This window comes from Verrucomicrobia bacterium S94 (assembly GCA_004299845.1).
In the GTDB taxonomy this organism is placed as follows: Bacteria; Verrucomicrobiota; Kiritimatiellia; order Kiritimatiellales; family Pontiellaceae; genus Pontiella.
On the sequence record CP036201.1, the window covers coordinates 3,918,641 to 4,033,983 of the forward strand.

Annotated in this window: 94 protein-coding genes, 4 tRNA genes, 1 pseudogene and 1 riboswitch (1 of these 100 cut by a window edge); of the genes and pseudogenes, 55 read left to right on the forward strand and 44 right to left on the reverse strand. The window is 52.7% G+C overall.

What is annotated here, in order from left to right; all coding sequences use genetic code 11:
- From pheA to EGM51_17275, 6 genes are all read left to right on the forward strand, one after another.
- Positions 1–863 carry the 3' portion of a prephenate dehydratase gene (gene pheA / locus EGM51_17250; protein ID QBG49058.1) on the forward strand. Its footprint begins 202 nt before the window's first position, so only the last 863 of its 1,065 coding nucleotides appear in the window; its start codon lies beyond the left edge, outside the window; its stop codon occupies positions 861–863.
- An 8-nt stretch (positions 864–871) separates the two neighbouring features.
- Entirely contained in the window at positions 872–1,975 is a 1,104-nt protein-coding gene (locus tag EGM51_17255) for a M20/M25/M40 family metallo-hydrolase (protein ID QBG49059.1), read from the forward strand.
- Between the two features lie 325 nt (positions 1,976–2,300).
- Positions 2,301–3,977, forward strand: a complete 1,677-nt coding sequence (locus EGM51_17260) for a 2-isopropylmalate synthase (protein QBG49060.1) — start codon at positions 2,301–2,303, stop codon at positions 3,975–3,977.
- Between the two features lie 10 nt (positions 3,978–3,987).
- Positions 3,988–4,851 (forward strand): shikimate dehydrogenase, encoded by an 864-nt coding sequence (gene aroE / locus EGM51_17265; protein QBG49061.1) that lies wholly within the window; start codon positions 3,988–3,990, stop codon positions 4,849–4,851.
- Complete coding sequence (locus EGM51_17270; GenBank protein QBG49062.1) at positions 4,851–5,669, forward strand: prepilin peptidase; 819 nt, start codon at positions 4,851–4,853, stop codon at positions 5,667–5,669. Before aroE ends, EGM51_17270 begins: the two co-directional genes overlap by 1 nt.
- 64 nt (positions 5,670–5,733) lie before the next feature.
- Positions 5,734–6,630, forward strand: a complete 897-nt coding sequence (locus EGM51_17275; GenBank protein ID QBG49063.1) for an aldo/keto reductase — start codon at positions 5,734–5,736, stop codon at positions 6,628–6,630.
- Positions 6,631–6,687: 57 nt separating this feature from the next.
- On the opposite strand, the gene rpsU is transcribed toward EGM51_17275, so the two are convergent.
- From rpsU to EGM51_17305, 6 genes are all read right to left on the reverse strand, one after another.
- A complete protein-coding gene (gene rpsU / locus EGM51_17280) occupies positions 6,688–6,870 on the reverse strand; it encodes a 30S ribosomal protein S21 (GenBank protein QBG49064.1) in 183 nt (60 codons plus the stop codon).
- A gap of 208 nt (positions 6,871–7,078) precedes the next feature.
- Positions 7,079–7,486: a cobalamin biosynthesis protein CbiX gene (locus EGM51_17285; protein ID QBG49065.1), complete on the reverse strand. Its 408-nt coding sequence runs from the start codon at positions 7,484–7,486 to the stop codon at positions 7,079–7,081.
- Between the two features lie 33 nt (positions 7,487–7,519).
- Complete coding sequence (locus EGM51_17290; protein ID QBG49066.1) at positions 7,520–8,782, reverse strand: type II secretion system F family protein; 1,263 nt, start codon at positions 8,780–8,782, stop codon at positions 7,520–7,522.
- 35 nt (positions 8,783–8,817) lie between these two features.
- Positions 8,818–9,432, reverse strand: coding sequence for a hypothetical protein (locus tag EGM51_17295; protein ID QBG49067.1), 615 nt, complete (start codon positions 9,430–9,432; stop codon positions 8,818–8,820).
- Complete coding sequence (locus tag EGM51_17300) at positions 9,429–11,075, reverse strand: type II/IV secretion system protein (GenBank protein ID QBG49068.1); 1,647 nt, start codon at positions 11,073–11,075, stop codon at positions 9,429–9,431. The genes EGM51_17295 and EGM51_17300 overlap by 4 nt, the downstream gene beginning before the upstream one ends.
- Positions 11,072–12,697: a type II/IV secretion system protein gene (locus EGM51_17305; protein ID QBG49069.1), complete on the reverse strand. Its 1,626-nt coding sequence runs from the start codon at positions 12,695–12,697 to the stop codon at positions 11,072–11,074. The genes EGM51_17300 and EGM51_17305 overlap by 4 nt, the downstream gene beginning before the upstream one ends.
- Before the next feature lie 421 nt (positions 12,698–13,118).
- Here EGM51_17305 and EGM51_17310 point away from each other — a divergent pair, with 421 nt between their 5' ends.
- Positions 13,119–14,828 carry a sensor histidine kinase gene (locus EGM51_17310; GenBank protein ID QBG49070.1) on the forward strand — a complete coding sequence of 570 codons (1,710 nt, stop codon included), beginning with the start codon at positions 13,119–13,121 and terminating at the stop codon, positions 14,826–14,828.
- Positions 14,829–15,086: 258 nt separating this feature from the next.
- On the opposite strand, the gene fusA is transcribed toward EGM51_17310, so the two are convergent.
- From fusA to EGM51_17325, 3 genes are all read right to left on the reverse strand, one after another.
- Positions 15,087–17,171, reverse strand: coding sequence for an elongation factor G (fusA, locus tag EGM51_17315; protein QBG49071.1), 2,085 nt, complete (start codon positions 17,169–17,171; stop codon positions 15,087–15,089).
- Between the two features lie 633 nt (positions 17,172–17,804).
- Positions 17,805–18,539 (reverse strand): hypothetical protein, encoded by a 735-nt coding sequence (locus EGM51_17320; protein QBG49072.1) that lies wholly within the window; start codon positions 18,537–18,539, stop codon positions 17,805–17,807.
- Positions 18,540–18,543: 4 nt separating this feature from the next.
- Complete coding sequence (locus EGM51_17325; protein QBG49073.1) at positions 18,544–21,141, reverse strand: hypothetical protein; 2,598 nt, start codon at positions 21,139–21,141, stop codon at positions 18,544–18,546.
- Positions 21,142–21,379: 238 nt separating this feature from the next.
- On the opposite strand from EGM51_17325, the gene EGM51_17330 reads away from it, so the two are divergent.
- On the forward strand, positions 21,380–22,270 hold the full coding sequence (locus EGM51_17330; protein QBG49074.1) for a TatD family deoxyribonuclease: 891 nt from the start codon (positions 21,380–21,382) through the stop codon (positions 22,268–22,270).
- On the opposite strand, the gene EGM51_17335 is transcribed toward EGM51_17330, so the two are convergent.
- The 4 genes from EGM51_17335 to metE all read right to left on the reverse strand — a co-directional run bounded on the left by EGM51_17335 (position 22,173) and on the right by metE (position 28,537).
- Positions 22,173–22,754 (reverse strand): hypothetical protein, encoded by a 582-nt coding sequence (locus EGM51_17335; protein ID QBG49339.1) that lies wholly within the window; start codon positions 22,752–22,754, stop codon positions 22,173–22,175. The genes EGM51_17330 and EGM51_17335 overlap by 98 nt on opposite strands.
- A 565-nt stretch (positions 22,755–23,319) precedes the next feature.
- Positions 23,320–25,005, reverse strand: coding sequence for a glycerol-3-phosphate dehydrogenase/oxidase (locus tag EGM51_17340; GenBank protein QBG49075.1), 1,686 nt, complete (start codon positions 25,003–25,005; stop codon positions 23,320–23,322).
- Positions 25,005–26,096 (reverse strand): AI-2E family transporter, encoded by a 1,092-nt coding sequence (locus EGM51_17345; GenBank protein QBG49076.1) that lies wholly within the window; start codon positions 26,094–26,096, stop codon positions 25,005–25,007. The genes EGM51_17340 and EGM51_17345 overlap by 1 nt, the downstream gene beginning before the upstream one ends.
- 173 nt (positions 26,097–26,269) lie before the next feature.
- The gene (gene metE, locus EGM51_17350; protein ID QBG49077.1) at positions 26,270–28,537 is read right to left on the reverse strand and encodes a 5-methyltetrahydropteroyltriglutamate--homocysteine S-methyltransferase; all 2,268 of its coding nucleotides are present in this window, start codon (positions 28,535–28,537) and stop codon (positions 26,270–26,272) included.
- A gap of 61 nt (positions 28,538–28,598) precedes the next feature.
- Positions 28,599–28,706: riboswitch (cobalamin riboswitch) on the reverse strand.
- Between the two features lie 298 nt (positions 28,707–29,004).
- On the opposite strand from metE, the pseudogene EGM51_17355 reads away from it, so the two are divergent.
- The 7 genes and pseudogenes from EGM51_17355 (at position 29,005) to EGM51_17385 (ending at position 36,470) form a co-directional block, all read left to right on the forward strand.
- Positions 29,005–31,277: pseudogene (locus EGM51_17355) on the forward strand (ribonucleoside-diphosphate reductase subunit alpha).
- Between the two features lie 12 nt (positions 31,278–31,289).
- Positions 31,290–32,420, forward strand: coding sequence for a ribonucleotide-diphosphate reductase subunit beta (locus EGM51_17360; GenBank protein ID QBG49078.1), 1,131 nt, complete (start codon positions 31,290–31,292; stop codon positions 32,418–32,420).
- A 117-nt stretch (positions 32,421–32,537) separates the two neighbouring features.
- Positions 32,538–32,804, forward strand: coding sequence for a 2Fe-2S iron-sulfur cluster binding domain-containing protein (locus tag EGM51_17365; protein QBG49079.1), 267 nt, complete (start codon positions 32,538–32,540; stop codon positions 32,802–32,804).
- A gap of 134 nt (positions 32,805–32,938) precedes the next feature.
- Entirely contained in the window at positions 32,939–33,718 is a 780-nt protein-coding gene (locus EGM51_17370) for a TIGR00282 family metallophosphoesterase (GenBank protein ID QBG49080.1), read from the forward strand.
- A 2-nt stretch (positions 33,719–33,720) separates the two neighbouring features.
- Positions 33,721–35,052: an exodeoxyribonuclease VII large subunit gene (locus EGM51_17375; GenBank protein ID QBG49081.1), complete on the forward strand. Its 1,332-nt coding sequence runs from the start codon at positions 33,721–33,723 to the stop codon at positions 35,050–35,052.
- Between the two features lie 23 nt (positions 35,053–35,075).
- Positions 35,076–35,309: an exodeoxyribonuclease VII small subunit gene (locus EGM51_17380; GenBank protein QBG49082.1), complete on the forward strand. Its 234-nt coding sequence runs from the start codon at positions 35,076–35,078 to the stop codon at positions 35,307–35,309.
- Complete coding sequence (locus EGM51_17385; GenBank protein ID QBG49083.1) at positions 35,310–36,470, forward strand: trypsin-like serine protease; 1,161 nt, start codon at positions 35,310–35,312, stop codon at positions 36,468–36,470.
- Here EGM51_17385 and EGM51_17390 read toward each other — a convergent pair.
- The gene (locus EGM51_17390; GenBank protein ID QBG49084.1) at positions 36,467–37,681 is read right to left on the reverse strand and encodes a hypothetical protein; all 1,215 of its coding nucleotides are present in this window, start codon (positions 37,679–37,681) and stop codon (positions 36,467–36,469) included. The two genes, EGM51_17385 and EGM51_17390, sit on opposite strands and share 4 nt — an antisense overlap.
- Positions 37,681–39,033, reverse strand: a complete 1,353-nt coding sequence (locus EGM51_17395; GenBank protein QBG49085.1) for a hypothetical protein — start codon at positions 39,031–39,033, stop codon at positions 37,681–37,683. The genes EGM51_17390 and EGM51_17395 overlap by 1 nt, the downstream gene beginning before the upstream one ends.
- 229 nt (positions 39,034–39,262) lie before the next feature.
- On the opposite strand from EGM51_17395, the gene rsmB reads away from it, so the two are divergent.
- Positions 39,263–40,534 (forward strand): 16S rRNA (cytosine(967)-C(5))-methyltransferase RsmB, encoded by a 1,272-nt coding sequence (rsmB, locus tag EGM51_17400; protein ID QBG49086.1) that lies wholly within the window; start codon positions 39,263–39,265, stop codon positions 40,532–40,534.
- On the opposite strand, the gene EGM51_17405 is transcribed toward rsmB, so the two are convergent.
- Entirely contained in the window at positions 40,518–41,279 is a 762-nt protein-coding gene (locus tag EGM51_17405; protein ID QBG49087.1) for a competence/damage-inducible protein A, read from the reverse strand. The two genes, rsmB and EGM51_17405, sit on opposite strands and share 17 nt — an antisense overlap.
- Positions 41,280–41,315: 36 nt before the next feature.
- On the opposite strand from EGM51_17405, the gene EGM51_17410 reads away from it, so the two are divergent.
- The 5 genes from EGM51_17410 (at position 41,316) to EGM51_17430 (ending at position 44,243) form a co-directional block, all read left to right on the forward strand.
- Positions 41,316–42,236, forward strand: coding sequence for an RluA family pseudouridine synthase (locus EGM51_17410; GenBank protein ID QBG49340.1), 921 nt, complete (start codon positions 41,316–41,318; stop codon positions 42,234–42,236).
- Positions 42,229–42,612 (forward strand): hypothetical protein, encoded by a 384-nt coding sequence (locus EGM51_17415; GenBank protein QBG49088.1) that lies wholly within the window; start codon positions 42,229–42,231, stop codon positions 42,610–42,612. The genes EGM51_17410 and EGM51_17415 overlap by 8 nt, the downstream gene beginning before the upstream one ends.
- Positions 42,525–42,980: a uracil-DNA glycosylase gene (locus EGM51_17420; GenBank protein QBG49089.1), complete on the forward strand. Its 456-nt coding sequence runs from the start codon at positions 42,525–42,527 to the stop codon at positions 42,978–42,980. The genes EGM51_17415 and EGM51_17420 overlap by 88 nt, the downstream gene beginning before the upstream one ends.
- Positions 42,981–43,101: 121 nt before the next feature.
- A complete protein-coding gene (locus EGM51_17425) occupies positions 43,102–43,776 on the forward strand; it encodes a sigma-70 family RNA polymerase sigma factor (GenBank protein QBG49341.1) in 675 nt (224 codons plus the stop codon).
- Positions 43,773–44,243 (forward strand): hypothetical protein, encoded by a 471-nt coding sequence (locus EGM51_17430; GenBank protein ID QBG49090.1) that lies wholly within the window; start codon positions 43,773–43,775, stop codon positions 44,241–44,243. Before EGM51_17425 ends, EGM51_17430 begins: the two co-directional genes overlap by 4 nt.
- Positions 44,244–44,324: 81 nt before the next feature.
- Here EGM51_17430 and rpiB read toward each other — a convergent pair whose 3' ends face one another.
- From rpiB to EGM51_17445, 3 genes are all read right to left on the reverse strand, one after another.
- Entirely contained in the window at positions 44,325–46,004 is a 1,680-nt protein-coding gene (gene rpiB / locus EGM51_17435) for a ribose 5-phosphate isomerase B (protein QBG49091.1), read from the reverse strand.
- Positions 46,005–46,128: 124 nt separating this feature from the next.
- Complete coding sequence (locus tag EGM51_17440) at positions 46,129–46,590, reverse strand: low molecular weight protein arginine phosphatase (protein ID QBG49092.1); 462 nt, start codon at positions 46,588–46,590, stop codon at positions 46,129–46,131.
- Positions 46,587–47,201 carry a Sua5/YciO/YrdC/YwlC family protein gene (locus EGM51_17445; protein QBG49093.1) on the reverse strand — a complete coding sequence of 205 codons (615 nt, stop codon included), beginning with the start codon at positions 47,199–47,201 and terminating at the stop codon, positions 46,587–46,589. The genes EGM51_17440 and EGM51_17445 overlap by 4 nt, the downstream gene beginning before the upstream one ends.
- 91 nt (positions 47,202–47,292) lie before the next feature.
- On the opposite strand from EGM51_17445, the gene priA reads away from it, so the two are divergent.
- Positions 47,293–49,485, forward strand: coding sequence for a primosomal protein N' (priA, locus tag EGM51_17450; protein ID QBG49094.1), 2,193 nt, complete (start codon positions 47,293–47,295; stop codon positions 49,483–49,485).
- Positions 49,486–50,099: 614 nt separating this feature from the next.
- On the opposite strand, the gene EGM51_17455 is transcribed toward priA, so the two are convergent.
- The 5 genes from EGM51_17455 to EGM51_17475 all read right to left on the reverse strand — a co-directional run bounded on the left by EGM51_17455 (position 50,100) and on the right by EGM51_17475 (position 55,710).
- Positions 50,100–51,038, reverse strand: a complete 939-nt coding sequence (locus tag EGM51_17455; GenBank protein QBG49095.1) for a sugar kinase — start codon at positions 51,036–51,038, stop codon at positions 50,100–50,102.
- On the reverse strand, positions 51,028–52,449 hold the full coding sequence (locus tag EGM51_17460; GenBank protein ID QBG49096.1) for a UbiA family prenyltransferase: 1,422 nt from the start codon (positions 52,447–52,449) through the stop codon (positions 51,028–51,030). The genes EGM51_17455 and EGM51_17460 overlap by 11 nt, the downstream gene beginning before the upstream one ends.
- A gap of 39 nt (positions 52,450–52,488) precedes the next feature.
- Positions 52,489–52,902 (reverse strand): FxsA family protein, encoded by a 414-nt coding sequence (locus tag EGM51_17465; GenBank protein QBG49097.1) that lies wholly within the window; start codon positions 52,900–52,902, stop codon positions 52,489–52,491.
- Between the two features lie 13 nt (positions 52,903–52,915).
- The gene (locus EGM51_17470) at positions 52,916–54,601 is read right to left on the reverse strand and encodes a hypothetical protein (protein QBG49098.1); all 1,686 of its coding nucleotides are present in this window, start codon (positions 54,599–54,601) and stop codon (positions 52,916–52,918) included.
- Between the two features lie 134 nt (positions 54,602–54,735).
- Positions 54,736–55,710, reverse strand: a complete 975-nt coding sequence (locus EGM51_17475; protein QBG49099.1) for a KpsF/GutQ family sugar-phosphate isomerase — start codon at positions 55,708–55,710, stop codon at positions 54,736–54,738.
- Positions 55,711–55,729: 19 nt separating this feature from the next.
- Here EGM51_17475 and sppA point away from each other — a divergent pair, with 19 nt between their 5' ends.
- Together sppA and EGM51_17485 are read left to right on the forward strand one after the other, a co-directional pair.
- Positions 55,730–56,890 (forward strand): signal peptide peptidase SppA, encoded by a 1,161-nt coding sequence (gene sppA, locus EGM51_17480; protein ID QBG49100.1) that lies wholly within the window; start codon positions 55,730–55,732, stop codon positions 56,888–56,890.
- A 21-nt stretch (positions 56,891–56,911) separates the two neighbouring features.
- Positions 56,912–57,442 (forward strand): LysM peptidoglycan-binding domain-containing protein, encoded by a 531-nt coding sequence (locus EGM51_17485; GenBank protein QBG49101.1) that lies wholly within the window; start codon positions 56,912–56,914, stop codon positions 57,440–57,442.
- A 23-nt stretch (positions 57,443–57,465) separates the two neighbouring features.
- Here the strand turns inward: EGM51_17485 and EGM51_17490 are convergent, their stop codons facing one another.
- Both EGM51_17490 and EGM51_17495 read right to left on the reverse strand, forming a co-directional pair.
- A complete protein-coding gene (locus tag EGM51_17490) occupies positions 57,466–60,105 on the reverse strand; it encodes a hypothetical protein (protein ID QBG49102.1) in 2,640 nt (879 codons plus the stop codon).
- Between the two features lie 32 nt (positions 60,106–60,137).
- Entirely contained in the window at positions 60,138–61,094 is a 957-nt protein-coding gene (locus EGM51_17495) for a hypothetical protein (protein ID QBG49103.1), read from the reverse strand.
- 143 nt (positions 61,095–61,237) lie between these two features.
- Between EGM51_17495 and EGM51_17500 the strand changes: the two genes are divergently transcribed.
- From EGM51_17500 to EGM51_17515, 4 genes are all read left to right on the forward strand, one after another.
- Positions 61,238–62,236 (forward strand): 2-hydroxyacid dehydrogenase, encoded by a 999-nt coding sequence (locus EGM51_17500; GenBank protein QBG49104.1) that lies wholly within the window; start codon positions 61,238–61,240, stop codon positions 62,234–62,236.
- A gap of 251 nt (positions 62,237–62,487) precedes the next feature.
- Complete coding sequence (rpsA, locus tag EGM51_17505; GenBank protein ID QBG49342.1) at positions 62,488–64,167, forward strand: 30S ribosomal protein S1; 1,680 nt, start codon at positions 62,488–62,490, stop codon at positions 64,165–64,167.
- Between the two features lie 126 nt (positions 64,168–64,293).
- On the forward strand, positions 64,294–65,499 hold the full coding sequence (locus EGM51_17510) for a tyrosine--tRNA ligase (GenBank protein QBG49105.1): 1,206 nt from the start codon (positions 64,294–64,296) through the stop codon (positions 65,497–65,499).
- A gap of 15 nt (positions 65,500–65,514) precedes the next feature.
- Positions 65,515–66,270, forward strand: a complete 756-nt coding sequence (locus EGM51_17515; GenBank protein QBG49106.1) for a YebC/PmpR family DNA-binding transcriptional regulator — start codon at positions 65,515–65,517, stop codon at positions 66,268–66,270.
- Between the two features lie 69 nt (positions 66,271–66,339).
- Here EGM51_17515 and EGM51_17520 read toward each other — a convergent pair whose 3' ends face one another.
- Entirely contained in the window at positions 66,340–66,774 is a 435-nt protein-coding gene (locus EGM51_17520) for a hypothetical protein (protein QBG49107.1), read from the reverse strand.
- Positions 66,775–66,887: 113 nt separating this feature from the next.
- On the opposite strand from EGM51_17520, the gene ruvC reads away from it, so the two are divergent.
- From ruvC to EGM51_17535, 3 genes are all read left to right on the forward strand, one after another.
- Entirely contained in the window at positions 66,888–67,394 is a 507-nt protein-coding gene (ruvC, locus tag EGM51_17525; protein ID QBG49108.1) for a crossover junction endodeoxyribonuclease RuvC, read from the forward strand.
- 90 nt (positions 67,395–67,484) lie between these two features.
- A complete protein-coding gene (locus EGM51_17530; protein ID QBG49109.1) occupies positions 67,485–68,216 on the forward strand; it encodes a hypothetical protein in 732 nt (243 codons plus the stop codon).
- Positions 68,217–68,230: 14 nt separating this feature from the next.
- Entirely contained in the window at positions 68,231–69,139 is a 909-nt protein-coding gene (locus EGM51_17535) for a sugar phosphate isomerase/epimerase (GenBank protein QBG49110.1), read from the forward strand.
- Between the two features lie 106 nt (positions 69,140–69,245).
- On the opposite strand, the gene EGM51_17540 is transcribed toward EGM51_17535, so the two are convergent.
- The 4 genes from EGM51_17540 to EGM51_17555 all read right to left on the reverse strand — a co-directional run bounded on the left by EGM51_17540 (position 69,246) and on the right by EGM51_17555 (position 73,658).
- Positions 69,246–69,821, reverse strand: a complete 576-nt coding sequence (locus tag EGM51_17540) for a rubrerythrin family protein (protein QBG49111.1) — start codon at positions 69,819–69,821, stop codon at positions 69,246–69,248.
- Between the two features lie 22 nt (positions 69,822–69,843).
- The gene (locus EGM51_17545; GenBank protein QBG49112.1) at positions 69,844–70,287 is read right to left on the reverse strand and encodes a transcriptional repressor; all 444 of its coding nucleotides are present in this window, start codon (positions 70,285–70,287) and stop codon (positions 69,844–69,846) included.
- Positions 70,280–71,680: an FMN-binding glutamate synthase family protein gene (locus tag EGM51_17550; protein QBG49113.1), complete on the reverse strand. Its 1,401-nt coding sequence runs from the start codon at positions 71,678–71,680 to the stop codon at positions 70,280–70,282. Before EGM51_17550 ends, EGM51_17545 begins: the two co-directional genes overlap by 8 nt.
- 103 nt (positions 71,681–71,783) lie before the next feature.
- Positions 71,784–73,658, reverse strand: a complete 1,875-nt coding sequence (locus EGM51_17555; protein QBG49114.1) for a thiamine pyrophosphate-binding protein — start codon at positions 73,656–73,658, stop codon at positions 71,784–71,786.
- A 201-nt stretch (positions 73,659–73,859) separates the two neighbouring features.
- On the opposite strand from EGM51_17555, the gene EGM51_17560 reads away from it, so the two are divergent.
- Entirely contained in the window at positions 73,860–74,144 is a 285-nt protein-coding gene (locus tag EGM51_17560; protein QBG49115.1) for a hypothetical protein, read from the forward strand.
- 555 nt (positions 74,145–74,699) lie between these two features.
- A complete protein-coding gene (locus EGM51_17565; GenBank protein ID QBG49116.1) occupies positions 74,700–76,094 on the forward strand; it encodes a cytochrome B6 in 1,395 nt (464 codons plus the stop codon).
- Between the two features lie 119 nt (positions 76,095–76,213).
- On the opposite strand, the gene EGM51_17570 is transcribed toward EGM51_17565, so the two are convergent.
- From EGM51_17570 to EGM51_17585, 4 genes are all read right to left on the reverse strand, one after another.
- Positions 76,214–76,804, reverse strand: a complete 591-nt coding sequence (locus EGM51_17570; protein QBG49117.1) for a methyltransferase domain-containing protein — start codon at positions 76,802–76,804, stop codon at positions 76,214–76,216.
- 87 nt (positions 76,805–76,891) lie between these two features.
- Positions 76,892–78,442, reverse strand: a complete 1,551-nt coding sequence (gene ahpF, locus EGM51_17575; protein ID QBG49118.1) for an alkyl hydroperoxide reductase subunit F — start codon at positions 78,440–78,442, stop codon at positions 76,892–76,894.
- Positions 78,443–78,674: 232 nt separating this feature from the next.
- Positions 78,675–79,238: a redoxin domain-containing protein gene (locus EGM51_17580; GenBank protein ID QBG49119.1), complete on the reverse strand. Its 564-nt coding sequence runs from the start codon at positions 79,236–79,238 to the stop codon at positions 78,675–78,677.
- A gap of 66 nt (positions 79,239–79,304) precedes the next feature.
- Positions 79,305–79,745 carry a DNA starvation/stationary phase protection protein gene (locus EGM51_17585; protein QBG49120.1) on the reverse strand — a complete coding sequence of 147 codons (441 nt, stop codon included), beginning with the start codon at positions 79,743–79,745 and terminating at the stop codon, positions 79,305–79,307.
- 217 nt (positions 79,746–79,962) lie between these two features.
- Between EGM51_17585 and EGM51_17590 the strand changes: the two genes are divergently transcribed.
- The gene (locus tag EGM51_17590) at positions 79,963–80,838 is read left to right on the forward strand and encodes a LysR family transcriptional regulator (protein QBG49121.1); all 876 of its coding nucleotides are present in this window, start codon (positions 79,963–79,965) and stop codon (positions 80,836–80,838) included.
- Positions 80,839–80,904: 66 nt separating this feature from the next.
- On the opposite strand, the gene EGM51_17595 is transcribed toward EGM51_17590, so the two are convergent.
- Positions 80,905–81,630, reverse strand: a complete 726-nt coding sequence (locus EGM51_17595) for a hypothetical protein (GenBank protein QBG49122.1) — start codon at positions 81,628–81,630, stop codon at positions 80,905–80,907.
- Positions 81,631–82,217: 587 nt separating this feature from the next.
- Here EGM51_17595 and EGM51_17600 point away from each other — a divergent pair.
- The 7 genes from EGM51_17600 (at position 82,218) to EGM51_17630 (ending at position 88,599) form a co-directional block, all read left to right on the forward strand.
- A complete protein-coding gene (locus tag EGM51_17600) occupies positions 82,218–83,303 on the forward strand; it encodes a 3-dehydroquinate synthase (GenBank protein QBG49123.1) in 1,086 nt (361 codons plus the stop codon).
- A gap of 67 nt (positions 83,304–83,370) precedes the next feature.
- Complete coding sequence (gene dprA, locus EGM51_17605; protein ID QBG49124.1) at positions 83,371–84,498, forward strand: DNA-protecting protein DprA; 1,128 nt, start codon at positions 83,371–83,373, stop codon at positions 84,496–84,498.
- An 18-nt stretch (positions 84,499–84,516) separates the two neighbouring features.
- Positions 84,517–87,069 carry a type I DNA topoisomerase gene (topA, locus tag EGM51_17610; GenBank protein ID QBG49125.1) on the forward strand — a complete coding sequence of 851 codons (2,553 nt, stop codon included), beginning with the start codon at positions 84,517–84,519 and terminating at the stop codon, positions 87,067–87,069.
- A gap of 61 nt (positions 87,070–87,130) precedes the next feature.
- Positions 87,131–88,087, forward strand: a complete 957-nt coding sequence (locus tag EGM51_17615) for a tyrosine recombinase (GenBank protein QBG49126.1) — start codon at positions 87,131–87,133, stop codon at positions 88,085–88,087.
- A gap of 112 nt (positions 88,088–88,199) precedes the next feature.
- Positions 88,200–88,276, forward strand: a tRNA-Pro gene (locus tag EGM51_17620).
- Between the two features lie 53 nt (positions 88,277–88,329).
- Positions 88,330–88,405: transfer RNA gene (locus tag EGM51_17625), tRNA-Phe, on the forward strand.
- A 106-nt stretch (positions 88,406–88,511) separates the two neighbouring features.
- A tRNA-Leu gene (locus EGM51_17630) sits at positions 88,512–88,599 on the forward strand.
- 347 nt (positions 88,600–88,946) lie between these two features.
- Here EGM51_17630 and EGM51_17635 read toward each other — a convergent pair.
- Complete coding sequence (locus EGM51_17635; protein ID QBG49127.1) at positions 88,947–89,318, reverse strand: hypothetical protein; 372 nt, start codon at positions 89,316–89,318, stop codon at positions 88,947–88,949.
- 224 nt (positions 89,319–89,542) lie between these two features.
- Between EGM51_17635 and EGM51_17640 the strand changes: the two genes are divergently transcribed.
- Together EGM51_17640 and EGM51_17645 are read left to right on the forward strand one after the other, a co-directional pair.
- Positions 89,543–90,979 (forward strand): hypothetical protein, encoded by a 1,437-nt coding sequence (locus EGM51_17640; GenBank protein ID QBG49128.1) that lies wholly within the window; start codon positions 89,543–89,545, stop codon positions 90,977–90,979.
- The gene (locus tag EGM51_17645; GenBank protein QBG49129.1) at positions 90,955–92,313 is read left to right on the forward strand and encodes a hypothetical protein; all 1,359 of its coding nucleotides are present in this window, start codon (positions 90,955–90,957) and stop codon (positions 92,311–92,313) included. The genes EGM51_17640 and EGM51_17645 overlap by 25 nt, the downstream gene beginning before the upstream one ends.
- A 46-nt stretch (positions 92,314–92,359) precedes the next feature.
- On the opposite strand, the gene EGM51_17650 is transcribed toward EGM51_17645, so the two are convergent.
- The 3 genes from EGM51_17650 to EGM51_17660 all read right to left on the reverse strand — a co-directional run bounded on the left by EGM51_17650 (position 92,360) and on the right by EGM51_17660 (position 94,953).
- A tRNA-Arg gene (locus tag EGM51_17650) sits at positions 92,360–92,434 on the reverse strand.
- A 123-nt stretch (positions 92,435–92,557) separates the two neighbouring features.
- On the reverse strand, positions 92,558–93,631 hold the full coding sequence (serC, locus tag EGM51_17655; protein QBG49130.1) for a 3-phosphoserine/phosphohydroxythreonine transaminase: 1,074 nt from the start codon (positions 93,629–93,631) through the stop codon (positions 92,558–92,560).
- A 119-nt stretch (positions 93,632–93,750) separates the two neighbouring features.
- Positions 93,751–94,953 (reverse strand): adenosine deaminase family protein, encoded by a 1,203-nt coding sequence (locus EGM51_17660; GenBank protein QBG49131.1) that lies wholly within the window; start codon positions 94,951–94,953, stop codon positions 93,751–93,753.
- A gap of 61 nt (positions 94,954–95,014) precedes the next feature.
- On the opposite strand from EGM51_17660, the gene EGM51_17665 reads away from it, so the two are divergent.
- The 4 genes from EGM51_17665 to fbaA all read left to right on the forward strand — a co-directional run bounded on the left by EGM51_17665 (position 95,015) and on the right by fbaA (position 97,893).
- Complete coding sequence (locus EGM51_17665; protein QBG49132.1) at positions 95,015–95,836, forward strand: lipoate--protein ligase family protein; 822 nt, start codon at positions 95,015–95,017, stop codon at positions 95,834–95,836.
- 62 nt (positions 95,837–95,898) lie between these two features.
- The gene (locus EGM51_17670; protein QBG49133.1) at positions 95,899–96,315 is read left to right on the forward strand and encodes a hypothetical protein; all 417 of its coding nucleotides are present in this window, start codon (positions 95,899–95,901) and stop codon (positions 96,313–96,315) included.
- Between the two features lie 2 nt (positions 96,316–96,317).
- On the forward strand, positions 96,318–96,590 hold the full coding sequence (locus tag EGM51_17675) for an HPr family phosphocarrier protein (protein ID QBG49134.1): 273 nt from the start codon (positions 96,318–96,320) through the stop codon (positions 96,588–96,590).
- A 220-nt stretch (positions 96,591–96,810) separates the two neighbouring features.
- A complete protein-coding gene (gene fbaA, locus EGM51_17680) occupies positions 96,811–97,893 on the forward strand; it encodes a class II fructose-bisphosphate aldolase (GenBank protein QBG49135.1) in 1,083 nt (360 codons plus the stop codon).
- 243 nt (positions 97,894–98,136) lie between these two features.
- Here fbaA and EGM51_17685 read toward each other — a convergent pair whose 3' ends face one another.
- Together EGM51_17685 and EGM51_17690 are read right to left on the reverse strand one after the other, a co-directional pair.
- Positions 98,137–99,732 carry a tetratricopeptide repeat protein gene (locus EGM51_17685; protein QBG49136.1) on the reverse strand — a complete coding sequence of 532 codons (1,596 nt, stop codon included), beginning with the start codon at positions 99,730–99,732 and terminating at the stop codon, positions 98,137–98,139.
- Positions 99,733–99,854: 122 nt separating this feature from the next.
- Positions 99,855–100,946 carry a hypothetical protein gene (locus EGM51_17690; protein QBG49137.1) on the reverse strand — a complete coding sequence of 364 codons (1,092 nt, stop codon included), beginning with the start codon at positions 100,944–100,946 and terminating at the stop codon, positions 99,855–99,857.
- A 208-nt stretch (positions 100,947–101,154) separates the two neighbouring features.
- Between EGM51_17690 and EGM51_17695 the strand changes: the two genes are divergently transcribed.
- The gene (locus EGM51_17695) at positions 101,155–101,685 is read left to right on the forward strand and encodes a thioredoxin family protein (GenBank protein ID QBG49343.1); all 531 of its coding nucleotides are present in this window, start codon (positions 101,155–101,157) and stop codon (positions 101,683–101,685) included.
- Between the two features lie 55 nt (positions 101,686–101,740).
- Here the strand turns inward: EGM51_17695 and EGM51_17700 are convergent, their stop codons facing one another.
- Together EGM51_17700 and EGM51_17705 are read right to left on the reverse strand one after the other, a co-directional pair.
- Positions 101,741–102,499, reverse strand: a complete 759-nt coding sequence (locus EGM51_17700) for an IclR family transcriptional regulator (protein QBG49138.1) — start codon at positions 102,497–102,499, stop codon at positions 101,741–101,743.
- A 62-nt stretch (positions 102,500–102,561) separates the two neighbouring features.
- A complete protein-coding gene (locus tag EGM51_17705; GenBank protein QBG49139.1) occupies positions 102,562–103,443 on the reverse strand; it encodes an AraC family transcriptional regulator in 882 nt (293 codons plus the stop codon).
- Positions 103,444–103,543: 100 nt separating this feature from the next.
- On the opposite strand from EGM51_17705, the gene EGM51_17710 reads away from it, so the two are divergent.
- From EGM51_17710 to EGM51_17740, 7 genes are all read left to right on the forward strand, one after another.
- Positions 103,544–104,809, forward strand: a complete 1,266-nt coding sequence (locus EGM51_17710) for a methyltransferase (GenBank protein ID QBG49140.1) — start codon at positions 103,544–103,546, stop codon at positions 104,807–104,809.
- A complete protein-coding gene (locus EGM51_17715; protein QBG49141.1) occupies positions 104,806–105,873 on the forward strand; it encodes a fatty acid desaturase in 1,068 nt (355 codons plus the stop codon). Before EGM51_17710 ends, EGM51_17715 begins: the two co-directional genes overlap by 4 nt.
- Positions 105,870–106,220, forward strand: coding sequence for a non-heme iron oxygenase ferredoxin subunit (locus tag EGM51_17720; protein QBG49142.1), 351 nt, complete (start codon positions 105,870–105,872; stop codon positions 106,218–106,220). The genes EGM51_17715 and EGM51_17720 overlap by 4 nt, the downstream gene beginning before the upstream one ends.
- Positions 106,220–108,433, forward strand: coding sequence for a carbohydrate-binding protein (locus EGM51_17725; GenBank protein QBG49143.1), 2,214 nt, complete (start codon positions 106,220–106,222; stop codon positions 108,431–108,433). The genes EGM51_17720 and EGM51_17725 overlap by 1 nt, the downstream gene beginning before the upstream one ends.
- A gap of 154 nt (positions 108,434–108,587) precedes the next feature.
- Entirely contained in the window at positions 108,588–110,846 is a 2,259-nt protein-coding gene (locus tag EGM51_17730) for a carbohydrate-binding protein (protein ID QBG49144.1), read from the forward strand.
- Positions 110,843–112,978, forward strand: a complete 2,136-nt coding sequence (locus EGM51_17735; GenBank protein ID QBG49145.1) for an alpha-glucuronidase — start codon at positions 110,843–110,845, stop codon at positions 112,976–112,978. Before EGM51_17730 ends, EGM51_17735 begins: the two co-directional genes overlap by 4 nt.
- Positions 112,979–112,989: 11 nt before the next feature.
- Entirely contained in the window at positions 112,990–115,266 is a 2,277-nt protein-coding gene (locus EGM51_17740; protein QBG49146.1) for a carbohydrate-binding protein, read from the forward strand.
- The last annotated feature ends 77 nt before the right edge of the window (positions 115,267–115,343 follow it).

A 115,343-nucleotide genomic window follows, 5' to 3' on the forward strand; every position in this document is an offset into this window, starting at 1 on the left:
CCCACGCGATCTACCGTGAAATTATGTCGGCCGCGCTGGCGCTGGAAACGAACATGAAGATTGCCTATCTCGGTCCGGAAGCCACGTTCACGCATCAGGCGGCGCGGAATAAATTCGGCGTCAGTGTGGATTATATTCCAACCAGTACAATTGCCGAAGTGTTCGACCGTGTGGCCAACCGTACAGCGGATTACGGTGTGGTGCCGGTGGAAAATTCCACCGAGGGTGCCGTGACGCATACCTTTGATCAGTTTGCCAACACCTCGCTTAAAATCTGTGCGGAGATTTATCTGCCGATTTCCCTGACGCTGCTTTCGCGGCATCAGAAGGACGAGATCCGCCTGATTTTCAGTAAGCAGGAAGCGTTCGGGCAATGCCGTGCCTGGCTGGCGGGGAATATGCCGAATGCTAAACTTTCGCCGGTGGAAAGTACGACGAAGGCGGTGCAGCTGGCGCTGGAAACGCCCGGTGCTGCAGCGGTGGCGAGTGTGATGGCTTCGGATATGTACGACATCGAGGTGCTGGCGGAAAATATTCAGGACATGCAGGGCAATACCACCCGCTTCCTGATCATCGGCCAGGATTACAGTGAGCCGACCGGCAATGATAAAACCTCTGTGATGTTCGGTGTGAAGCACAAGGTCGGAGCGTTGTACGATGCCCTTTCGGTGTTTAAAGCCGACAACATCAACATGACAAAGATTGAGTCGCGCCCCAGCCGGAATAAAAACTGGGAATATTACTTCTTTGTCGATATCGACGGTCACGCCGATGATCCGGAAGTGAAGCGCGCTCTCGAAGCGCTGCAGGAGCACTGCACGGTCATGACGGTGCTCGGTTCTTATCCCAAAGCGGAAATGTGAATCCGCCGATGTCTTTAAGCCTGTCAGAACTGAAGCTGTTCAGGGAGGTGGTTTCACTGCCGACGGCCCCGTTCTGCGAATCGAAGGTCCAGGCGTTTGTACGTGAATGGGCGGCCGGGAACGGGATCGGTTTTGAAGAGGATAAAGTCGGGAATATCCTGCTGACGTATAAAACGCCCGGGCGCGCACCACAGCATCCGTGGGTGCTGCAGGCGCATATGGACCATCCCGGATTTGAATGGAACTCCCGGCGGGGCCGCACGGTACAGGCCTGGTTCCGTGGCAGTGTGGGGGAACATTATTTTCCCGGCGCGCGCATGCAGTTTTTTCCACTTACCGGTAATCCGGTTTCCGGGACGGTGGAGGTGGTCCGGCGGGACCGGGAGAGCGGTTTTCTGAAGTGTCGGATTAAACTGGATGAAGCCGTTCCGTTGGAGCCGGGAACGCCGGGTATGTGGGAACTGCCGCCCTGGAAAAAGCGTGGAAACCGGCTTGAGCTGCGGGTGGTCGATGATCTGTGCGGTGTGGTTTCGATATTGATGACCTTGAAACGGCTTAAGGATTCGGGGGCGCGACGAAAGGTGTACGGCCTGCTGACCCGTGCCGAAGAGGTCGGTTTTGTCGGCGCAATTTCGGCGGCGAAAAACCGGCTGGTCGATCCGGCGTTTCCCATCCTTGGAATCGAAGCTTCAAAGGCACAGCCGAATGCGAAAATCGGACAGGGGGCTATTGTCCGGGTGGGTGATGCTTCGACTGTTTTTGATCCGGAATTGACGTCGAGTCTCCGTAAAACGGCGCGCGCGTTACACCGTGCAGATCCGTCGCTGAAATTTGTGGAATCGCTGATGCCGGGCGGAAGCTGTGAGTCGACCGGGCTGGCTTTGCTGGGTTACCGCACCTGTGCGGTCTGTCTGCCGCTGGGTAGTTATCACAATATGGGTGCATCGAAGATCGAAGCGGAAAAAATTGATCTGCGTGATTTTGAATCAATGGTTGCTCTGCTGACGGAGGTTTCGCAGACGAAACCGGGAGATTCGAATACAGCGGAACTGAAGAAACGGATGCTGGAAAATCACCGGAAACGGGCAGAGTTGCTTTATGGGTGGAAATGAGGGTTGACAGTTTCCCGGAATTGGAACTAGGTTACCGAAAGTTATGAAACGTGCATTCAACAACCTGCTGCTAGGCCTGCTACTCACTGGGAAAGATCCTGTGGAGGCGGTTTGCCTATAGTCTGTTGATTGAATCAACCACTTTTGAAAAACCTCTGCAGGGAAACCCGCAGAGGTTTTTTTGTGTTCAGCGCTGCGGATTAATATTGGGAACCGGAAAGCGGGGGCGTGTATTTCGGTGTTTGTCCGTGGCTAGAAAAAATGTGAATGAAATGGAATAGAAAAGCAGGGTTGGATAAATTAAGCCCTTTTGCAGGAGAGAAAAATGAGTGTACCAAAATACAGAATTCCGGAGATGATTGATATTCCGGATCGTCAGTGGCCTTCAAAGAGCGTCACACAGTCGCCGATCTGGTGTTCAGTGGATATGCGCGACGGAAACCAGGCACTGCCTGATCCGATGGATCCCGATCAGAAACTTGAATATTTTAAAATGCTCTGCGATCTCGGGTTTAAACACATTGAAATCGGGTTCCCGTCAGCCAGTGCAGATGAATTCAACTTTTTCCGGACGCTGATCGAAGAGGACCTCATACCGGATGATGTCTTTATTATGGGGCTCACGCAGTCGCGCCCGCATCTTATTGAAAAAACGATGGAGGCGTTTAAAGGCTGTAAGCGGGGGATTGTTCATGCCTACATTGCACCGTCGGATCTGCATATGAAGCAGGTTTTCGGTATGGAGCGCGAGCAGTTGGTTGAAACGGCTGTGGCCGCCACCCGGCAGATTCGCGAACTGGCTGATCAAATGCCGGAATCGGATATCCGCTATGAATTTTCTCCGGAAGAGTTTACCGATACAGACGTGGATTTTTCTGTCGAACTCTGCAATGCGGTATTTGACACGTGGGGCAAGGCTTCGCCGGAAAAACCGATGATTATGAATCTTCCGGCGACGGTGGAACGCCGCCCGCCGAATCATTATGCCGACATGATCGAACTCTTCTGCCGCAAGGTGAAACACCGTGACCGCATTCTGGTATCTCTCCATTCCCATAATGACCAGGGGATGGCCGTGGCAGCTACAGAGCTGGCTTTGATGGCCGGGGCGGATCGCGTGGAGGGCACGCTCTTCGGACATGGCGAGCGTACAGGTAATGTCGATCTCGTTACCTGCATCAGCAATCTCTATTCGCGGGGCATTGAAACCGGTATCGATTTTTCCGATCTCGGGCACGTGGCGGAAACAGTGGAACGTCTTACCGGCATGCCGATCTATTATCGCCAGCCGTATGCCGGCAGCTATGCCTTCACGGCCTTTTCCGGTTCGCATCAGGATGCTATTAACAAGGGCGTGCATAAGCTCAAAGAGGCTCCGGATATGTTCGGTATGGGCTGGAAGGTGCCGTATCTTCATATCGATCCGGCGGACCTCGGCCGTAAATTTGAGCGGTTGATCCGCATCAATTCGCAGTCGGGCAAAGGCGGCATTGCATGGGTGCTGGAGCAGGATTTCGGGATTGAAATCCCCAAGGCCATGCAGCCGGAACTCGGTCGCTATGTGCAGGGCTACAGCGAAAAGGTCGGTCGTGAAATCAGTGCCGATGAAGTGTATGAGGTTTTTCTGCATGAATTTGTGTCGCCGGAGGGACCGTATGAACTCATCGGATACTGGCCGCGGCCGGATGATGCCGACCCGACTTTTATTCACGGTGAGGTGAAGCTGAAGATCAATGGCGAAGAAAAAACCATTCAGGCCGATGGAAACGGGCCGATTTCGGCTTTCGTTTCTGCAATCCGGCAGGTGGTGGATGTTGATTTTACTGTGGATGACTATCATGAACAGGCTATCGATAAAGGAGCCGATGCTCAGGCACTTGCCTATGTCCCACTTAAATTGGCGGGTAACGGCGTGATTTTCGGTGTCGGGGAAAACTCAAATATCAACCAGGCGGCAGTGCGCGCCATTGTTGCCGGCCTGAACCGTATTACTAAAAAATAGGGATCTGAAGATGAAGTTGAGTGGACATACTAAACCGTTCGCTGTGCTGGGGCATCCGATCGGGCACACGCTGTCGCCGGTCATGCACAATGCCTCGATGGAGGAGTTGAACTTTGATGGTATTTATCTGGCGCTGGATGTGCATCCGAACCGCCTGATGGAGGTGTTGCCGTCGATGGCGCTGATGGGTTTTGCCGGCGTCAACCTGACCGTTCCGCATAAAGAGGTGGCTTTCCGAGGACTTGAAAAGCTGGATGCGAGTGCGGAGCTGTTCGGCGCAGCGAATACGGTTGAGTTTACCGAAGAGGGGATGGTCGGTCATAATACTGACGGTTATGGTTTTCTGAAGGCGCTGGAAGAAGCGTTTGGTAAAACTGTTCAGGGCGACCGGATTTTTGTGTTGGGTTGCGGCGGAGCAGGGCGGGCCACAGCGTTGCAGGCGGCAGTCGAGGGCGCAAAAGTGCTGGTGCTGGCTGATATCGATGCAGAACGGGTCCAGCGGCTGGAAGATGAAGTGAAGGCACTTGTTCCTGATGTGGAAATTTTCCAGGCTTTGGAAAAGGAGAAGCAGATTGAACTGTGCCGCGCATGCGATCTGGTGGTGCAGGCTTCGCCGGTGGGGATGAAAAAGGACGATCCTTCGCTGCTTCCGCCGGAAGCATTCAAAGAGGGGCAGCGCGCTTTTGACCTGATTTACATGTATCCCGAAACCGCATTCCTGACCACAGCGCGCGAAGCTGGCGCGCAGATTGCTAATGGGTTGGGTATGCTGCTGCATCAGGGCGCGCGCGCCTTTGAAATCTGGACCGGCACCGAGCCGTCGGTTCCGGCGATGCGCAAAGCGCTGGAAGATGCCGTTTACGGGAGTGATTAATGGGAATTTGGGACTGGTATTGGACCTGTGTGGTCTTTTTGTTCGGCGCCTGCTGGGGCAGTTTTCTGAATGTGTGTATTTACCGCATTCCGGCTGAACTTTCGGTGATAAAGCCGCGGTCCCGCTGCCCGAAATGTATGACGGATCTGGCCTGGAAGGACAATATTCCGATCTTCGGCTGGATTTTTCTCAGGGGGAAATGCCGGTACTGCAAAGCTCCGGTTTCAGCCCGTTATCCTACGATAGAGCTGTTAACTGCACTTCTGTTTTCCGCGGTCTGGCTGGTGTATCCCTACCAGTGGGGGATCGTTTTTGCTTATTGTCTGCTGATCTTCGGGCTGATCTTCGGGAGCATGGTCGATTATGACGAAATGTGGATTCCTGACCGTGTGACGATCGGCGGGGAGATTATCGGGCCGATCCTGAGCTTTCTGATTCCGGCCCTGCATGGTGCCGACACGCATATGGGTGGTCTGGTCCAATCGCTGATCGGTCTGGCGGTTGGGTTCGGATCGCTTTACTCCGTTTCCGTGATCGGGAAACTGATTCTTAAAAAAGATGCCATGGGGTTCGGCGATGTGAAACTGATGGGGTGCCTGGGCGCTTTTCTGGGCTGGGAAGCTGTGATTTTCATTGTCTTCATTTCCTCGCTGCTTGGTACGATCATCGGCGTAACATTCATCGCTCTCGGAAAAAAAGAACTGCAGAGCAAAATTCCGTTCGGGCCGTACATTTCTCTGGCGGCGGTGATCTGGATACTCGGAGGCTGGCGGCTTTGGGAACTCTATGGTGAATGGATGCGCGGCACGGCCTATTAACTGTTTTTGAATATCGCCATATTGCGTACAACCTGTTATTCGTTCCTGTGAACCGGAGGTTGATATGCTGAATACGAGTCGCCGTAACTTTGCTCTTCCCCTCATTGGAACAGCCGCTTTTTCGGCATCGGCCGTCCGTTCGGAGGAGGTCCCGGCCTCACCGCCGCAGGTCACACTGGGAAACACCGGTATCATTATGTCGCGTATGGGATTTGGTACCGGAGTGAAAGCCGGCAGAAAAAAGTCGATTATGACCCGCAAAGGCTATGCGGAATTTGTCGGCATGTTCCAGCACTGCTATGACCGGGGAATCACCTTTTTTGATCTGGCGGACTGGTATGGGTCTCATCCCTACTGTCGGGAGGCCCTGCGCACTATTCCGCGCGATAACGTTTCTCTTCTGACCAAATTCTGGTTCCGGAGTGATGGAAATATTTCCGCTCTTTCTGTGGCCCAGCGTAAACAGTCGGCGAAAAAGGCACTGGAGCGGTTTCTTGAAGAGCTGAATGTTGAGCATGTCGACATGCTGCTGCTCCACTGTCTGGTCAAAAAGAACTGGGTGGAGGAGATGCAACCGTATATGGATGTTTTTTCGAAAGCAAAGGCCGAGGGCAAGATACGTGCGCTGGGTGTTTCCTGTCATGATTTCGGAGCGATGGAAACCGCCGCCGCATTGTCGTGGGTGGACATTATGCTGGCGCGTTTGAATCCGTATGGAGTGAAATGTGATGCAGAACCCGCCGAGGTGCTCGCTCTGCTGAAGCGGGCCAAAGCCAATGGGAAGGGAATTATCGGAATGAAAATATACGGTGAGGGACAGCTCGTCGATAAGCGTGAGCAGTGCATGAAGTATGCACAAAACTGCGGGGCACTGGATGCCATGACCATCGGAGCGGTTACTCCGCAAGAGGTGGATGAGAATCTGCGGCTGATGGCAGAATATCCGGCAGTATCCGTCTAAACCCAAAAAAGCTCCCGGTGAAGGGAGCTTTATCAAACGATTTCCAAAGACTGGAAATCAACGGCGTGTACGACGGCTGTTCGCCAGACGTTTTTTCTTTTCGCTCGGCTTTTCGTAGCAGCGTTTGGAACGCATGGTTTTCAGAACACCTTCTTTATCCAGCGCTTTTTTCAGACGACGCAGTGCGCGGTCCACATTTTCGCCGCGGCGTACTTTTACTTCGCATGTTTCTTGTGCCATTTCTAAATTCACCTCCCCCGATCATTTGGGGTCAAAAGAGCGAGGAAATTAGGGGAGAGAAGGGCATAAGTCAATGGCAATATAGCGCGATAAGACCATTCCATTATGCCGCCGCCGGTTTATGGCAGGCTGCTCCGAAAACGAAGTGCGGTTATAGCTCTCCCGAATTGCAGAGTTCCATACCGGGAGGGAAAAGACAGAGTGCCCATCAATCGGTTTCAAGCGAGGCGAGCGCAGGATTGCGCGCTTTTCCGCCTTTGTAGATCTGATTGAGAATCAGGGTGCTGATCCCCTGCAGAGCCCCGAGATGCGGGAGAATTTCAAAGTCGATATTCGGATACTTCGTTTTTTCCTCTGCAATAATATGCGGAATGTCATTTACCACGTGGGTGCCTGCGGCGAGAAAATAGGGGAAAATCCTGATTTCGGAAGCACCTTCGTCGGCGAGATCGGCGACAGCAGAGTCGATCTGCGGGCTGGAAATTTCAAGAAAAGCACTGGCTACGAGGTTAAACGCCGGCCCGGCGTTTTCGTGAATGCGTTTGGCTAGGCGGCGGACTTCATCATTCGACTCTTTACGGCGGCTGCCGTGCGCGACAATCAACAGTGCTTTCATCAGTCTCTCCTGGTTCTGAGGTGGCTCCCCTGCCTAACTCAGGTTACCGATAATAGACACCATAGGGAGAAACATGGCAATCACAATTGTGCCGACAACCAGCGCAAGAATAACGATCAGCAGCGGTTCGATAATCGAGCTCAGTCCCGCCACGATATTATCCACTTCGTCTTCATACATATCCGCTGTTTTCAGCAGCATATCCGGAAGTTCGCCGGTTTCTTCGCCCACCTCAACCATCCCCGCGAAAATCGGTGGGAAAACAGGGTTGGCTTCCACGGGAGCGGCCATGGATTCGCCGTCCTTGATATTGTCATGAATGTCCTGAACGGCATTAGAGATCAGTTCATTATTAAGCGTTTCCTTCACTATTGAAAGGGCCTGAAGAACGGGAACACCGGATTCCATCAGGGTGCCGAGGGTTCGGGCAAAACGGGCCAGGGCTGACATCCGGATAAGTTTTCCGAACAGAGGCAGTGCGAGTTTCAGTGCATCGAGCAGATAGCGTCCTCGCCGGAACCGTTTCAGGACTGCGAGAAAAATCGCGATACCAGCAAGAACCGCAAGTCCGACAGGCCATTGATTTTTAATATTTTCGCTGACGCCCATCACATAAAGGGTCAGTTGCGGAAGGGCGCGGCCGTCGAGCATGTCGGAAAAGATGGTTTTAAATTTCGGAATAATGGAAACCATCAGAAAGATCATAATGGCTGCGGAGGCCAGTAATACCACCATAGGATAGGTCATGGCGCTTTTGACCCGGTTTTTCATTTTCTGCGCCTTTTCCATATAGGATGCAAGGCGTTCCAGTACGATATCGAGGACGCCGCCGGCTTCTCCGGCTTTAACCATGTTGATATAAAGCCGGTTGAAGATACGGGGATGTTCTGCGAGCGCATCCGCAAAAGTGCTGCCGCCTTCGATGGATTCTGCAATCTGTCCAAGGGCTTTTTTCAGCGTGATATTGTTTGCCTGCCGTTTAAGAATCTGGAGGCCCTTGAGCAGGGGCATTCCGGAATGGATCAGCGTGGAAAGCTGGCGGGTCAGTACCATTAGATGCTTCGGGATCACCGGAGTCGGCAGGATTGGAAGACGGATTTCTGTGGAAAGTCCTCGCCCGCGCGCCGGGGGCTTCTTAGCGGTTTTCGGGAGTTCCAGATCGGTGCCGGTTACTTCGGTCGGAAAAAGCCCTTTTCCTTTGAGCTGCTCCTCCGCTGCGGCCTGATTGGATGCATGGACGGAGCCGCTTTTTTTCCGGCCGTTGACATCGTGAGCAGTATATCTGAATTTAGGCATTGATTTTTCCAGGGTTTGGAACGGGCTGTATCGGATTACTTCGGAAGCTCTTCGGGAAATTCCTCTTCAGACAGATACTTTGTTTGGATTTTTTTGCGGTCCGCCTCTTTTACTTTATACATTTCGATGCAGCGTCGGAATGTGGCTTTGAATTTATGGCGTTCCGGAAAGGTGTCTTTGTTCAGATAGGCATGCGTTACGCCGACATACTTAACGAGCAGATGTTTCCAGTGTACTACGTGGGCCGGCATGGAGGCACTGATCACCTCAATATCCTCATCGGTAATCTCTGTCCAGGCCCGAAGCTCATCACGGTTCAGCAGATGGGCGAGGCAGATGGTCCGCACGAGCGGTTTTGTTTCCTCGTTCAGCGCAATTTCCCAAAGCAGATCGGTGGCTTTCTGTTCCTGACAGGAGTCGATCATGGCCTCGGCAAATTCGATATCATGACCGGAGGCGTAGATCTCCAGCATATAGGGAATCAGCCGCGGGCGCATAATCTCTTTGCCGCGCTCAATGTGGATCGCTTTGTTCCAGTAACCTTTGGAATACTGGTAGTCGTTGAAGATGGTGCGCATCTCCATTTTTTTGTTGGTCATCAGCAGCACGAAAAAGATCATGCAGATACCGGTAAAAATCCATTTAATCATGTGTATTGAACCACCTCTTCAACTGTTGTGCGGCCATCCAGAATCAGACGGATTCCGTCTTCGCGCAGCGTGCGCATGCCGTGGGCGACTGCTTTCCGGCGGAGGGCCAGTGTCGGCTGCCTTTCCGCGATAGCCGAACGCAGCGTTTCAGTGATCGGCATATATTCAAAAACGGCCTGGCGGCCGCTGTAGCCACTGCCGTCACATTTTTTGCATCCGGCACCTTTATAAAACGGGCGGTCGCCGATCTGTGCCCGGTTGAGTTCGAGCAACCGCAGGATTTCATCATCCGGGGTATAAGCAGTCCGGCAGTTCGGGCAGATCGTGCGGACCAGCCGCTGGCCCATGACGGATTCAAGCGTCGAGGCAATCAGATAGGGTTCCACATCCATATCAATTAAACGGGTAATGGCTCCGGCGGCATCATTTGTATGTAATGTGGTAAACACCAGATGTCCCGTCAGCGAGGCCTGCACGGCAATCTGGGCGGTTTCAAGATCGCGAATTTCTCCGACCATAATTACATCCGGATCCTGCCGGAGAAAAGAGCGTAGGGCCGATGCAAAGGTGAGGCCGATGTTATCGCGTACCGGCAGCTGGATAATTCCTTCAACGTCATATTCGACCGGGTCTTCTGCGGTCAGAATTTTGGTCTCAATTTTGTTGATCCGCTGGAGGGCTGCATAAAGCGTGGTGGTTTTTCCGGAACCGGTCGGACCGGTCACAATTACAATACCGTTCGGTTTCTCAATATCTTCAGCAAAACTGCGGTAGACATCTTCCGGAAATCCGATGCGGTCGAGATCGAGCTGTATGTTGGAGCGATCGAGCACGCGCAATACGACACTTTCACCGAACTGTGTGGGCAGTGTGGAAACACGGAAATCGATGGAATGACCTGCAACGGGAAGCTGAATGCGTCCATCCTGGGGCAGGCGTGATTCGGCAATATCAAGCCCGGCAATAACTTTGATCCGCGAAATAATCGGCCGGGCCAGATGAACGGGCGGCGGTGACATTTCAAACAGGGCTCCATCCACGCGACAGCGGATTTTAAACTCCTTTTCAAACGGTTCGAAATGAATATCCGATGCGCCATCCTTAACCGCCTGCTGCAGGACCATATTCACGAACTGAATAACCGGGGTGGAGCTGGCGGCATGCTCGAGGTCGGAAAAATCAGTCTGTTCCAGCTCGCTAACAGGAACGGACGGTTGTTCATCGGGAGGGCCGAAACGTTTAAGAAGCGCCTGATCAATCTGTTTTTCCGAAGTAACCACAAAATCCACGGGACGGGACAGAACGAAGGCCAGGTCGTCCACCACGGCCGGTGCCGGATAATCGCATACGGCAAAAATAACCGCATCGTCCTGCTTTTTCACCGGTACTGTAGAATACATCCGGAGGAGGCTGACGGGAACGTGGTTTCCGGAGTCCGGGAGCAGCAGGGTATTTGCGAGATCGATAACTTTGCTGTCGAGCGCTTCTGCCACGGCCTGCAGATATTCCGGTTCTCTGAGATAGTGCTGATCAAGTATGATTTCACGTATGCTGTGCCCCTGCGCGAGATGCTCTTCGTGAATGGTCTTCGCCTGTTCGCGGGAAAGTCGCCCGCTGTCTACCAGATGGTTGAGCATAATCATCCGTTGCGGTCCCCCATAGTTACCCGGAGTACTTCGCTCAGCGTGGTTTCGCCGTCGGCGGCTTTGCGAAGCCCATCCTCCCGCAGGGTACGCATGCCACAGGCGGAGGCGGACGTGCGCAGTTCGGCGGTCGGGGCCTGATGATAGATCAGTTCGCGCAGTTCATCGTTGATCGCCATCAGTTCAAAAAGGCCCTTTCGGCCATGATAGCCGGTATTTCCGCAGGCGGGACAGCCTTCACCTTTCCAGAGGTTGGTAATCCGGCCGACCAGCTGAGTTTCAGTTTCTGAAGGGGCATAACCGGTTTTACAGTTTTTACAGATGGTCCGCACCAGACGCTGGGCCATAATACCGCGGACTGCCGACGAAATAAGGAAGGGCTTGATGCCGATATCGGTCAGGCGCGTAACGGCACTCGGGGCGTCGTTGGTGTGCAGCGTACTGAGTACCAGATGGCCGGTCAGTGCGGCATTGACCGCAATTTCTGCGGTTTCGCGGTCACGGATCTCTCCGATCATAATGATGTTGGGGGCCTGGCGCAGCATGGAGCGCAGGGCCGCACTGAACGTCAGGCCGATATCCGGGCGGACGCGCACCTGGTTGATACCGTTCAGCTGATATTCAACCGGGTCCTCGACGGTGATGATTTTCCGGTCCGGTTTGTTCAGATGATTGAGGCAGGCATAGAGCGAGGTGGTTTTTCCGGAGCCGGTCGGTCCGGTCACCAGCAGAATGCCGTCGGGATACTGAATGAGCCGTTCAAAGGTTTTCCGGTCATCCTCATGAAATCCAAGATTCGGAAGTCCGAGTTTGAGGGTTTGTTTGTCGAGGATACGCATCACGATGCTCTCCCCGTGATTGGTCGGAATCGAGGAGACCCGCAAATCGATAGAGCGTCCGGAAACGCTGATTTCAATCCGCCCATCCTGCGGCAGCCTTTTTTCGGAGATTTTCATTCCGGCCATGATTTTGATGCGGCTGATGACGGAAGGATGCAGGCGGCGCGGCGGTCCTTCAACTTCCCGCAGGGCACCGTCGATCCGGTAGCGAACCCGGAATGTGGCGGAGAGCGGTTCGAGATGGATGTCGGATGCGCGCTGGTTGAAACCTTCTGTAATGAGCATATTCACCAGTTGAATGATCGGTTCATCACTACTCTGAACAGAAGTCTCTTGTTTTTCTTCCGGCGCAGGTGTGTCGCGTTCGGCATAGAGCCGTTTAAGTGTTGTTTCAATTTGTTCCGGAAGGGCGGCAGCAATTTCGACCGGTGTATCGAACAGGTAACGCAGGGTATCGAGGGTTTCGATATCGGATGGATCTCCGAAAGCGAGTGTCAGAGTGGTCCCGCTTTTCCGGATCGGGACGGTTCGATAGCGCCGGGCAATTTCATGATCGATCAGGTGGGCGGCGGAAGACGGCGGCGGTGTTTCATTGAGATCGATCAGATCCATGCCGACATGACGGGCCACTTCTGAAAAAAGGACGCCTCTGGGATTATCTTCGTCGGAAAGAATTTCAAGAAGATCGGCTTCATTTTGTGCACATCGCTTCAGTGCGGTTTCAATCGTTTCCGGGCTGAACCGATGTCTGAGAATTTCTGCAATATAAAGATTATTCCGCATCAATGAAACCGCATTTGCATAAGTATGAACAGCGTCTCACAGGAGGCGGAGCCTTGTCAATCTGCACGAAGTCGGTCGTGTATTCCGCATAAGAAAGCCACCGGCTCTTTCCGGGAGAGAGGCGCTGAGCGGAACAGCCGCTTTATTATCAGGTTCAGGTGATATGCATGCTGACTGTCTGCTTTATTTTTTATTCCCGGCAAAAGAAATCCCGGTGTGTTAGGTCGGGGGAGTAATAGGAGGCGGGAGTCTAAACATTGGATTACCGCCGGATAAAAGGGTTTTTATGTAATTTGCAGACAGAATCTGAAGCATTACTCAAAAGGGCGTTGTTTTTCGGTTTTTTGGTACGACAAAGAGCTGACGGGTTTGACCGCGTTCCGGAAATGTGTGTAATCTGATCGGTTTTAGGGGAAATTTGATGATTGAAAAAACAGGGCTGATGAATAAAACAAGGCTGACTGTGATGCTGGGGCTTGTTCTGCTGGTCGGATTCATGACGATGAGTATTGCAGGATATTATGTTTCAAAAGCCAATATTAGCGAAGCCGTACGAAATCATGAGCTGCCGCTGGCCAGTGATAATATCCATTCTGAAATCCAGCGTATCCTGCTTCCGCCGCTCAATATTTCGGAAACCATGGCCAATAGTGTTTTTCTGCGCGACTGGATGCTGGATGGAGAGCAGGACGTCAAAAAAATCACGAGCTATCTTAACCGCATTCAGTCGAAACAGGGTATGACGTCGGCGTTTCTGGCCTCGGAAGAAACACAGAACTATTATTCCCACAAAGGCCTGCGTAATCAGGTTGATCCGGAGGGGGAGGATGTCTGGTATGCCCGGTGCCGGGATGCCAAAACCGATTTTGAAATCAATGCCGATATTGATATGCATGTGAGTAACCGGCTGACGCTGTTTATCAATTATAAGGTCTATGATTATGATGGAAATTTTATCGGTGTTGCGGGGGTGGCTGAACGGATTGAAACGATAGAGGCGCTGATTCAGCATTTTAAAGTGCGGTATCGTAAAACGATCTATTTTGCAAATCCGGACGGTCGGGTGGCCTATTCGAGCAGCGAGGAGGAGGATCCATTACGCAAACCGATGCTGAGTGAGTATCTGGGTTCAGACCGGCTTGCGAAGCACATACTCGCGCAGCCATCCGCGCAGCTGGAATACAGTAGAAATGGACGCAATTTACTGCTGAATGCCCGGTATCTTCCGGAACTGGGCTGGTATCTGCTGGTTGAAGAGGATGTCGATGAAAGCACGGCTCATCTGAAGGGAATTCTTACAGCGAACCTGCTGGTCTGCATCGTCCTGACAGCATTGGTACTGGCGGTGGTGTATCTGGCGGGGCAGCAATACCAGCGCAGACTGATCGGGCAGCATCAGCAGGTGCTGCTGATGGCCGATGAGCTGGAAGGGCGCAACTGTGAGCTGGAACAGTTGCATTATGAAAAAGATGAATTTATGAAAATAGTTGTTCACGATCTGAAGACGCCGCTGAGCGGTATGATCGGGATGGCTCGGCTTATTCGGGATGAATCGGATCTTGCGGTGGTACACGATCTTGCAGTGCGTAGCGAGGAGTCAGGGGAGGATATGATTTCGCTGATTCAGGAACTGCTGAACCTCAAGTCGCTGGAATCAACAGCACTCCCGCCTGCTGAGTCGGTGAATCTCAATGAGGTGCTGGAAGCGGTCTGGGACGACTGCGAAGCGCATGCGCGGTCGAAAGCCATTCGGATGCGTAAAGATGCCGGCTTCAGTCCGGTCATAATTAAGGCCAGTGTGTCCTGGGTGCAGTCTATTCTTGGGAATCTGGTTTCAAATGCAGTTAAATTCAGTCCGGAAGGTGCAGAGATTCGTGTCCGTATCGTTTCTGCGGGGTCTTCGGTACGGGTCTGGGTCGAAGATCAGGGGCCGGGAATTCTGCCTGAAGAGCGGAACAGACTTTTTCAGCAGTTTTCCCGTCTGAGCAGCCGCCCGACCGGTGGGGAGCGGTCTAGCGGTCTCGGGCTTTATATCGTTAAGACGATGGTGGATAAGCTGGGCGGCCGGGTGGGCGTCGAAAGCAAGCCGGGATCCGGCAGCCGGTTCTGGGTTGAGTTCGCCCTCGGTTGACCTCGGAGGGGCAGATTATGGCGGGGCAAAAATAAACCCCGGTGGGTTAAGCCGGGGTGGAGTAATAAAAGGCGAAGTGGGTTAATCTACCGCCCAGTAAAATTGTTGGGTTCATAATTTAATACGAGGCGTATTCGGGAAACGTTACCCGGAAAGCGTCTTTTTCTGCTTTTTTTCTGAAACATCAGCTTATGCTGAGGTTTTAGCAAAAAAAAGGCCGCCCAAGGGCAGCCTTTTTGGATCAAATAAGCTGGAAGCTTATTTGATTTTTCCTTCTTTGCGGCGTTTCTCGACTACTTCTTCAGCGATATTGATCGGAACCGCTTCGTAGTGTTCGAAATGCATGGAGAAGGATGCACGACCCTGGGTCAGGGAGCGCAGGGTGTTGGAGTAGCCGAACATTTCGCTCAGCGGTACATAACCCTTAACAACCTTCATGCCGCCACGCTCGTCCATGGACTCGATGCGTCCGCGGCGCTGGGCGATGGTGCCGTTACAGGCGCCCATAAATTCGTCCGGCGTGGTGATTTCGATGCTCATAATCGGTTCGAGCAGCTGCGGGTTGGCTTTCAGGAACAGTTCCTTAAAGCCCTGACGTCCGGCGATCTGGAACGCAAAGTCCGAGGAGTCGACGTCATGATAGGACCCGTCGGTCAGGGTGGCTTTCATATCCACGATCGGGTAACCGGCATACGGACCGGCTTCAAGAGCCTGAATAATACCTTTTTCCACGGAAGGAATGTATTCGGCAGGAATACGACCGCCCACAATCTGGTTGATGAACTCGAAGCCGTCGCCCGGTTTGCCCGGTTCGATGGTCATTACAACGTGACCATACTGACCACGACCACCGGACTGCTTGGAGTGTTTGTAGGAACCTTCCGCAACGGAGGTGGCGGTTTCACGGTAGGCCACTTCCGGACGTCCCACTTCAGCCACTACGCCGAATTCACGTTTCAGACGGTCCACGATGATTTCCAGGTGAAGTTCGCCCATTCCCGAAATAATGGTTTCGGATGTTTCGTGGTCGAAGGCGACGGTGAAGGTCGGGTCTTCGTCGGCCAGTCGATGCAATGCTTCGCCCAGTTTTTCGTTGTCAGCGTTGGATTCGGGTTTAATGGAGATTGAAATCACCGGAGCCGGGAATTCCATGGATTCCAGGTAGATTTCATTCTCTTTGTCACAGAGCGTGTCACCGGTTTTGGTATCGTTCAGTCCTGCAACGGCAACGATGTCGCCGGCCACAGCCACATCGAGGGCTTCCTGACGGTTGGAGTGCATGCGGAGCAGGCGGCCGATACGCTGTTTTTTCTGCTGCGTGGAGTTCCAGATCGTTTCACCGGCGGTCATGGTACCGGAATAGATTCGCAGATAGGTCAGTTTACCCATGTGCTTATCGGACATAATCTTGAAAGCCAGTGCAGAGAAGACTTCGTTATCGTCGACTTTACGCTGGTTATCCGGATTTTTAGTGCAGATGATCGGCGGAATTTCGTTCGGTGCCGGGAGGATTCTGATGACGCCGTCCAGCAGTTGCTGAACCCCTTTGTTTTTGAAGGCGGAACCGCAGTATACCGGAACGACCTGGCGGGCACAGGTGGCCTTACGCAGGATATCCCAGATTTCTTTTTCGGACAGATCGCCTTCTTCGAAATATTTTTCGAGTAGCTCTTCGTCCATTTCGGCACACTTTTCAACGAGATTATTGCGCCATTTCTGGGCGTTTTCGAGCAGATCGTCCGGGATATCGATTTCGTCCCACTCGGTACCTTTAGTCTCTTCGTTGAAGATAAGCGCTTTCATGGTAACCAGGTCGATGATGCCTTTAAAATCCTCGGAAGCACCGATCGGAATAACCACGGGAACGGCGTTGGCACCGAGCATGGTCTGGATGCCTTCAACCACGGCGTAGAAGTCGGCACCGATACGGTCCATCTTGTTCACAAAAGCGATCTTCGGCACTTCGTAGCGTTCGGACTGATGCCAGACAGTTTCGGACTGCGGCTGAACCCCGCCAACTGCGCAGTAGAGGGCAATTGCGCCATCAAGTACACGCAGTGCACGTTCCACTTCCATCGTGAAGTCCACGTGGCCGGGGGTGTCGATGATGGAGATCATGTGGTCTTTCCACATGCAGGACGTGGCAGCCGAAGTGATGGTGATGCCGCGTTCCTGTTCCTGTTCCATCCAGTCCATGGTTGCGGCACCGTCGTGTACCTCACCGATTTTGTGGGAACGGCCTGTGTAATACAGGATACGTTCGGAAACAGTTGTTTTACCGGCGTCAATATGCGCCATAATGCCGATGTTACGGACTTTTTCTAATGGAACTGTTCTACCCATTGCTCTTCCTCGTTAATAATTACCTAAAAAAACGCGCCGGTTCAGTGCGCTGATCACAAATCACAAATCTTTTCTACCTATAAAGGCGCGCAAATATGCCCATTGGCCTCCCTACCTTCAAGGCATAATTCGTTAAAAGTTGGTAATTCGAGGCATACGCATTTCCGGACTTATCCGGGGTGTAGGAAGCACGATGCGGGATGGGGCGCGGGGAAGGGGTTTAGGGTTTCCGGAACGATCTGCCACCATCCGCATCATTTGCGGGCAAGATTTGCTGCGGTTGTCAGCTTACAAGCCTACACATTGAGCCTCTTATTTTGTGATTTCCATTCCTATGACTGTACCTGAGGATGCATCAACAAAAATGCGGGAATCGTACGATGGACCAGTTTCGCTCAGATCGTCCGGCTGACGCCAGAGAACAATGATGTAGATATCTTCGATCACGGTACTCATACGGTTCTCGCTCTTCGTCAAAGGTGCGCCCTCTGGACAAAGCATGATTAATCGCGATGTCAGAGGCCTCTTTGGGGGTTAGCGATAAGATCGAAGAATCGTCCGATAGCTCCCGTCAATTTCGCACCCGCATACTGCGGGGTGCATGCCGGAGTTCCAAAGGTCGGAAATATTCATCTACTTTTTCCGGAATTTGAAAAAGCCGAAAGCGCCGATCAACAGCAGGATTCCAAGGATTGGAAGGATGAACTTTTTAGGGTTCGAAGACTCTTGCACCATATCAAGCGCAACCTCATTAAAGCTGTTGGACGGATTTGAAATCGATTCCGTTCCTGCAGGAACTCGCGAAATCGAAGACTTTGAATCAACACTGTTTTTTTCCGACGTCATCAAAATCCCCAATTGTATATCGTTAGTTATTGGAGGTTGAATCCGACCATCAATGATTGGCTGACTTGTTACTATGTATTCTTTTTCATCAACTATTTTAAACGAACGCTCATCCGCTACGGAGGAATCTTGATAAAGCAAAGTCCCTGTAATTTCATGAGTTCTACCCTTGTGTAGGTAATTGGATTCCCGAATATGTAATCCTTTTTTACTCACATCGGAGGATAGGGGTTCGAAATGTACGCGACTGTCTTTGTGACCAATCCGAATTGGCCACTCATGATCATAGGGAATAAAATACTCACCAAGCTCATTCGAGTTTCCTTGAGTACGGATTTTAGTCGGATTATCAAAATAGACGCTGACCCTGTAAGGTACATTCATCTTCTTAAATACAATCAATAATCCCTCTTCGTTAGCCGTTACAGACGCAAACCTTTGTTCAAGAGATTCCTGAAGCCCGCTGAAGCATGAAACTGCTAAAGTTGCATATGTAATAATGGTAAAAAATAATTTTCTCATTTTCTTATGGCCCATAGTTTATTGTGTGTTGGCATCCCGGCATTGCCCAGTCTTTCGAGGCATCGTAGGAGGCATTTAATTCTTCAAATCGACAACGGACTTCTTCATCACCATAATCGTAGTATCCAGAAAAACCGAAAAATACGGCCATATCGAAGGTGTCGGGATGGTTGATCTCAGTTGAGATCCCAAGGTAGGTGCCCTCCATGGCATCGGGAATGCAGTCCGAGTCGGTGTCAGTTCCTGTCAGATTAAGGTATACATGCATATGCAATTTTTCATGGGCAATGGTTTCGGCCACACATTTAATACCTTTGCCGTCACCAGTCCCCTGGATCGTTGTGCCATTAAACCGGTTCGTATAGGTGTGCAACCCATCATTCTCTTCGGCAGCATTGTATCCGATGCGAACAGCCTGATCTCCTTCGGTATACTCTCCGTACTCCACCGAAGGCGATGGATCATAAAGCACCTGACTGTCAATCCCGCACACCCCGCCGTCCTTCCAATAATAAAACCAGTTGGGTTCGTCGGAGTTTGAACCGGGATGATTATGAAGATATTTCGGGAAGAATACCTCATAGGTACTGCCCGCCATCTTGCGCCCATCAAAAGCAATCGAAGCATTTTTGCGCCCAAAGTCCGAATTATTGATCGGCAAACCGGTATAGGTGACTGTTGCCTCAAGATAATCGCCGTTGGCGACCGGTTGTCCGCCCGGGTTGACGGCATCCCATGCGAGTGCGGAAGATCCTACTGCATCAACTGAAAATAAACTTTTACCTGCAACCAACGAGGCTACTCCCGTCGGAGTAACCTCTGTTTTCAGATTCAGGGTCAAGATCCCAGGATCGTCAGCTGAAAAAGTAAATTCATTCTGCCCGTCAAGAGCCAGGTTTTCAGGAGCGGCAACCGGGTCACCAGCAGGTGTGATCATCTTGATTTTCACCGCATGCGCTTTAGCCTGTTTTCCCGCTGCAGAGAATGTGCTGCCGGAGGTGTTGCGCACTCGCAGGATGTTGCCCGTATCTTCGAGTACCCAGCCGTTGGAAACGGTGGTGCTGGAGGCACTGCGCGGTTCAGGGGAATCGGTGCCTTCGGGCGCTTTGCTTTCCAACGTTTGGAATGCGGCATCGGCGGCGGTTCCTTCTCCTCCTTCGTCATCGACCGGCTCAACGAGCGCGGTGTAGTCGAAGTCGGGCTTGCCGCGTTTTTCGAGCTGTTCGGGCGAGGTACCGATATGCCGGATCGTAACCGTATAGGTTTCGCCCCGTTTGAACGTGAAGGTTTCACTGACCACTTCGCCGTAGGTGCCGGAGTTGAGCCGGATGGTGCGTTCTCCGGATACCGTCATTTCATAGATTTCGGACTCACTGGTGGAATGGTCTCCCACAGTGAGTTTGAGCTGCGTGGTATCGTCGACCTCGGGTTCTTCGCCGCTGTCGGAACCGTCGGCGGGGTTGGAACCCTGGCCGGCTTCCGTTCCATCCGATATTCCGTCTCCGTCGGAGTCGGCCACCCCGGGGTTGGTGCCGAACTGATACTCTGCTCTCAGGTTCAAGCCATCCTCATCGTCATCGGATTCAGGATCATCCCAGACCTTGGGGTCGGTGCTCCAGTCCACCTCAATGCCGTCGGAAAAACCGTCTGCGTCGGTGTCCCAGTTTCCGGCAAGCAGATCGTTTTCATACTCGTAAAAGTTTGAAAGGCCATCATTATCCATGTCTTCGAATTTATCGGAAGCATCGAACGCATTCAGGTAGTTTTCGAGTTCGTACCCGTTGGGCATGCCGTCGCCGTCCGAATCCACAGTCCGTTCCGAGGGCCATGCGTTAAGCGGATCAAGGCCGAAGTGGTGTTCTTCATAATCTGAAAAACCGTCCCCATCCGTGTCCTCTTCCCGAAGATCTGTTCCGAGGTGATATTCCTCAAGGTTGCTCAGGCCGTCGCGGTCCCGGTCCCAGTCCGCATCGCGCGGATCGGTGGGGTCGAGCCAGGATTCGGTGACGGTTTCATAATAGTCATCCATCCCGTCGCCGTCCGTATCCGGATTGGCGGGATCGGAATAGATAACGACCCGTGGGGCGCCATAGCCGGAGGTTCGGTATTCCATTTCCTCGGCATTTTCCAGCCCGTCTTCATCGAAATCACCCTCGGCTCCCTCATCGAGGGAACCAAAAAATAGGCGTTCATTCCAGTCGTGCATGCCGTCGTTGTCCACATCCACATGGTTAAAATTGGTGGGGCTGGTGCCCTCGAACATCGTCTCGCGCAAATCCGTAAAACCATCCCCGTCCGTATCGTTGAGCAGACTGTTGAAAATGTAGAAGCGGTGGTTCACATTGCTCGCCGTATGATCAGTCCATGCAAAATACGTTTCCCCGGTAACCGCCATACGATCCTCCCTAATGCGCCACGGGTCGTAGAGGAGATGATCCCGTTCGAACAGTTCAGCATGTGTTCCGAAATCAACGCCGGTTTTAAACTGCAGTTCCGGCGGCGAGGGCGGCACCGCTTCCCCGTCCCCGCCGGAACCATCTCCCCCTCCACCCGGCAACGGTGGAGTAGGCGGGGTGGCAAATGCCGATAGCGTGGTGAGCATAAAAAAAATAACGAAGACCCACTTTCATGACGATTCCTCTCTACTGATTATGCACCTCCCCCAAGAGAAGAGGCGCGACCCCAAACACACTCCACCTGAGGTATCGCCAGACACCCGCCAAGAAATATGCCGAAGCCGCGCCCGAGTGGGCGCGTCCCAACGCATCTGCTCCTTGGCTGTAAACTGGCGATTTTCAGGTGGAACAAATTGCGTAAAACGCAAAAGTTATTTTTGAAATATGAGGGTAAAGATACGCATATTCTTCCTATGGCTGTCAAAGTTTCTTGTCGTGGAGATTCTCCCCGCAAATAAAAGTAGGCTGATTCCGGGGAATAATTCTCGCAGGCCGCCTGCCGGTTCCGCTTTACTGCCGCGCATTATCTTTATTGATTCTCATGTCCATTTTGACCGTTTTGAAAAAGACGGCACACTTGATGAAATTCTGGCAACGGCCAAAGAGGCCGGTGTGCACGAAATGGTGGCGATCGGCGGAAGTGCTGAGGCCAATGCGCGTTCCGCCCGCCTGGCCGGCGAATATCCCGGCCGGATTTTCGGCTGTGCCGGTTACGACCGCGATGAGGCGACCAATGAACCCGATTTTTCCAGCCTCCGCGAATTGCTGGAAGACCCGATGGTGAAGGCGGTCGGTGAAACGGGGCTGGATTATTATTACACGGCCGATACGGCGGCAGAACAGAAAAAGCTGTTCAATGAAAATCTGGCGTTGGCCGTTGAATTTGAAAAGCCGGTGGTGGTGCATTCGCGTGATGCTGACGAGGATACCATCAGCCTGCTGCGGGATTTTTCCGAGGCCTGGAAGGGCGATGAGCTGTGCCGCGGTGTGCTGCACTGTTTTACGCGGGATGAAAAATTTGCCCGCGCGGTGCTCGATCTGTACAAGGGGTCATACAAGGGGTCAGAGCGCTTATTTAATCATACGGTGAGTAGAGATGCCGTGGATATCTTGATGATTATAAGCCATCCAGTATCGCCCGTTGTGGGTTTGAAATTCGGGACTGACCGAGCGGTACTCATTCCAGGATGCGGATGTGGTCCCGCGTTGAGCCCCGTTCTCCAAGCCGGATCAGGAACAGTACGATCGAGAGTTTTACGTCCGGATGCAGGATGACCCGGGAAAATTCGGCAACACGTGCGTCTTTGAGCGCGATGGATTCGCTGTGGCCCTCCGCAGTCAGCGGGGCCAGCTCTTCGGCAAAGGCCCAGGCGGCATCGCGCGCTTTTCCCATACTGAAGTTCACGATGGCATTGTCGACCTGGCCGAGAAGGCGGTTCAGTATGCGGAGGATCGGCCAGATCTCGGCCAGCTCTTGCTGCACCTGGTCGACCAGGCTGGCCAGTACGTCGTTGATTCTACCGAAATCCGCTTTGAGATCAGGCAGCTGTTCGGGCGGAACGGTCTCCGCCGCGGCAATGCCGAGGTCGAGATTGATGTGTGCATTCATACCCATCAGCAGATGCTGCAATACGATCGGCCGCCAGCGATGGGCTGCATCAAAGGCGTTTACCCAGGATTGCGAGGGCACTTGTCCGGTCAGCGATGCATGGCAGGCCTGGATGTATCGGTTCGCGAAGATGATATCGAGGCGTTCCATGCGCGGGCCGTCGTCAAAAAATCCATCGAGGATACCCTGTTTAACATGAAGGGTCACTTTACGGTAGAGCGCGGCGAAGCAGCCGATGCGGGAATTCTGTTCTTTGGACCATTCGATGATGGCGGTGAGCTGATCAATGACCTCGTCGATGGTTTTTGCGGGCGTTGCGATTGATGTGGGAAAGTGCTGATCCTTCATTATGTGTTCCTCTCCTCTTGAAACGTTGCATGTTATCACGATCGTGATTCAGCTCGCGTCATATTAAGAGGGGAAACGCACAGGACAAGATGCAAATAGGCGGCAAAGTACGAAGCCGCCTATACGATTATTTTAGCTGGGTTTTTAGTTTGTCGAGTTTTCCGTTGCAGGGGCATTGGAAAAATTGGGATCGGCTATCGGTAATAGATTTGTGCATGGCCGACAGCTGTGGGTTTGAAAAATGCGGAGCGTTGCTCTCCGGGCCGACGTTTCCTGCGCGGTGCACAGGTAAAGGTCCGCTATACTTTTATGTGTTGAGGGCGCGAGGGAAGCGTCGGAGTTGTTCCGATGTTCCGGTGGCGGAGCTCTACCTGTTGAAACAGCGTTCGATTTCGGTTTCGGCATTGGGGCCGAAGAGAATGCGGGCGGTTTCAGCGAGGGCGGGGTGACAGCGCAGGGCGGCGCGGTGTTCGGTGAGGGCGAGGTGGGTTCGGCGGCGCAGGAAATCCTCGAGATGAATCACCATTTCCTGTTCGGCCATTAGATGGAGTTCGGCTCGGGTGATGCCGGCGAGCAGTTTTTCGCGCATCTTCGGGTCGCGTTTTATTTTTTCGAGCACCTGGAATCCGGTTTTTCCATGCCGTCGCCAGATGCGGTCGAGCTGATTATCGGTAAGCCCCAGCCGTTTGCCGTCGGTTTCAAACTTCCGGTGTTTTTCGGGGGAGGACTCGCCATACCAGCTTCCAAGAGGTTGGAAACCGGTGAGTCCGAACGAGGTGATCAGGTCGGCCGCTTCGTTGCCGATGTTGATGCAGTCGGTCAGTTTTCCGCCGTAAATGCTGAACATATTTTTATCCGGATGGACATCGATTTCATGTTTGCGGGAGAGGGATGTCCATTCACCGTCTTTTACTGCATCATTTTTATGGACGACGAGCGGGCGGACGCCGCATCGTCTGGAAATGACATCATTTTCTGAAAGCGGTTTTTCGAGCTGCAGCAGCTGATTGGCATTATCGAGGAGAAATCGGACATCGGCGTCAGTCGGTTCGACGGAGGCTTGATCGACCCGCGTATCGGTGGTGCCGATGCAGGTGCGGTTGCCCATGGGAACCATGAAAAAGAGCCGGCCGTCGGAGGCGAAAAAGGTGAGTACATGCCGGGTTCTGGCGATGCGTGGTACGATGAGGTGTACGCCTTTGGAATAGATATGCCGGAAATGACTTTCCATGTTGAGCAGATGGTTTATCCGGTCGGCAAACGGGCCAGCGGCATTGATCAATGTGCGGCTTTTAATCCGGCAGGTGTTTCCGGAAACGCGGTCGTGTACCTCACATTCCCAGAGGCCGTTTTTCCAGTGCCCGGAAATCAGTTCGGCATAATTTATGGCGTTGCCGCCTTTCCGCAGTACGCGGCGGATAAAGTTGAAGGTGAAGCGGGCGTCGTTTTCCACGAAATAAGCGTCGGAGTATTCAATGCCGCCGGCGAGCCGTTCCGTGTTTACCATGGGAGCTTCTTTCCGGATGGCGGAAACGGAGAGCAGTCGGGGCGGTCTGGTGCGGCATCCGCCCATGAACCAGTAGAGCAGGGCGCCGAGATAAATCAGGAAACGCGGTTTTCGAAATCCTTTTTGAATACTGGTGAAAAAACGGATTTCGCGGACCTGTCCCGGGAAGGAGTCTATCAGGTGGTTTCGGCTGGCGCAGAGTTTGTTGACGAGTGCGAATTCGTAATTTTCCAGATATTTAATGCCTCCCCATACCAGGTTGGAACTTTCCTGTGAGGTGCAGGAGGCAAAGTCGTTTTTATCAATGACGGTGACTTTCAGTCCGCGGGCCGCCAGGGATGCCGCGGAAACGGCGCCGTTGATTCCTGCGCCGATGATCAGGCAGTCCTGCACGTCATTCCGTGCGCGGTCAATGCAGGCTGTGCGGAGAATGTTCATAGAGTGGCGGGATGGAAAAGTAAAGGATTCGGGGGTGAAGGGTGAAAAAGAGAGAGAGGCAGTTCCTGGTTTGGCCCTTTTGAGGTGCCGGAAAACGGTAATTTTCATCAGCAATTCAGCTTTATGTTACGGAGTTTGAGCATGTCGTAGGAATAGATTTCGCGGACCAGGACAATAAGGCAGGCGAGAATCGGTACGGCAAGAATCAGTCCGAGCGCGCCGAGGGCCATGGTGATGAGCAGCTGAAAGAGCATGAGATAGCCGGCGGGGATGTTAAGCTGTGTTTTGACGACCTGCGGGGTGATGATGTTGCTTTCGGTGAACTGGATGGCGAGATAGACCGGAATGTAGAGCAGCAGTTTGGCGGGATCGGAATAGGCCAGCGTAAAAATGGTGATCGGCAGAATCGGCAGGACGGCCCCGATGTTCGGAATAAAGGTGGCGAAGCCGGCGAAGAGCGCCACAACCATAGCGTTGGGCATGCGCAGAATCAGGCCGAGGAGGATCCAGACGAACAGTACAATGACGCTGACGGAAAAGAGCTGGGCGTTCAGCCATTTGGTCAGAGTGGTGCCGAGGATGCTGATGATTGATTTGGCTCGTGAATGCTGTTTGGGGGGAATGAGGTAAAGGAGGGCGCTGATGTAGCTCTTCGGTTCGAGCAGAAAAAAGACGGCAATAAAAAGTACCAGGCCGAGATTCACCAGTATGCCGGCCATCAGTCCGATGCCGCCGAGGAGGTCCGGAGCAATTGCCATGCCGGATTTGACGAGCCAGTTGAACATTTCATGAATTGAGTCGGCATCAATCGGTTTATCGGAACCGGCTTCAGGAATTTCCGGAAGAAAGGTGTGTACGGCAGGGGTGGTATCCCAGAAGTGTTGATAAGCGGTTTTGGCACTTTCCGCAGCGGCAGGCAGATCCTGGACGATGTCGGCCACGCCTTTTCCTAGGGTCGGGATGATCCAGAGTGAAAGCAGGATGATGGCGGCGAAGCTGAATACGACCGAAAGCGTAAGCGCCGGTCCGCGTTTTAGTCCTTTTTTCTGCAGGAACATCATGGGCTGAGCCATGGCCATAGCGATGACGATGGAGGCGAAGGCCAGGACCAGAATATTACGCGTGGACCAGAGTGTAAACAGCAGCGCCGTCAGAATCACCGTCACAAGAACCCGCCTGATGTACTCTCCCATGTCCATCGTTCTCCCTCTTTAATAAACGGTGTGAATGATAGAGAATTCTAGTGGACTGTATTCATTCCATCAAATTTTTCACGAACTTTTTTGAATATAGAGCAAAGTTGCTTTCGGCGACGGGCGTATCCGGATAAACCGTTGTCTGCCGGCCGGGAATTTTCCCGGCCGGACTTTTATTATTGCAGGATCTTACGTACTGCGGTTGTTGCTTCTACCATATTCCTGAGTGCCTGCCGGGTTTCGGGCCATCCCCTGGTTTTCAGTCCGCAGTCAGGATTAATCCAGAGCTGTTCTTTAGGAATCACTTTCAGGGCATTTTCGATCAGCGTTCTGATTTCAGTGACGGAAGGTACGCGCGGGGAATGAATATCCCAGACCCCGGGACCGATGTCGTTGGGATAGTGGAACGTTTCAAAAGCCTGCAGCAGTTCCATATCACTGCGGCTGGCTTCGATGCTGATGACGTCGGCATCCATTGCGGCAATCTCCTGCAGGATGGTATTGAATTCGCTGTAGCACATATGGGTGTGGATCTGGGTTTCGTCGCGCACGCCTGATGTGGCCAGCCGGAAATTTTCAACCGCCCAGTTCAGATATTCCTCCTGTTCATCTTTGCGGATGGGAAGTCCTTCGCGAAAGGCGGCTTCATCGATCTGAATCATGCCGATTCCGGCTTTTTCCAGATCCAGAACCTCGTCTCTGATAGCCAGAGCGATTTGGCGACAGACTGCGGCCCGGGGCAGATCGTCGCGTACAAAGCTCCAGCAGAGCATGGTAACCGGTCCGGTCAGCATACCTTTGAGCGGTTTTTCGGTCTGACTCTGGGCATATTGAATCCAGTCCAGGGTCATGGGGGCGGGGCGGGAGACATCACCGTAGATAATCGGCGGTTTAACGCATCGGCTGCCGTAACTCTGAACCCAGCCGTATTGCGAAAAGCAGAAGCCGTTCATCTGCTGACCGAAATATTCCACCATGTCATTCCGTTCCGGTTCTCCGTGAACCAGTACATCGAGTCCGGCCAGTTCCTGCTCCTGGATAACGGAACAGATTTCCTGCTGCATGGCCTGTGTGTAGGCGGATTGGTCACAATCGCCGTTGCGGAATGCTTTCCGGATGTTCCGGATTTCCTTGGTCTGGGGGAAGGATCCGATGGTGGTGGTGGGAAGAAGCGGAAGGTTAAGCCGGGCCTGCTGGCATTTTTTACGTTCAGCGAAGGGGCGGGCTCTGCGGCACATCCGGGCATCGACCTGTTCCACCCGCTTCCGGACTTCGAAATCCAGAGAGAGGGGACTGTTTTTACGGGAGCTGATGATCTTTTTGTTTTCCAGCAGTTCTTCGTTCACATTACAGCCCTGTGCGGCCAGGGTTAATGTTTTCACTTCGCTGCACTTTTCGACGGCGAAGGCCATCCACGCTTTCAGTTCCGGCAACAGGTCGGTTTCCGGTTCCAGTGACACCGGAGTGTGCAGTAGTGAACAGGAGCTTCCGATCCATAGCTGGTCGGTGTGTCTGGTCGGTTTGGCTTTTACGATCTGTTTAAGTAACTCTGCTAAATCGGCTTTCCAGATGTTGCGTCCGTCAATGAGTCCAAGTGACAGATCTTTGTGTTCCGGCCACTTTGTCAGTACATCGTCCAGCTGGCCGGGTGCACGCACCAGATCAATATGCAGTACATCCACCGGCAGGCGGGCGGTCAGGTCGAGATTTTCATTCAGTCCGCCGAAATAGGTGCCAAGGAGCAGTCTGGTATGCCGGGCGTGCGAGCGCAGTACTGCGTAGGTCTGTTCCGCCCGCTCCCGGATTTCCGTCGGCAGGTCGGTGCAGAGAATCGGTTCATCCAGCTGGATGCAGTCGGTCAGTCCGGACAGTTTTTCAAGCAGTGTACTGTAAACCCCGGTTATGGCATCGAGTGCGTCCCATTTATTGACCCCTTCGGCCGCTTTGGCCAGTGCCAGATAGGTCAGCGGTCCAACCACAACGGGTTTCGGTCGGAAGCCCTGTTTCAGCGCGGCTTCAGTCTCCCGGACCAGCGTGTCGGAAGAATAGGCGAGCTGCATATCGGCTTCAATTTCGGGGACGATGTAATGATAGTTGGTGTCGAACCACTTCGTCATTTCCATGGGCGCAATGCCGGCTTCGGCATTGCCGCGGGCCATGTTGAAGTAGATGTCCAGCTCAGAAAGACCGGGCGTCTGAAAACGGGCGGGAACCGCGCCGATCATCCGGCTGACATCCAGGACGTGGTCGTAGAGCGAAAAATCGCCGGTGCAGACATAGTCAAGGCCGGCCTTCTGCTGTACCGTCCAGTTCTGCAGTTTAATCTGTTCGGTCCGCAGCAGCAGTTCGGATTCCGAGCACGCTCTCCGCCAGTAGGCTTCGATGGCGAATTTGAGTTCTCTTTGGCTTCCAATGCGCGGAAAGCCGAGGATGTGACTTTTCATATGTTCTCCTGTTGGTTTTCCGGACGGGTTTATTCCCGTTCGGCTGGATCGAACCGTGGTCGTCTTCTGGCTTCCGGCTTCCTGTCGACACCCTTCCGGGCTATGCCCGTGGACCGTGTCGATGCTCCGGTTACAGCGGCGCGTCCGCGACGGATTTTCACCGTTTTCCGTTACCAGCATTCGTATATCCGGATAAACAGATATATTAAAGGAGGCAAAATTACAATACAGAATGTATCAATGTTTTTTTCGCTGAAAGCAGGCATTTTCCAGGATGAACCAGCGGTGGATATGAAAAAACTAATTAAGTATTGAGTAGCGCAATTGCATACAATATATTGTGTAGCTCCGGCAGAAATTAGCATATATGGTATTATTAAGTACATTAATGTGCAGGTTTGAGCGCCGGGTTTGTCGTTGGGATGAGTAAGTCAGTCAGCATCAGGAAGTTTTAAAAGGCGGTGGATATGAGCGGAGATTTGTCGGTCATTAAACGAAGTGGAGAGAAGGCTCCGCTGGATCTGGAAAAGATTCACAAGGTAATTACGTGGGCAGCGGAGGGGCTGGACAAGGTGTCCGTTTCGCAGGTGGAGTTGAAGTCGCAGATTCACCTTTTTGATGGAATACGAACTGAGGATATTCACGAAACCATCATTAAAGCGACGGCGGATCTGATCTCGGAAGAGACGCCGGATTATCAGTATCTTGCGGCCCGTCTGGCGGTGTTTCATCTCCGCAAAAAAGCGTACGGCCGCTTCACACCGCCGACCCTGTTTGAGCATGTCTCTAAAATGGTTAAGGCCGGCCGGTATGATGAACACCTGCTGGAGGATTATACGAAGCAGGAGCTCGATGCCATGGATAAGTTTATTGACCATGATCGCGACCTGACTTTCAGCTATGCCGCCGTAAAACAGCTGGAAGGAAAATATCTTGTGCAGGACCGGGTTACCGGACAGATTTATGAGAGTGCCCAGTTTCTTTATGTGCTTGTGGCCGCCTGCCTGTTTGCACACTACCCGAAAGAGACGCGTCTGGATTATATCCGGCGCTTCTACGATGCCGTCTCCACGTTTAAAATATCGCTGCCGACGCCGATCATGGCCGGAGTCCGTACACCGACCCGTCAGTTTTCCTCCTGTGTGCTGATCGAATGCGATGACAGTCTGGATTCAGTGAATGCGACATCGAGCGCAATTGTTAAATACGTCAGCCAGCGCGCCGGGATCGGCATCAACGCCGGCCGCATTCGCGCGCTGGGCAGTCCAATCCGGAACGGCGAGGCTTTTCATACGGGCTGTATTCCGTTCTACAAGCATTTCCAGACCGCCGTGAAAAGCTGTTCTCAGGGCGGGGTGCGCGGTGGTGCGGCGACTCTTTTTTATCCGATCTGGCATCTGGAAGTTGAAGATCTGCTGGTGCTCAAAAACAACCGTGGGGTTGAGGAGAACCGTGTGCGGCATCTTGATTACGGCGTGCAGTTCAATAAGCTGATGTATCAGCGCATGCTGAAAGGAGAGCATATTACACTGTTCAGTCCCAGCGATGTGCCGGGTCTGTATGATGCTTTTTTTCAGGATCAGGAGGAATTTGAGCGGCTTTATCTGAAGTATGAAGCGGATGAATCGATCCGGAAGAAACGGGTGCAGGCGCTGGAGCTGTTCACGGTTTTTGCGCAGGAACGAGCCAGTACCGGCCGGATCTATCTGCAGAATGTCGACCACTGCAATACGCACAGTCCATTTGATCCGGCTGTGGCACCGGTGCGGCAGAGTAACCTGTGTCTGGAAATTGCGCTGCCGACTAAACCGCTGAATGACGTGAATGATGAAGAGGGCGAAATTGCGCTCTGTACGCTGTCGGCGATCAATCTCGGGCGGTGGAATCGCTTGATGATCTGGAAGAACTTGCCGACCTGACGGTGCGTGCGCTCGACCGTCTGCTGGATTATCAGGACTACCCGCTTCCCGCCGCCCGGAAAGCTTCGCTGGGCCGTCGTACGCTGGGGATCGGTGTAATCAACTATGCCTATTATCTTGCAAAAAACGGGGTTCGTTATTCCGACGGCTCGGCCCGGGGACTGACGCATCGGACGTTTGAGGCACTCCAGTATTATCTGCTGAAAGCTTCTGTCGGGCTGGCCAAAACGTTCGGGCCGTGTCCGAAATTTAATGAAACCACCTATGCCGAGGGCATTCTGCCGATCGATACCTATAAGAAAAATCTCGATGAAATCTGCGATGAACCGCTGCATTTTGACTGGGAGACGCTACGCCGGGATATTGTGAAGCACGGGCTGCGCAATTCTACGCTGACGGCGCTGATGCCCTCAGAAACGTCATCGCAGATTTCCAATGCAACGAACGGGATTGAACCGCCGCGCGGACTGATCAGTGTCAAATCGAGTAAAGACGGGGTGCTGAAACAGGTAGTGCCGGAATTTGAAAAACTGAAGGATCGGTATGAGCTGCTCTGGGATATTCCGAATAATGACGGATATCTTGAACTGGTGGCGATTATGCAGAAGTTTATCGATCAGACGATTTCGGCGAACACCAACTATGATCCATCTAAATATCCGGATGGAAAGGTGCCGGTGAAGCAGATTCTGAAAGATATCCTGAAAGCATATTCGCTCGGCGTTAAAACGCTTTATTATCATAATACCCGCGACGGTGCTGCCGACCGGCAGGGCGAGATCCAGGACAACGATTGCGTCGGCGGCGCCTGTAAAATCTAGGAGGAGTACGATATGGCCTTTTCAACATTCCGACAACATAAGAATAATGCACTGGAAGAGCCGATGTTTCTGGGTAACAGTGTGAATGTTTCGCGCTTCGACCAGCAACGCCATCCCATCTTTGAAAGTATCATCGAAAAACAGCTGTCCTTTTTCTGGCGGCCGGAAGAGGTGGATATTTCGAAGGACCGTGCTGACTGGCAGTCGCTGACGGATTCCGAGCGGCACATTTTTATTTCCAACCTGAAATATCAGACGCTGCTCGATTCCGTGGCCGCGCGGTCGGTGAATGTCTGCCTGCTGCCGCTGGTCTCGCTGCCCGAGCTGGAGACGTGGGTGGAAACCTGGGCCTTTGCGGAAACCATTCACTCCCGCTCCTATACGCATATTCTGCGGAATCTTTTTTCCGATCCCAGCGGGGTTTTTGAGGATATTGTCGTAAACGAGAATATTGTGGAGCGGGCCAAAGATATCACCCGCCATTTTGATGAAATCATTCTGATGTCGCATATCTATCATTCGCAGGGTGAAGGAACGTTTTCGGTTGAGGGCCGGACCATTCATGTGACAAAGCGTGAACTGAAAAAACGCCTTTATCTGGCGATCTGCGCCATCAACTCGCTGGAAGCCATCCGGTTCTATGTGTCTTTTGCCTGTTCCTTTGCTTTTTCCGAGCGTGAGCTGCTCGAAGGAAATGCAAAAATCATCAAACTGATTGCCCGCGATGAAGCGCTGCATCTGACCGGCACCCAGCACATACTGAATCTCTGGGCCGACGGCCGCGATGATCCCGAAATGGCGGATATTGCCGCAGAACTGCATGATGCCGGCCGGTCCCTGTTTCTCGATGTGGTGGATCAGGAAAAAGCCTGGGCCGATTATCTTTTCAAAGACGGTTCCATGATCGGTATGAATGCGGATATCCTGAAACAGTATGTTGAATATATCAGCAACCAGCGCATGCTGGCCATCGGGTATGATGCACCGTTCGATATCAAAACCAATCCGCTACCGTGGATGAATGCCTATCTGGTCAGCGACAATGTTCAGGTGGCCCCGCAGGAAGCGGAGATTTCGTCCTACCTTGTGGGACAGGTGGATTCCGCGGTTGACAGTTCTGATTTTGATGGTTTTGAGCTGTAATGTGAATCGGGCGTCAGGTAGGGCGCGCCAAAGTTCGCTGAGCGGCACGCGTGCATAAGCTCGCCCGGCGGGCGAGCTCTACCTCATGCCGCAGGTTAGAAAGAGAGTTCAACCCTTATGCCGCACCTGATTCATGTGGATGAAAAACTGAAGCCGTTTGTCTATGAGGAGGCGGATGAGCTCAATGTACTTGACTGTCTTGAAAAGCGGGGGCTTGAAATGCACAGCCATTGCCGGGCCGGAATTTGCGGAACCTGCCGGGTCAAGCTGCTGCGCGGTGTGGTGAAATATCCGGCCGGGCCGCCGCTCGCCTATGTCCGTGAGGGTGAGATTCTTCCGTGCTGCTGCGAACCGGTGACCGATATCGAAATTAAAACCTACTGATTCCGGTCCGGGGGAAACGGTGTGCGGTTTCCTGTCATTCGTGAAACGCTCTTGCAGACTGAGCCGCACCCTCCTGCTTGAATGGAGGCGGGTTTTCTGTAGACTGCGTTCCGATTAGTGGAAATGAGGAATTTATGAATGTTTTACTGGTTGGAGATATCGTCGGGAAGCCGGGACGGAACGCATTCACCCAGGTGGCCGCACAGCTCAGAAATGAGGGGCGGGTGGATTTCGTTATCGCCAACGGCGAGAATGCCGCGTCGGGCCGCGGTCCGACCCCCGATATCGCCCATGCCATTCTGGATGCCGGTGCCGATGTGATGATTCTGGGCGATCATGCCTGGGACAGCAGAGATATGGTTGCCGGGATTGATATGGAGGAGCGGATTATCCGCCCGGCTAACTTTCCGAAAAGTGCGCCGGGCAAAGGCTGGGTTCGGGTTGAAACTCCGGAGGGTCCGCTGGTTGTGCTGCAGCTGGTCTGCCGTGTCTTTATGCAGCCGGGCTATGACTGCCCGTTTCAGACCGTCGACCGTCTGTTAAAGGGTCAGCTCAGTTCCGATAAAGTGATTTTTGTGGATTTTCATGGGGAAGCCTCTTCGGAACGTATGGCGATGGGCCGTTTTCTGGATGGTCGTGTGACGTCCGTTACCGGAACACATACACATTGCCAGACGTCGGATAACCGCATTTTCCCGAATGGGACAGCGTATATGACCGATCTGGGCATGACCGGTCCTCAGGATTCGGTGCTGGGCCGTGAGGTTGAGCCCGTCATAAAAAAATTCCTTACCGGAGTGCCGCAGAAATTCGATGTTGCCAAAGGCGACCCGGCACTTGAAGGGGCCATTGTGGATGTCGATATGAAAACCGGTAAAGCCAATTCCATCGAACGCATACGAATCTCCCTCTGACGATGGCCGAACAACGCCAGATCTATTCGGTTTCCGAGATCAACCGCAAGGCGCGGATGGTGCTGGAGTCGGCCATGGGCGAGGTTTGGGTGGAAGGTGAACTTTCGCGCGTCACCATCCATTCCAGCGGGCACTGGTATTTTACGCTGAAAGACGCCGGGGCTGCGGTTTCGTGCGCGATGTTTGCGCGGGATAATGCCGGTGTGACTTTTCGCCCGAAAGACGGCATGCAGGTGCAGCTGCTGGCACGGCCGAGTCTGTATGAGGCGAGCGGGCGGTATCAGCTGATTGCTTCGAAAATGGAGGAGGCCGGCAAGGGAAATCTCCAGGAGCAGTTTGAAAAGCTGAAGGCTAAGCTGGACGCTGAGGGGTTGTTTTCAGAAGAGCGGAAGAAAGTGCTGCCGGTTCTCCCGGCAAAAATCGGTGTGGTGACATCGCCGACCGGTGCGGCGATCCGCGATATTATCAACGTATTGACGAGGCGTTTTCTCAATATTCAGGTTCTTCTGATTCCGGCTAAAGTGCAGGGAGGCGGCGCGGCGCAGGGTATTGCTAAGTCGATTGCCTATCTGAATTCACGGCATGATATTGATGTGATGATTGTCGGGCGAGGGGGCGGAAGTATAGAGGATCTCTGGGCGTTCAATGAGGAGGTGGTGGCCCGTGCCATTGCCGCTTCTGAAATTCCGGTGATTTCGGCGGTGGGGCACGAGATTGATTTTACCATTGCGGATTTTGTGGCGGATGTCCGGGCGCCGACGCCGTCGGCCGCGGCGGAGCTGGCAGTGCGGGAAAAGGGAGAGCTGGAGGCTGAACTTTTGCTGTATCAGCGTCGGTTGAATGACGGTCTGGTTCGGATGTTCAGGGATTTTCAACTGCGGCTTAGCCGGGCGGCGCATTCGTATGTTTTCCGCGAGCCGGAAGTGCTGGTGAAGCAGTATCGGCAGCGTATTCTTTCGTTGGAAACCCGGATGGGGGATCTGCTTAAACTGGAATCGCAGGCAATTTTTCAGCGGCTGGAACGTTCAGCGGTTCGGATGGAGCATCTGCTGGAGTCGAGCGTGCTGCAGGCGCATCAACGGGTCGACGAATTGAGTATGGTAATGCGCCATGAAATGCAGCGACGGTCGGAGCGGAGCCGCCAGAAATTCCAGTCGCTGGAAAGTCAGTTGCGTATGCTGAATCCGCTGGCGGTTCTGGGGCGGGGATACAGTCTGACACGAACGCCGGATGGAGCGGTGGTACGGTCGGCGGAGGATGTGAAGATCGGAGATGTTCTGGTGACGCAGCTGGCGGATGGAAAAGTGGTTTCCAATATTACGGAAAAAGGGTAAGCAACGGGACCGGGAGATATATTATGGCTGAGAAAAAGAGTGTTGATTTCGAGCAGTCGCTGGAGCGGCTGGAGGAACTGGTTGATCAGATGGAGAGCGGAGAGCTGAGTCTGGAGGAGATGATTAAACATTTCGAAGAGGGGTCGAAACTGGTTGAGGTCTGCACGAAGAAGCTTAATGAGGTTGAGCAGAAGATTGAAAAGCTTGTGAAAAAGGATGGGGAGCTGCAGGAAGTCCCGTTTGAGGTGGAAGAGTAGATGACGCGTCAAAGAACAGTGCTGATCGGTTTTTGCGTGCTGATGGTAGGCAGTGCTTTCATTTCGGCGCTGAACCGTCAGCGGACTTCTGAAGAGCCGGCTCATCGGCGTACGGATATTCCCGAGTCGCATTTCACTCCGCGGCAGCGGCCGGTTTCGGCGCATAATCCGGCGCGGGCATACAGCGATGCGATTGCGGATGCCATTGACAAAGTGATGCCGTCCGTGGTGGTGATCCGTACGCAGAACCTGACGCTGAAACGGGAGCGGGTTGCGCTGGATCCCTTTGGGATTTACCAGGGATATAGAAATGTTGAAGAGCACAATAAGGGAGAGGGGTCCGGTGTAATCATTGATGAGCAGGGCCATGTGCTGACCAGTTGGCATGTCATTGAAAATGCGGTTGGCGGTGAGGTGATTCTGAACGATGGAACCCGGATGAGTGCTGTGGTGGTGGGGTATGATAAAGCTACGGATCTGGCGGTTCTGAAAATCAAGGATGCCGGGAATGACTGTCCGGCGGTTGAGTTCGGCGATTCGGATCGCGTGCGGGTGGGAGAAGTGGCGATTGCGATCGGTTCCCCGTTCAGCCTGCAACGCACGGCAACGGTGGGGCATGTGAGTTCCAAAGGGCGGAAGGTTGATATTCTGCCTTATGAGGATTTTATCCAGACCGATGCGGCCATCAATGAAGGCAACAGTGGCGGGCCTCTGGTGGATGCGGATGGACGGATGATCGGCATTAATACGGCGAAAAAGACGGATGATCAGCAGAAAGGTGTCGGTATTGCTTTTGCGGTTCCTTCAAATCTGGCGATGGTGGTTGCAAAATCGATTATTGAAACCGGTAAGCATGAGTGGCCGTGGATTGGTGTGACTTTCAGGAATAAGGATCAGGCCTATCGCGATGAGATGTATGGCGGAACGGGAGCCTATATTGACCAGGTCTGGAATAATACACCGGCTTCCCGGGCGGAGCTGATTCCCGGAACATCGGTTCTGGCGGTGGATGGCAGGAAGGTCGAGAGTGTTGAGGATATTGACCGTATTATTTTCAGTAAGTCAGTGGGCGACACGGTTCGTTTTACATTGGAATACGAAGAAGGGCAGTTCGATGTCGAACTGCCCCTTGAAAAGTTTCCCGGATCGCTTTTCAATTAGTCGTCGCGCAGTCCGCGTATAACGGCCTGATCGAAGCCGAGCGGAACCAGGAATTCGCTCATCAGCCATTCCGGCGGTGTATTGTCGATTTCCGCTTGCGTGCAGAATTCAATGTAGGCTTGCCAGGCCTCCTTATGTGCGAGCAGCGGAGGCAGCACAGAACGGGCTGAGGATCCATTCACAATAGCGGCTGAAATACGTTGCTGTGCTTCCGCATTACGGACATACTGTGCCAGCTTTTCTGCGCTGATATCCGGTCGGAGATCAGCCAGTGTACGGACTTTGGTTTTCTGCAAATCCGTCATCGTCGGCGGATAGCTGAAATGGCGGTAGGCTTCCGCTGCTTCCGGGAAACCGTTTTCTTCAAAGAAAGCGATTCGCTTATTGGTTTTCTGTACGGGGTCGCTCCAGGCCTTGCCGAGATAGACCATCTCAGTGAGGCCGGAAGAGAAACCGGCCAACCACCCCAGGCGACCGTTTTCTACATCCTGCGGAAGCGTGAAAACATGATGTCCAATCATGATGCGGTGCTGATCGCCGGGGGAGTCGAGCACTTCAATATAGATTTTGGTGCGGGCGTCCAGATAGTCCTGTGCTGCGCGGCGGGGATAGAGCTGATTGCCGAATACGGGCCAGGCCAGTGCCATGGTGCGCAGAGCGAGGTCGTTGTCCGGTTTGGCAATATAGCCGTTCTTTACTCCGGTCTCCAGCAGGATGTCCTTGTGCGAAAACTTAGGCAGCAGCAAAGAGGTCCGTTGACCGTCAACCAGGAAGGAGCCCGGATCAATGCCGGCGGCCAGCTGCAGGAAATTATAGGCGCTCAGGTCGGCCTGCCCGAGGAAGGACTGACCTTCTTTGGCGGATACGGTCCGGCCGTTTTCCACGGTTGTGACCGCCTGAGCTGAGGAGGGGCTGAAAAGGTTAACCATCACAAACGGATGGCTGCCATATACAGCGCGCTCCATGGAGAGACTTTCTGCCGACGTTTTCGAATAATCGGCCTGCTCCGCCTGGAGGTAGAGCCAGGGGCGGGTTGCGCCGCCGGTGAAGTGGTTCGGCTCGACATAGACATTGAGCTGTTCCACTACATTGAGTGCCAGCACCACCACGAGGGTAATCAGCACAATCACTGTGCAGAGCACCATATCGGAGAAGGATTCATAGATCCCTTCGCTGTCGGATGAGGCTTCATGACGGACTGTCGCACGCATTACGCCACCTTCTGACTTTCGTTATCTGCGTTTTTCGCACTCAGAAAATGCTGAATGGATTCAGCGGCAGTCGAGAGCTGACCGGCAATCTGCAAGGCTTCAGCATCCAGTTTCGCTTTGTTCATGGAAACCATTTCCCCGGTCGCTTCACTGATGGAGGCATGCAGTTTGCCAACGGCATCATTGAGCTCAAGAGCGGTGTCGTCGACCGACAGTTTAAAGTCTGCAAGAGAACCCGAGACGGCATTGCCGGCCTGCTGAACGGCATTGCCGAGGCCATCGAATGAATCATCGATTTTCCGGCCCGATTCCGCCAGCGTTTCGTTCAGGGTGTCAAAGGATTCCTCCAGTGTTTCGCCAGACCGGACAATAGCTTCACTTACAGTACTGATGGATTCCTGCACACCGGTTCCGGCTTCGGCAATCAGTGCGTTATACGAATTCAGGGATTCTTCAATACTTTCGTTGAAAGCGCCCATCTGCTCGGTCATACCGGTTACCGCTTCCCGGGTCGTGCTCATGGCATGTTCGCCCACTTCGGTAATCGAGGTTCTGAACATGGAAAGGGAATCCTGAATAGATTCGGAGATACGGCCGGTAAGGGCATTGATTTCGATCTGCATATGTTCAAAGCTGGAAATGAGTTTGGTCACCTGCTGGTTCAGTGCTTCTTCATGGCTTTCCAGTTTAACCGCGAGATTTCTGTCTGCATATTCTGCTGCTTCGGAGCAGAGTTCAGAGAGCGAATTCAATTGTGAAACCGCTACGGCACGCAGAATGAGACCGGCAAGCGCCCCGAAGAAGGTCGTATAGAAAGCGGTTCCCATACCGGAAAAGGTCTGGCGCATGGCATCCATCATACCTTCTTTGGACAGGCCGATGTTTTCTACCATCGCACCCAGACCGGAGATTGACATAATCAGGCCGACAACGGTGCCAAGCAACCCCATCGAAATAACCAGTGCGGCCATAATGGATACGGAGCGTACGCGCGAATTGTGTTTGGAGTGGTAGGTGTCAATCGCCGTGTGAATATCAACCGGTTCTCCTTTTTCCTTATCTTCGGATAAACGCTGAAAAACGGATGCAATATCGTTCCGGTTGTTCGATTTCGGCAGTGCATTGGTTCGGTTGATATGGGACAGAACGTCCCATTCGTCGTGCAGTTTTTTTGCGGAAAGGAATGAAACCACCAGCCCTGCCAGAAACAGTGCGGTAATCACATAACTCATTCCGGTTTTATCTGCTGAAAACCCTGCAATCAGGTGGTGCCGGGTTACAAGGCCCATCACCAGTGACAGGCCGACAGCCCATACACTCCATGATACCATTGGTGTCATCTTCGTTTTCATGTTAACAAGTGCTCCCTTAACGGTTTATCTGTTTGTTTTTCGGGGTATTGGAATGCCGGCCATTGCAGCATTTCATGTGCCACAGGTTGTTTGGCATTTGTTTGAGCTTTAAAGTGTTTGTTATTTTGTTGTGGGGTCGTTCGCCGCTGAAAAGTTCTGATTTGCAAATTGCGGGGCTTTTCAATGATTGTAAATTCGGTAGAGTGCGCACGCTTTTCAGGAAAAATTTATGAAAAAACAGAAAAACAGCCGTCTCACCGCCGCAGAAATCGTTTACCAATGGCTGGAAAACCAGCGTTTTCCCGACCGCAGTCTCGCAAAACTGAAGCAGGACCATGCCTTTGTTCTCGAAGTGGTCAACGGGGTTGTACGTAACCGCCTCATTCTTCAATGGCTGGAAACGCAGTGGGTAAAAAATGAACCGAAACTCTTTTTCAAAGCCGTTTTGTGGGTCGGTCTTTACCAGATTCTCTTTATGGAGGTCGAAGACTATGCCGCCATCAACGAAACCGTACAGGCGGCCAAAGAGCGCTCCGGCGGTCTGGGCCCGGCCAAGCTGATTAATGCCGTGCTCCGCCGCGCACAGCGGGAAAAAACGGAAGTTTTAAAGTCCTTCGAAAAACAGCCCGATTATATACGGCTTTCGCATCCTGAATTCCTGATAGAGCGCTGGAAAAAGGCCTATGGCGAAGCCGATGCAGTGGCGCTGGCCGAATGGAACAATGAACCGGCGGCCACCATTCTGCGGATTGAGCAGAATGCTGTCGATGCCGCCGAATTTATTGATAAACTGCGCGAAGCCGATATTGAGCCGCTGATGCATCCCTATTCAGATAAAGAGATTTTTCTGGTTCTGCCGCGCGGTGTTCCGGTGAAAAAGGTGCCCGGCTACGATGAGGGCTGGTTTACTGTGCAGGATCCGGCCACATCCATTTCGGTGGATCTGCTCGCGCCGCGTCCCGGCGAGGCGGTGCTTGATGCCTGTGCTGCACCCGGTGGAAAAACCGCGATGATGGCCGGTCGGATGGATCGGCGAGGTGAACTTACGGCTATGGATCTGCATGATGATCGCATTTCGGTTCTCAAAGAGAATCAGAAGCGTCTTAGACTCGACTGGATTGAAATTGTTAAAGGTGATGCCCGGAAACCGGAAACCGTATTTTCCAATGACCGGAAATTTGATGCCATTCTGCTCGATGTGCCCTGTCTGAATACCGGGGTGCTGAAACGCCGGGCCGATGCGCGCTGGCGGGTGACGGAAGAGCGGATTGAAAGCATTACGGAACTGCAGTTTGATATTCTGACGGCGTGTTCCGGACTGCTGAACGAAAAAGGCCGGCTGGTTTACAGTACCTGCAGTCTGGAACCCGAAGAAAATGAAGAGCTGGTTACCCGCTGGATTGCACAGCATCCCGGTTTCAGACTGGTAAAAACGGGAAAAGCCTTTCCACCCGACTCCGGCACTGACGGTGCGTTTGCGGCACTTATTCGGAGAAAATAAAATCAGCGAGCAGGGTCTGCAGTTCAGCAACGGCGGCGAGTACGCGGTCTTCGTGGTCGGCGGTGGAGGAGAGGCGGATTTTCACGCGGCCTTGGCCGGGATAGAACCCCAGATCGACTTCCGGAGGCTGGAACTTTGCTTTTTCAAGGATGGTAACGATATCCGATTCTCCGATGCCCTGTGTGCGGATAAAGCGCACAACCAGCGGTTTAATGTCGGAATAGCGGATTTTCAGCCGAGGGAGGATTTCTTCGTTTAAAATAGCATTGAATTCATTCGGAGGTCCGGGCAGTACAAACAGGATTTTCCCTTCAGCGGTTTCGATGCGCTGTCCGGGGGCATGGCCGACAGAGTTGTTCAGCACATCGGCCCCTTCAAGCACCTGTGCCTGCCGGGTGGCGGCGAGGGACATTTTCCGGCCTTTGTCTTCCAATGAACGTTCAATTTTTTTAACAGTGGCGGAGTCGAGTATGATTTTACGCTGGAGCAGTTCGGCAAGGGCGTCGCGTGTGATGTCATCAATTGTGGGACCGAGGCCGCCGCTCACAAAAACGAGATCGACCCGCTCAAGAGCCTCTTTTACGGCGGTTTCAATGGTTGGGATATCGTCGCCAATGGTGGTGTCGCGCGTCAGGCTTAGTCCGATGTCTGAAAGTGCCGCTCCCAGATCGCGGCCGTGAGTATTCAGTGTCTGTCCGCTAAGCAGTTCGTTTCCGATCGAGATAAGTTCCGCTTGAATGTGCATGATCCTCTCCGCAAAATGAATGGATATCTTGAAGCCATGGAAAACACGAATCAACAATCTTTAACCGTCGAAAGCTCGGGCGCAAAAAAGCGGGTGGATGCTTTTCTTTCGGCAGGCATGCAGGAAATATCGCGTTCGCAGTGGAAAATCCTGATTGAACAGCAGTTTGTGCGGGTCAACGGAAAGCCCTGCAAACCCAATACGCGGTTAAAAACGGGGGATGAGATCGTGTGGTCTGTTCCGGAGCGTGCGCCGTTGGCCGCTGTTCCGGAGGATATTCCGCTGAAAATTCTTTTCGAGGATGATTCCGTGCTGGTGCTGAACAAGCCGCCGGGTCTGGTGGTGCATCCGGCTGTGGGCAATTCATCGGGTACCCTGCTGCACGGACTGCTTTTTTATAATCCGGTTTTTCAGACGCTGGAACGTGCCGGTATTGTGCATCGGCTGGACAAAGACACGAGCGGTGTGATGGTGGTGGCTAAGTCCGAGCAGGCTGTTCAGGAACTGCGACGCCAGTTCAAGGCCCGGGAAACAGACAAAGAGTATGTAGCATTGGTCTGGGGTGAACCGCCAAAAAACGGGCGGATTGAAACATTGCTGGGGCGGCACCCGGTACACCGAAAAAAGCAGGCGGTATTGAAAGAAGACGGGCGCGAGGCGATTACCGCATTTCAATGTCTGGAGCAGTTTGAGCAGTGTGCATGGATGCAGGTGAAGATCGAGACGGGGCGAACGCACCAGATCCGGGTGCATATGGCGCATTTGAAACATCCGATTGTCGGCGATACGGTATACGGCCGGGTGCGTAAAGGACGGCTTCCGGCAGAGCCGGAGCGTCAGATGCTGCATGCCGCAAAACTGTCTTTCTGTCATCCGGTGTCGGGGAAAAGGCTTTCTTTTGAGGCGCCGTTGTTTGAAGATATGGCTTTATTGCTGGAAAAACTGCGGAATGGCTGAAGAAACAACATATTATGGGTTGCTGGAGGATATTGAGAAATATCTGAAGTTTCAGCGCGACGAGGGCGTTCAGCGTCTGGAGGTTGATCGCGCTGTGCTGGAGGCTTTGGCGAAAGAGCCGGAGGTGGAAAAGAACAAACCGCTGAAAGTGGAGGCGGTGCCGATTCCTGAGGATTTCCAGAGCCTGGAGGCGATGGGGAAGTATATTTCAGCCTGTACCAACTGCGCGCTTTGTGAAACCCGTAATGCGACGGTGCCGGGGAGGGAAAGGCGGATTCTCCGGATATTATGTTTGTTGGCGAGGGACCGGGGGCGGAAGAGGATGCGCAGGGACGGCCGTTTGTCGGAAAAGCGGGAAAGCTGCTCGATAAAATGATCGAGGCTATGGGCTACACGCGGGAGCAGGTTTATATCGGGAATGTGGTGAAGTGCCGCCCGCCGAAAAACCGGAAACCGCTACCGGAAGAGATGGAAATGTGCCTGCCGTATTTACGTCAGCAGATCAGGCTGATTCAGCCGAAGATCATTGTCGGGCTGGGCGGAACCGCTATGGAAGGGCTTCTGGGGCGTCCGGTGGGGATTACACGAATACGCGGTGTGTGGCAGGAATATGCCGGAATCCGGCTGATGCCGACGTTCCATCCGTCTTACCTGCTGCGGGATCCATCAAAGAAAAAAGAGGCCTGGGCGGACCTCAAGCTGGTGCTTGCTGCGCTGGGCAAGGAACCGCCTCTCCGTAAATAATCTATCCAAAATGGGAATCGGGGAGCGTTTCTCTGGAAACGATTGAACGGAATTTATCCTTTGAATGTCTTGAATGTTTTTACTCGCAAGGGGGAGGCTATGCATTAACATGGCTCGACTTATGGTTGGTGATGTAAATCAGGAGCCGGAAGAAATTCCGGATGAAGAAGAGGCGTTTCCCGTAGAGGCGGCGGTTTCTGTCGAGGATACGCCGGTCGCCGAAGAGGGGCCCTCGGATGTTGAACTGGTGCTCAAAGCGCAGCAGGGCGATGTGTATGCGTTTGACCAGCTGGTGGAGCGTTATCACGATAAGATTTACGGGCTGACCTACAACATGACCTCCAACCGGGAGGATGCCGAGGACCTGACGCAGGAAATTTTCGTGAAAGCCTATGAGGCACTACCGCGTTTTAAAGGAAAATCTTCCTTCTATACGTGGGTCTATCGTATCGCTGTTAACAAGACTATCAACTACCGGAAAAAGCGGAATCGCAAGCGCGCCCTGAGCCTGGATTCGTTCGATCAGGAGATCAAACTTGATGATGTCTATCATGAAATGACGGCCAAAGGATCGCCGCTTCGAAACATCAGTTTGTCGGAATTACAGAAAAAATTGAACGAGGCTCTGCAAAACCTGTCTGAGAAGCACAGAACCGTTGTGGTGATGCATGATATGCAGGGCATTCCACATGAGGAAATCGCGAAAGTGGTGGGGGCTTCGGTAGGAACAGTTAGGTCGCGTCTGTTTTATGCCCGAAGACAAATGCAAACTGAATTAGCGGAATTCATGAAATGATGGACGAAAATAAGTCTGGAGAACCGATGGCCGAGGAACAGGCCGATCTCATATTACAGCAACTGCTGCACCTGAAATCGTATGAACGACCTGACCCTTCGCGCATGACGCGGAATAAGCAGAATATCATGCGCTCAGTCCGCCAGGCACAAGCCCGGAAACCTAAACCGTTTCTGGATATGCTTGAATTCAGTATCCCCTGGTTTTTTGCGGAACCGAAATACGGAATAGCCGCGCTGTTTCTGGCCTTTCTCGGTTTGCAGTATGTGGGAATGTCGACGAGACAGACGGCCATGGAAACGGGCATTTATACTTCCGGCGATCTGATGGCGACCTATCATTCTTCCGGCGAATCGGCTGCCGTGGTTTCCAATCGTTATCCGAGCCTGCCCAGTAACTATCAGCTGTTTTCCAGCCCTCAGGGCAATCAGACGGTGGTTCCGACCGCTTTCAAACTCGACGAATAATTTTTTCTCCTCCTCCTGACATAGAAAAAGCGCTCCCGCATTAACGAGGGCGCTTTTTCTTTTTCCAACGATTGGAAAATTCTACGGAATCGGGAATGCCGCAGTCAGGGCAATGACCTCTTCTTTAATCTGGGCCAGCACCGTATCGTTGTCAGCATTACGGATAGCACGCTTAATGAAGTCGGCAATTTTGACCATTTCCTCTTCCTTCATACCGCGGGTGGTCACAGCCGGTGTGCCAATACGGATTCCGGAAGTTACAAACGGGCTTTTGGTATCAAACGGTATGGCGTTCTTATTCACCGTAATTGCCGCTTTATCCAGCGCAATCGCCGCGTCCTTACCGGTGACTCCGGTTTGGGTCAGGTCGACGAGCATCAAATGGTTGTCCGTTCCGCCGGAAACCAGACGGATGTCGTCATCTTCCAGCGCTGCGGCCAGTGCCTGGGCATTTTTCACGATCTGCTGCTGATAGGTTTTAAAGGAAGGCTGCAGGGCTTCGTGGAAACAGACGGCTTTGGCCGCGATGGTGTGCATCAGCGGTCCGCCCTGGATTCCAGGGAAGACCTGCTTATCGATATCCGCTGCAAATTTTTCCTGACAAAGAATCATGCCGCCGCGCGGTCCGCGCAGTGTTTTATGCGTGGTGGTGGTCACGAATTCCGCATACGGAACCGGGTTCGGGTGACAGCCTGCAGCCACCAGACCGGCGATGTGTGCCATGTCCACCATCAGATAGGCCCCGCAACTGTCAGCGATTTTGCGCAGCCGTTTAAAATCGATGATACGGGAATAGGCTGACGCGCCGGCGACGATCATTTTCGGTTTATGCTCATCAGCGAGTTTCTGAATATTGTCGTAGTCGATCTGTTCGGTTTCTTTATCCACGCCGTAAGGGACAATATTGAAGAATCGGCCGGAAAAATTCATCGGATGGCCGTGGGTAAGGTGGCCGCCTTCAGCGAGGCTCATCGCGAGGATGGTATCCCCCGGATTCAGCATGGCATAGTAAACGGCCATATTGGCACCGGAACCATGGTGCGGCTGAACATTGGCGTGCTCAGCCCCGAAGATTTCCTTTGCCCGGTCAATGGCCAGGCGCTCCGCTTCATCGACCCATTCGCAGCCGTTGTACCAGCGTTTCGCCGGGTAGCCTTCCGCATATTTATTGGTCAGGCGGGATCCGGAGACTTCACGTACGGCTTTGGATACGATGTTTTCCGAAGCAATCAGCTCAAGGTTTTCCTTCTGGCGTTCGTCTTCCTTTTTAAGAACGGCGTAAATTTCCGGATCGCCGTCATAAACAGCAATGGTGCCGCTGTGCTCGGATGCGTAGTCTTTGATCTTGTTCACGCGGCGTTCGTGGCGGCCGCCTTCGAAGTCTGTGTTCAGCCAGGCATCGATGATGCCTTCAATGTCGGCATCATCCGTGTATTTTCCGGAAAGACACAGTACATTGGCATCGTTATGAGAACGGGTCATGGTGGCCATTTCGGCATTCAGACAGACGGCGGCACGGACGCGCGGGAATTTATTGGCCGTGATGCTCATGCCGATACCGGTGGTGCAGCAGATAATGCCCTGATCCACGGCGGCGTTGGAAACCTCGTTGGCCACAGCGGCGGCATAATCGGAATAATCGACCGATTCGGTGCTGTCGCAGCCGAGGTCTTCCACGACGACTCCCTTATTCTGCAGAATTTCGGCAACTTTGGTTTTAAGCGTATAACCGCCGTGATCTGAACCAATTGCAATCTTCATAAAAGCGTTCCTTATTGAGGAAGGTGTTTACCCTTCCGGTTAATGGTTATTGGTTATTGGCGGTCCGCGAAAACGGATTTTCCCGGTTGCCAGTAACGACTAACTAATAACTGCAAAAGAATGCCTAGGCCTTCTTTTGATTCTCGCGAATAAAAAGGATCAGGTCCGAAAGGGCCCGATCAATTTCATCACGCGTTTGTTTGTAAGTGTTTAGCGATCCGCCGAACGGATCGGAAACATCGGCGGGGACTTTCGATGTTCCGAAGGCGTTAATCAAGAAAACTTTGTTTCCAACCTCCGGAAAGCGGTCGCGGATGTGCGCGGCGTGTCCGGCCGACATAGCCACGATGAGGTCGGCTTCTTCAACCAGAACCGGAGTAAGAGGCTGACTTCGATGGCCGGAGATATCGATGCCGATTTCTGCCAGGGCTTTAACAGAATTGGGGCTGGCCGGAGCCCCTGATTCCGCAAAAATTCCGGCACTGCAGGCCTTCCAGCCCATATCGCCCTGCCGATGCAGGAAGAGGGCTTCCGCCATCGGGCTGCGGCAGGTATTTCCGGTACAGATAAATAAAATCATGTTCATCGTTCCAATCCCTGGAAAAATACCGCTTCGATTTCGGCCATTGGAAGACGTCCTTCACGAAGGCATTCGATTTTTTCCCCGTCCACGCGGACCACGGTGCTCGGAATCGCTGCGGCAGCGGACGGGCCGGAATCGAGCACGAGGTCTGCCTTGACGGAGGCGATGGCCTCCTGCGCGGTTTTGGTGTCGGGTTCGCCGCTGAGGTTGGCACTGGTGAGCGCGAGCGTGCGGCCGCACTGTTTCGCCAGTTCCACCGGTACAGCGTGGTTGGGGACGCGGTAGCCCGTCCAGCCGCCGTCGGTTTCCACAATGAGGGTCAACGGCCCCGGCCACCATTTTTCCGCCAGTGCATCGAGTCCGGGGTTCCAATGCCTGGCCGCCGCCTTCACCTGCCCGCCGTCAGCGGCAAGACGGGCAACCGGTTTGCCGCCGTCGCGGCCTTTGGCTCGGATCAGTTTATCCATAGCACCGGAAACTGCAGGGTCGCAGGCGATGCCGTAAACCGTCTCTGTCGGTACAATCACGAGTCCGCCCGCACACAGCACATCGCGGGCTTGGGTCAGAATCTGCGGATCCGGCTTTTTTTTATCGATTTTCAATGTCTGGATCATTCGGCGGATTTTACTGACCGCGAGGTCCAAATCAAGCGGTGGCGGCTTTTTTCGTGCCTTTCCAGCATTTGGAAACTACATTGTGCGGCTTATGGCACATATTGCAAAAGTAGTGGTTGAAATTTCGCTTGACCGGGAATTTGATTACACGATTCCAGCGCATCTGCAGTCGGTGATCAGGATCGGGGCGCAGGTTACGGTTCCGTTTAACGGACGGGAACTGCGCGGATTTGTGGTCGGTCTGGCCAACCATTCGGCATTTGCAGACAAGCTGAAGGCGATCAGCGGCGTGGTTGGGGACAAACCGCTGATTCCTGATGAAATTATGAAGCTCGCCTATTGGATTGCCGACTACTACTGCGCGCCTATCGAACAGGCTGTCCGTACCGTGCTGCCCAGTGCTGTCCGGAAACACGGTGCGCGGCATAAAAAACAGCGTTTTGTTTCTTTGACAGGGCAGGTGCCCGAGCGGATTACTGCGCTTCAGGATGCGGTGTTTCAGACGCTGGAACAGCATGGGAGTCTGTCGGTTTCGGAATTGTGTGAACGGGCCGGCTGCACGGAATCGCCGATCAGGACATTGGAAAAAAAGGGGCTGGTTACGATTTCGGAAGAGATCGTCCAGCGTGATCCGCATGCCGGAATGGAGCTGCTGCGCACAGAGCCGTTTGACCTGATGCCGGAGCAGAAGACGGCGCTGGACAAAATCTGTGCGTCAATGGATCTGGAAAAGCCGAAACCGGTCCTGCTGCACGGTGTGACGGGCAGCGGTAAAACCGAGGTTTATCTGCAGGCACTGCAGCATGCGCTGGATAAAGGGCAGGGTGCCATTGTGCTGGTGCCTGAAATATCGCTGACGCCGCAAACTGTGGATCGGTTCCGGGCTCGCTTCGGCGATTGTGTGGCGGTGCTGCATTCAAGTTTGTCGGATGGCGAGCGGCATGATGAATGGCATCGGATCCGCGACGGCAAGGCGCAGATTGCCATCGGTGCGCGGTCGGCACTTTTTGCTCCGGTGGAGAATGTCGGCCTGATTGTCGTGGATGAGGAGCACGAACCGACGTATAAGCAGGATGAATCGCCGCGCTATAATGCACGCGATGTGGCGGTAATGCGCGGCCATCTGGAGAACTGCTGTGTGGTGCTGGGTTCGGCGACTCCTGCGCTCGAATCGTTTGCGAATGTAAAGAACGGCCGGTATGAGCTGGCGGAAATGCTGCAGCGTGTGGATGACCGGTCGATGCCGCTGATGCGCGTGGTCGATATGCGGATTGAGGCGGAGAAAGAGGGGCGCCCTACGATTTTTTCATCGGAGTTGGTGCAGGGGATTTATGACCGGCTGAATCAGGGCGAGCAGGTGATTCTCTTTCTGAACCGCCGCGGTTTTTCTTCGTCGATCCAGTGTGAAGTGTGCGGCTATGTGGCGGAGTGCACGGAGTGCAGTATTTCGATGACCTATCATAAGCGGGCCGGCAAACTGATGTGTCATATCTGCGGCCGGGAGGAAAAGGTACCGGGCCGTTGTCCGAACTGCGGAGACCTCAATTTCAAGTATTCCGGGATGGGCACGCAGAAAATAGAAGAGATTCTTGAAAAACTGTGTCCGAACGCACGGGTGGCACGCATGGATTCCGATACGATGCGCAAAAAGGATTCCTACCGTACCGTGCTGGATAAGTTTAAGACCGGAAAACTCGATATTCTGCTGGGGACGCAGATGATTGCCAAGGGGCTGGATTTTCCGAATGTTACGCTGGTGGGGGTTTTATATGCGGATATGTCGCTGCAGGTGCCGGATTTCCGGGCGGGTGAGCGGACCTTCCAACTGCTGACGCAGGTGGCCGGGCGGGCCGGGCGCGGCGAAAAAGCCGGAGAGGTGATTGTGCAGGCGTATACTCCACACCATCCGGCGATTCAGGCGGCACGGAGTCTGGACTATGAGGGTTTCTGTTCGCAGGATCTCGAATTCCGCCGTGAGCTGGGTTATCCACCGTTTTCGCATCTGGTGCTGCTCACGTTTAAAGGCGAGTCGGAAATCGATGTGATGTCGGCGGCGGATCAGTTTTTTAAATCATTGGAGCCGATCCTTCCGGAGTCGGTTAATGCGGTTCCGCCGATGCCGGCACCGCTGGCGAAGGCTAAGGGGCACTGGCGCTACCAGATTATGCTGCGCTGCGAGCATACCGTGAAAATGACCAAGCCGATCCGCTATGTGCAAAGCCGGATGCGTTTGCCGAAAGGGGTGGCAGTGAGTATCGATGTGGATGCGCTGTCACTGCTGTAGTTTGCTGTGTTCCATTTTTCAGCGTCTGCCGGAGGCTTTAAAGTTCGAATTTCCGCACCCCGGTTTCCGGCAATGAGTTCACCGGGCTGGCTGATACCAAACGTTAAAACTATCCGGTATAAATTTGATCCCGCGCAGAGGCGCTGAGAACGCAGAGAAATTCAGTCATAAACGGCTCCACACTCTCTGCGCCTTGTAGGTTTCTCCTGACATCATTTGAGCTTTTCCCCTTTCGAGAATGGGAACCATTACTCGTCGGAGAAAAGGGAGGAAAAAAGCTCCTCAGTTAAGTAAGCTCAGGAGCACCAGGGAACCGCCGAGCTTTTGACGAAAAGCTCGGCGGGGTTTCGGAAGAGATCATTCTGCGTCCAGAATCTGCCGGAGGCAGAGTTCATCGCAGAGCAGGGATCCTCCGAAGCTCTGCGCGGAATAACGCTGTCGTTAAGACCGGAATGTTTTAGTAAATGGTATGAGTTCGGGTTTTCGGATCGGCTCAGTGATTTTCCACCAGTATGAGCGGCAGGTTTCATAGCTGTCTTTACCGATCTGCTTGGTAAGCGGGTATTTGTTTCATGACTCAAAATACAGATATATTGGCCATATGGTTGCGGTCTTTATATTCTGCACATCTCTTTGAACTCCGCAACGCGGATTTCGATCTGATCGCGGTCGAGTTCGATGAGCCGTTCCAGGCTGAATTTTTCGACACCGAAGGAGGCGGTGATACTGCCGTATACCATGGCCTGGCGTATACTTTCCTTGTCGGTTTTTCCAGAAGCGCAGAGGGCGCCCATCAGTCCGCCGGCGAAGGTGTCACCCGCTCCGGTGGGATCCTTGAAGCTGTCGAGGGGATAGGCGTGCAACAGGAATGTATCCTCTTTTGTGAAGAGCATGGATCCGTTTCCGCCCTTTTTGATGAGTACGTATTCAGTGCCTAAATCGAACAGCTTTTTAGCCGCCTGCGTCAGTGCGTGTTCTCCGGTGAAAAGCTGCGCTTCATACTCATTGAGGGTCAGCATGGTGCATTTGCTGATGACTTTTTCGAGATCGTCTTTGGCAATGTTGATCCACAGATCCATGGTGTCGATCAGTACAAATTCGGGTTTTTTGACCTGTTCGAGTACGTGGAGCTGCAGGGCGGGGTGAATATTGCCGAGAAAGAGGTAGGGGGCTTCTTTGTAACTTTCCGGCAGTTCGGGGGAGAAGGTTTCAAAAACGCCAAGATCGGTGAAGAGCGTGTCGCGGCTGTCCATGTTATCATGGTATTTTCCGCCCCAGCTGAAGGTTTTACCTTCGACAGTCTGGAGCCCTTCGAGATCGATATTCATGTTACTCCAGGTATCGCGGAATTCCCGGGGAAAATCAGTGCCGACCACACCGACCATTCCGGTATGGGAAAAGAAAGAGGCGGCAGCACAGGCATAGCTGACAGAGCCGCCGAGGAGGCCTTTACGTTTTTCTGCGGGGGTTTCGATGTCATCGATTCCGATTGAACCGACGATGATGAGGTCAACAGCGGGTTTGGTCATATTTTTCTCCGTATTAAATAGCATAAAGCATAGCGGCCAGGCCGATCGAGCCCAGCACGTAGGTCTGGAGATCGCGAGCGGCAAAGGCCAGCGGGTCGTCGTCAATTTCTCCCCGCCAGGCGAGGTGCCAGATGCGGGTAATCCAGTAGAGGAGCAGTGGGCAGAAAATCCAGAGCAGCTGGGGGGAGGTGTAAAGTTCCGCCACTTTGGCGCTGCCGAGATACATGGTAAACACCAGTACCGAAATATAGCCGGCCGAAGAGCCGAACCCGAGCAACAGCGGAAGGTCGTCCACACGGTAACCGCGCTCGCGCATGGCCTGGGCCTCTGCGCCGGCTTCTTTGATTTCCCGGAGTTCGGATACCCGCTTCACGATGGCCAGGCTCAGAAAAAGGAAAATGGCAAATTCAATAAACCATCCCGAGGCTGGCGTTCCGGTCGCCACAGCTCCGGCAAAAATGCGGCACGTAAACAGCAGAGCCAGCGTCAGAACATCGGCGATCGGAACCTGCTTGAGCCGCCAGGAATAAATGGTGGTGATGAGATAGTAGGCAATCAGAACATAGACGAAATTCAGAGGAAGCAGCAGGCTGAGCAGCAGGCTGACTGTAACCAGTACGGGGGCCATGAGTGCTCCGGTTGTTATTGGAAGATCGCCGGAGGCAAAAGGCCGTTTCCGTTTGCGCGGATGATGCTGGTCGGCACTGAGATCAAACAGATCGTTCAGCAGATAAATTGATGAGGCGGCCAGGCTGAAGGAAAAAAATGCAATCACTGCCTGGATGACTGCGGAAATATCCGTAAAGCGGTGAGCAAGCAGTATGGGCGTGAAAATCAGGATATTTTTCAGCCACTGCTGGGGGCGCATCGCTTTGGCCATGCAGTAAAAACAGCCGGGATGGTCCATAAAGATATGATGCGCTTTGACGGCATAGCCCTTCCTGGAGAGTGGACAGGGGTTGACCAGAATAACTTCAGCGGCGGCATCCCAGATCGGGAAGTCGGAACGGTCGTTTCCGGCATATCCAAAGATCGGAAATCTTTTCTGTATGGCCTCCAGCTTGTTGTTATGGCGCAGGTTGTTTTCTTCGTTACTGGCAAGGATTTCGTCGAAAATGCCGAGGTATCCGGCGATGGCCCGGGCTGTACGGTAATTCGAGGCCGTGGCCAGAATAAGTTTCCGACCGTTGCGGTGTTCTTTTCTGAGCCATTCGAGCAACGGACCGTTATAGGGGAGTACGGAAGGGTCAAGTTCTACACGCTGCATGACCTGATCTTTGAAATACGCCTTGCCCTTGAGCAGCCAGCCGGCAAACCGGAATATACATGCGGGATCCCGGCGGAGCAGCAGGAACAGCGCCTGATGCAGGGTGTCGAGCTTGACGAGCGTTCCATCAAGGTCGACGCATAACGGAATACTTTGGTCTGAGCTCATATCTCTTCCACACCCGGGAAAAATGCCGCCCGATTTCAATCATTTGAAATCGTTCCGGCGGTTCACATTAATCTGTATGTAGCCGTTGCGCATGCCGTGCTCCAGCTTTTTACGCAACCAAAACCGAATCTGTTGTCGAATAAAGGGAATAAGGAGAGCAAAACCGGCAGTGTCGGTGATGAGTCCGGGCGTCACCAGAAAGGCACCGGCCAGCAGAATCATGACGCCATCTATCATCTGGGGCGCAGGCAGATTACCCTGCACCATTTCCTGCCGGATTTTAAAAAGAATATTCACGCCCTGGCGTCGCACCAGCCATGCGCCGATAACTCCGGTGAGAAAGACCAGCAGAACGGTAGGGACAAAGCCGACTATGCCGTGCAGTTTAATGAGCAGAGCTAGCTCAAGGACGGGTAATCCTATGAAAAGGACTAGCAGATAATGCAGCGGCATAGGCGGGGGTCAATTAGGATTCCGCCGAGTCGGCGGTTTCATTTTTTTTGCTGAGATCTTCAAAGCCGGCTTCGTCGAGAAGCGATTCCTGCCAGGCCTGGGCGAGGCGGGCCGCTTTTTCCTGACGGATTCCTGCGGCGAGCTGATCGCGCATACCCGGAAGGGTCTGTTCTTCGTCTGCGGCGGCTCTTTCAGCCACATAGGCCACAATGAACTCATCCACTGTGCTGATCAGGTCCGTGACTGTACCTTTATCAAGCTGAATGGTGGCACCCATGATTTCACGGCTGAATTGGCCTTCAAGCGGCGAGGAGATGCTGAAAGGTTCCGTCGTCTGGACTTCAAGGTTGAATTTGGAGGCTGCATCGGCAAATGCGATACCGTTTTTAACGGATTCCTGCAGGTCTTTGTGAATTTCTTCCGCCTTTTCAATATAGGCTTTGTCTGCGGCGGCAATGCGTGCGGATTCGGTTGCGTCGGCCTCAACCACTTCGAAAGCAGGAAGGAAATCGGACAGTTCCTTCTGGAGAGCCAGTACATAGACGGTATCGCGGCCGGCAACGACGTCGCTGTAATAACGCGAAGGGGTCAGCTCCCGGGTGAAGGCGGCCTGCGCAAAAGGAGCGGTCGGGTCGATGCCGCGCGGACGGTCGGCCTGCGCGAATGCCGGCAGGTTTTTCATGATGGTTTTCCCGGCTTTTTCTGCTTCGGCTTCAAAGGTGGTGCTTTCATCGGCGAGTGCCGCCACGAGTTCGTCAGCGGCACTGACCGCAGCCTGCTGGGCCAGTCCGCGGGTAAGGATCTCGACGATTTCGTCTTTTACCTCTTCGAGCGGGAGGTATTCCGGAACTTCGTTGGTTGCGGTTTCCGGTTTAATGTAGCGTTGCAGATTCTGTTCGTATACCTGAGCTACCTGCTCATCCGTCACCGAAACAGTGTTGGTGTAGTCGTCGACCTCGTAGGCTACATAGTGAACGATTCGTTTTTTCGGAAGACGGAATTCGTCGGGATTCTGTTCGTAATACGCTTTGGCGTCATCCTGCGTCACTTCAACGGTACCGACCAGGCTGCGCGGCAGAAATGCGTAGTTTACAGTAACCAGATCATTATAAAGGTGGAATGCTTTCAGGATTTCATCATCGGTCACCAGAGCACCCTGTGCAGCGGAAGCAGCCGCTTTTTCAATCAGTACGTTTTCCGCCATCATCTGTTCAAATCCTTTGGCGGTCATTCCGGCGCGCGGCAGAAAGCCCTGAACAAACATGTTGTACATGTTGGGATCATACTGACCGGTTTGCTGGTTCTGGAAAATCGGCTGTGATTTAATCATCTGTATCGTCTGATCGGCGGTGACCGTCAGGCCCATATCGTCGGCTTTCCTGAGGGTAGCCAGGCGCTGCCAGGCGCGCATACGCACGGCTTCTTCAATTTCGTCGTTCATGCTCAGCGGACGGCCGACCATCATGGAATACATGACATAGGTGTTGCGATAGGCCTTCCCATACTCCGCTGCCGTAATATCCTTGCCCCACAGGCGACCGACAACTTCGTTTGCGGCTTTTTGGGCCTCTTTGGCCCCTGTGCCGGCTTTTCCGCCGGTATATACCATCACAAAGGCCACGCTGATGAAGATCGCGAAGATCAACCATACGGTCCTGTTATGGATCAGTTTATTAAATTTAGAAATCATCATTGCCATGGGTGTACCTCTCTCCTGTCCAGAATGTGTAAAAAGAACCCGCGAACCCTACCGATTGCGTTTTTCGGGGTCAATCGGTAAGTCACGTGTTTCAACCTGCATGCGTTTCCGTTTTTCAGAGGGCTGTGACGGCCTTAAAGAATTTTTAATTTTGGCATATCCTGAATGTCGACGGCGCCGAGAACGCGGTTTCTATCATCGACAACAATCAGATCGTCGATGTTGAATTCTTCATAAATATTGAGAATATCGATGGCCAGCTGATCTTTTTTCAGCGTTTTCGGGTTGGTGGTCATGACTTCATCTACCGGTTTTTCGATCAGGTTCGGTGTTTCGATCAGATGACGCCGCAGGTCGCCGTCAGTCATGATGCCGGCGAGGGTGTTGTCGGGGTGAACAACGGCCACGCAGCCGGCTTTGGCGCCGGTCATGGCAATCAGTGCCTCCTTCACGGGACTGCCGACCGGAACAGTGGCGCTGCGTTTTCCGGTACGCATTACATCCTCCACACGAAGGAGGAGGGTACGGCCGATTGCACCGCCGGGGTGGCGCTGGGCATAATCTTCCACTTTAAAGCCGCGAGCATCCAGCAGCACCATGGCCATGGCGTCTCCAAGGGCGAGCGTGGCGGTGGTGCTGGTGGTGGGGGCCATGCCGAAGGGGCAGGCTTCCTTATCCACTTTTACCGAAACAATGATGTCGGCATATTCGCCCAGCGGGGAATGCGGTTGGCCGGTGAGTGCAATGATTTTGACCCCCATACGTTTGACCGGCTGAAGAACAGCGATCAGTTCATCCGACGCACCCGAATAGCTCATGGCCAGCACGATATCGCGCTCGGACAGAATGCCGAAGTCGCCGTGCATGGCTTCGATCGGGTGCATGGCCACAGCCGGGGTGCCGGTACTGGTGAAGGTGGCGGCCATTTTGTTGCCGATGTGCCAGTTTTTCCCGACTCCACAGATCACAACTTTGCCGGCACCGTCTTTAATGGTGGCCAGAATGGCGTCGATGGCCTGTACGAATCCATCATCGAGATCCGCCTGTACCCGTTTCATGCCGTTGAGCTCAATATCAAAAACTTCGCGCGCGCGCTCTAAATAATCCAACTTTTCACTCCGTTTTCCAATGAATGGAAGTTTTACCCCAGGTTCCGCTGTACCTGCAAGCCGCAGCTGCGGCTACCTGCCGCTTCGTGAGACGGCTGTTTTCCAACCACTGGAAATTATTGGTTCAAATCGTCGCGGTGCTGGGCTATGGTTCAGAATAAATTGGAAAAACGGAGTGGAATGGATGTCGTCGAGTAACGGTGCAAAAGTAGGATTATGGATTGTCATTGCCATTCTGGCGTTGATGCTTTTTGGGAGTTTTCTGGCGAATGTAGGGCTGACTGCGGCGCTGGTTTCGGGGAAAGGCGGTTCGGCGGATTTTGATCAGCCGCAGGATCAATATCCCGAATTCACTGAAGTCTGGTCGTACGGTTATGGGGAAAAAAAAGTGGTCCGGATCGGTCTGCAGGGCGTCATTATGCGCGGCCGGCAGGAGCGTCTGCTGGGCTCTGATCCGGATATGGTGGAGCAGATTCTGTCCGAAATCCGCGCGGCTACGCTGGATGAAGAGGTGATGGGGATTGTGCTGGAGGTGGATTCGCCTGGGGGCGGTGTGACCCCCAGTGATGAAATTTATGCAGCGCTCGAAAATTTCAAGCGTGCTGATGAGGAGCGTGTTATTCTGGTTTTTGTTCGCGATCTGTGTGCTTCGGGTGGATATTATGCGTCCATGGCGGGTGACTATATTATGGCTGAGCCGACTGCCATCGTGGGATCGGTCGGGGTGATTATGCAGACCATGAATATGAAAGGACTGGGGGACAAGATCGGCCTCAGTTCCGTGACGATTGCGTCCGGAGAAAATAAAGACATGCTCAACCCCTTTGAAGAGGTGAATCCTGAGCATTTGGCCCTGCTGCAGGAACTGGTTGACTCAATGCAGGATCGTTTTTCTTCGATTGTGATGAGTTCGCGGGGGCTTGAAAATGATGATTTGCTGGATGGACGTGTCTTCAATGTCGGTCAGGCACTGGAGGAAAATCTGATCGATGGGGTCGGTTATTGGGAGGACGCCGTGGATAAAATGTGCGAACTGCTGGATGTGGATGATCTCTATATGGTCCGTTACGTTCGGGAAATGGGGTTCTGGGACAGTCTGTTCGCGTCGAAAACCCCGCATGTCCCCAGCTTTAATGCGACATTGAACCCTCCCCGTTTTATGTATCTTTGGAAACCCTGATTCAATAGGAGTTGTGTGAAAATGAAGAAATCTTTTTTGTTTGTGGTTCCGGCCCTTGCCGTTTTGACCGGTTGCGAAACGCTTCAGACGCCGCAGCAGCGTCGTGCTGTGCAGGCGCGCGAGCAGGCTGCCGCCCGCCAGACTGAAGAGCGCATGTATCGCATGCAGGGTACGGTAGAGGCGGTCGAAATGGAAAATGCCCGGCTGATGAAAGAGCTTCAGTCGCTGCGCAGTCAGGTGAATGCGATGAACGGTCAGATCAGCTCGCTCAACAGTAAAATGAATGCACTGGATGCGCGGCAGAAAAAAGAGATGGCCAATCTTATTCAGGAAGTGAAGGCGCTGTTGCGTAAAACTGCCGCCAGCCATTCTTCATCTTCCAGCAGTTCCTCCGTGCATCGCGGTCCCGGACGTGAGCATATTGTGGAATCCGGTCACACCCTGTCTGCAATTGCGCAGGCCTACGGAACAACGGTTAAGGCCATTAAGCAGGCGAATAATCTGAAATCCGATCAGATCCGGGTCGGCCAGAAGCTGTTTATTCCGGAATAAAAACTACAGCGTTCCGTAACGAATCAGGGCTCTTCCACTTTGAGCCGGAAATAACGGGCCGGGCTGTTGTCGGTTGGTCCCTGTTTCAGTACCGGTGAATTTGTGGCCGGGAATGAGGTCGGCGTGGGGGCCCATTCGGTCCACACTGTCAGATTGGTGCTGGTTTCGATGTCGAAGTTCAGTCCGGCAAGATGGGTGTAGGAGAAAGACAGGGTATTGTCTTCCGCCTGGAAGGTGTACTGCAGCCGATCTTCCGGATTGTTCGGATCGGTGCGGGTAATCCGTTCCCGGTCGTTGCTGACTCCGTCGCCGTCCGGATCCTCATCAGGTCCGCCGGGATCGGAGGACTGCCGGGCACGCCACTCTTCATAGGTCGGGTACAGATGAAGTTCCTGTTCAATCCAGTCGCTGATCACCTGCTCGGCAACCTCGTCGCGGAGATTTGTTCCAATGGGCGGCATACGTTGAAACGGCGCTGTCCCGGCCATACGGTGAAGAACCACGGAGTTGGCAGGATCTCCCGGAACAGCAAAACAGGCATTGGTGTTGCCGTTATCAAAACTGATAGAGCCGTTGTAGATTTCCGCATTTACAAACGGGTCTGACATCAGACCGTTCCAGGCCGATGGAGCTGAGCCATCCGGGCGATGGCAGTAAGAGCAGTTTACGTCGAAATAAGAACGCACACGTGCGTGCAGGCTCTGGCTTTCATCATCGATCGGGACGATGCGGGGAAGTGATGTGACCTCTTCGACGGTATTGCTGAAGTAACCGGCCAGTTCGAGTTGTGCGATCTGATTATCCGTTATATTTCCGAATGTATAGTCGCGGTTCAGTTGCCGGGTATTGAAAGAGAGTGCATAGCCGCCGGCTTTGGTGTGACATTGCAGGCACTGGCTTCGGCTGGGATAACTCCAGGTCTGCAGGGAGGTACTGTTGTCGGGCCGGGTGATGGTATAGGTTTCATTGGTTCCCTCAGGAGGAACCAGGAAGGCTTCTGTGCCGGCTTCGTTCCATTTATAGGTTATGCCGTAGATTCCGTCATCGGTTTTTACAATAAAGCGGGTTTCCAGTCTTTTCCAGGCGCCGGGCTCTCTGTAGTCCGTCCGGAGATCGAAGTGTTTGATCCATACTGCACCGGTTGGAAGTTTCCAATTATCGTCCCGGGCCCAGCCGGCGCGATCATTGGGATCGGGGAACGAAAACCAGCGTTGTTTTTCAGCGTTATCGGACCAGAGGTCGGCATTCGTATCGTATGCAACGAAGCCGGGATTCGGCGTGAGCGATGCCACATCGGAAAAAGCGCCGGTTTCCGTCAGGGTTTCCGGCAGATTACCGCTTACCGGACCGCTTGCAGAAAGCTGTTTGATCTTTCCCTCGTCATAATCAGCCGCGAGAATTTCCTGTGTCGCGGGATGTTCGCCGAAGGCTACGAGAAAGGATTCTGTGGCGATCACTTCTTCGGTGAAGACGCCGGAGCCTTCTTCCGTTTCGGTCAGTGCCCATACGCGGCCATCATACATTTCGGAAAAGATATATTTCCCGAACAGCTGAGGAAGACTTTCTCCGCGATACATGCGACCGCCGATAACACTGTATGAACCGGATTCATGAGGGTATTCAAAAATGGGATCAACCGGGTTGAATCCGGCCGGGGGTGTCGGTGCTCCGGGCCTGTCGATGGTGCCTTCCAGATAATCCCACCCGCAGTTGTCACCTTTATTAACCAGATGGATCTCTTCCCGTGAGTTTTCGCCGACGTCTCCGACAAATAACCGTCCGGTGAGTGGGTCGAAACCCATGCGCCAAGGGCTGCGCAGGCCGGTGGCCCAGAATTCAGTTCGGACATTTCCTGTCAGTGGAATTCCATTATAATGCGTTGCACCTACAAAAGGGTTATCCGGCGGAATGCTGTAACGGGCGATGCCGTTATCGCGGATAACAGCATCCGTTCCCTGATCATCGTGCGGATTGGGTTCGAGGCTTCCCGGTTTTTTATCGACATCAATCCGGATGATTCCCGAGAAAAAATTCAATTCAATATTCTGGCTGTTTTCATAGCGGTCATCTACTTCGCCTTCATCACCGAGGGGGACATAAAGGTAGCCGTCCTCCGGTCCGAAATGCAGGTCTCCTCCATTATGGTTGGGGCTGTCATCCGGTTGGTCGATAAGAACGTATTCGGTTGAAAGATCTACGGTTCCGGAACCATCCCAGTCGACGGGGGCGGTAAATCGGCTCAGTCTGTCCCGGCGAGGCAAAGAGGTGGTGTAGAAAACATAGAAATAACGATTGCTTTGAAAGTTCGGATGAAAAGCAAGTCCAAGAAGACCTTGATCGTAAGAGATGCCAATTCGGCTGGAAAGGTCTGCAAATGTCGATTTCTGCGGTGTGCCATTCAGATCGGTGATGCGTATGATTTTTCCTTTCTGCTGAACAACGAAAAGCATATTGGTTTCGCCGGGCGGGCTGACAATGGCAACGGGTTGTTCAAACGGGGAGAGCGTAGGAAAGGCATCGGTAAACGTGAAGTTATTGTATTGAGGGGCTTCTGCCGGCAGGTTCAGCGTGGTATTGGCTTCGCGCACAAGCTGTGCGGCAGCATCTCCGGTGCAGATACCGATCAGGATAAGCAACAGTATTGATCTGTTGGGGATATTCATGGTGTGCCTCAGGAGTTTGTTGATGTTCGTGATTAAATGGCCCAGGCGAGCAGAAGCGGAATGGTGATAACACCTGCAATGTGAGTGACGAGCAGCGTGGAGGCAATGAAGTCGGAATCACCTCCGAAACGTTCACTGAAAATCAGACTGGTGACGGCGGCGGGCATTGTGGCGATGACGCAGAGAATGCCGTAGGCGGTTTCTTCCATCGGAATCATTTTCAGAATCAGGATAAAGAGCACCGGTGTCACAATCAGGCGCAGGACAGACAGCAGGCCGACATGCCAGTCAAATGCGGCTTTGGAATTAAGGGCGGCGATGCGGCTTCCCGACGCTACCATGGAGACTGCGACGGCGGCCCTGCCGATGGTTTCAGCTCCGAAATAAATCAGCTCCAGCGTACGATGCAGCAGGTCGGAGACTATTCCGGCATCCGGAAGTTCCGGCTGAAGGAGGTCGCGGATGCAGACCCAGCCAACAGAGAACAGCAGAACGATCAGTGGCGGACCGAACATCATGCGGATTCCGTCAGTGAGCCGACTGGAACGGTTAAACAGAAAAACGCCGACGGTCCAGACGGTCAGTTCGAACCCCATGGAGGCAAAAACGAGCAGTGCCACGCCTTTTTCGCCCCAGGCGAGCATGACGAGCGGCAGGGGAAGGAACAGATAGTTGTTGATGGTATTCTGAAAAAGGAAGGCATTGGCCCGCTGACGGTTGATGCCTTTGATGCATTTCATAGCGAGCAGACCAAGTGCCAGACCGGTTCCGGCAATGGCGAGTGCCATCACCGGCATAATCCAGTTAGCGGCGAGTTCCTGTGCATGCAGTTTGGTGACGGAAGAGAAAATCAGGCAGGGATAGATTACGGAGATCAGCACCCGTACCATTTCGGATGTGCCTACTGCGCTGATCATACCGCGTTTCCGGACGATAAAGCCGATCAGCATAAGAATCAGGATAAATATAATCTGGAGGACGTAATTCATATTTTTAATATTTCCGAGGCGGATTCGGCGCCGCTGCGTGATAAGCGATAACGGATAACCGTGATTTGGGAAGCCTCATTTTTGTTTTTTATCGTTAAAAGGGTTCGAAGCGGTGCATCTGATCCGGTAGATGAAGCATCATTATGAAGATCGCATTTTTCAGTACAAAATCCTACGACAGGAAATTTTTTGATCTATGTAACGCGGATTACGGCCATGAGATCGTCTATTTCGAAACCCGTCTCGTCCGGGAAACGGTCAGACTTGCTGAAGGTTTTGAATGTGTCTGCGTTTTTGTGAATGACCGTGTGGATGCCTCGGTGCTGATTGCGTTGGCGGCGCAGGGAACCCGTCTGGTGGCGCTGCGCTGTGCCGGGTTTAATAATGTCGACATCAACAGTGCGAAGGAGCTGGGTGTAACTGTTATGCGTGTTCCGGCCTATTCGCCGTATGCTGTGGCGGAGCACACCGTTGGGCTGATGCTGGCGCTGAACCGTAAAATCTACTGGGCTAATTCGCGGATCAAAGAAGGTAATTTTTCGTTGGACGGACTTTTGGGGTTTGATATGCGCCGTCGCACAGTGGGCCTGATCGGAACCGGAAAGATCGGGGAGCGCGTGGCGAGTGTGCTTTCGGGGTTCGGTTGTCGTATTATTGCTTACGACAAGGTCGAAAATCCGGTCTGCAGAGAACAGTTCGGGGTGGAATATGTCGGCCTTGATGAGCTTTTCCGCACCTCGGACATCATTTCGCTGCACTGCCCGCTCTTCAAAGAAACCATGCATCTGATCAACGGCGAGACCATCGCTATGATGAAAAAAGGGGTTATGATTATCAATACCAGCCGTGGCGCACTGATTGATGCCAAGGCGGCGATCGAGGGGTTGAAAAGTGAAAAAATCGGTTATCTGGGTATTGATGTTTATGAAGAGGAGGAGGATCTCTTTTTCGAGGATAAAACCTTTGAAATCCGCACTGATGATGTATTTGCGCGCCTTACAACTTTCCCGAATGTGGTGATTACCGGCCACCAGGCGTATTTTACGCAGGAAGCAGTTACCGCCATTTCGAAGACCACACTCGAAAATATCACGGCTTACGAAAACGGCGGCGAGCTGATCAATGTTGTAAATCCGGACTGATTCCCGCTTTCCGGGCTCTGGAAACGCGGTTTATCAACCCGTGGAAAAAAGGGAATTACCGCTTGCATGAGAGCAGGATACGTCTATTATGGCGCGCTCGTTCATGGGAGAGGTGTGTTTCGGCCGAAGGGTCGGCATTTCGACCATGGTTTATAAATTAAAAATCATAACAAAAAGGTCAGGGCGCGGGTGTGCCCGCTTTAAACATGGAATCAACAACTAACAAAGACCTGGGTGCGGATAACGCAGCCATGGAAGCAATGTACGACGAAACGCTGAAAAACTTCACAGAAGGTTCGATCGTACCCGGAAAAATCCTGAGCGTAATTGACGGCGATGTACTCATTGACATCGGATACAAATCCGAAGGTATCGTTCCGGTTCAGGAATTCAAGGATCTCGACGAAGATCCGGTTGGTCAGGAAACAGAAGTTTTCCTTGAGCAACTCGAAGACAAAGACGGCATGATCGTCATTTCCAAACGCCGTGCGGAACAGCAGCGTGCATGGGACTATGTCGTTAACGAATGCGAAGAAGGCAGCATCGTTGAAGGTACCATTAAAAACATCGTTAAAGGCGGCTTCATTGTTGATGTCGGTGTGGATGCGTTCCTTCCGGGCTCCCAGCTCGATGTCACCCCGGTTCGTAATCCCGACGAACACATGGGTAAAACCTACCAGTTCCGCATCCTCAAGATTAACCTTGAGCGTAAAAACATTGTTGTATCCCGTCGTGAACTCATCGAAGAGTCCCGTCGCGAGTCCCGCCGTAAGATTCTGGCCGAGATTCAGGTTGGTCAGGTGCGTCCGGGTGTGGTCAAAAATATCACCGACTTCGGGGCCTTTGTTGACCTCGACGGTATTGACGGTCTGCTCCACGTCACCGACATGACCTGGGGCCGTATCAACCATCCGTCCGAACTGCTGAAAGTCGGCGACGAGCTGAATGTGATGATTCTCGATATTGACCTCGAGAAAGAACGCATCAGCCTCGGCCTCAAGCAGACCATGGACAATCCGTGGGAAGAAATTGAAGCCCGCTACCCGATCGGCGGCCGTGTACACGGTAAAGTGGTCAACCTCGCTCCGTACGGTGCGTTCGTTGAACTTGAAGAGGGTGTTGAAGGTCTCGTTCACGTTTCTGAAATGTCCTGGACCAAACGCATCCAGCGTGCGGCGGATGTACTGAACGTCGGCGATGAAGTGGATGCGGTTGTTCTGGCGGTTTCTACGGAAGACAAGAAGATCTCTCTCGGCATGCGTCAGACCGAAGAAAACCCGTGGGAAGTGGTTGCCGGCAAATACCCGATCGGTTCGCTGGTTGAAGGTAAAGTCCGTAACTTTACCTCATACGGTGCATTTGTTGAGCTCGAAGAAGGTGTTGACGGCATGATCCATGTGTCCGACATGTCCTGGACACGCAAGGTCAACCATCCGTCTGAAGTCCTCAAGAAGGGCGAAGAAGTTCAGACCGTGGTTCTCGAAATCGATTCCACCAATCAGCGTATCAGCCTCGGCCTCAAACAGGCTCAGGACGATCCGTGGGCCGGTATTGTTGACCGCTACCCGATCGGTGCGAAAGTCAGCGGAATCGTTACAAAGATCTCGTCCTTCGGCGCCTTCGTTGAAATCGAAGAAGGTATCGACGGCCTGGTACATATCAGCCAGATCTCCGATGATCACGTGGAGAAGGTTAAAGATGTTCTGAATGTCGGCGACACCATTGAAGCCCGCGTGGTTAAAGTGGATCCGGTTGAACACCGCATCGGCCTGAGTGTTAAAGCCGCCAAGGTTAAAGATGACGAATTCGAAGTTCAGGAAGACATGCTCGAAGGACTGCAGTCCGGCGAAGAGCTGGTTGACCTCGGCTCCGCGTTTGATAACGCCTTCGGTGATGCCCTCGAAGAGTGGCACCCCGGTGACAAGAAATAATCCTCTTGCGCTGAATGTTGAAAACCTGCCCGGATTCGGGCGGGTTTTTTTGTGACTTTCGTGCGTGTTTGTGGCTAAATGCGCCCTCTATTTTTCTGAAACGAATAAACCGGTTTGAGCAAACACATGAATATTGAAGAGCAAGTTGATTTCCTGACGGCGCGGTCGGTGGACTTTGTCAGCCGCGATGAGTTGAAAAAGAAACTCGAAAAATGCGCCGCCGAAGGCCGAGGCCTGCGGGTGAAATACGGGGCCGATCCGTCCGCACCGGACATTCATCTCGGTCATGTGGTGGGGCTGAATAAACTGCGCGAATTCCAGGACGCCGGCCATACTGTTGTTTTTATCATAGGCGACTTTACCGGAATGATCGGTGATCCGTCCGGAAAATCGGCGACCCGCCCGGCTCTTTCCAGAGAGCAGGTGGCGAAAAATGCCGAGAGTTATAAGGAACAGGTCTTTAAAATCCTTGATCCGGAAAAAACCGAGGTCCGCTTTAATTCGGAATGGCTCGGCGAAATGAAATTTGAAGATGTAATCCGGCTGACCGCCCATGTGACGGTGGCCCAGATGCTGGCACGCGATGATTTTTCCAAGCGCTATGCGGAAAACCGTCCGATTTCGCTGGTGGAATTCCTTTATCCGCTGGTGCAGGCCTATGATTCTGTGATGATCGAAGCCGACATTGAACTCGGCGGAACCGATCAGCTCTTTAATCTGCTGCTCGGCCGGGAACTGCAGAAGGTGATGGGTCAGGAACCGCAGTGTGTGATGACGTTACCGCTGATCGAAGGGCTCGACGGTGTGCAGAAGATGTCGAAATCGCTCAATAATTATGTAGGTGTCGATGAAGAGCCGCGGGACATGTACGGTAAGCTGATGAGTGTACCGGACGATCTGATGTGGAAATATTTTGAATACATCCTGTGCTGGCCGGCTGAAAAAGTGGCGGCAACCAAAGCGGGGGTGGAAAGCGGAGAGCTGCATCCGCGTGCGGTGAAGGATATGCTCGGACAGAGTGTGGTGGCACGTTTTATCGGCGAAGCGGAAGGGAAAGCTGCCGCCGAGGAATTTACGCGTGTTTTTGCGCAGAAGGAACTGCCGGACGATATTCCGGAAGTCGTGGTTCCGGCGGAGGAAATCGGGCTGCTCAGTCTGATGGTGCAGGCCGGGCTCTGTAAAAGTAATGGCGAAGCGCGCCGTCTGGTTAAGCAGGGGGCGGTAAAAATTAACGACGAAAAAGTAACAGACGAACGCGCTCGGATTATCCCGGAAGACGGAATGATTATCCGTTCCGGCAAGCGCGGTTTTGCTCAGGTGAAAATTGGATAGTGGAGGTTAAAGACGATGGCGGGTCATAGTAAATGGGCGAACATTAAGCATAAAAAAGCGGCGGCGGATGCGGCGCGCGGAAAAATTTTCAGTAAAATCGCCAAAGAGATTATCGTGGCAGCGGCCGCGGGCGGCGGAAATGTGGACGACAATATTCAGTTGCGTGCTCTGGTGCAGAAAGCCAAAAGCGTTTCTATGCCGAAGGACAACATTGAACGTGCCATTAAAAAGGGTACCGGTGAGCTCGAAGGCGGTGCGCTGGAAGAGGGGTCCTACGAATGCTATGCGGCCGGCGGAATTGCTGTGGTGGTGAAAGTGCTGACCGATAATAAAAACCGGTCGGCATCTGAAGTGCGCCATGCTTTTACTAAAGCCGGAACGGAACTGGCTCCGCCGGGATCGGTCAGCCGTATGTTCCAGCGCAAGGGACAGATCTTTATTGATAAGGATAAAACGGACGAAGATACGCTGATGGATGTGGCGCTCGAAGCCGGAGCGGAAGATCTGAAAACCGATGGTGATCAGTTTGAAGTGATCACGGAGCCTAATGATTTTGATAATGTGTCCGATGCGATCACCAAAGCGGGCATCGAAATGGCGGAATCTGAAATCACAATGATTCCGGATCTTGTGACGGAAGTGACCGATGTGGAGCAGGCCAAGAAGATCATGAACTTTATTGAGGCGCTGGAAGCCCTTGATGATGTTCAGGATGTTTATTCCAACTTCGATATTTCCGACGAAATTGCGGCACAGCTCGAAGCGGAATAAATCCGTTCAGATAACCGTATTGAAGGCGCGAATTTTGTTTCGCGCCTTTTTTGTATCGGCATCCGGAGCTTAAATCAGGAGTCCGTAAAATGCGATAAGCACCGTAACTTTGATCAGCTCCAGCAGTATGAACAGCAGGTGAAGTTTTGACGGCGGGGGTGTGCTGCCCTGAATAATCTCTGTTGCACGCCGGGTAAGCCGCGGAGTCAGCCAGAAGGTTTCAAGGGTCATGATCATGGTGAGCGCCCAAAGAAGCAGGCCGGGCGTGGATGAGGGAAGCCGCGGTAATTCCGGTGTGGAAAATACGACGATCCAGACCAGCGCCAGAAAAACGATTTCCACTTTATTCAGGGACGTGAAAATGAGTTTTCCTATCCGCAGTCCGGTTTCGCGCGTAATGCCCTCTGCGCGGAATTTAAGCCAGGCCTCAAAAAAACTGATGGCACTGACGAAACCGGCCCAGAATAAAACAACCGGTATGAGCATATATTTTAAAACATTCATATTTGAAGACAGTTTAAAATGAATGTTTATAGAGGGTTTGTCTGCTCCGGACAACTCCAATGCGGCGGCTTCTTTTTGCTTTCCAATGATGGGGCGGGCGGTAGTCTGTACACATGGATAGCGTCAGAATACTGGGAATTGATACGTCGCTGCGATCGACGGGGGTAGGGATTATTGAAGTGCACGGCCAGAAGATGCGTGCGCTGGCTTACGGGAGAATTTATAATAAGCCCAAGTTGCCGCATTCGGAGTGTCTGGAAAATATCTATAAAACGATTTCCGATCTGATTGAGGATCACCGTCCGGACTGTGCGGCGATTGAAGGGGCTTTTTTTGCCAAGAATCCTAAAACCGCGATGGTGCTGGGGCAGGCGCGCGGAGCGGCTATTGCGGCCTGTGCCGTGCAGCAGCTTACGATTACAGAACATACGCCGCGAAAAGTTAAATCCTCGGTCGTCGGAACCGGAACGGCTGATAAATCGCAGGTGGCCCGGATGGTGATGAGGCTGCTGAATCTGAAAGAAGAGCCTCAGGAGGATGCGGCCGATGCGCTGGCCATTGCAATCTGTCATCACCATCAGCTGGCACTTCCCGAAGAGATGCAGGCAAAGACGATTTAAAATGATCATTTCAACCCCGCAGAGATCGACAGGAAATCAAGATAGTCACGTTCGGTGGATGCGGTGTGGTCCAGTGAAGCAGGTGGTAGAATGATGAAGGATATCTGGGAAACCGTATTTGAAATCCGTTCGTATGATGTGGATACAAACTGCACCGCGCGGGTGCCGGTTTTCTGCAGATTCATGCAGGAAGCGGCCTATTTGCACGCTGAACATTTCGGAGTGGGACACACGAATCTGTCATCTCAGAATATGGCCTGGGTGCTCAGTCGGATGCGGTTGGAAATCAAACGGCTGCCGAAATGGGGGGAACAGGTGACTCTCCGAACCTGGCCCTCCGGAAAAGACCGACTGTTCTATTACCGCGATTTCGAATTTAAAGATGAAGCCGGGAAGATTCTGCTGCAGGCAAGTACAGCCTGGTTTATCATTGATTATAAAAAGCGCGAACGTATTACGCCGGATTGGTGGACAACGCGTTCGCTTCCGATTGGACCGAAGGTTTTTGAAGAGAAGCTTGGGCGGCTGAAGCGTTCTGAATATGAAGAAAGGGTGGATATTACGGTGAATTATGGCGATCTCGACCAGAATGGCCATGTGAGCAATATCCGTTATGTGGAGTGGATTATGAATAATCTGCCGCTCGAATTTCACCGGAAACACCGGATTCAGTCTTTGGAGGTTAATTTTCTTTTCGAAGCTGTATATGGGCGGAAAGTGTCCATTGGTCAGGAACAGCGCGGTTTAATTATTAACCACGGAATCGAAGCGGACGGAGAAGATCTGCTCCGCGCACGCTCAGCGTGGAAACGAAAGGAATAACCAAGGAGAAGACTATGAACCGTAAACAGTTTATCACTTCCATGGCGGCCGTATCCGGCAGTATGGCTTTTGCCGGGGGGCGCCAGCCGAAACCGGCATTCAGTATTTCTCTCGCACAGTGGTCGGTTCGTAAATTGCACTGGGGAAAAGAGGACGGAGTGGAACCGCTGGATCCGCTCGATTTTGCGGATTATGCAAAAAACACCTGCGGTATCGGAGGACTGGAATATGTGAATTCCTTCTATTTCGGAAAAGAGGGTAATACCGCCTATTTTAACGAATTGAAAAAAAGGGCCGATGACCAGGGGGGTAAGAATCTGCTGATTATGTGCGACCGCTGCGGGCGCGTGGGTGATCCGAAAGAAGCCGGCCGCATTGAAACGGTGGAAAAACATAAACCCTGGATGGAGGCGGCTGCACAGCTGGGCTGTCATTCTATCCGGGTGAATGCCGGAAGTGCCGGCACGTTTGAAGAACAGCAGAAGCTGGCGGCCGATGGCTTGACCCGGCTGGCGGAAGCGGCCAAACCTTACGGCCTGAATGTTCTCGTTGAAAATCATGGCGGACTTTCCAGCAACGGGGCCTGGCTGGCCGGTGTGATGAAAATGGTTGATCTTCCAACGGTTGGAACGCTTCCCGATTTCGGAAATTTTATGATCAACCGGAAAACCGGTGAGGAATACGATCGCTATAAAGGGATGAAGGAACTGATGCCCTTTGCTAAAAGCGTCAGCGCAAAAAGTCATGCGTTCGATGCGGAGGGGAATGAGCAAAACAAAGATTATTACCGCATCATGAAAATCGTGGCCGACTCCGGCTACCGCGGCTATATCGGTGTTGAGTGGGAAGGAGGATATCCGGGAACGACTGAGGGTATTCTGCTCACCAAAGCACTGATTGAGCGGGCGATTGCTGCCCTGTAAAGCTGTAGGGACAGCATCTTCACTGAATACGGACGGTGGGTTTTTGCCCCGCAAAAAAGGCCGAGGTCAACAACCCCGGCCTTTCTGCGTTCAATGAGAAACTGAATTACCAGTTTTCGCCCAGCACTTCGAAGTATGCCTGCGGATGTGCACAGGCCGGGCACATTTTCGGTGCTTCTGCCGCTTCGTGAATGTAGCCGCAGTTCCGGCACTGCCAGATGATTACGCCATCTTTCTTAAAGACCTTTCCGGCTTCCAGATTGGCCAGCAGATCGCGGTATTGTTTTTCGTGCTGTTTTTCGGCGATGGAAATTTTCTCCCAGATTACAGCGGCGGCTTCAAAGCCTTCTTCGCGGGCTTTGGCTGCGAAGGCCGGATAGAGTTCGGACCACTCTTCATTTTCCCCCTCTGCAGCCGCTTTCAGGTTTTCAGCTGTTGTGCCGATAACGCCGGCCGGGAACGTGGCGGTAATTTCAACGCCGCCGCCTTCAAGCTGTTTGAAGAAGCGCTTGGCATGTTCTTTTTCCTGGTCAGCGGTTTTGGCGAACATGGCTGAGATCTGTTCCAGACCTTCCTTTTTCGCAGCAGATGCAAAGTAGGTATAGCGCATGCGTGCCTGGGATTCCCCTGCGAACGATTTGAGCAGGTTTTTTTCTGTTTCTGTACCTTTCAGGCTTTTCATGATGTGTACTCCTTGTTGTTAGTTAACTTGATTTACAGTTTCGGCAGATGCCGTGAACCTGCAGATGCAGGGAAACGACCTCGCCCAGATTTTCAATGCCCTCCGGAAGTGCGGGAAAGGCATCCAGATAGATGTCGGTAATCTTTCCGCACCGGGTGCAGATATAATGGTGATGCTCGTCGGTATTGGCATCAAACCGCGCACGGCCGCAGGTGGGATCCACCCGGCTGATCAGTCCGGTGTCTTCCAGCGAGGCGAGCGTGCGGTAGACGGTATCGTGCGAAATGGTCGGCAGGCGTTTGCGCACCCGTTTGAAAATGCTGTCGGCATCGGGGTGCTCGCCAGTGCAGGCGACCTCGCGGAAAACTTCCATCCGCTGATGCGTCATCCGCAGGCCGTTGGCGCGGCATACTTCGGTCAGCCGCTCAAGGCGCTGTTTAACTTCCGCTGGATCAATTTTATGCATGTTCAATATCGGTGTGTGCCGAAATCTCCGAGTTGGTGGTGATCAGTGTCCTGGGACTCAGCCCGTGCACATCGGCATTTCCTGTGATGCGTGCAAAGGTTTTCAGTTCTTCGGTACAGACGTTCAGGTAATTGGCCAGGCGCTGCGCGGATACATCGATGTCGAAGTGCCGGCGCAGTTCCGGATTCTGTGTGGCAATACCGACCGGGCATCTTCCGCTGTTACACATGCGATACTGCTGGCAGCCGATCGCCATCATCGCCGCACTGGCTACCGCAACAGCATCAGCCCCCATGGCCAGTGCCTTGGCCATATCAGAGGAAACACGAAAGCCGCCGGTGATGATCAGCGCCACGTCTGCATTTACTGAATCGAGATATTTCCGTGCGCGGTAAAGCGCATAAACGGTCGGGATAGAGGTGGCATTTTTAATGAATTTCGGAGCGGAACCCGTTGCTCCGGCCCGTCCATCGATGGTGATAAAATCGGGCTGTGCTGTCAGGGCGAAAGCCAGATCGTCCTCAATATTGCCGGCCGCCATTTTAACGCCGATCGGACGTCCGCCGGAGATTTCGCGCAGCTCGTCCACTTTAGCCTTTAAATCTTCAGCGGTTTTAATGTCATCGAACGTGGAGGGGCTGATGATGTCCTCGCCTTTGGTCCGCCCGCGGACGTTTGCAATTTCATCGGTCACTTTGTCGCCCGGAAGGTGTCCGCCCATGCCGGGTTTGGCCGACTGGCCGATTTTTATTTCAATGGCATCCGCCCGCTGCAGGTTTTCCGGGGTTGCGCTGTAACGGTTCGGGACATATTCAAAAATATATTTGCGGGCAGCTCCGATGCTCTCCTCCAGAATGCCGCCCTCGCCGGAGCACATGCCGGCACCGGCCATAGCACTGCCTTTCGCCAGCGCCGTTTTGGCCTCTTTTGAAAGGGCGCCGTACGACATATGGGAAACCAGCAGCGGGGTTTCCAGCGTCATTGGTTTTGCGGCATTTTTCCCGATGACCGTCCGGGTGAAAATATCGGCATCGTGCGCCAGCGGCATCGGATTCAGCTGGGCCCCTTTGATCAGAATATCATTCCAGGAAACCACCGGAAGCTTTGTGCGCATGGGCTCGTGGATCGGGCGACCGGTTTTTGCCATGGTATGGATGTCTTTCATCCAGTCTTCGGTATCATCGGAAGCGCGCTCCCACTCTTTCAGATAGGATTCTGCATCCGACGCCGTTTCATTTTCAGAGGAGGGCGTCTTAGGACTGTGCCCGGCGGATTCTCCTTCTTCCGGTTTTTTATTAAAGAGCCCCGCATCTGCACCGCAGACCGGGCAGGTATCAGGCGGTTCGGGGCCTTCATGTTCATAACCGCAAACGGTGCAAATATAAGTCGTCATATTCTCTCTTCCCTGGGTATCGATTAAAGTTCTATCGACTCTGCCAGTAAGTCCCTGTTCATTTATCCGCCTATTTAGGATTTAATCCTGTTAGAGTTGTTTCTTAAATCAGTTCCGGGTCACACATGATCTCGACCAGAGCCGGGCCGTCATGATCCAGCGCGGCCTGCACGGCCTCGGTGATGGCGTCGACCTTTTCTACGCGGAATCCTTTTGCGCCGCAGATTTCGGCGTAGGCTGAAAAATCCGGGTTGTGCAGGCCGGTTTCCCAGACATTCATTTCAGCCATGCGCTGTTCACTTGAAATTTTTCCGAGTTCATTGTTGTTGATCAGGATATGAGTGATGTTCATGCCGTATTTTACAGCGGTGCAGAGTTCCCCCATATACTGTCCGAACCCGCCGTCGCCCGTCAGGGCAATAATCGGCCGTTCCGGTTCCGCAGTCCAGGCGCCCATGGCGGCGGGATAGCCGAATCCGATTGAGCCGAGATAGCCCGACATCAGAACCGGCTGCCCCTTACTCTCAAAATAACGTCCGAAGGAGTAGGTGTTGTTACCCACGTCAACGGCAATCACGGCCTCTTCCGGAATCAGTCCGCTCAGTGCGGCAAAAACCGTAGCTGCATTCAGGCCGTTGCCCTGGTCTTTGGCCGCGCGGATTTCCTTTTCCTTTTTCCATTCGGCTTTCTTTCCGGCGATTTCGCTCCGCCGGTCCTGCGCCGCCGGATGGTCCAGTCCCTGTAAAAGAAGGCCGGCCGTGATGCCGATTTCTCCAACCACCGGAACTTTAACGGAATGAAATTTTCCCAGAGTGAGCGGATCTCGGTCCACCTGAATGGTCGGAATGTCGGGCGTGATTCCGGTATGAGCGGCAAACGAGGCTCCGAAGACCAGCAGCAGATCTGCGCTGTTCATAAAGTGGGCTGAAACCGGTGTGCCGCTGCGGCCGAGTACGCCGCAGCCCAGTTCATCGTCATCGCGGATCAGCCCTTTGCCTTTAAAGGTAGTGATGACCGGACAGTTGAGTTTTTCCGCCAGTTTTTTGACGGCAGGCATTTCAAAGCGTGCGCCGTGGCCGACGATGATGACCGGGTGTCTGGCCTGATTCAAATGTTCCAGGGCCAGAGAAAGGGCGGATGCAGGCGGGGAGATTTCAAGATCCGGAAGCCGGCCCTCCGGTGTTCCGGCCCGTTGTTCCGGAGCGGAACGGGTTTGGACTTCGTTCGGGAAAATCAGATGGCCGACATTGCGTTGAAGCTGAGCATTTTTCAGTGCCAGATTCATCAGCTCCGCATGGTGACTGTTTTTCAGTACGGTCTGGCTCCAGCACGCTACGCTGGAAAAAGCTTCCGCGAGATCAACTTCCTGGAAGGCTCCGGGGCCGAGGACCTGGGTATCGATCTGGCCGGTCAGGGCGAGGATGGGGACCCGGTCCATACGGGCATCCCAGAGTCCGGTCAGCAGATTGGTGGCACCGGGGCCGGCAATCGACAGACAGGCGGCCGGTTTACCGGTGAGTTTCCCATAGGCGGAGGCGGCAAATGCGGCGGCTCCCTCGTGCCGGATACCGATATAGGTCAGTCTGCCTGCTTCGCATTGTTTACGGATGGCATCGGCAAGCCCGAGATTGGAGTGGCCCACCATGCCGAACACGGTTGTCACGCCCCAGTTGATCATCGTTTCAACCATCACGTCGGAAACGGTCGAATCTTCAGCCGGCATTTTTTCTGTTTTCGGTGTGTCTGCAGAGACTTCAGAAAATTCAGAGGCCGGCACGCCGCAGACCGGACAGGTTTCCGGCGGTTCCGGGCCTTCGTGTTCGTAGCCGCAGACCGTGCATTTCCAGATTTTTACCGTCGAAGTGCCGGTTGGTGCTTCCTGTTCAAACGCCGATGCTGCCGCATTGCATACCGGGCAGGTGTCCGGGGCTTCATCGCCTTCGTGGATGTATCCGCAAACCGTGCATTTCCATGTCATGTACCCAATCTCCGCAAATAAGAATGATTCCTATATCGGAGATGCATGCAGACAGCTAGGATAAAAATACGGGCTAATTAATAGGTATTTTGTCTAAATAGATCTAAGCCTTCCGGGCTGCCGGCATACCGGGCTCTTCAGCATAGATCTTCTGCTTTTTCTGTTGAGGACTTTCGACCGTGCAGTCCCAATGCACGCGGTTTGCTGAATGATATGGGAGAGGAGCTTGACGTATACCGGGAAATCTTTGAGTTGAAATCCGGGGAGGATCTGCGCGCGTGGGTCAGTCTGATTCTGCTTTGTCATACCCTGGATGGTGTTGAATCGGATCAGGTGGAAGCGAAGTCGGGATCCCTGCTGGATATCGGTGGGGCGCTTCGTTTTCTCGCGCTGGAAAATGTGCTGGTGAACAACGACGGTTATTGGGCCCGGGCGCTCTATCTGATCCCGGCGGGGAGAAAGGGGGGGCAACATTGGATCCATTAGCGGCCGCCGATCGGGACGACCGCCCCTTTGCATCCCGCCTGTTGGCGGTTCCGGAGATTCGGGAACGATATCTGCAGTATGTACACGAGATGGCTGAGCTGTGGCTCGATTCCGAGGTGCTTGGGTCCCATGATCAGTCGCTACGATAAACTTATTGATGCCGATGTCCGGGAGGATACCTGCAAGCTTGACAGCTACGAGGCCTATGTTGAGCAGGTGGACCTGGACCCCGAAGGTGATGGAATTCTTGCTTTTGCCGCTGAACGCTGCGCCTTTCTGCTGGATCTGTCGGAGGAGGCGGAGTGAGTGGATGTGTGGTGTCCATCTGTGCGGGCTGTCCGGAATCCGCAGGATATTCAGTCCGGCGACTGAAATCAATATGGGTTAAAATACGTATAATATTATACGTGTATTTAATTGACGATCTGTTGATCCCTTGTTAAAAGTACTCAGGCCTTTAGGGGCGGCAGTACTTCATGGAGTTCATGAATGAGATGTGGCCGTTCCCGGGTATCTGCGAATATCCGCAGGTTATCACAGACAAGGAGGAGGATAATGAGGGAACAATCAAAAGGGTTCACCGGTTTCAGGTGGGCGTTGGTTCTGTCTATCGGGATTGCAGGTGAAGTTGCTGCGGAACAGGCAACAAGTTATGCTCCGGTTGCGTTGACCGAAGACTTTGATTCGGTCATGAAACGTATGGCGCAGGAGAAGCCCCAGGTTATGGAGCGGCAGATGAAATTGCTGGAGGAACGCTACGACCTGAGTGACAAACCGATTCCCGGTGTGGTCAGTTCCGGCCGCGGAAAGCCGGTTCAGGGCGGTGTGCGCGTAAAGCTTCCCGAAAATATTACGTGGGAGGCCCTGGCCGATATGACGCCGGAGCAGATCAGGGAAAAGGGGGTATGGCCCAAAGGATTTCTTCCTTTGCCGCATCCGAATCATGCAGAAGGTGGCATGGTGTTTCCTCAATTCCATATCGATGAGATCAACAGGCAGGAAGGGCGCGATCTGACCCGATTTGACCTCGATCTGGATTTGCCGGATCATTTTCTGCCGGAATACCCTCCGGCCATCTATCTGACGACCCGTTCGGATCTGGGGGATGTTTCGCAGGGTCAGGTGGTTACGATCATGAATTACTACGAACTGTTTAACGGCATTCTCAATCCGAAGCAGATTGAGGGACTCCGCCTGCTGGTAACTCCGTTTCCGCAACAGCAGTTCAACCAGACCGAGGACCGCCGGTCCGCCGAGCCCAGTCGAGGGGTGACCTGTTTCGACTGTCATGTCAACGGTCACGGGAATGCAGCGACTCATTTGGTGGGTGATATCCGTCCCCAGGAGCTTCGCCACCGTCTGGATATACCGACATTGCGTGGTGTGAACATTCAGCGGCTCTTCGGATCGCAACGGGCGCTCAATTCGATAGAGGATTTTTCCGAGTTTGAACAGCGGGCGGCCTATTTCGACGGCGATCATGTTATCGCCGCCAAAAAGGGCGTGAATGTGATTGATCGAGGCAGTCAGGCACATTTCATGGCTGAGTTTCAATCCATCCTTGATTTTCCTCCGGCACCCAGTCTGAATCTTTACGGCAAGCTTGATCCTGCCAAAGCCACAGAGCAGGAATTGCGTGGACAGGATCTTTTTTTCGGGAAGGCGCAATGTTCTGTATGCCATCCCGCGCCATACTACACGGATAATCTCATGCACAACCTGAAGGCTGAACGCTTCTTCAGGGAGCAGATGGTCAACGGACGGCTGGCCAGCGCTGACGGGCCGATCAAAACCTTTCCGTTACGCGGCATCAAGGACTCACCGCCCTACATGCATGATGGCCGACTGCTCACCCTTGCCGATACAGTTGAATTTTTCAATCTTATCCAGGGGCTGAAACTATCCGAGCAGGAAAAACAGGATCTGGTGGCATTCATGCTTTGTCTTTAGAGTTCGGTTCTGTATTCAGGGCAGGCCTACGGCCTGTCCTTTTGTTGTTTTTGACCATATTATTTTCCGTGTATGCATTTCCATACGGTGCTGACAAAATGCACGCAGCTCCGGACGGATTAAATCCGTCGGGCGATAAACTGAACCACGGCGGCCTGGCCGTAATGTTTTGAGCCTTCATTGACTTCGCGTTCAGTTTGCCGGACATGGAAAATGTCGAGCGATTCGAAATCCTGTTTGAGCATTTTGGCGGAATACATCATTTCCGGAACCGGAGGACCGCCGGTGCCGGGCATTTCAAGATGCTCGGGGGCGTAGGCTTCGAGGAGGAAAATTCCGTTTCCGGTCAGGGCTTTCGCAGAAGCTGCATGCACTTTTTTACGCAGAGGCGGCTGCAGATGACAGAAGATGGAGACAATGTTGTCCCAGCAGTTCGGCTCTTCCGCAAAATCATTCAGATCCGCGCAGATGGTTTTAATTTCCACGTTATTTGCTTCGGCCAGCTTCCGGGCTTTCCGAAGCCCGACTTCGGATTGATCCACAGAGGTGACATCAAATCCCCGTTTAGCCAGATAAACCCCGTTCCGCCCTTCGCCGTCCGCCAGACAGAGAACACTGCCGGGTTTCAGTAGATCGGCATTTTTCTTTAGAAAGTCATTCGGCTCGGTGCCGTAAACAAATTCATTGGTTGAGTACGTTTTATTCCACATGAAAAGCTCCCGTTAACGCAAAGAATACTATGACCGCAATGTTATGCGGAGCGTTGAGTTTCTTTGCGTTCCGGTTCTTTAACGGCGTCAGTCCAGCTGTTGGATATTTCCGCGGGCGAAATCTTCAAATGCACTGAGTCCGGCTTTGGCGCCTTCACCCATGGCGATGATGATCTGTTTGTAGGGGACGGTGGTTAAATCGCCGGCGGCATAAATGCCTGCTTTATTGGTGCGGCAATGGCCGTCCACGACGATTTCGCCCATTTGGTTCATTTCAACCAGCTCTTTGAATGGCGCGGTATTCGGGCTCAGTCCGATCTGGACGAAAATACCGTCGGCCTGCACGGTCCGGATCTCGTTCGATACACGGTCGGTGAATTCAATGCCGGAAACTTTGTCGCCGTTATCGAGTATGCGGGAGGCGGCGGCATTGGTGTGAATGGTTACATTATCGAGGGATTGGGCTTTGTCTACAAGCACGCCGTCGGCTTTCAGCTGCTCGGAAAATTCAAGCAGGGTGACGTGTGAGCAGATGCCGGCAAGATCAATCGCCGCTTCAACGCCGGAGTTTCCGCCGCCGACCACGACGACCGGTTTGTCTTTATAGAAGGGGCCGTCGCAGTGCGGGCAGAAGGCTACGCCGCGGCCGATATTTTCTTTTTCGCCCGGGATGCCGAGCTGTCGCCATTTTGCTCCGGTGGCCAGCACCAGTGCGCCGGTCGTTACAGTTTCGCCACCTTTCATATGCAGCGTTTTGCGATCGCCATCGTCAATGTGTTCTACGCGGCGGTGTTCCAGGATATCGATCGGATATTCGCTGATATGTTCAAAGAGACTTTGTGCGAGGTGCGGGCCTTCGGTGTAGGGGATGGAAATCAGATTTTCGATGCCTTTGGTTTCATTGACCTGTCCGCCGATCTTTTCTGCGATAATGGCGGTTTTCAATCCTTTTCGTGCCGTATAGATCGCGGCCGAGGCACCGGCGGGGCCGCCGCCGATGATGGCCACATCGTATGCCTTGATTTCGCCGGTTTCAACGAGGTTGGCTCCGTAGTGTTCTTCCAGTTTTTCAAGCAGTTCGGAGAGTTCCGCTTTGCCGGCATGAATTAAGGTGTCATCGGCAAAAACAGCGGGAACCCCCTGGATTTTACGGCTGGCGATTTCATCCTGGAAATGAGTGCCTTCAACCATCTCATGTTGGAAGTCATCGTGAATCAGAGCCATCTGGTTGAGTGCCTGGACCACATCCGGGCAGTTGACACACGAGGTGGAAACATAACTGACGAGTTTAATGGGGCCCTTCAGCGCTTTGATGCGTTTTCGGATACCGTCGTCGGGCTGTTTCCCTTTGCCGTCGGCGTTGAGGATGGCAAGAATGAGGGTGGTGAATTCGTGGCCGCCGGGAATGCCGCGAATAATGATCGGCAGGATGTCGCCGTCTCGTTCGATCTGAAACTGCAGGCCTTCGGAATCCTGCTCGACGACGGAAATGCGGTCGGAAGTGGAGGCGACGTCATGGAGCATTTCGAGCAGCTCTTTTTCCGCCGGGTGTCCTTTGGCGGAAACCCGCAGCCGATAGGTGGATTTGAGGTCGGCGTAAACGGTTTTGAGTTGGTCTTTAACAGCTTGTTCTAACATGGGTTCTCTCCTGATCGTTCTGAAAATTGCAGGAGAGCTGCCCGCTCTCCATTCCTGAAGGATGCCCCCCGCTCCGGGGGCGGAGCGGGAGGACTTTGGGGGATGGTGTGTTTTGGGGAATGAAGAATTAAGAAGTCAGAATGAAGAATGCCGTGCTGTTTTTCGTGAAGCTTTCGCAGACCATTCATTCTTCATTCATAAATCTACTTTCTTAATTCAGCAGCTGTGCTGCTTAAATTTTGCCTACGAGATCCAGACCCGGAGTCAGGGTGTCGGAACCCGGCTGCCAGTTGGCCGGGCAGACCTGATCACCATGTTCGTGAACGAACTTGGCTGCTTCAAGCTTGCGCAGCGCTTCAGCCGCAGAGCGGCCGATACCGAGGTCATGGATTTCAGCGGTTTTCAGAACGCCGTCGGGATCAATGATGAAGGTGCCGCGAAGGGCCAGTCCTTCTTCTTCGATGTAAACGCCGAACTGTTTGGAAACCGCACCGGTCGGATCGGCACCCATCGGGTATTTTACTTTGCCGATGGCTTTGGATTCATCGTGCCAGGCCTTGTGTACGAAAGCCGTATCGGTGGAAACGGAGATCACTTCCGCACCGGCTTCCTGGAACTTCGGATAGAGGTCCGCCAGTTCTTCGAGTTCGGTCGGGCAGACGAACGTGAAGTCGGCCGGGTAGAAGGCCAGTACGACCCACTTACCTTTGTAATCCGACAGCGCAATGTCCTTGATCTCGTCGTTCTGGAAGGCTGCCATTTTGAATTCTTCTACGGGTTGTCCGATTTTAACCATTTTATTTCTCCTGTTCGTTGGTTTTCAGTGATTTTAATTAAATTTTAAATCTGCGGTTTTCGGGATTTACTGCTCGAGAAAACTCTTCAGCATCCATACGGTTTTTTCATGAACCTGTATCCGTGCGATCATCAGATCTTCGGATTCAGAATCGTTTTCTTCTCCTGCACAGTCCCGTGCGTTCTTCAGGTCGCTAAGCAGTTTTTCATGGCATGCAACCAGGTGAAGGACCATTTCCTGTGCGGAAGCGTTTTCTTTAATTTCCTTCATGCCGGCCATATCGGCCAGGTTGGAAAGACCGCCCGGAGCAAGAGCCCCTTTGGCCCGCACCCGTTCCGCAATTTCATCCACCGCAGTGAAGAGTTCAGTGTACTGTTCTTCAAAAGCGGTATGCAGCGAGAAAAAGGAAGGGCCGCGAACATTCCAGTGGCACAGATGGGTCTGGCCGATCAGGGCATAGGTATCTGCAACAACCAGCCTTAATGCGTCTATTAATTGTTGATTCATTTTCAGCTCCTTTCGTCAGTTAACTGATATCCCGTTCGATGCGCAATAACCTGATACAGAATTCATATTTTGTAAAATATATAGAATTTACTATAGCGATAACTTTTGTTTATTAAGTTGAATAACGGATAAACGTACCGTAAATAAACTGCTTTATGGAGATTTCGGTTTCCTTGGATTTCTGTGAGTTTCGTGTATTTCGGAGCAGGAGGATGGAATGAATTTACAGGCTTTTAAATATCTGCTCGCGCTGGATGAGCATGGCGGATTTCATAAGGCAGCGGAAGCGTGCCACGTCAGCCAGCCGGCACTGAGCATCCAGATTAAAAAGTTTGAAGAGGAACTGGGTATTTCGCTGCTGGAACGCGGGCATAAGGAATTTATCTTTACGCCGGCCGGCCGGGAAGTGCTGGAGCGAGCACGCGATATTATGCGGCAGGTGCGGGAGATCGAAGAGTTGTCCAGACTCTGGAACGATCCCTATGCCGGGGAGCTCTCGATCGGTGCATTTCCGACATTGGCGCCTTATTATTTTCCACAGATTCTCGATCATTTTATCGACAGCTATCCGGAACTTCACATCAACCTGATCGAAGAAAAAACCCATGTGTTGATTGAGCGGTTAAAGGCGGGAACGCTGGATGCGGCCTTTCTGGCGGAGCCGGTCGAGGAACCAGCGCTGGAACATGGAACCATTTTTTCAGAAGAATTTTACGTGGGCATTCCGCCGAATCATGCGCTGTCGAAGCGCAAGACCGTTGATCCGGCCAAACTCTCTTCCGAAAAGCTGCTGTTGCTTGAAGAGGGGCACTGTCTGCGCGGACAGGCGCTGGAATACTGTTCCTCCGCCGGTATGGGCGAGGTATTGAATTTCCGGGCTTCTTCCATGGAGACGCTGCTGCAGATGGTGGCGATGGGGCGCGCTATTTCACTGATTCCCGACTGTGTGGCCAAACGAAATCCGCAGATTCATTATGTGAAACTCAAAGGCGGTGGTGCCACGCGGACGATCGGCCTTTTCTGGCGTAAATCCAGTGTCCGGAAAGATCTTATGCTCGAACTGGTGGATGATCTCAGTCGGGACTACACATAAAACACGTTTTACATTTTCCGCTTTAATCGGAAGTGTTTCACCCGTATGCGCTGGATTTGGCGGTGTTCAGTTCAGAAAAAAGCGGCGACATACCAGGATTCCGCAGCCGAAAAATGATATCAGGACCAGGGTCACCGGTTCCGGAACCTGGCTGATATCCATATTGTTGAACTGCACGGTTTCGCCAAGCATGCTGGCCAGCGTTTCGGTCTGAAGTTCAACGTATAGATCCCCTCCGGAGGTGTCCAATCCGTCGAAGTTAAACGTTGCTGTTTTTGAGCTTCCGAACAGGGTCAGAAAATCAATGATACCTAACAGTCCTGTTCCTGTGGCCGTCGAGGCCAAAACGGTGTCCGTTATTCCATCGGTAACCCCAATCTCCACCTGAATGGAGCCGAGCAGGCCGACGAGTGCTTCGTTTTCGGTGCTCAGACTGAAGCTATAGGTTTCTCCGGCCAGAAGAGTTGGTCCGGAGAATACGCGTCGGGCAGTCACTTCTCCGGCGAGGCCGGCTGCGCCGGTTCCGGAAATTGTAAAGTTGCCGTCACCGGGCATCGCGGCACTCAACGTGTATATCGCTCCAAGAGGAAGTTCTACTGTGGTATTCCACCCTTCTCCGAGTGTTCCGGTTGCCAGATCTCCGGCTAGGACTTCTGCCGTAGCCGAAACCGGACCGGGAGGAGCACCTGCTCCTGAATAATCAAACACATCGGTTACCAGAGCGGCAGAACAGGGCTCAGCTATGGTAATTAGAGAAATCGCCGTAATTAAAATCCCGTATTTTAGACTCATATCCTAGGCCTCATTGGTTTTCCGGACTTAAAAATAATCAGGGATTTGGAAGATGTCAATATTTATATATAAGTTTGTTGATTTGTTTTGTTTGATGTTGTTTTTTGTTGTTTATAAAATTGTGATCAGTAGGGCATATCTAAAAAACTGCCGTTGCAGATCTGGTACAAAGATGAGCTTATGTTTATGAAATACAGAAAGCACAACAGCGACAGCGGATTCTTCGATTATCAGGAACGGGTGGAGAAACTCAAACAGCGCACAACTGCGCTCGATAGGTTGAACGAAACGGTGGACTGGGAGCGGTTTCGCCCGGTGCCTGAAAAGCGGATGAACTATTCGGATCAGAGCGCCCTCCCTATGATCCGCTGTTTATGTTCAGGGGGATTATGCTTCATAAATACTGCCGCCGGACCGGCGGATCAGCGAAAGACACTGCAATTCAGCCGTCTAGGGCCGGTAATCAGAAGCCTTTCGGGTAGAAAAAAACGGAATTCCATGAGGAGTCAGAGGGAAGCAGGGTTAATGGACGTGCCCTACGTTTTAGTTTGACTTGCCCCCGTTTCAACCCCTACACACTCCGAGCTATGTTATACGACGTTCCAGTACATCTTGGCGATCGCTCCTATATTATTCATATCGGGGCGGGAATTTTGGATTCGGTCGGCGCGCGCTGCGCCGATGCAGGGCTCAAAGGTAAATGTTTAATCATAACCGACGAAAATGTCGGCGGACATTATGGCGATGCCGTTTTTCAATCGTTGGAAAACGCCGGTTTTTCCCCGTCGATGGTCACGCTTCCTCCCGGAGAGCAGACAAAATGCGGCGATCAGGTATTTGCTTTGTACAGTGAATGCATCAGAGCCGGTCTCGACCGCAAATCGTTCATTGTTGCGCTCGGCGGCGGGGTGATGGGCGATCTCGCAGGTTTTGTGGCGGCCTCGTTCCTGCGCGGCATTCCGTTTGTGCAGGTGCCGACGTCGCTGCTGGCGATGGTCGACAGTTCGGTCGGCGGAAAAACCGGGATCAATATTCCGGAGGGCAAAAACCTTGTCGGGGCGTTTTATCAGCCTGAGCTGGTTATGGCTGATCTTGATACTCTCAAAACACTGCCGCCGCGTGAATATGCCGCCGGTCTGGCTGAAATTGTGAAATACGGGATCATTTACGATGCGCCGTTTTTCCGGACGCTGGAAGAACAGGTTGAAAATCTGCCCGACGTTGGAAATGCGGAGCTGCTGGCGAAAATGGTCGGTCGCTCGTGCGAGGTGAAGGCAGAGGTGGTTGCGCAGGATGAACGGGAAGGCGGGCTCCGGGCCATTCTGAATTTCGGCCATACGGTGGGTCATGCAATTGAGAAAGTGGCGGGCTACGGCGAATATGTGCATGGCGAAGCGGTGGCGATCGGGTCGGTTTATGCGGCACGGGTGTCGGTGGAACTGACCGGGCTTTCGCCGGCGGATGCCGACCGTATTGAAAGGATTTTTGCGGATTTGAACCTTCCTGTGCGTGCGCCGGGGCTGGAATGGGGCAAATTGCGGGAGGCGCTTTCGGTCGATAAAAAAACCATCGGCGGTATGCCCAAATTTGTATTGGCTTCTGAGATCGGAAAGGTTTCGTTCGGCAATGAGGTGCCGGAAGAGCTCATGGAAAAAATCTGGACCAGTTTATAACCACGGAAAACGCGGGATACACAGAAACTGAAATATTTGTGTTTTCAGTGTATTCCGCGGATCACTCATGCAGGAACGGTTGGCATATATTGTTTTGAATATGATCGAGGGGCTGGGGCCGGTAAGTGTCCGGCGGCTCATCGATTGCCTGGGATCGCCGCGGGCGATTCTGGAAGCCGGTTGCGAAGAGCTGATGAAGGCGCGTGGTGTGGGTGAGAAGCTGGCGTTTAAAATTATCACTCAGCGTGATTCGCTCGATGCCGAGGCTGAAATTGATAAAGCGGCGGAGTTGGGGGTACGGCTGATTACCCCGATGGATACGGAATATCCGGAAGCCCTGAAGGCTATTCATGATCCGCCGCTGGCGCTGTATGTCAGAGGGCGTCTGATTCCGGAGGATGCAAAGGCACTGGCGATTGTCGGTTCGCGTTCGACCTCGCAGTATGGGCTGAAAGCGGCGGATCGTTTTGCTTTTCAGCTGGGGCAGACCGGGTTTACCGTGGTCAGCGGGCTGGCGCGGGGAACGGATACCGCCGCGCATCGGGGAGCACTGAAAGGCAACGGGCGGACCGTTGCGGTGCTGGGCGGTGCGATAGACCGGCTTTATCCGCCGGAAAATGCGGAGCTTGCTGAAAAGATAGCAGCACAGGGGGCGGTGATTTCGGAATATCCGCTGGGGCGTCAGGCCGATCGCATGACGTTTCCGTACCGGAACCGGATTATCAGCGGGTTGAGTATGGGGGTGCTGCTGATTGAGTCGGATCTCAAGGGCGGTTCGATGCATACGGCCGATGCGGCGATGGAGCAGGGTCGTACTGTTTTTGCGCTACCGGGACGGATTGATACGCCGGGGGCAAAAGGTCCGCATTTTTTAATTAAGAACGGAGCCAGGCTGGTTCAGTCGCTGGACGATATTTTAGAAGAGTATGAACTGCTGATTCCGCCGGAAGAGCTGGAGATGCCGGAGGCTGCAACTGCGGCACGCCCGGATGTTCCGCTGTCGGAGCAGGAACGTAACGTGGTGGAAGCTCTGTGGCAGGAGCCGCTGGATGTCGATACGCTGGCACGGGCCGTTGGAATTGCAAGTCATGAATTGAGCGGTCTGCTGCTCGGTCTCGAAATGAAGCGGGTCGTCCGAACACTGCCTGGTAAGGTGGTTGAATTGGCTGATGATTTAAGAACAGGAAAATTTTAATAGCAGGGAAGAGAGAGAATGAGCAAAAATTTAGTGATTGTGGAGTCGCCGGCGAAGGCGAAGAAGATCAACCAGTTTCTGGGTAAGGATTATTGTGTGATGGCCTCAGTCGGTCATGTGCGCGATCTCCCGGCCAAAAAACTCGGGGTTGATATCGAGAAGGATTTCGAACCGGAATATGTAAGCACCGCCCGCGGTAAAAAGGTGCTGAAGGAACTGAAGGACGAGGCGAAAAAATGCGAAAAGGTTTATCTCGCACCCGACCCGGACCGCGAAGGGGAAGCGATTGCATGGCATCTTTATGAGGCGCTGAAGAAAACGGTCGGCGAAGAAAACTTCTATCGGGTCACCTATAACGAGATCACGAAGCCGGCTATTCTGGCGGCTTTTGAACAGCCCGAGCAGATTGATATGGACCGCGTGAATGCGCAGCAGGCACGGCGCATTCTGGACCGGCTGGTCGGTTTCCAGGGCAGTCCGGTGGTGCGCAAACAGATCCGCGGAGCTCAGAGTGTCGGGCGTGTGCAGACCGTGGCACTGCGGCTGGTTGTGGAGCGCGAAAACGAGATTGAAAACTTTAAGCCGGAAACCTATTTCACCGTCGGTGCCCAGGTGCGGAAGCAGGAGCAGCCGCTGGATCCGTTCACAGTGAAGCTGGCCCGGATTAACAATGAGCCGGTCGGAGTGAAGGACCGCAAACTGCTGCCGGGAGCAGTGAAAACGCAGGAACAGCTTGAGGCCATTCAGAAGGAGCTCGAAAACAGCGCGATGAAAGTCAGCGATGTGATCACCAAAGAGGTGACCCGCCGGGCCCGGCCGCCGTTCATTACATCCACGCTGCAGCAGTCAGCCTCCGGTTCGCTCGGTTTTGCGCCGGCGCGCACGATGGGCCTTGCACAGAAGCTGTATGAAAGCGGACTGATTACCTATATGCGTACCGATTCGTTCAACATTGCGCAGTCTGCGCAGGAAGAGTGCCGCGAATTTGTGAACAGTCATTATGGTTCGGAATATCTGCCTTCAACACCGAATACCTACCGTTCAAAGGGCGCGGCGCAGGAGGCTCATGAAGCGATTCGTCCGACGGATGTGACGGTTGAGCCGGGCCGGGAAGGCATTAAGCTGGAGGCGGCGGAGCAGAAGCTTTACCGCCTGATCTGGGAACGTTTTGTGGCCTCGCAGATGGTGCCTGCAAAAATTGCGCGCCGGACGGTGGAGGTTGAAGCCGGTTCGGAAAATACCTATCTGTTCCGGGCGACGGCTTCGGAGATTGTATTTCCCGGTTATATGAAAGCATCCGGTATTGAGGCCGCCGCTGACAAACCGAAAGAGGGCGAGGATCATGCTGAGACCGAAAAAATTCCGCCGCTGACGAAAGGTGAGGGGCTGGATGTGCTGGACTGGCTGACGGAACAGAAGGAAACCAAGCCGGTTGCCCGGTATACGGAGGCTTCGCTGATCCGCGCTCTGGAGGAAAATGGCGTGGGCCGCCCGTCGACCTATGCGGCGATTATGTCGAAGCTCGACGAGCGCGAATATGTGGTTAAAGAGAAGCGTTCGTTGATTCCGACAGATCTCGGAAAAGAGCTGGTGACGCTCGTGCTGCGTACGGAAGAAAAACTGAAACACGGAAATAAAATCGACCTTTTTGATGTCCGTTTTACGGCCGATATGGAAACCCGGCTTGACGAAGTCGAGGCGGGGAAAATCGAGTGGACGGAGATGATGAAGGAGTTTTATCCGTCGTTGCTGGAATGGATTGAACATGCCAGGGAGACGGCGGATCCGGCGTTCGTTGAAAAGTGCTTCCGGGCGCTGGAAAACGTTACGGAGTGGGCGCCTGCGGTTAAATCCGGTCGACGGACCTATGATGATCATAAAACGTTTGAGGATCTTAAGGAGAAGGTCAATGAGGGCGAACTGCTCTCGAAACGGCAGGGTGAAATGCTGCATAAAATGTGCTGCCGCTATATGAAGCAGGTGCCGGAGGATCTGGTGAAAGCACTGGAGCTGGTTGAGCCGGAGGCGGTTCGTGATGATACTCCGCGTAAACTGCAGCTGCTGGCTAATGTGAAGTTTGACGAGCCGCAGAAAGTGGGCAAACGAACCTATGATGATAAGAAGTTTGTCACTTCTCTTAGTGATCAGATTACGATGGGTAAGCGGCTGTCGGATCGGCAGGTTGCTTATCTCGATTCGCTGCTGACCAAGTATTCGGACCAGATCGAAAATTTTGAGGCCGTTAAAGCAGAGCTCAAGCTGGACGAAAAGGAAAAAGTGGAGGCCGATCCCTCGACTGCGCCGGTGCTGGCCATGATGGAAAATGTGAAGGAATGGGCGGAACCGACCAAGCGCGGAAAGCGGGAATTTAACGATAAAACATTTTATGAGTCGCTGGCTTCCCAGTTTAAGGGGAAGGGCTCGCTGTCGGAGCGGCAGCTCGCTGCGCTGAAAAAGATGGCGGCACGTTATGCGGATCAGATTCCGAATTATGCGGAAATGCAGGATCGGTACGGTCTGCCTGCTCCGCGCAAACCCAAACCGAAAAAAGAAGATGCCGCTGAGGGATAGTGAATCCGCTAAGTACACGAAATGTGTCTTTCCATGTATTTAGAGGGTTCCCAGGCTAATTATGATCGATCCGTGCGTTAAGCATTTTATCCAGTATCTGGAAGCCGAGAAGAATGCCTCGGAGCATACGATCAGCAATTATCTCATTGATATCCGGCAGTTCTGCGAGATTGTCTGGGGTGAGGAGGCGGCGGCACCGTTCAGGTGGAAGAGTGCCGACCGTTTTGCCGCCCGAAAATTTCTGGTTTTTTTTCAGAAGCTGGAAATGGCACCGACCACGACAGGGAGGAAGCTTTCCGCATTGCGATCATTTTATAAATTTCTGCTGCGCGAGGAATATGTGGACCAGAATCCGTTCAGCGGCTTGAATCTGCCCAAGAAGGGCAATTATCTGCCGCAGATTCTCTCGGTGGATGAAATGGGAAAACTGCTGGATGCGCCGGTTAAATTTGACGAACAGCAGGCGGCCTCTTCGAATCCGAAGATCAGACTCTGGCGTGAATACATGGTAGCGCGGGATTCCGCGATTCTGGAAATGCTCTATTCCACCGGCATGCGGATTAATGAACTGGTTCAGCTTCCCGAAGAGTCCATCGATCTGCTTTCCGGTGTGGCGCGGGTTCGGGGAAAGGGCAAGAAGGAACGGTTGTGTCCGCTGGGTTCTCCGGCTACGCGTGCATTGATGAAAAATCTGGAGCTGCGGGAAAATGTCTGGTTGCTGGAGGGTAAAAAAAGTGTGCGCAGTCCGGTTTTCCTGAATAAAAACGGTGGGCCGATCTCGGCGCGGTCGATTGAACGCATGATGAAAAAATACGTGTTATTCTGCGGCCTGAACGCCGAGCTTACGCCGCACAGCCTGCGGCACAGCTTTGCCACCCACCTGCTTGATGCCGGGGCGGATCTGCGCAGTGTACAGGAGTTGCTGGGACACGCTTCACTTTCCACCACACAGATTTACACGCATGTCTCGGTCGAGCGCCTGAAAGAGGTCTATCAGCTGGCACATCCCCGCGCCTGATGCTGTATAAAGACTTTGCGGAGCGGAAGTTTTCCGCTGTTTGTAAAAAGTCTGTTTTTCCCGCTTGCCATTTAAACGCGGATTCGTACACTACGCTCTTCCTTGGTCAAAACGGGGTGTGGCTCAGTCTGGTAGAGCGCTACGTTCGGGACGTAGAAGTCGCTGGTTCGAATCCAGTCACCCCGACCATATTTTCAGGTTTTCGAACCTGGTTGCCGGAAATCCCGAACCGGTGACACCAAGGCGAGATAGCTCAGTCGGTAGAGCAGGGGATTGAAAATCCCCGTGTCCCCAGTTCGATTCTGGGTCTCGCCACCACTTTGAACCCCTTGTCGCACGATGACGAGGGGTTTTCTGTATCAGATGATCGGTTGAAGGGGTTGCCATCGAGGAACTTCATCGGTATAACATTCCGCTCTTCACTGCCCGGATGGTGAAATTGGTAGACACAAGGGACTTAAACTCCCTCGGCTATTGCAGCTGTGCCGGTTCGAGTCCGGCTCCGGGCACCACCTTTTTATCGTTTCGGGGGACTGAAGACATTCCAGTCTCTGGAGGGCGATCATCTGTGTTTCGTGTGCGGAACGATCAGGGTTTTATCGGTCAGGGGGAGGCGCTTTGCCGGATGCCGTGACTGATACCGTTTACTACAACATTCCGGTCTTAACGACAGCGTTATTCCGCGCAGCGACGCAGAGCGCGCGGAGCCCTTTATGACTGAATTTCTCTGCGTCCTCAGCCAAATTTATACCGGATAGTTTTAACGTTTGGTATGAACCCTTTTTTCCGCCTGCAGCTGCCGGAATAAAAAAAGCGCCCGTTTCGGGGCGCTTTGTAAGCTGGAAAGGAAGCTGCCGGTTTAGATGATAATATCGTTTTTTCCGCCGCGCAGTTCGTCGGGCGTGACAATTTTATTGGCCTGTTCCTGCTGCATGCGGATCATATCCTCCTGCAGTTTTTTGACGGCGTCATTGATGGCTTCCGGGAATTTTGCAACGGCTTCTTCGAGCGTTGTGGCGTCAATCTCGCCGGAAATCGGAAGGGCGCCACCGGGGGTCATAATATTGGTGGTGGCGGACCAGGAGGCCTGGCGGTTTTCATCTTCTGTACCGTCGATTTTGATCGGGGTCAGTTTACGGATGGAGCCGACCTGCAGGTCGGTGAAGTTTTCTTCTTTCCAGAGATTGGAACCGTCGATCTGGATATTTTCAAGGGATTGTTCTTCAGCCATAGCTACCTTTCATAACGGGAAATATGTATGCCCGCTGTTTGATTGATTGAAATTGAAAAACGAACTTTGTCGGGTTTTCGGTTTCAGCGCAAGGTGAAACCGTTGAAAGAGGTCTGGTGGTTGGACTATGCGGGATCGGCATGGGTTTTTGCAGGATTCACATTGCGTAAACGGCTGTGGGCGGCGTCTTCTTTACAATTATTTTTAAAAGGGAAAGGTGAATAATGCATTTTATACTTAAAATTCTGTGTCTGGTTGTGGCGGTTTTTCCGGTTTTGTGTCCGGCCATTGACAGTATTGAAACCGGGGAAACCCTTATGAAGGTGCGGTCCGCCGCAGCCGTAAACGGATCGTTTATTGTGGGCAGCAGTTATGATGGCGATCTGCTGGCCTATACATACGATGGTTCCAGACTTTGGAAAACAGCGCTTTCCGGTGGAATTATGAATAACGATCTCTGGTGTGCTGATCTGGATGGCGATGGCATTGATGAGGTGCTGGCGGCGAATTCCGACGGATCGGTTTACTGTGTGAATTATAAGGGTGCTGTACTCTGGCGGTTTCAGCCGAATGAAGTGCCGATGATTTCGGTCTGTACCGTTCGTGATTCATCGGGAGCGGTTTATGTGGCCTGTGGGGGGAATGATAAAAATTTTTACTGGCTCTCCGGAGAGGGTACGCTTTTGAAGACCGTGCCGTCGGCGGGATATGACACGGTTATTCAGCCCAATAAAAAGTGGATTGATGACGGAACGCTTGAAAAGAATGTGCATGTTGTGAATTTTCTGAGGCCCATCCGGCAGCCGGACGGGTCTGATGTGCTGCTGTTGAATGCTGTGCTGACCAATGCGGATCAGAGTTCAATGCTTTTCCGGTTCCGGCCGTTGGCGGTCCGGCCTTTCAGGGCGCGTAAATTGGGGTATGGGTACGGCCCGGTTGCTGATTTGCGGGTGAATGGCGGGGAGTTGCTGATCGGTACGTCGGGGATGAATAAAACCGTTGATTTCATTCGTTTTAATCTGGCGTCGGAAAAGGTGAAAAAACTGAATCTGCCCTCCACGAAAAAAAGACCGGGGTTTGGTTATCGTGTGGCCCAAGCTGCTCGGCTGCCGGAAGGGAGCGGATTTGCATATCTGGTGAAGATCGGATCGGAAATGCTGCTGGTGCCGGATTCGATGGATGTGAAAAAAATCGAAACGATCTCGTGCAAATATTCATTTAATGACTTGTGGAAAGATCCGGTGACCGGAAAGCTGCTGCTGGCCAGTGCGCAGAGTGGAGGCAGTTGCATTCATGTTATTGATCTGACGGACGGGGATTGGAGAGCTGCCTATGAACAGCTCGACCCGCCCGGGAAAATTCAGGACATTCTCGACAATACGGCAGAACTGAAAAGGCAGCTGGCGGTATTTGAAAAACCGGAGTGGGAACGCGATCCTGTGACGGCCTACCTGATGTCACCGCCGAAGCCGTCGGAAAAGACGAAAGCGTTTCAGGCCAAATATGATAATCCTGTGTTTCTTGGCCATGTATTTATGAGGGGGCGGAGGACTGGGACCGTTCCGGTCTGGGAAATGCGGCGTTTGAGCAGGCGCGGGATAACCGAAAAACCTATAATCTGTCGCAGGACGAAATCGTGGAGAAGGCGCTGCGGGGGATGAATGAAAACGGCCTTTGCATGTGGGGCGGGCACGGGGTTGATCCGTTTTACTATAATCCGGAAACCCTGTGGAAAATCATGAAGGGAACCCGTGGGAAAAAGTCCGTATTCATCTGGCCGGAACTGACCATTCTGCATAAAAAGGAGTTTCCGTTTGCGGTAGAGCATCTCTTTGCACCTTTTGCAGAACATGCCCGGAAATATAACTCCACATTATACCTTAGAAGTAAGCATAATTTCTGGTTGGGGAACATTTACCGGCCGGAGTGGTCGCGTTTTCTTTCCGGGGAGTTTGCCGATGTGGCTGTGCCGTCGATGGAGGAGACGCAGGATCAGGCGCAGGATCTCAGTCTAGCCGGACGCCTGGGGCTGTGGAGCAGCGGGGTGTTCAGCAGCTGGGGAACGCGGTGTGCGCGGGATAATCCGAGTTTTACGCGCAACCGGCAGTTTTCACATCAGGAGCTGCCGAATCATTTTCTGCGCAATGCGGTGTATCATGTAGCCTATGGGGCCACGTACATTAACAACTTCAGTATCAGTTCGGCTTATTCGGATTACATGAATATTTTGTGGGAGCTGATCGGCAGCGGAGCGCTTTATATTCCGAAGCGGGAGGAGATCGTCAGTTTTAATCCGGTTCATCTGGGTATGATTACACCGGATGAGCGCTATATGCGTGAAGCGCATTCAACGACGACCAGCATTCGGTATGATGAAGCGTTTCATCCGGAAAATCCGTATGTTTTCAGCCGGCTTGACGGGGCCTGGTCGGGCGCGAAAGTGACGGACTGGGATTTTTCAACCTATGCGGCCGGTGTGAAGGACCGTCGCCAGAATTTTCTTGCTCCCTATCCAAACGGTATGGTGCTGATCACACCGCCGCAAACCGGCGTTTTTGCGGATCCGAATGCGCCGCGCGGCACATTGGCTGAGCATCTCCATCCCATGTATGGAAATCTGCTGAAGGAGCATATCACCAATGGCCGGCACTATTTTTCTTCCGATGGAAAAGAGACCTTTTCCGCCGATGTCTATGCGGAACGGGTGAGGGCCGAGATTGAGGCCGGGACGGAAAAAATGCCGCTGACGGTATCCGGCGGTGTCGCCTGGGTGTGTGCTCAGACGGCGCCGCATCATCTGCGTCTGACACTGATTGACAGTGGTTATCTGAACCCGTCGCGCAAAACGGCGAAGGTGGAGTTTCATGCGGTGAATCCGCTGAAGATTACCGATCTGCTGAGCGGGGAGCAGATTGCTCCGGGGAGAGTGTGTGAGGTGGATGTTCCCTGCGGTCTTTTCCGTTTCCTGGATATTGAACTGACGCAGCCGCTATAAACAGCTGTTCAAAAAGAAACCCGCATCGGCTGATGCGGGTTTAAAATGGTGCGCCCAACAGGAGTCGAACCTGTATCTATGGCTTCGGAGGCCACTATTCTATCCATTGAACTATGGGCGCACGAAAAAACGAATTTATAGGGGGAATCCGGAAAACCCGCAATACTTAATATCCACAGATTACACGGATTGAGGGGTTGCTATGTTTAATCCGTGAAAATCTGTGAAATCTGTGGATTTCGAGTTAGCTGTTCTTCGCTTCGAATTCCTTCATGAAGTCGATCAGCGCATCGATACCTTCTTCCGGGAAGGCGTTGTAAATGGAGGCGCGAATACCGCCGACGGAGCGGTGGCCTTTGAGTGTTTTCAGGTTTTTCCCGGCGGCTTCTTTGATGAATTGCGCTTCGAGTTCTTCGGTCGGCAGGCGCCAGGTGACGTTCATGGTAGAACGGAATTCCTTGACGGCGGTGCCTTTGTAGAAGTCGGAGCTGTCGATGCAGTCGTAGAGTTTAGCGGCTTTGGCTTCGTTGATCTTCTGCATGCCTTCCAGTCCGCCGTTGGCTTTGAGCCAGCGGGTGACGAGGCAGAGGATGTAGACCGGGAAGGTCGGTACCGTGTTGTAAAGGGAATTGTTTTCGATGTGCGTTTTATACCGCATGATGGTCGGAACGGTTTCCGGGCATTTTTCAGCCAGTTCGTCTTTAATGATGACGAGGGTGATGCCGGCCGGGCCGAGATTTTTCTGTGCTCCGGCGTAAATGAGGCCGAATTTGGAGATGTCGAGCGGGCGGCTGAGGATGTCGGATGACATATCGGCGATCAGGCAGTCGTGTTCCGGGAATTCTTTCCACTGCGCACCGGAGATCGTTTCGTTGGAGGTGATGTGCAGATAGGCTGCGCCGTCGGTCAGCTTCAGTTCATCAATGGTGGGTACGCGGGTGGGAATTTCTTTTCCGCAGTCGGCCGCAATATTCACGTTGCCGAGCATTCTGGCTTCTTTAATGGCTTTGGCCGCCCAGGAGCCGGAGTTGGTGTAGTCGGCGGTTTCGCCTTTACCGAGCAGATTCATCGGAATCAGCGGAAACTGGGTGGAGGCTCCGCCGGTCATGAAGAGCACACTGTAGCCTTCCGGGATATTGAGCAGTTCTTTGATATTCGCGATGCATTCATCGTGTACAGCGGAATATTCTTTGCCGCGGTGGCTCATTTCCATAATGGACATGCCGGTTCCCTGGTAATCAACCAGTTCGGCAGCGGCTTCTTTAAGTACTTCTTCCGGCAGAATGGCCGGCCCGGCGGAAAAGTTATATGCTCTCATGAATTCAAGGTTCCTCGTGGTTGAAATTTACGAAAGCGCGAACCTAGCAATTCACAGTTTCATGCTCCAACTCAAAATTCGGTATAAATCCATCGAAATAACGGGGTTTTAGCGCGGGTTTAGGAAAAATGTTGTTTGGCAAGGGTGTCGTAGAGGTGGATTGCGCGAAGGACGTAAGCTCGTTTTTCCACGAAGGGGCGGGGGAAAAAGGAGCGTTTGAAGCCGGCCAGTACGAGATCGCGGAACTGGCTGTCGGTTAAATCGAGGTGTCTGGAACAGAGCAGCAGTTCGTTGGTGACGCTGGTGTGCGATACAAGCCGGTTGTCGGTGCTGATACTGACCGATAGACCGTTGTCGATCATGGTTTGTATGGGGTGGCTTTGCAGCGATGAGATTTCGGGAAGGGTCTGGAGGTTGGACGTGGGGCAGACCTCGATGGTGATCCGCTGGTTGGCGATGTATTCGCTGAGTTGGGCAATGTACCCTTTTTTGTCTTTGATGGATTTCAGTTTGATGGCTTCTTCGCTGAAAAGAAAGGTGCCGTGACCGATACGGTTGGCGTGGCATTCGGTGATGGCCTGGAAGATGGATTCCGGACCGTAGGCCTCGCCGGCGTGGACGGTTTTGCGGAGGAAGTTTTTGTGGGCGTAGTCGAAGGCTTCCTGATGGTGGGCAGCCGGATAGCCGGCCTCTTCGCCGGCGAGATCGAATCCGACGACCGGAAGACCTTCGTTGCGCAGTCGTACGGCTTCTTTGACCAGCCCGAGGGAGGCGCGGGCGAAGATGTAGCGCTGACCGGAATTTCCGGCGCGGGAAAAGAGACGGGCATAGTAGGGCGACATATGGCGGTTAAAATGGCGCATGGCGCAGAGAATGATCCCGAATTCGAAGGGGATGTCGTTTTCGGCAATGGATGCGTTCAGGTGTTTTTTTGCATTTTCCAGTCCTTGTGAAACGGCGCGGACCACCGGTTCAATTTCCCGTGAACGGGCAATATGCAGCTGCGGGGCGAAGCGGACTTCGATGTAACGCACCCCTTCTTCGTAGGCATCTTCGGCCAGCTCGAACGCGGCGCGTTCCAGATTTTCCAATGATTGAAGGACGGCAACGGTATAGGCGAAGCCGGCAAGGTATTCGCTGAGATTGGCGTATTTATTTTTAAAGATCAGTTCGTTGAGCCCGGTTTCTTCGTAGGAGGGAAGCTCGATGTTTTCCGCACTCGCCATTTCGATGAGCGAACGGAGCCGGAGAGAGCCGTCGAGATGAAGGTGCAGGTCGGTCTTTGGTATTTTACGAATGAATTGTTCGGAGAACTTTGACATGTTGAACCCTGTTTTGCGCAGAGCTTAATCTCGAAACATATGGAATACACGAAAATTTACGATGCTGATTTTTGAATCTCAGAGTCTGGATGTCTATCGGAATCTTGCGATGGAGGAATATCTGATGGATCGGGTTCAGGATTGCGGTCCGGTTCTCTATCTGTGGCGCAGTGAATGCGCGGTGGTGATGGGCAAAAACCAGAATCCCTGGAAAGAGTGCCGGCTTGATCTGATGGAAAAGGAAGGGGTTCCGCTGGCCCGGCGGATTTCGGGAGGAGGCACGGTTTATCATGATGCCGGAAATCTGAATTATTGCGTGATCACCGGGCGCGAGGAATATTGTGAGTCCGATGCCTATCAGCTGGTTTTTCAGGCACTGGAAACATTCGGTATCCGGGCGGAAAAGACGGGGAAGAGTAATCTGAGTGTGAATGGGCGGAAATTTTCCGGCAATGCGTTTGCCTTTCGGAAAGGCCGGGTGATGCACCATGGCACACTGCTGCTGGAAACGGATCTGAAACGACTGGGGCGGTATCTGGGATCGATGCTGGACGGCATTGAGACGCATGCTATTTCCTCGGTGCCGGCGGAGGTCGCGAATCTGGGCGTGAGCCGTCATGATCTGGCGGAGGCGTTGAAGGCGGTGTTCCGGAAAAACTATGGTGATGGGCGGGAAATCCAGTGGCTGGAGACTGATTTTGATGAAACGGTTTTAAATGAAATTGTAGCGAAACAGGTTTCCGATACCTGGAAGTTTGCTGCAACGCCGACGTTCACGCTTGAGCGGGACGGACAGTTGTATCGTATCCGTAAAGGTGAAGTGCAGAACGGGATATATGAAGGGGAGGCATTCAAACGTGTTGCGAATTCGTTTGTCTGCTGAATTGACTCTGCAGGTTTTAAATTCTAGCTTATTCAATACAAATCTACCCTGGAGGATATATAATGAAGTTGTTGGCGAAAGTGTTCTGTTCTGTGGCGCTGGTTTCCCTGATTGCCGGTTGTGCAAGTAATGACAGTGTGTATATCCCGAAAGTGCCTGGAGGTGTCAAGCAGGCTTGGATGGAGTATGAAAAACTTCCGGAAAATAAAGTGTTCATTCTCGCGGTGGATCCGGGCGGTGATTATGCATATGCATTTGAAGGGGGACAGCCGACGTTGAAGGCCGCGGCGAAGGTTGCCGTTGAAAAAATGGATGTTTCCCGCAAAGCCAATAATGTCATTTCCCGGCCTTATGTTTATGCTATGAACGATAAAGTGGTCTGGGCCGACACAATTCGTGCAGCGGGCAATGCTCCGGCTGAAAAAAGCGTAAATGAAGCTTCCGACGAACAGAGCAGCGCAGAAGCTGAAACCATGTAATAATGTTTGAAGCGAAAGCCACTATTAAAAATGAGGCCGGCATCCATTGTCGGCCTTCTGCTATTCTGGTCAAAGAAGGATCCGCCTATCCCGGCAGGATTCTTGTGACCGCTCCTTCCGGGAGCTGTGATCTCACTTCAGCGCTCGAATGCATTATGCTGGGCCTGGAAAAAGGAACGGAAATTACGATTCAGGTTTCCGGTCCCGACGAAGAGGCCTTTGCCCGGAAGCTGGTTGAGCTCTTTGAAACGCATTTTGATTTTCCGCCGCAGTAGAAGAATCTGCGGTGCAGGGGGTAGAAGAAATACAGTTCCCGTCCATACTTTTTCCCGGGTTTCCCCGCGCCTCTCTCCTCTATTCCCGGTTTTATTCGCCGTATTAATCCCTCTGCCGGGGTTGACCCCGAATCTGTTACTGGTATAGTTCCCGCGAATTTTTGCCAAATCATTGGCTTTAAAAGAATAATCGTACCTATAAAACCAGGAAGGAAATATCATGTCAGCTAAGGTTCTTGATGCTGTAAAACCGGGTGTTCTCTTTGGAGACGACGTCGCTAAAGTTTTCGAAATTGCAAAGGCAAATAAATTTGCACTTCCGGCTGTAAACGTTGTGGGTTCCGACTCCATCAACGCTGTACTGGAAGCTGCTGCTGCAGTGAACTCTCCGGTCATCATTCAGTTTTCCAACGGCGGTGCTGCTTTCACAGCCGGTAAAGGACTGAAACTCGAAGGTCAGGACGCTCAGATTCTCGGCGCCATCTCCGGTGCGAATCACGTTCATGCCATGGCCGAAGCCTACGGCGTTCCGGTCATTCTGCACACGGACCATGCCGCAAAGAAACTGCTGCCCTGGATCGACGGTCTGCTGGAAGCCGGTGAAAAGAAATTTGCAGAAGAAGGTCGTCCGCTCTTCTCTTCCCACATGCTCGACCTTTCCGAAGAATCGCTTGAGGAAAACATTGAAATCTCCGCTAAATATCTCGAACGCATGTCTAAAATCGGCATGACGCTGGAAATCGAACTCGGTTGTACCGGTGGCGAAGAAGATGGTGTTGACAACTCCGATATGGATGAGTCCAAGCTCTACACGCAGCCGGAAGATGTGGCCTATGCCTACGAAAAACTGTCTGCTATCAGCCCGAACTTCACGGTTGCAGCGTCCTTCGGTAATGTGCACGGCGTTTACAAACCGGGTAACGTTAAACTGACTCCGACCATTCTGCGCGATTCCCAGGCATATGTTGCTGAGAAATTCGGCACCGATTCCGCGCAGCCGCTGAACTTTGTATTCCACGGCGGTTCCGGTTCCTCTCCGGCGGAAATCGAAGAGTCCATCAGCTACGGCGTTATTAAAATGAACATCGACACCGATACGCAGTGGGCCACCTGGGAAGGTGTACTGAACTTCTATAAGGAAAACGAAGCCTATCTGCAGGGTCAGCTCGGTAACCCGGAAGGGGCCGACAAGCCGAACAAGAAATTCTACGACCCGCGTGTCTGGCTGCGTAAAGGCCAGGAAGGTATGGTTGAACGTGTGAAAAAGGCGTTCGCCGATCTAAACGCGATTGGCGTAAACTAAGTTTTCGAAGCACTGAAAACTGAAAAAGCCGTCCATTCCGGGCGGCTTTTTTGATGTATGGACTATTTCGCGCCGACATTTGCGTGGTGATTTATACCATTTACTACAACATTCCGGTCTTAACGACAGCGTTATTCCGCGCAGAGACGCAGGGAGCGCGGAGCCGTTTATAACTGAACTTTTCTGCGTCCTCAGGGCCTCTGCGGGGATCAAATTTATACCGGATCGTTTTAACGTTTGGTATTACAACTGGAAACCGGGAACGTATCGTTCGAACGGATCCAGGCCGCGTCGCATCAGTTCCCGATAGGGATAGGTGCTGGTCCAGCTTTTTTCCTGATACGGAGCAATGCCTCGATAGTACAGTTTAACCGCCTTCTCCTCTTCGCCAATCAGTTCCATGTATTTTCCTGCCAGAAAGCAGTGGATGGCTTCATAGAGACTGCTTTGGGTTTCGAGCGCAACAAAGTCCGCATAAAGCTGATCGGTATCCCCGCCGTTTTCATCAAACTGCTGCATGCGCAGGGCGAGATCCAGCATCTGATCTCCGGTAGCACTCCGTTTCTGTGCGGAGGAATATTTTTTAATCACCGTCGTCAGTGTTTTTTTATAGGAGTCCAGATCCCCCTTATCCCGCTGAACCAGGGCGAGCAGCATGCCGTATTGAATGTTCGCCGGCCAGCGGTAGGCTTTCTGATAACAAGCAATGGCCTGATCGTAATCTTTATCGGCCCAATGGTAATAGGCGCTGGCAATCGTGTCGGCCCTCTTTTTATGTTCCGTCTGTTCCAGTTCGGCCATTGCCTGTTCAGCAATGGGCTGAAACCACGCGGCGTTTGTCGAGATGTTGTACTTCAGACATTTTGTGTAATGCTGGAGCGGGGTCGTTGTATTTTTGTAACGCGCATATTCCCGGTTCAGGAGTTCTTCGCAGTGTACGTGGTTACCTGCGGCGTAGGCACATTCTGCAGCGACGGCCAACGCCCACTGCGCTCCGCTGCGGCTTGCGGCTTCGGCATAGGGGACAGCCTGTTCTGTTTTACCGGTTTTCATCAGCTGTTTGACGATTTTGCAACGGATTGCGGTGTGCTTCAATCCGTAATCGGGAAAGGTCAGTGTGTGCTCCATGATTTCCAGCCATCGGTCGGTTTGGCCGGTTTTCAGCAGGCATTGGGCGAGCTGCTCATGGACAGTAATATCATCCAGTTTCAGCAGGGCCTTTTCGTAGTATGGAACAGCCGCTTCCACCTGACCGGCTTGGCGATATTGTTCGGCAATGGCCTGATTGATTTCCGGACGGTCGTCTGCTGAATACTCCGGAATCTTTTTTTCCCAGTCGCTACTGTTTTCCAGCCATGCGCGTCCTCCGTAAGGCGAATAAGGACTGATCTGGAGCAGGCGTTCGGCGATTTCAGCTTTATGCATGCGGTTATCTGTCAGTGCCAGTCTGCGCTGTAAATCGGCGTGGGTTTCGTCGAGCTGCCGGAGGTAGTTCTTTTTAATTTCGGCTCCTGTGGATGGACCGTATTGTGCTTTGGTGTCGATAAAGTGGGTAAAGAAGAGGTGAGCTCCTGCAGGCAGATCAGAAATTGGAGTTTGGTTGAGTAGCCGGGCATATTCCTCATTGGCCTCCTGGCTTTTTGCAACATTGGCTTCGAGCAGGGGCAGATAAAGATGACCGGTCAGAGCGGGGAGTGCCTCCCGGGTAAAGCTGTCGATCGATACCGACCACATGTCGTCCATGAAATGCTGACGCCAGACCACAGCGGTAAACATATAATCAAGAATGTGATTACCGAGTGCCGCCAGAGAAGGTTCTCCGGTATCGTTTCCGCTCAAGGTCAGTCTATTCAGTTCCTGCTGTAATAGCGGGATCGCGGTCAGTTCCTTTCCCGTTTCGGAGGGTTGAGAAACTGAAAAAAAGGTGGATAACAGAGCGCTTTTCTGAGGTATGAAATCACTCAGTATGTTTGAAGCCGAAGGGGAAGAAGATCATGATTCAGCAGATCATTGCGGAGCATAAGCTTCATCTGCTCCAACCCTTCCATCGTGGTTTTATGCATGGCCCGAACCCCGCCGGCTTCATTAAGCAGTGCCAACACGCGGAGGTTTTCATCCGGTTTCGTGTTCAGGCGGTCATACGTTTCGAAAATTCGGGAGTCAAAAGGAGTGTATTCCAGCGTCATCATGGCCATTAACCCAGCCGTAACACATTGAGGGTGCTCACTGTTTGCTGTTTCAATCAGTGCGTCGGTATCGAATTTCAACAGACATTCCAATGGTTGCATCCATGAAGGCGGTTCTTTTCGCTGTAGCGCTTTGCCAGCTTCCAGATCGTTGAGCGCCAGCTGATGCAAACCGCATAGTCCCAGTGCATAAGCGCGGAGATACAGTGCATCGGCCGAATCCGGATGTTCGCGCAGAAAACGCTGAGCATATACGAGAGAACGGGCCTGATATACCTTACTGGAAGCGCTCCAGGTGTGGGCGCATCGTTGGCCGAGATGGGCATAGCCGCGTATCAGCAGGGCATAGGAATCAGCGGATGGATTCTGCAGGTGTTCGGCATGTGCGGTGCGCAACAGATCAATCAGGTCTGTCAGCCGGGGAGAGTCCGCTGCGGCTTGTCCGGGCAGCTTTTCCGGATATCCTGAAGATTTCCGAGGCGTTGCCAGGTTTGCGGCTTCTGTGCATGCCTGCTCCAGCAGAAGCAGATAATTTCCGGTTTCCAGTACGGCATTCCAGGTTTCCCTGCCTTTCGGACCGCCGGTCAGGTTGACTGAAAGACTATGCTCTGAGGGTTGACCGAATTCAAACCGCACGGTGAGGTCGGCGGGAGACTCGGCCGGTGCGCCTAAGGCCCGGTCCCGGCAGAGATACCCCAGATCGTCCCGGAAAACCTGAGCAACGGCCTGTCTTGCGATTTCGCGCTGGAGCAGCGGAATTGCAGGACCGTCCGTCTGCTGGTCAAGCAAGAGAACGGGTTGTGGCAGAGCCGCACAGCAGATGTTCAGGGAAATAATAATGGATGCAGTGGTCAGTATGCGTGTCATGGCAGTCCTCCTGTTTTTATAACTTCGCAAGGGATAGATTTTATTAATGAGAGAATATCGATGCATAATAAAGATAAAAAAACAGGACCATCTACCGGTTGAGTGAGAAAGGGATGCGCTTCCGGTTTCCGGAAAGCGGGGTATACGGGGTGGATTTCGTATGAAAAACGGAGTCCGTGTGTATTCAGGCAACTTTTTTATGTGGCAAATGAACGGTTGCGCAATTAGTCTGTCTCACAGTACGTATGCATTATTTCATGTATGGATAGGAATCTTAAATCCCCCGGAGGGCAGTATGAAGAAATGGTTGATGTTGGTGACGGCTGTCACCTTGAGTTCTGGCGTATTTGCAGCGGAAGGCTGGCTGACTGACTTTGAAAAAGCTAAAGCGCAGGCTAAAGAAGAAAATAAGCATATCCTGATTGATTTCAGTGGTTCCGATTGGTGCGGCTGGTGCATTAAGCTGGATAAGGAAGTGTTCCAGAAGGATGAATTTAAAGCCTATGCCAAAGACAATCTGGTGCTCATGATGGCCGACTTTCCGAGCGATAAGTCAAAAATCAGCGCGGAAACCATGAAGCAGAATGAAAAGCTGGCAAAAGAGTTCGGTGTGCGTGGATTTCCCACGGTATTCGTTCTGGCTCCTGACGGAAGTACGGTTGGAAAAACCGGCTATCAGGCCGGGGGGGCGGAAGCATATGTGGAGCATCTGAAAAGCATTATTGCTGAAAAGAAATAGAAGAAGCACGAATCCGTGCCGAAGAAATGGGCTGTCCTGACCGGGGCGGCCTTTTTTATTTCCCGAACCCCATATTGGCTGAAACTTCTGCCGCTGCGGATTTGATTTTCTGCGACATGCTTCGGATTCGGGCTTTGGTAAAGGTGCTGGTGGAGGCGGTGATACCTACAGCGGCAATGGTTTTGCCGAAGGCGTTGTTTACCGGTGCGGCGATGCAGCGCACGCCGGGAACATATTCCTGCTCGTCCAATGCATAGCCTTTGGAGCGGGTTTCTTCAATGGCGGCCATCACGGCGGCGGTCGTTGTGCAGGTTTGTTCGGTATGTTTCGTCAGTTCCAGCGTCCGGATGAATTTGGTCGGTTCCGGAATCTGGAATGCGAGGAAAACTTTTCCGGTGGCCGAGCAGTGCAGTTCAACCAGTGTGCCGGGGCGTGCGGCGATTCGGACGGGATGCGGGCTGTCGACCACTTCCACGAGCATGGAGCGGTCGCCGTTCAGCACGGCCAGGTGGCATGATTCGCCGGTATCCTGCGCCAGTTTACGAAGAACAGGGCGGGCAAAGCCTTTGATATCGAGATTATCCAGTGCCTTTACACCAATCTGGACCAGAGTGGGGCCAAGGGTCAGGCGGCCTTCATCGGTTTCATCAAGGAAACCGGAGTCCATCAGCGTTCGACTGATGCGCAGTGCCGTGGTGCGCGGGATGTCCAGGGATTGGACGATGTCTTTCAGCATAAGGCCGCCGGGGGTGTCGGCAATCAGTTGCATGACGTGGCAGGCTTTTCCGAGATTGGGGATATGATATTTATTCATGAACTTATTTGTTCATATATGAATCGAAGGGTCAATTTTAAATCCTTTTTTACCCGGCGCGGCTACCAGTGGATGCGGGGCGTGATATCCACCGGAAGGGGATCCGGCGGTGGCGGAGTGCCCTGTTCCACATCTTTCCGGACGGCAGATGGAGCGCGGCCGAAAATCCGGGTGAAGCGGCGTGAAAAATAGAGCGGGTTTTCGAAGCCGCAGCGCAGAGCAATTTCTTTTACGGAGAGGTTGGAACGGGTCAGGAGCACCAGAGCCAACTGCATACGCATCAGGGTTCCTGTATATACCGGGGGATAGCCGACGGAGCGGCTGAAGAGTCGGCACAGATGTTTGGATGAGCAGTTTGCTGAGCGTGCGATTTCGGCAAGGGTAAATTGGGCCAATGGGTTTTCATCAATTTGTTGACGCATCCATTTGAGTGCGCGCCGAACAGGTTCAGGCCGGTCGGGTTGAAAGCTTTCCCATTCCGCTTTTCCCGATTCAAAGCAGGTATTGATGAGCGATTCGACCAGCATACAGTCGCGATGTCCCGGGGGTTCGGCCGGCCAGTTCCGATGCTCATAGATATGTTTCATAATGTGCCGGAAAAGACTGACGCTCAGGTCGGGCGGGGTGTGGTGAATGCGCGGCCAGTTTTGCGGCGGAGGCCAGTCGGAGGGCAGGTGTGAGGCCCCGAAATGAAAAAAGGCGTGGCGGGTGATTTCAACGGGATCCCATTCATAGGTTTCTTCCGTTCCGGGCAGTCCGAAAATAAGCGAACCCGGGGGAGCCGGGTGGGCCTGACCATTGGCGATATATGTCGCCTGGCCGGAGAGAATGTATACGACTTCAAAATCGGTCAGCACACGGTTTTCCAGATGTTCTCCCGGCTGATAGAGAATCTCTCCGCCATAAAGGTAGTCCAGTTTTAAGTAGTCCGGTTGGGATTGCATATGCGAATATAGTGCATGTTTATGCAACTCAGGTCAATGGGCGTAATCCGTAGAACATGTTTAATTATAGTCCACTGAATAATCAGGGGAGTAAATAAAGATGACAGGAAAAGAGCGGCTTAAGGCGACAATACGACATGTTGAGCCGGATCGGGTTTGTGTCGATTTCGGAAGTAATGCTGTAACAGGCATGCATGTGCGCACGGTGGAGCTGCTGCGTGGGTTCTACGGTTTGGAAAAGAAGCCGGTGAAAGTGTGTGAGCCGTATCAGATGCTCGGCGAAATTGAAGATGATCTCCGTGAACGGCTGGGAATTGATACGGAGCCGCTGGTTGGGCATGGGACCATTTTCGGTTTTCGTAATGAGGATTGGAAGCTGTGGACGGCTCCATGGGGCCAGGACGTGCTGGTGCCGGCGGATTTTCAGGTTACATGTGATGCCCATGGGGATACGCTGATATTTCCGCAGGGAGACCGTTCTGCGCCGCCCAGTGGCCGGATGCCGGCGACGGGCTATTTTTTTGACTGCATTGTACGTCAGCCGGAAATGGATGAGGAGAACCTGAGTCCTGAAGACAATCTGGAAGAATTCAGTGTCTTAGATGAAGAGGCGTTAAACTGGTATCAGTCGGAAGCCATTCGGCTGGAGGGGAGTTCCAGAGGGATCGTGGCCTCAACGCCGGGTTCGGCGCTGGGCGATATCGCGCTCGTACCCGGTCCGTTTCTCAAATATCCCAAGGGAATCCGTGATATTTCTGAATGGTATATATCAACAGTGAGCCGTCAGGATTATATTCATGAGGTATTTCGTCAGCAGACGGATATCGCCATTGAAAATATGCGCCTGTTGAAAGAAGTGACGGGGGATCTGATCGATGTGGTCTTTACCTGTGGTACCGACTTCGGAACACAGACATCGCAGTTCTGTTCCGCCGATACCTATGAAGAGCTCTGGGCTCCCTATTACCGGCGGATGAATGACTGGATTCATGAAAACACGAGCTGGAAAACCTTCAAACACTGCTGCGGCGCGGTTTATCCGCTTATCGCGCATTTTGTTGATTCCGGATTTGATATTCTGAATCCGGTTCAGTGTTCTGCGGCGGATATGGATCCGCAACGGCTGAAGGATGAATTCGGGGACCGTATTGTTTTCTGGGGCGGGGGTGTGGATACGCAGAAAACGCTTCCGTTCGGAACGCCGGAAGAGGTGTATCGGGAAGTCCGGGAACGGATTGATATTTTTGCGCCGGGCGGCGGGTTTGTTTTTGATGCTATCCATAACGTACAGGCGAATACCCCGATCGAAAATGTAGTGGCGATGTTCAAGGCATTGGAGGATGCGCGTTCTCTTGTTTACTTATGAAATCAGTTCAGGAAATGACATCACGGTTTAACTATGATCTTTGCGGACCTAATAGTGAGGCCGCTGTCAGAAAGCGGCTGGCTGAAGCGGTCTGGTATCAGACCCCGGTGGCGCGTGATGCGATGCGTAAATTGCTCGAGCGTCGGAATGGTCCGGGGATGCGCGATTGCTTCATCTGGTTTGGGCTGATGGCCGGCTGCGCCTGGCTGACGGTTTTCCTTTGGGGCAGCTGGCCGGCGTTTTTTCCGTATATGCTCTATGCGGTTCTTTACGGTTCCACCTCAGACTCACGCTGGCATGAATCGAGCCATGGGACTGTTTTTAAAACCGACTGGTTGAATAATGTGCTTTATGAGGTTTCCTCGTTCATGGTTATGCGTGAATCCACCGTCTGGCGCTGGAGTCATACGAGGCATCATTCGGATACGATTGTGGTTGGCCGGGATCCGGAAATTGCAGTTCCCCGTCCGGTTCAGTTATTCAGGTTTATCCTTAACTTTACCGGGCTGCCCGCTGTATATGCTTATGTTCGTAAAATTCTGAAGCACAGTACCGGAAATCTTTTTGATGATGAGCGGACGTATATCCCCGAATATGAGCATGGCCGTATCATTTGGAAAGCACGGGCCGTGCTGCTGATCTATGCGGGATGCCTGGGTTGCAGTTGGTATTATCAGACTGTTTTTCCGCTGCTCTTTATCGGGCTTCCGAATCTGGCGGGGGCGTGGCTGATGCCCGTTTACGGTTTAACTCAGCATACCGGGCTGGCGGAAAATGTGCTGGATCACCGGAAGAACTGCCGTACGGTACAAATGAATCGCGTTAACCGGTTTCTGTACTGGAACATGAACTATCATATTGAACATCACATGTTTCCGCAGGTGCCGTATTACAACCTTCCGAAGCTGCACGAGCTGGTTCGTCACGACATGCCGTCCCCTATACCGGGCTTTGGGATGCCTGGCGGGAAATCATTCCGGCGGTTATCCGGCAGAGCAGGGATCCCGAATACTATGTTGAGCGGGAGGTTCCTGAGCCGGCGGCTGATAACACGGAATCCATGATACGCATAGATTCGAATGAAACACCCGATGAGGAAGGGTGGGTAAAGGTTGGCCATGCGGACCTGCTGTTGCCGGAAGACGTGCTGCGTTTCGATCATGATGAAAAAACCTATGCGGTATACCGGACGGCTGAGGGTCTGTTTTATGCCAGTCAGGGTATCTGTTCCCATGGTCAGACTCACCTGGCATCCGGTAAGGTGATCGGGTGTCAGATCGAGTGCCCAAAACATAATGGACGGTTTGATGTACGCGATGGATCGGTTCAGCGTAAACCGCCGAAAAACAGTCTGCAAATCTTTCCGGTGAAGTTGGATCAGGGAGACATACATATCAAGGTGACGGGATAATGATGAATCAAACTGTAAAAAAAAGAAGTCTGCTGATCATGGCGGTTTGTGCCGTATCGGCAGGAAGTGCTGTTGAATACCATGTTGCTAAAGATGGCAGAAATACCAATAGCGGAACATTAAACGAGCCCTTTCTGACGATACAGCATGCGGCAGAACAGGCAATGCCGGGCGATATCATTACGGTTCATGAGGGGATTTACCGGGAGGAGATTAATCCTCCGCGGGGCGGAACATCAGAGGAAACCCGTATCGTCTACCGTGCCGCGAAAGGCGAAGACGTTGTGATTAAAGGTTCGGAAGTCGCCAAAGGCTGGACGCATGTGAAGGGCGATGTATGGAAACTGGTTATTGCGAATCCCGAGGCGTTTTTCGGTACTTTCAATCCGTTTCGCACCCAGATTTACGGAGACTGGTATAAACATCTGGGCCGACTGAATCATGTGGGTCAGGTTTATCTCAACGGGCACTGGCTCACTGAAGCAGCGAGCCTTGAGGACGTCATGAAGCCGACGGGTGAGACGGCTCTTTGGTTTACCAATGACAACCGGTATCCCAAAGACCGTTACGGTCCGTCTATCGATCTGCTCGGTTTTACTTTAAATGGTGACAGCGCAGCTTTCATAAAAGCGGTTGATACTTCTGAACGGAAGGGGGCCGTAAATGGACATCATAAAGGCAAAGAACAGATCAGAGCCGCCCGTGCCGGCCAGTGGCTTAAATATGAAAACATCAACTTTGGAAAAGGTTCTTCCCGGATTACATTTCAGGCGCTCACTGAAACCGTAGGCGGTAGAATTGAAGTTCGTCTTGATGGACCGCAGGGTAAGCTTCTCGGAACCGGAACCATTGACTGTACAGGCAGCAGCTGGTCGGGCTGGCGGGAGTTTTCCGCTGATATCAAAGAAACCGGCGGAATTCACACCCTCTGCCTGGTTTTCAAAGACAAGCCCGAACCGGAACCCAATGCGGAGGAAGTGATCATCTGGGCGCAGTTTAAGGACGTGAACCCCAACGAAGAGCTTGTGGAAATCAACGCCCGCGAAACGGTCTTCTATCCCCGGAAAACAGGCATTAATTATATCACCGTTTCCGGATTTACACTGGAGCAGGCCAGCCCCAACTGGGCTCCGCCCACTGCGGAGCAGGTTGGACTGATCGGCACGCACTGGAGCAAAGGGTGGATTATTGAAAACAACACGATCCGCTATTCCTCCTGCACCGGCATTACGCTGGGAAAATATGGTGATGAAATGGATAACCGGGCGATGTCGGCGGAAGGCTATGTGGGCACCATAAAACGAGCCCACACCAACGGCTGGGCAAAAGGAAATATAGGCAGTCACATCGTGCGCAACAACAGCGTCTCCTATTGTGAACAGGCCGGGATCGTCGGAAGCATGGGCGCCGCCTTCAGCCGGATTATCGGCAATGAAGTCTTCCAGATTCACCAACGAGGACTTTTCAGCGGAGCCGAGATGGCCGGCATTAAATTTCATGCGGCGATCGATACGCTCATTGCGGATAATCATGTCTATGCATGCAACCGGGGTATGTGGCTCGACTGGATGACGCAGGGCACCCGCGTCAGTCAGAATCTGTTCCACGGAAATATGAGCGAAGATCTCTGGCTTGAAGTCAACCATGGGCCCTGTGTGATTGACAACAACTTCTTCCTCTCCCGCACCTCGATTAATGACTGGTCGCAGGGCAGTGCATTTATTCACAACTTTTTTGGCGGAAAGCTGAAACTGGAACCGCAAAGACGTGTAACTCCCTATCATAAAGCACACTCTACAGAGATTGCGGGTATGGATCATGGTTACGGAGGCGACAACCGTTTCTTCAACAATATTTTTTCCGGGCCCAACGCACTGGATGCATATAAGGACAGTAAACTTCCGATTATTTCGGACAGTAATCTGATGCAGGAGTTCGATTACGACATAAAAATAAAAAGAGACCGAGAACAGGTATTCCTCGAAATCACATGGCCGTCCCTTGCAAAGCTGCCCGGAACCTCTGTCGTCACAACCGGAAAGCTCGGAAATACAGCCATTTCCAAGTTGCCATACAGGAATTTCAACGGATTGGATCTGATTGTGAATAATGATTATTGGGGCAACTCCCGTAAAACCAAGTCGCCGACCGTCGGCCCGGTTCAAAAGATCAGGACAGGCCGCACCGAACTGAAGGTGTGGCCCAAAAAATAAGCGCTTAGAGTTGAGCTGATACGGTTGATGCACGAGACCGGCATGCCTGCCGGGAACGGGAAGAAGGGCGGTTTCGCTGTTGTCGCAGGCTCCGGGCCGGTTCACAGGCTCAACCGTTTCCGCCCTGTAACACGATACGGAGAGGATACTGAAAATGATGACCAGACTTAACATCCTGATACTTACCATGATTGCCGCAACAACCTATTCGGCGGAGTATCATGTATCTACTCAGGGAAATGATGCTTACTCCGGCACAAAAAGCAGACCCTTCAAAACCATATCAAAAGGAGCGGAAGTTGCTCAGCCGGGAGATACGGTTATCGTTCATGAAGGCGTCTATCGCGAGGAGATCAATCCTCCGCGCGGCGGTACATCAGATAAGCAACGCATTGTTTATCGGGCCGCCAAAGGTGAAAACGTTGTCATCAAAGGATCCGAAGTCGTCAAAGGCTGGACGCATGTGGAAGGCGACGTATGGAAACTTGTCATCGAAAATCCCGAGAGCTTCTTCGGAGCATTCAATCCGTTTCGTACGCAGATTTATGGCGACTGGTATCGCCATAAAGGTCGATTAAATCATGTGGGACAAGTTTATCTCAATGGTCATTGGTTGAGCGAGGCCTCAAGCCTGGAGGAGGTTATGAAACCGGCCGGGGAAACCGCTTTGTGGTATACCAATGACCAGCGTTATCCAACCGATCGCTATGGTCCCTCGGTTGACCTGCTTAAACTCGAATTAAATGGGGAGAAGGCAGCAGCGTTGAATGCGGTGGATTTTACCGATCGAAAAGGCGCATGGACCGGAACGCATAAAGGGGATGATTACATTAAAGCCGCCCGGGAGGGGCATTGGCTGAAGTATGAAGAGGTTAATTTCGGAAAAAAGACCTCTCAAATCACTTTTACCTGCATGACCGAATCCATCGGTGGACTTATTGAAATCCGTCTTGACAGTCAACAGGGCCAACTGCTTGGAATCTGTCCGGTTGATTATACGGGATCCAGGTGGACAGGCTGGCGGGAGTTTTCCGCAGACATCAAAGAAACCGGCGGAATTCACACCCTCTGCCTGGTTTTCAAAGACAAGCCCGAACCGGAACCCAATGCGGAGGAAGTGATCATCTGGGCGCAGTTTAAGGACGTGAACCCCAACGAAGAGCTTGTGGAAATCAACGCTCGCGAAACGGTCTTCTATCCCCGGAAAACAGGCATTAATTACATCACCGTTTCCGGATTTACACTGGAGCATGGGAGCCCCAACTGGGCTCCGCCCACTGCGGAGCAGGTTGGACTGATCGGCACGCACTGGAGCAAAGGGTGGATTATTGAAAACAACACGATCCGCTATTCCTCCTGCACCGGCATTACGCTGGGAAAATATGGTGATGAAATGGATAACCGGGCGATGTCGGCGGAAGGCTATGTGGGCACCATAAAACGAGCCCACACCAACGGCTGGGCAAAAGGAAATATAGGCAGTCACATCGTGCGCAACAACAGCGTCTCCTATTGTGAACAGGCCGGGATCGTCGGAAGCATGGGCGCCGCCTTCAGCCGGATTACCGGCAATGAAGTCTTCCAGATTCATCGCCGGGGGCTTTTCAGCGGAGCCGAGATGGCCGGCATTAAATTTCATGCGGCGATCGATACGCTCATTGCGGATAATCATGTCTATGCGTGTAACCGGGGCTTATGGCTTGACTGGATGACGCAGGGCACCCGCGTCAGTCAGAATCTGTTCCACGGAAATATGAGTGAAGATTTATTTCTGGAGGTTAATCATGGGCCCTGTGTAATCGACAATAACCTGTTCCTGTCCAGCACATCTGTTAGCGACTGGTCGCAGGGCAGTGCTTTCATTCATAACCTGATTGCAGGCAATGTGTGGGTCTCTCCTCAGGAGCGCCAAACGCCCTACCACCCTGCGCACTCCACCGAACTGGCCGGTCTCGATAAAATATATGGAGGGGATAACCGCTTTTTTAACAACATCTTTGCGGGCCGGGACGCCCTTATAAATTATAGAAAAGGCGAACTGCCGTTATTCACCGGAGCCAACCTGTTTTTGAATAAAGCCACTCCGCTTGATCCGGAAAAGGACGGTGCGGTGATGGCGGACTTTGATCCTCAGATTAATGTCGTGAGAGATGGTAATGATGCATATGTCGAAATGGTTTTTCCGAAAGTAAACGGCTTAAAAACGGAGATCATTACTACGGCTGATCTGGGTGAAGCGGCCATCCCGAAACTCCCTTATAAGAATTATGATGAAGCAGACCTCATCGTGAATAATGACTATTGGGGCAACCCGCGTAAAACAAAGGCGCCTTCGGCTGGTCCCTTTGAAGATTTTAAACCGGGTGCTGTTAAGCTGAAAGTCTGGCCGAAAAATAAAACCATTACGAAATGAAAACCTATATTGACGGACACTTATGTATGAAATTATTTCGACGGAAATTAATGGTCTTAACGCTGGCCGCTGCTGCGTGCTGCAGCGGGCGTCCTGCCACCGAACAAAAACCTTTAGCGGATGAGGATGGTTATAAGCTGTGGCTTCGTTATGCCAATCCCGGCGAAGCAGCATCGTCTTATAGAAAACAGGTTAAGCAGCTTCATATTGAAGGTAACTCGGCGACCAGTAAGATTATTCAAAAGGAGTTGAAGGCTGCCATAAAGTGCATGCTGGGCCATGACGTAAAGCTGTCCGGTGATTCGCTTCTAAGCGGCTCCGTGCTGATCGGCACCCCTCAAAATTCTTCAGTGATCCGAAATTTAAAATTAACAAAAGAGCTCGAACAACTGGGCGGTGAAGGCTTCATTATCCGGTCAACAAGCATTAATGAAAAGCGTGTCATCATCATTGCAGCGAACACTGATATCGGAACGCTCTACGGCGGTTACCATTTCCTGCGACTGATGCAGACGGGAAAGCCCATTGATTCGCTGGATATTGCCGAGGCCCCCGCGCTTCAGCTGCGGATGATGAACCACTGGGACCGGCTTGATGGCCGTATTGAACGAGGCTATGCAGGACGCTCGTTGTGGCAGTGGGATGAACTGCCCGATACGTTAAGCCCCCGTTATTCAGACTATGCCCGTGCCTGTGCCTCGATCGGGATCAACGCAGCGGCCGTCAATAACGTTAACGCCGACCCGCTTATCCTTTCAGAAGAATATCTCGAAAAAGTCGCCGCACTGGCAGATCTTTGGCGGCCGTATGGTGTGCGGATGTACCTGAGTGTAAACTTTGCTTCGCCCTTGGCGCTGGACGGATTGAAGACGGCCGATCCGCTGGATAAGAACGTTATTGCGTGGTGGAAAAGCAAGGCTGATGAAATCTACAAGCGTATTCCCGATTTCGGAGGTTTTGTGGTTAAAGCGGATTCTGAGGGACAACCCGGCCCGAAAACCTACGGACGTTCCCATGCCGAAGGGGCAAACATGCTGGCCGATGCGCTGGCTCCGCATAACGGTATCGTGCTGTGGCGCGCTTTTATTTACGACACCGAGGTGGATCCGGATCGTACGAAACGGGCTTATCTTGAGTTTACCCGGCTTGATGGCCGGTTCCGCCCGAATGTCTCGGTTCAGGTAAAAAACGGCACCTTGGACTTCCAACCTCGCGAACCGTTCCATCCGCTGTTCGGCGGGCTGAAAAAGACATCGGTTATTGCAGAAATCCAGGCGTCTCAGGAATATCTCGGGCAGGCAAAACATCTCGTCTATCACGGACCTATATGGAAAGAGTTTTTGGATTCCGATACATATGCCAAAGGAAAAGGATCAACGGTTTCCAAGGTTTTAGCCGGTGAAGTATATCCGAACCGCATAACCGGACTGGTATCTGTCACCAACCCCGGACTGGATCCTAACTGGTGCGGGCACCACTTTTCTCAGGCAAACTGGTTTGCTTTCGGCCGTTTGGCCTGGAACCCCGATTTAACGGCGGAAGCCATTGCGGACGAATGGATCCGTATGACGTTTACGAATGACGATAACGCTGTTTCCGCGATTCGCGATATGATGATGGGGTCGTATGAAACCTTTGTCCGATATTCTATGCCCCTCGGACTGAACGGGTTGATCGGCGGCGATCATTACGCTCCGGAGCCCTGGCACAAACAGGGCGGCATGCCGGCATGGTCGGCGGACTATTATCACAATGCATCCACCGCAGGCATCGGCTATGACCGCACCCGCAGAGGAAATCATGCGGTTGATCAATACCATCGGCCGGTCAGTGATCTGTTTAACGACCCGGAAACCTGCCCTGAAAAGTTTCTGCTCTGGTTCCATTACCTGCCATGGGATTACACCATGAAATCTGGCAGAACATTATGGGAAGAGCTGCAGTCAACGTATCAGCAAGGAGCTGCAGAAGCTGCTGAAATGCAGAAAGTATGGCAATCGCTGAAAGGAAAGATTGACGCACGCAGACATAAAGAAGTGGCCGATCGGCTGGCTGTTCAGGTAGCCGATTCGGCAAAATGGAGAGATAAGGTCTTAGCCTACTTCGGCCGGTTTGCGGAGCAGGATAAATAATACGGTATACGATGAAAATAAGAAACAGACTTAGAACCGCCTTCACCCTTGCTGTTTGCACAACGGCGACCTTTGCTGCGGAATACCACGTCTCTGTAAAAGGGAATGACGCCAACGCCGGATCAATGAGCAAACCTTTCAGAACGATCTCTAAGGGGGCCGAAGCGGCGATGCCGGGAGATACGATTATTGTCCATGATGGCATCTATCGAGAAGAGATTAATCCTCCGCGCGGAGGAACATCAGATAAAAAGCGTATTGTTTATCGTGCAGCAGAAGGTGAAAAGGTGATCATCAAAGGGTCTGAGATTGCCAGGGGGTGGACGCATGTGGAAGGCGATGTCTGGAAATGGGTCTGCAAGAATCCGGATTCCTTTTTTGGCTCCCACAACCCCTTCCGCACGCAGATCTGTGGCGATTGGTACATGCATTGCGGGCGATTGACGCATACGGCTCAAGTGTATCTGAACGGAAGTCCGCTCACTGAAGCCGCAAACCTGGATGAGGTCATGAAAGGAGCAGGCAGCAAGCCGCTCTGGTTCACCAACGACAACCGTCGGCCTGAAGATCATGCAGGGTCATCGGTAGATCTATTGGATATCACCTTTAACGGTAAAGGGGCCGGCTGCATTTCAGCGGCTTCATTTAGCGATTCGCAAGGTGTGAGAACGAAAACCCGGAAAGGGCAGACGTTCATCCAGCAGGCCAAAAGCGGAAGCTGGGTTACTTTTGAAAACGTTAATATGGGAAAAGATACCACGCAGGTTACGTTCAGCGGCTTATCGGACACCATGGGACTTCAGGTTGAAATCCGGCTCGACGGACCGGAAGGGAAACTGCTGGGCATATGCCCTGTAGGCTACACCGGCGATACGTGGGAGCTCAAATGGAAGACGTTCTCCGCCGGCCTTAAACGTGTGAGCGGAATACAGACGCTCTGTCTGGTATTTAAAGATCTTCCCGCACCGGAACCCAATGCGAAAGAACTCATTATCTGGGCGCAGTTTAAGGATGTGAACCCTAACGAGGAGCTCGTGGAAATCAACGCCCGTGAAACTGTTTTTTATCCCCGGAAGCCCGGCATCAACTATATTACCGTTTCGGGATTCACGATGGAACATGCAAGTCCCAACTGGGCTCCGCCGACCGCGGAGCAGGTCGGTCTCATTGGAACCCATTGGAGCAAAGGCTGGATTATTGAAAACAACACGATCCGCCATTCGTCATGTACCGGTGTGACACTGGGGAAATACGGGGATGAGTATGACAACACCTCGGCGGATAGCGCTGAGGGATATGTTGCAACGATTGAACGCGCTGCTGCAAACGGTTGGACGAAAGAAAATATTGGGTCGCATATTGTGCGCAATAACACGATCCATAGCTGCGGAGCTGCAGGCATCTGCGGCAGCCTTGGAGCCATCTTCAGCGAGATCTCAGGAAATCATATCTACGACATCAATATCGATAAACCATGGTCCGGATATGAAATGGCCGGTATTAAATTTCATGCCCCCATTGACATGCTGATTAAGGATAATTGCATCCACCGGACCTCGCGAGGCATCTGGCTCGATTGGATGACGCAGGGGACACGGATCACAGGAAATCTTCTCTATGATAACGGACGTCAGGACCTTTACATGGAGGTAAATCACGGTCCCTATATCGTGGACAACAATATCTTCGCAACAGAAAATCCGTGGAGCACGCTTAAGGACCGGTCGCAAGGCGGGGCATATGTACATAACCTATTTCTCAATATCATCGACGCAAAACCGGACGGTCGGCAAACGCCCTATCATGAAGCGCATTCCACCAAAATACTTGGCTTAAGCAAAATTTATGGAGGCGACAGCCGTTTTTACAACAACCTGATCGGGGGTAGAGGTCTTGTTGATTACAACCGAATGGAGCAGCCGTGCACTGCGCAGGGCAATGTCTATCTTGCCGGTGCAGAACCTCTGGCAGACGAAAAGGATCCAGTGATTGTATCCGAAGACGAAGCCGAATGGAGTCTTTTTACAGCGGATGATGCGGTTTTGCTGAAGGTAAAACTTCCGGCGAGGGTGCATGATGAGAACAGGACGTTCGTCACGACAGCGCTATTGGGAAAAACGGAGGTGTCCGGGGCATGGTTTGAGCATCCGGACGGCACTCCGCTGACCATCAATACCGACTATTTCGGGAATAAAAGGGTGTCTGAAAATCCCGGTGCAGGGCCGGTTCCCATGCAGGGATCCTGTGAAATGACCTTCCGGGTTTGGCCGAAAAACAAGGCGCGTTAGTCCACCGCAAATACATTTATCATCAGGAGCAATACCATAATAAATCGTAATTTAATCCGGAGGCGAGGACTCTGTGG

Excerpts from the sequence above, each read along its gene's own strand:
- EGM51_17255 (QBG49059.1), top strand. The coding sequence starts at position 872 with ATGTCTTTAAGCCTGTCAGAACTGAAGCTGTTCAGGGAGGTGGTTTCA.
- EGM51_17260 (QBG49060.1), top strand. The coding sequence starts at position 2,301 with ATGAGTGTACCAAAATACAGAATTCCGGAGATGATTGATATTCCGGAT.
- aroE (QBG49061.1), top strand. The coding sequence starts at position 3,988 with ATGAAGTTGAGTGGACATACTAAACCGTTCGCTGTGCTGGGGCATCCG.
- EGM51_17270 (QBG49062.1), top strand. The coding sequence starts at position 4,851 with ATGGGAATTTGGGACTGGTATTGGACCTGTGTGGTCTTTTTGTTCGGC.
- EGM51_17275 (QBG49063.1), top strand. The coding sequence starts at position 5,734 with ATGCTGAATACGAGTCGCCGTAACTTTGCTCTTCCCCTCATTGGAACA.
- rpsU (QBG49064.1), bottom strand. The coding sequence starts at position 6,870 with ATGGCACAAGAAACATGCGAAGTAAAAGTACGCCGCGGCGAAAATGTG.
- EGM51_17285 (QBG49065.1), bottom strand. The coding sequence starts at position 7,486 with ATGAAAGCACTGTTGATTGTCGCGCACGGCAGCCGCCGTAAAGAGTCG.
- EGM51_17290 (QBG49066.1), bottom strand. The coding sequence starts at position 8,782 with ATGCCTAAATTCAGATATACTGCTCACGATGTCAACGGCCGGAAAAAA.
- EGM51_17295 (QBG49067.1), bottom strand. The coding sequence starts at position 9,432 with ATGATTAAATGGATTTTTACCGGTATCTGCATGATCTTTTTCGTGCTG.
- EGM51_17300 (QBG49068.1), bottom strand. The coding sequence starts at position 11,075 with ATGATTATGCTCAACCATCTGGTAGACAGCGGGCGACTTTCCCGCGAA.
- EGM51_17305 (QBG49069.1), bottom strand. The coding sequence starts at position 12,697 with ATGCGGAATAATCTTTATATTGCAGAAATTCTCAGACATCGGTTCAGC.
- EGM51_17310 (QBG49070.1), top strand. The coding sequence starts at position 13,119 with ATGATTGAAAAAACAGGGCTGATGAATAAAACAAGGCTGACTGTGATG.
- fusA (QBG49071.1), bottom strand. The coding sequence starts at position 17,171 with ATGGGTAGAACAGTTCCATTAGAAAAAGTCCGTAACATCGGCATTATG.
- EGM51_17320 (QBG49072.1), bottom strand. The coding sequence starts at position 18,539 with ATGAGAAAATTATTTTTTACCATTATTACATATGCAACTTTAGCAGTT.
- EGM51_17325 (QBG49073.1), bottom strand. The coding sequence starts at position 21,141 with ATGCTCACCACGCTATCGGCATTTGCCACCCCGCCTACTCCACCGTTG.
- EGM51_17330 (QBG49074.1), top strand. The coding sequence starts at position 21,380 with ATGAGGGTAAAGATACGCATATTCTTCCTATGGCTGTCAAAGTTTCTT.
- EGM51_17335 (QBG49339.1), bottom strand. The coding sequence starts at position 22,754 with ATGGAACGCCTCGATATCATCTTCGCGAACCGATACATCCAGGCCTGC.
- EGM51_17340 (QBG49075.1), bottom strand. The coding sequence starts at position 25,005 with ATGAAAATTACCGTTTTCCGGCACCTCAAAAGGGCCAAACCAGGAACT.
- EGM51_17345 (QBG49076.1), bottom strand. The coding sequence starts at position 26,096 with ATGGACATGGGAGAGTACATCAGGCGGGTTCTTGTGACGGTGATTCTG.
- metE (QBG49077.1), bottom strand. The coding sequence starts at position 28,537 with ATGAAAAGTCACATCCTCGGCTTTCCGCGCATTGGAAGCCAAAGAGAA.
- EGM51_17360 (QBG49078.1), top strand. The coding sequence starts at position 31,290 with ATGGCCTTTTCAACATTCCGACAACATAAGAATAATGCACTGGAAGAG.
- EGM51_17365 (QBG49079.1), top strand. The coding sequence starts at position 32,538 with ATGCCGCACCTGATTCATGTGGATGAAAAACTGAAGCCGTTTGTCTAT.
- EGM51_17370 (QBG49080.1), top strand. The coding sequence starts at position 32,939 with ATGAATGTTTTACTGGTTGGAGATATCGTCGGGAAGCCGGGACGGAAC.
- EGM51_17375 (QBG49081.1), top strand. The coding sequence starts at position 33,721 with ATGGCCGAACAACGCCAGATCTATTCGGTTTCCGAGATCAACCGCAAG.
- EGM51_17380 (QBG49082.1), top strand. The coding sequence starts at position 35,076 with ATGGCTGAGAAAAAGAGTGTTGATTTCGAGCAGTCGCTGGAGCGGCTG.
- EGM51_17385 (QBG49083.1), top strand. The coding sequence starts at position 35,310 with ATGACGCGTCAAAGAACAGTGCTGATCGGTTTTTGCGTGCTGATGGTA.
- EGM51_17390 (QBG49084.1), bottom strand. The coding sequence starts at position 37,681 with ATGCGTGCGACAGTCCGTCATGAAGCCTCATCCGACAGCGAAGGGATC.
- EGM51_17395 (QBG49085.1), bottom strand. The coding sequence starts at position 39,033 with ATGAAAACGAAGATGACACCAATGGTATCATGGAGTGTATGGGCTGTC.
- rsmB (QBG49086.1), top strand. The coding sequence starts at position 39,263 with ATGAAAAAACAGAAAAACAGCCGTCTCACCGCCGCAGAAATCGTTTAC.
- EGM51_17405 (QBG49087.1), bottom strand. The coding sequence starts at position 41,279 with ATGCACATTCAAGCGGAACTTATCTCGATCGGAAACGAACTGCTTAGC.
- EGM51_17410 (QBG49340.1), top strand. The coding sequence starts at position 41,316 with ATGGAAAACACGAATCAACAATCTTTAACCGTCGAAAGCTCGGGCGCA.
- EGM51_17415 (QBG49088.1), top strand. The coding sequence starts at position 42,229 with ATGGCTGAAGAAACAACATATTATGGGTTGCTGGAGGATATTGAGAAA.
- EGM51_17420 (QBG49089.1), top strand. The coding sequence starts at position 42,525 with ATGTTTGTTGGCGAGGGACCGGGGGCGGAAGAGGATGCGCAGGGACGG.
- EGM51_17425 (QBG49341.1), top strand. The coding sequence starts at position 43,102 with ATGGTTGGTGATGTAAATCAGGAGCCGGAAGAAATTCCGGATGAAGAA.
- EGM51_17430 (QBG49090.1), top strand. The coding sequence starts at position 43,773 with ATGATGGACGAAAATAAGTCTGGAGAACCGATGGCCGAGGAACAGGCC.
- rpiB (QBG49091.1), bottom strand. The coding sequence starts at position 46,004 with ATGAAGATTGCAATTGGTTCAGATCACGGCGGTTATACGCTTAAAACC.
- EGM51_17440 (QBG49092.1), bottom strand. The coding sequence starts at position 46,590 with ATGAACATGATTTTATTTATCTGTACCGGAAATACCTGCCGCAGCCCG.
- EGM51_17445 (QBG49093.1), bottom strand. The coding sequence starts at position 47,201 with ATGATCCAGACATTGAAAATCGATAAAAAAAAGCCGGATCCGCAGATT.
- priA (QBG49094.1), top strand. The coding sequence starts at position 47,293 with ATGGCACATATTGCAAAAGTAGTGGTTGAAATTTCGCTTGACCGGGAA.
- EGM51_17455 (QBG49095.1), bottom strand. The coding sequence starts at position 51,038 with ATGCTATTTAATACGGAGAAAAATATGACCAAACCCGCTGTTGACCTC.
- EGM51_17460 (QBG49096.1), bottom strand. The coding sequence starts at position 52,449 with ATGAGCTCAGACCAAAGTATTCCGTTATGCGTCGACCTTGATGGAACG.
- EGM51_17465 (QBG49097.1), bottom strand. The coding sequence starts at position 52,902 with ATGCCGCTGCATTATCTGCTAGTCCTTTTCATAGGATTACCCGTCCTT.
- EGM51_17470 (QBG49098.1), bottom strand. The coding sequence starts at position 54,601 with ATGGCAATGATGATTTCTAAATTTAATAAACTGATCCATAACAGGACC.
- sppA (QBG49100.1), top strand. The coding sequence starts at position 55,730 with ATGAATGGAAGTTTTACCCCAGGTTCCGCTGTACCTGCAAGCCGCAGC.
- EGM51_17485 (QBG49101.1), top strand. The coding sequence starts at position 56,912 with ATGAAGAAATCTTTTTTGTTTGTGGTTCCGGCCCTTGCCGTTTTGACC.
- EGM51_17490 (QBG49102.1), bottom strand. The coding sequence starts at position 60,105 with ATGAATATCCCCAACAGATCAATACTGTTGCTTATCCTGATCGGTATC.
- EGM51_17495 (QBG49103.1), bottom strand. The coding sequence starts at position 61,094 with ATGAATTACGTCCTCCAGATTATATTTATCCTGATTCTTATGCTGATC.
- EGM51_17500 (QBG49104.1), top strand. The coding sequence starts at position 61,238 with ATGAAGATCGCATTTTTCAGTACAAAATCCTACGACAGGAAATTTTTT.
- rpsA (QBG49342.1), top strand. The coding sequence starts at position 62,488 with ATGGAAGCAATGTACGACGAAACGCTGAAAAACTTCACAGAAGGTTCG.
- EGM51_17510 (QBG49105.1), top strand. The coding sequence starts at position 64,294 with ATGAATATTGAAGAGCAAGTTGATTTCCTGACGGCGCGGTCGGTGGAC.
- EGM51_17515 (QBG49106.1), top strand. The coding sequence starts at position 65,515 with ATGGCGGGTCATAGTAAATGGGCGAACATTAAGCATAAAAAAGCGGCG.
- EGM51_17520 (QBG49107.1), bottom strand. The coding sequence starts at position 66,774 with ATGAATGTTTTAAAATATATGCTCATACCGGTTGTTTTATTCTGGGCC.
- ruvC (QBG49108.1), top strand. The coding sequence starts at position 66,888 with ATGGATAGCGTCAGAATACTGGGAATTGATACGTCGCTGCGATCGACG.
- EGM51_17530 (QBG49109.1), top strand. The coding sequence starts at position 67,485 with ATGATGAAGGATATCTGGGAAACCGTATTTGAAATCCGTTCGTATGAT.
- EGM51_17535 (QBG49110.1), top strand. The coding sequence starts at position 68,231 with ATGAACCGTAAACAGTTTATCACTTCCATGGCGGCCGTATCCGGCAGT.
- EGM51_17540 (QBG49111.1), bottom strand. The coding sequence starts at position 69,821 with ATGAAAAGCCTGAAAGGTACAGAAACAGAAAAAAACCTGCTCAAATCG.
- EGM51_17545 (QBG49112.1), bottom strand. The coding sequence starts at position 70,287 with ATGCATAAAATTGATCCAGCGGAAGTTAAACAGCGCCTTGAGCGGCTG.
- EGM51_17550 (QBG49113.1), bottom strand. The coding sequence starts at position 71,680 with ATGACGACTTATATTTGCACCGTTTGCGGTTATGAACATGAAGGCCCC.
- EGM51_17555 (QBG49114.1), bottom strand. The coding sequence starts at position 73,658 with ATGACATGGAAATGCACGGTTTGCGGATACATCCACGAAGGCGATGAA.
- EGM51_17565 (QBG49116.1), top strand. The coding sequence starts at position 74,700 with ATGAGGGAACAATCAAAAGGGTTCACCGGTTTCAGGTGGGCGTTGGTT.
- EGM51_17570 (QBG49117.1), bottom strand. The coding sequence starts at position 76,804 with ATGTGGAATAAAACGTACTCAACCAATGAATTTGTTTACGGCACCGAG.
- ahpF (QBG49118.1), bottom strand. The coding sequence starts at position 78,442 with ATGTTAGAACAAGCTGTTAAAGACCAACTCAAAACCGTTTACGCCGAC.
- EGM51_17580 (QBG49119.1), bottom strand. The coding sequence starts at position 79,238 with ATGGTTAAAATCGGACAACCCGTAGAAGAATTCAAAATGGCAGCCTTC.
- EGM51_17585 (QBG49120.1), bottom strand. The coding sequence starts at position 79,745 with ATGAATCAACAATTAATAGACGCATTAAGGCTGGTTGTTGCAGATACC.
- EGM51_17590 (QBG49121.1), top strand. The coding sequence starts at position 79,963 with ATGAATTTACAGGCTTTTAAATATCTGCTCGCGCTGGATGAGCATGGC.
- EGM51_17595 (QBG49122.1), bottom strand. The coding sequence starts at position 81,630 with ATGAGTCTAAAATACGGGATTTTAATTACGGCGATTTCTCTAATTACC.
- EGM51_17600 (QBG49123.1), top strand. The coding sequence starts at position 82,218 with ATGTTATACGACGTTCCAGTACATCTTGGCGATCGCTCCTATATTATT.
- dprA (QBG49124.1), top strand. The coding sequence starts at position 83,371 with ATGCAGGAACGGTTGGCATATATTGTTTTGAATATGATCGAGGGGCTG.
- topA (QBG49125.1), top strand. The coding sequence starts at position 84,517 with ATGAGCAAAAATTTAGTGATTGTGGAGTCGCCGGCGAAGGCGAAGAAG.
- EGM51_17615 (QBG49126.1), top strand. The coding sequence starts at position 87,131 with ATGATCGATCCGTGCGTTAAGCATTTTATCCAGTATCTGGAAGCCGAG.
- EGM51_17635 (QBG49127.1), bottom strand. The coding sequence starts at position 89,318 with ATGGCTGAAGAACAATCCCTTGAAAATATCCAGATCGACGGTTCCAAT.
- EGM51_17640 (QBG49128.1), top strand. The coding sequence starts at position 89,543 with ATGCATTTTATACTTAAAATTCTGTGTCTGGTTGTGGCGGTTTTTCCG.
- serC (QBG49130.1), bottom strand. The coding sequence starts at position 93,631 with ATGAGAGCATATAACTTTTCCGCCGGGCCGGCCATTCTGCCGGAAGAA.
- EGM51_17660 (QBG49131.1), bottom strand. The coding sequence starts at position 94,953 with ATGTCAAAGTTCTCCGAACAATTCATTCGTAAAATACCAAAGACCGAC.
- EGM51_17665 (QBG49132.1), top strand. The coding sequence starts at position 95,015 with ATGCTGATTTTTGAATCTCAGAGTCTGGATGTCTATCGGAATCTTGCG.
- EGM51_17670 (QBG49133.1), top strand. The coding sequence starts at position 95,899 with ATGAAGTTGTTGGCGAAAGTGTTCTGTTCTGTGGCGCTGGTTTCCCTG.
- EGM51_17675 (QBG49134.1), top strand. The coding sequence starts at position 96,318 with ATGTTTGAAGCGAAAGCCACTATTAAAAATGAGGCCGGCATCCATTGT.
- fbaA (QBG49135.1), top strand. The coding sequence starts at position 96,811 with ATGTCAGCTAAGGTTCTTGATGCTGTAAAACCGGGTGTTCTCTTTGGA.
- EGM51_17690 (QBG49137.1), bottom strand. The coding sequence starts at position 100,946 with ATGACACGCATACTGACCACTGCATCCATTATTATTTCCCTGAACATC.
- EGM51_17695 (QBG49343.1), top strand. The coding sequence starts at position 101,155 with ATGAACGGTTGCGCAATTAGTCTGTCTCACAGTACGTATGCATTATTT.
- EGM51_17700 (QBG49138.1), bottom strand. The coding sequence starts at position 102,499 with ATGAATAAATATCATATCCCCAATCTCGGAAAAGCCTGCCACGTCATG.
- EGM51_17705 (QBG49139.1), bottom strand. The coding sequence starts at position 103,443 with ATGCAATCCCAACCGGACTACTTAAAACTGGACTACCTTTATGGCGGA.
- EGM51_17710 (QBG49140.1), top strand. The coding sequence starts at position 103,544 with ATGACAGGAAAAGAGCGGCTTAAGGCGACAATACGACATGTTGAGCCG.
- EGM51_17715 (QBG49141.1), top strand. The coding sequence starts at position 104,806 with ATGAAATCAGTTCAGGAAATGACATCACGGTTTAACTATGATCTTTGC.
- EGM51_17720 (QBG49142.1), top strand. The coding sequence starts at position 105,870 with ATGATACGCATAGATTCGAATGAAACACCCGATGAGGAAGGGTGGGTA.
- EGM51_17725 (QBG49143.1), top strand. The coding sequence starts at position 106,220 with ATGATGAATCAAACTGTAAAAAAAAGAAGTCTGCTGATCATGGCGGTT.
- EGM51_17730 (QBG49144.1), top strand. The coding sequence starts at position 108,588 with ATGATGACCAGACTTAACATCCTGATACTTACCATGATTGCCGCAACA.
- EGM51_17735 (QBG49145.1), top strand. The coding sequence starts at position 110,843 with ATGAAAACCTATATTGACGGACACTTATGTATGAAATTATTTCGACGG.
- EGM51_17740 (QBG49146.1), top strand. The coding sequence starts at position 112,990 with ATGAAAATAAGAAACAGACTTAGAACCGCCTTCACCCTTGCTGTTTGC.